Genomic DNA, 109,858 nt, shown 5'->3' on the forward strand with positions numbered 1-109,858 from the left:
GGCGATGCCGGTCGTGCCGCCGGTATATTGCAGCACCGCGACATCGTCCGGTCCCAGCTCCGGCCGCACGAAGAGCATCGCCTTGCCGGCCGCGATCGCCTGGCCGAACGCGACATGGCCGGGAAGCGCGTAGGTGGGAACCAGCTTGCGCAGCGTGCGCACGGCGAAGTTCACGAGGAGGCCCTTGGGGAAGCCCAGCAGGTCGCCCATGCGGCCCACCACCACGTGCTTCACCGCCGTGTCGCCGGCGGCGAGCGCGGCCTGCAGCGTCGCCGCGAAGTTGTCCAGCACGATCACCGCCTCGGCGCCGGAATCCCCGAGCTGATGCTGGAGCTCGCGCGCCGTATAGAGCGGATTGACGTTCACGGTGATGAAGCCCGCGCGCAGGACCGCCGTCACCGCGACCGGATACTGCAGCACGTTCGGCATCATGATCGCCACCCGCGCGCCCTTGCGCAGGCCGCGGCTCTGCAGCCACGCCGCCAGCGCCTTCGAGAGCGCGTCGACCTCGCCGAACGTGAGCGCCGTGCCCAGGCAGACATAGGCCCTGGCGTCGCGATGCTTGGCGAAGCTTTCCTCGATCAGCGCCACGAGGCTGGGATAGACCGACGGATCGATCTCCGCCGGCACGCCCGGCGGATATTCCTTGAGCCAGAACCGATCCATCCCTCTTCCCGCCTCTGCTCGCCTCGTCCAATCTTATTCTTATATAGTACGTTTCAGGCCGAGCGCCTTTACCGAGGTGCGGCGCTAGCGCTCTCATTGGACCGCGCGCTTCCAGCGCGCTCATGCTTGGCTGATGGAAGAGCGCGCTGGAAGCGCGCGGTCCGCTTGACGTCCCCGCCACTCGAAGGATTCCTGCGTACGGTCGACCTATGATAGCAGTCGTTCCAGCACGCTCTTACCATGGCTGACTCCAAAGGCTGGCATTCCCGAGGTTACCTGCCTCACTTCGACTCACCTGAGGCAGTGCAATTCGTGACCTTCCGGCTCGCCGACAGTCTTCCGCGGTCGGTTGTCGAGTCGCTGCGCACTCAGCCCGATGCCGTTCGGCAGATCGACCGCCGGCTCGACGCCGGGCTGGGGGCATGTTGGCTGGGTCGAGAGGATGTCGCATCGATCGTCCAAGATGCCATCCTGCATTTCGATGGCGACCGCTATCGCCTCCTCGCCTGGTGCATCATGCCCAATCACGCCCACGTCGTCATGGAACCAGCCAGCGGCCATCGCCTGGGGTCTATCGTGCATAGCTGGAAGTCGTTCACCGCCAACGAGGCCAATAAACTCATCGGCCGAACCGGTGCGTTCTGGCACGACGACTATTTCGACCGGTATATGCGCGACGAAGATCATTTGATCCGCACAATCGGATATGTCGAACAGAACCCCGTAAAGGCGGGATTGGTCGACATAGACTCCGACTGGCGCTGGAGTTCGGCGCGCTTCCGACGCGGATTATGAGCGCGCTGGAAGCGCGCGGTCCAATGAAAGACTACCGCCGCTCCAGGCTGCGGCGGATCTCGTCGTAGGATTCCTGCATGCGCTCGTGGATGATGTTGAGCGCGTCGGTGCCGGACTTCTGCACCAGCTCGGCGAGATCGCGCGTGTTCCTGATCGCCGCCTCGAAGGCCTTCTTGGCGAACTCGGCCTGCTTGTTGAAGACCTCCTGCGGCGATCCGGACGGCTCGTAGCTGGCCGCCATCTCCGCCATGTCCTTCATTGCGGCCTCGAAGATCTCGCGCTGCTTGTCAGCGATCGCCGTGGCGCCGCTCGCCACCGCCTGCCACGAGCGGCCCATAGCGTCGATGTTCTTCTGGTGATGCTCCATGATCTTGCCCATGTCGAAGGACGGCACCTGGAGCTGCCGCCAAGCTGTTTGAACATGTCCATGAAATTGCGGGATGCATCGGTCATCGCGACCTCCCTGTCGATCACGGATGAAGCTTCAACCCCTGCTCCAGCGCGTGCAAGGCCAAACCGGCGAGGCCGCCGATCAGGGCGCCGTTGAAGCGGATGTACTGCAGGTCGCGGCCGACCGTGAGCTCGATGCGGCCGATCAGGACGTCTATGTCCCAGTCCTTCACCTGGTCGGCGATGAAGCGGCCGACGCCGCTCTTCTGGCTCTGCACGAACTCGCCCAGCACCTGCACGATGCCGCGGTTGATCTCGGCGCGGATGGCGGGGTCGCGGCCGAGCTGGGCGCCGGCCTCGGTCAGCATGGCCTCGAGCTGGCGGCCGACCTGCGAGTCCGCCGCCGCGGCATCGCGTTCGAGGAAGGCGCGCAGGCTGTCCCAGGCGCCCTCGGCCAGCGTCGCCACCTCGGGCCGGGCCAGCAGGTCGCGCTTGAAGGTCTCGGCGCGGGTCGCGAAGTCCGCCGAGCCGCGCAGCCGCTCGACGAAGCCGCGCACGAACTTGTCGAACTCGACGCGCAGCGGATGGCCCGGATCGGCGCGCGCCTCCGCCACGAAGGCGCCGGTCGAGGCCACGATCTTGCGCAGGAGATAGGCGTCGGCGCGATAGAGGTTGAACAGCGCCGGCAGCTCCTGCCGGATCTTCTCGCGCAGCGCGTCGAGCGTTTCCTGGCTGGTCAGCAGCGTGTCGAGCGCGCCCAGCAGCTCGTTCAGGAGCCGCTGGTGCCGGCCCTTCTCGATCACGGCGCCCAGGAAGCCGGCGGCGAGAGGCGCGACTTCGATCCGCTCCAGCTCGGCGCGCACGCGCTCGCCGAAGAAACGGCGCAATCCCGACTGGTCGATCGCCGTCAGCGCCTGCGGCAGCAGCCGAAGGACGAAGGCCGCGAGCGCCGCGCTGCGCGCCGGATCGCCGAGCCAGGTGGCGATCTGGGCGGCGAAATCGACCTCGCCCAGCTTCCTCTCGACCGCCTCGCGCGCCAGGAAATTGTTCTCGACGAAGCTGCCGAGATTGTCGGCGATGCGCTGGTGGTTGCGCGGGACGATGGCGGTGTGCGGGATCGGCAGCCCCAGCGGCCGGCGGAACAGCGCCACGACGGCGTACCAGTCGGCGAGCCCGCCCACCGTCGCCGCCGAGGCGAACGCGGCCACATAGCCCCAGGCCCAGTGCCCGGCCTCGAAGTGACGCGCCACCAGGAAGAGTGTCGCCGTCGCCGCCAGCACCAGCGTCGCGGCGAGCTTGACGCGCCGCAGAGCGCGGGCCCGTTCGCTATCGCTTGGCGGCTGGGAGGGGGCGCGGTTCATTGCGTCTCGTATATAGTGTGTCCGACGGCAGTCGCGCGGGAGGATAACGTGAAAGTCGGGTTCATCGGCGTCGGCAATATGGGCGGTCCCATGTGCCGCAACATCGTGAAGCGCAGCAACCACGAGGTCACGGTGTTCGACCTCAACGCGGCGGCGGTCAAGAGCTGCACCGACCTCGGCGCGACGGCGGCCAAGTCGGTGGCCGACGTAACGAAGAGCGCCGATGTCGTGATGACGTCGCTCCCCATGCCCCGCGACGTCGAGGCGGTGGCGCTGGGCGACGGCGGCATCCTCGCCCACATCAAGCCCGGCCAGACCTATATCGACCTCAGCACCAACGCGCCTTCGATGGTGAAGAAGATCGGCGCCGCGATGGCGGCCAAGGGCATCGCCATGCTCGACGCGCCGGTGAGCGGCGGGACGGTGGGCGCGGAGGCCGCCACCATCGCCATCATGGTGGGCGGCGACAAGAAAGTGTTCGACGACGCCCTGCCGGTGCTGAAGTCCTTCAGCGCCAACGTGATCCACATGGGGGCGCTCGGCACCGGCACGGTGGCCAAGCTGGTGAACAACATGATGGCCTTCTGCAACGCCGCGGCAGCGGCCGAGGGGCTGATGCTGGGCACAGCCGCCGGCCTCGATCCGGCCAAGCTCGTGCAGGTGATCGCCAACTCGAGCGGCAACTCGAACGTCTTCAAGGCCTTCTCCGAGCGGGCACTCAGCGGCAAGTTCAGCCCGCCCTCCTTCGCGCTCAACCTCGCGCACAAGGACCTGCATCTCGCCATGGAGCTCGCCGATGAGCTGGACGTGCCGCTGCCGCAGGGCTCGGCGACGCACAACCTGCAGCGCATGGCCCGCCACATGGGCTTCGGCGGCGACGACAGCTCCTCGATCCTGCGCGTCTACGAGAAGGTGCTGGGGCGCGCGATCAAGCCGTAGCCGCCTCTCCCGAGAGACGCCGCAGGAACGGCGGCAGCGGGCGGCCCTGCGAGCGGAGGTGGCGACGACCCGAACGCGTTAAACTATAGTTGACGGCCGGAGAAACTATAGTTTACCTTCGAACATGATCGAAGTCCTCCAGACCGAAACGTTTCGCCGCTGGATGGACCACCTCGACGACGCCGTCGCCGAGACGCGTATTCTCGCTCGCATCAAGCGGGCGCAATTCGGCAACCTGGGCGACTGGAAGTCGGTCGGCGGTGGCGTGAGCGAAATGCGGATCGATCACGGTGCCGGCTATCGGGTTTATTTCACGCGGCGCGGCGACAAGCTGATCGTGCTGTTGGCCGGCGGGACGAAGCGGACGCAGACCGCCGACATCGCCAGGGCGCAGCAGATTGCGAAGCAGGTCTGACGGAGGAGGGAGAAAGCGATGGTCAAGCTGACGAAGTTCGACGCAGCGGAATACCTCAGGAGCCCCCGACACATGGCGCTCTATCTCGACGCCTGTCTCCGGGAAGGCGGCGACGATCCGGCATTCATCGCCTCCGCTCTCGGCGACATCGCCCGAGCCCGCGGTATCAACTATATAGCTGCGGAGGCTGGCATGACCAAGGCCGGCCTCTACAAGGCGTTGAGCAAGAGGGGAAACCCGTCCTTCGGCGCCATCCTCAAGGTCGTCCGTGCGATGGGGCTCGAGCTTCATGTAACCGTCCAGAAGCGCGCCGCCTAACACAGCACCACATCGGTCTGCCCGGCATTTGTTATCGGTATTTCCGTGCGATCCCGCGAACGTGTCGCAGGCCCGCGAGGACGACGTGTCGAGGATACCGATGCTTCGTGCCGCCTAGGCCGACATGACCTTCGCCAGGAATTCCGGCAGCGGGCGGCCCTGCGAGCGGAGATAGCGGGCCATCGCACCCGCCACCTTCGCGACCGCCGGGCGCGCGCTCATGCGATCGCGCCAGCGCTGCAGCCTTGGATGTGCCTCGGCCATGGGCGCGGTCATCCGCGCGCCGAAGAGCTGCGCCATGTAGAAGGCGATGTCGGCATAGGAGTAGCTGCCGGCGAGCCAGTCCCGCTCGCCGATCAGCCGCTCCATCTCGTCGTAGCAGGCCGTCGCCGCGGCACGCGCCTCGACGGCCAGCGGATCGTCGGGCGTGGCCTGAAGGCCCATCAGGCGGATGATGTGCGGGAAATAGACTTCGTCCGACTTGTGCTCCAGAAGGCGCGCCCGTGCCTTCGCCTTGGCGTCGGGCGGCCACAGCGCCGGCTCGGGCTTCAGGGTCTCGAGGTACTCGAAGATCTGCGTCGAATCGAAGATCTCGAGGTCGCCGTCCACCAGCACCGGCACCTGGCGCTTGGGATTGATGCGCACGACCTCGGGGTGCTTGGGCTGATAGAGCGTCTTCATTTCGAACGGCACCATCACCAGCTCGAAGTCGATGCCCTTCTCGTGCGCTGCGATCTCCGCCTTGGCGCCGAACATGCTGAGCGGACCGGAATAGAGTCTCATGGCGAAGAAGGTCCCGTCGTCCCGACCGAAGCCGACGGGGTACTTAGCACAAACATGTTGGGACGGCCCGGGCTGCCGGCGGAATATTCGTGGCAGGAATGGTCATGTTCTACATCGTCACGAACATCGCGAGCGCGGCGGCGGCCATCATGGCGGTGGTGATCCAGCCGAAAATCCGCTGCAGGCGCGTCGCCGTGAACTTGCCCATCCGCTTCGCGCTCGACGCCACGATCATCATCGCGACCAGGATCGGCACGGTGATCACGCCGTTCACGACGGCGCTCCACACCAGCGCCTCGATCGGATCGAGCGGCGAGGCCTCGACCGCGATGCCGACCAGAATCGAGATGGCGATCACGGTGTAGAAGGCACGCGCCTCGCCGAGCTTGCGCTCCAGCCCGATCGGCCAGCCGCGCACCTCGCCCATGGCATAGGCGGTCGAGCCCGCCAGCACCGGCACCGCCAGCAGCCCGGTGCCGATGATGCCGAGGCTGAACAGCAGGAAGGCGGCGTCGCCTGCGATCGGGCGCAGCGCGGCGGCCGCCTGCTCCGAGCTCTGGATGTCGGTCTGGCCGTTCGCGTGGAGCGTCATGGCCGTCGTCAGGATGATGAAGAACGCGACGATGTTGGAGACCGCCATCCCGGCCATGGTCTCCCAGCCGATGCGGCTCAGCTCGCCGTCCGCCTTGTCGGGACGGTCGATCAGCGGCTCGGCCTTCGCCGCCTGCTCGTCCTCGACCTCCTGCGAGCTTTGCCAGAAGAAGAGATAGGGGCTGATGGTGGTGCCGAACACGGCGACGATCAGCATGTAGGATTCGCCGCTGAGATCGAAGCGTGGCAGCAGCGCTCCCACCGCCACCGCGTGCCAGTCGATCTTCACCGTGAAGACGACGCCGACATAGGCGAACAGCGAGAAGGTGAGCCAGCGCAGGACCGCGACGTATTGATGGTAGGGAATGAACACGACGGCAGCCAGCATGCCCAGGGCGAAGGCCAGCGTGTAGAGATGCCGGCTGCCGCCCGCCATCAGGTTGACGGCCGCGCCCATGGCGGAGAGATCGGCGCCGATATTGATAGTGTTGGCGAGGAACAGGAGGGCCACGAGGCCGGTCACGACCGGGCGCGGGAAGACAGCCAGCATGTTGGCGGCGAGCCCGTGGCCGGTGACCCGGCCGATGCGCGCGCTCACCGACTGCACGGCGACCATCATCGGCCAGGTGAGCACCACCGTCCAAAGCAGCCCGACGCCCTGCTGCGCCCCGGCCTGCGAATAGGTGGCGATGCCGCTCGGATCGTCGTCGGCGGCGCCGGTGATGACGCCCGGGCCGAGGCGCCGGGAGAGGTTCTGCAGGGGCACGGCGAACGGGAACGAGGGCCTCACGGTCGAGGTTCCGTCAGAGGGCGCGAAACGGCTTCGGGCCGTCGAACGCGCCGACATAGCTCATATGGGTGACGAGACCGCCGCCGGTCCAGAGATGCAGCGCGATCGCCGGCGGCTCCATCATCATGGAAAGCGGGGCGCCGGCCTGCAGATCGAGCGTCGCCTGGTGCGCCGTGCTGGGCGCGATCGAGGCCAGGCTGCCGGCCCAGCGCCGCTGGATCGGCCGGTGGACGTGCCCGCAGGTCACGCGCTCGATATTGCCGTGGCGGCGCACGAGGTCGGCGAGGGCGGCGTCGCCCTCGTTCAGGCGGAAACGATCGAACGCCTCGATGCCGCAGTCGAACGGCGGATGGTGCAGGAAGAGGAGCGTCGGCACCTCGGGCCGCTCGTCGAGGCGCGCCGCGAGCCAGCCCAGCCGCTCCCCGCACAGCGCGCCATAAGGCTTGCCCGGCACCAGCGTGTCGAGGCCGATCAGGCGCAGCGGCAGTCCCTCCACCGCGTACTGCAGGAAGCCTTCCTTCGGCAGGTAGCCCCGATCGGCGAAGGCCGCGCGCAAGGGCTCGCGTGCATCGTGGTTGCCGGGAATGACGTAGACCGGCATCGGCAACGGCGCCAGCAGGCGGCGCAGGCGTTGATATTCCTCGGGCGTGCCGCCGTCGACGAGATCGCCCGTGGCGATCACGACGTCGGGCCGCGGCTCGAGGCCGAGGACGTGCGCCACCGCGCGCTCGAGGTATCCCGCCGTGTCGATGCGCTTGTAGAGCAGCGTGCCCTCGGCGGTCACATGCATGTCGGAAATCTGCGCGATCAGCATCGCCCTACCCTCTGAACCCGTTGACGATCGGATAGCGCCGCTCGCGGCTGATGATCCGCGAGGTGATCTTGACCCCGGGCGGCGCCTGCCGGCGCTTGTACTCGGCATTCTCCAGGAGCCGCCAGACCCGATCGACCGTCGCCCTGTCGTAGCCCTCGGCCGCCAGCTCCTCCGCCGACAGGTCGCGCTCGATCAGGCCGCGCAAAATGGCGTCCAGCACGGGATAGGGCGGCAGGGAATCGGAGTCCTTCTGGTCGGGCTTCAATTCGGCCGAGGGCGGCTTGGTGAGGATGCGCTCGGGGACCACGCGGCCCGGGCGGCCGAGCGCGCCGTCCGGCAGGTGCTTGTTGCGCCAGGCGCAGAGCTCGAACACCGTGGTCTTGTAGACGTCCTTCAGGACGTTGTAGCCGCCGCACATGTCGCCGTAGAGCGTGGCGTAGCCCACCGCCATCTCCGACTTGTTGCCGGTGGTCACCACCATGCCGCCGAGCTTGTTGGAGACCGCCATCAGCGTGACGCCGCGGGCGCGACTCTGGATGTTCTCCTCGGTCACGTCGGACGGACGGTTGCCGAACAGCGGCCGCAGCATGGCGCTGAAGGCCTCCATCGCCGGCTCAATGCCGACGATCTCGTATTTGACGCCGATCGCCTCGGCGCACGCCCTGGCGTCCTCCAGCGAGTCGCGGCTGGTGTAGGGCGAGGGCATCATCAGCGTCCGCACGCGCTCCGGGCCCAGCGCGTCCGCCGCCACCGCCGCCGTCAGCGCCGAATCGACGCCGCCCGAGAGGCCGATCACGACCGAGGGGAAGCCGGTCTTGTTCACGTAGTCACGCAGGCCCAGCATCATCGCCTGGTAGATCGACTCCAGCTCGCCGAGCTCGGGCGCGATCCGCCCCGGCAGGCAGTCCCAGCCGTTCGCGCCGCGCCGGAATTCGACCGTCGCCACCTCCTCCTTGAAAGAGGCCAGCTTGGCCTTGAGCAGGCGGTCGGCGCCGATCACGAACGAGCCGCCATCGTAGACCACCTCGTCCTGGCCCCCCACCTGGTTGACATAGGCGAAGGGCAGGCCGCTTTCGATCACGCGCTCGACGCCGTGCTGCACGCGCAGGTCGGTCTTGCCGACCTCGTAGGGCGAGCCGTTGGGCACCAGCAGGATCTCGCCGCCGGTCTCGGAAATGCACTCGACGACGTCGGGGGTCCAGACATCCTCGCAGATCGGCACGCCGATGCGCACGCCGTCGAACACCAGCGGCCCCGGCATGGGGCCCGGCGAGAAAACGCGCTTGTCGTCGAACACGCCGTAGTTCGGCAGGTCGACCTTGAAGCGCTTGCCGACGATCTCGCCTTTGTCGAGCGCGACGATGGCGTTGTAGAGCTTGTCCTCCTCGCGCCATGGCGTGCCGAGGAACAGCGCCGGGCCGCCGTCCCGCGTGTCGGCGCACAGCGCCTCGACCGCCTCGTGGCACTGGCGCTGGAAGGCCGGCTTCAGCACCAGGTCCTCGGGGAAATAGCCCGCGATCGCCAGCTCCGAGGTGACGACCAGCGCCGCCCCCTGCTCCCTCGCCTTGGCGCGTGCGGCCCGCACCCTGGCGAGATTGCCCGCGACGTCGCCCACCTTGGGATCGAGCTGCGCCAGGGCGACCTTGAGGCTATTGGTCATCGTCAGGCCTTGGCGGCCACCACCTCGACCTCGACCAGCATGGCGGGATCGGCGAGGCCGGCCACGACCAGCAGCGTCGAGGCCGGATAGGGCGGCCTGGTGATGAACTGGTCGCGCACCTCGCGATAGGGCGCGATGAAGCGGCTGTCGGTGAGGAAGATCGTGACCTTGACGATGTCCTCGTAGGCCATGCCGGCGCTCTTCAGCACCTCGCCGATGTTGCGCCACGCCTGCGCGGCCTGCTTCTCGAAGGTGGGCTGCAGCTTGCCCTCGGAATCGACCCCGACCTGCCCCGACACATGGAACAGGCGCGTGCCGGCCGGCACCTCGGCACCGAGGCTGTACTTGCCGGAGAAGGACACGCTCGACGGATTGTGGAACTTGATGGCCATGACAGGCTCTCCCATCTATATCCAAGGCTGATACAAAGAATGTGTCATCCCGAACGAAGTGAGGGATCTTTGGGCGACATCACCAAAGATCCTTCGCTGCGCTCAGGATGACACGGTTTCGGGTGTCGGCCCCGCATTCGCACAGGAACCCATCGGAGCGGCATGACGTCAAGCATCAAGGCGGTACACATCGTGGGCGGCGGGCTGGCGGGCAGCGAGGCGGCGTGGCAGCTCGCGTCGGCGGGCGTGCCTGTGGTGCTGCACGAGATGCGGCCGGTGCGCGGGACCGAGGCGCACCAGACCGACGGGCTCGCCGAGCTGGTCTGCTCCAACTCCTTCCGTTCCGACGATGCCGCGAACAATGCGGTCGGCCTCCTGCACGAGGAGATGCGCCGCGCCGGGTCGCTCGTCATGCGGGCGGCCGACGCGCACAAGCTGCCGGCCGGCGGCGCGCTGGCGGTCGATCGCCACGGCTTCTCGGCGACGGTGCAGGAGACCCTGCTCGCCCATCCGCTGGTCGAGCTGAGACGCGAGGAGATCGCGGGCCTGCCGCGCGAGGACTGGGACAGCGTGATCGTCGCCACCGGCCCCCTCACCTCGCCCGCGCTGGCCGAGGCGATCGGCAGGCTCACCGGCGAAAATGCGCTCGCCTTCTTCGACGCCATCGCGCCGATCGTGCATGCCGACTCGATCGACCGGTCGATCGCCTGGAAGCAGTCGCGCTACGACAAGGGTGGCCCGGCCGGCGACGGCGCCGACTATCTCAACTGCCCGCTCGACAAGTCGGAATACGAAGCCTTCGTCGCCGGCCTGCTGGCGGGCGAGAAAACCGAATTCAAGGCGTGGGAGACCGACACGCCCTACTTCGACGGCTGCCTGCCGATCGAGGTGATGGCGGCGCGCGGACCGGACACGCTGCGCTGGGGGCCGATGAAGCCGGTCGGGCTGCGCGATCCGCGGACCGGCCGCCGACCGTGGGCGGTGGTGCAGCTCCGCCAGGACAACGCGCTCGGCACGCTGTGGAACATGGTGGGCTTCCAGACCAAGCTCAGGCACGGCGAGCAGACGCGGCTCTTCCGCACCATCCCCGGCCTGCAGCACGCCGAGTTCGCGCGGCTGGGCGGGCTGCATCGCAACACCTTCCTGAACAGCCCGCGCCTGCTCGATGCGACCCTGCGGCTCAGGGCGATGCCGCGCCTGCGCTTCGCCGGCCAGATCACCGGCTGCGAGGGCTATGTCGAGAGCGCGGCCGTCGGCCTGATGACCGGCCGCTTCGCCGCCGCGGAGCGGCTGGGCCAGGCGCCGGTCGCGCCGCCCGCGACGACGGCGATGGGCGCGCTGCTCGGCCACATCACCGGCGGCGCCGACGCCAGCACCTTCCAGCCGATGAACGTCAATTTCGGCCTGTTTCCGCCTATCGAGGGCAATGCGCGCGGCAAGGAGCGCAAGCAGCTTCTCGCCAGGCGCGCGCTGCGCGACCTCGACCACTGGCTCGCACCCACGCCGCTGGCGGCGGAGTAGCACGCGGCCCCCTCACCTAGCCTCTCCCCCTATGGGGGAGAGGAACATGACGCTCGCTTCTCTTCCTCCTCTCCCCCACCGGGGGAGAGGTTGGGTGAGGGGGTGACGCACGCCCCTTGTCCCCGCACACCACCCTGTGCATCGTGTCGCCCAACCAAATTAATGGAGACGACCGATGCCTGACGCCACCCCCACCACCGGTCTGGAGCTGCGCTCGCTGATCAGGAAGAACGGCGAGCTGGAGCTCTCGCTCGTGAAAGTGCCCGTGCCCGAGCCGGCCGACGACCAGGTCGTGGTGAAGGTCGAGGCGACGCCGATCAATCCGTCCGACCTCGGCCTGCTGGTGGGACCGGCCGACATCAAAAGCGCGACCGCCTCGGGCAGCGGCGACGGCGTCGTGGTCAAGGCGAAGGTAGCCGCGGCCGCCCTGCCCTTCCTCGCCGCACGGCTCGACAAGGCGATGCCGGTCGGCAACGAGGGCGCGGGCACCGTGATCAAGGCCGGCAAGTCGGAGGCGGCGCAGGCGCTCATGGGCAAGACGGTGTCGATGATCGGCGGCGGGATGTACACGCAATACCGTCTCATCCGGGCGAGCGACTGCCAGGCGCTGCCGTCCGGCACGACGGCGGCCGAGGGCGCCTCGTGGTTCGTGAATCCGCTCACCGCACTCGGCATGACCGAGACCATGAAGCGCGAGGGCCACAAGGCGCTGGTGCATACCGCCGCCGCCTCGAACCTCGGCCAGATGCTGAACCGGATCTGCCTCGAGGACGGCATCGGGCTGGTCAACATCGTGCGCAGCCAGGCACAGGCCAAGCTCCTGCGCGACGCCGGCGCCAAGCACGTGTGCGACTCGTCCGCGCCCTCCTTCACCGACGATCTCACGCAGGCGCTGGTCGAGACCGGCGCCACCATCGCCTTCGATGCGATCGGCGGCGGAAGGCTCGCGAGCCAGATCCTCACCTGCATGGAGATCGCGCTCAACAAGTCGGCCAAGGAATACAACCGCTACGGCTCGAGCACGCACAAGCAGGTCTATATCTACGGCAGCCTCGACACCGGCCCGGTCGAGCTGGTGCGCAACTACGGCATGGCCTGGGGCGTCGGCGGCTGGCTGCTCACGCCCTTCCTGCAGAAGATCGGCCGCCCCGACCAGCAGCGCCTGCGCGAACGCGTCGTGCGCTCGCTGAAGACCACCTTCGCCAGCCACTACACCAAGGCGATCTCGCTTCAGGAGGCGCTGCGGCTGGAGAACATCGCCATCTACAACAAGCGCGCGACGGGGGAGAAGTTCTTGATCAATCCGAACAAGGTATAATGCCCGTTTTTGTCGTCCTGAGCGAAGCGAAGGACCTCATCATCACGTCAACGGACAGGAGATCCTTCGCTTCGTTCAGGATGACAGGGCCCCTCACGGATAGTTCTGGTTCCAGTTCGGATCGAAGCTCGGGTTGAGCGGCGGGTCGGCGGCGAGCAGGCCCTTGCCGGGGATGAAGTTGACCTCGAGGCGGATGCCGTCGGGATCCTCGAAGACGAGGAAGTAGTAGCCGGGCGCCCAGGCGCCTTCCATCGGGCCGCGGTCGATATGGGCGCCCATGGCGCGCAGCTTGTCGGCGATCCGGTCGACATCCTCGCGCGAGCGCGCGCGCAGGCAGAGGTGGTGCAGGCCGACGCGGTTCTGCGCGAAGCGCGCGCCCGCGTGCTCCTCGGCGCAGCGCTGGATGCCGACGGCGGTGCGGCCGCCCACGTGATAGAGGAAGTTGTTGCCGTCATAGACCTTCTTCAGGCCGAGGAACGGCAGCAGCTCGGCGTAGAAGGCGCGCGCCTTCTCCCAGTCGCTGACGGTGAGGATGACGTGCGCCATGCCGTTCACTTCGATCATCGGGTGTCCCCTGTCCACATCGCTGAAAGATCCCTCGCTGCGCTCGGGATGACACCGAAGCCCAGTGGCAATGGTGGTGTCAAACAACCGCCGCGTCGTGCGCGTAGAGCCAGCCGATGTTGGCGATGGAGCGGTCGCCGGAGGCGGCCATCGCCTCGTCGCGCTTCTGCTGCTCGGGGCCGTCGGGCAGGTGGAAGCGCTTGCGGTTGGCGGCGCTCGCCTGCTGCAGCTTGGTGGCGCGCGGCTTGCGGACCGCCTCGTAGCGCGCCAGGGCGCTCGGGATGTCGCCGGGCATCGCTTTCAGGAGTGACGCCAGCGCGGCGCCGTCCTCGATCGACTGCGCGGCGCCCTGCGCCATCATGGGCAGCATGGGATGGCAGGCGTCGCCCAGCAGCGTCACGCGGCGGTCGCTCCAGCGCGGCAGCTCGGCGCGGTCGTGCAGCGCCCAGACGAAGGTCTCGGGAAAGGCGCCGATCAGCGCGCGCACGGTCGGATGCCAGCCCTCGTAGCGCGCCAGCACGTCGGCCACTTCGCCCCGGTCGGTCCAGGATTCCTTGGTCCAGTCGCCGTGCTCGACGACGCAGACCACGTTCATCATCCGCCCGCCCGCGACCCAGTAATGCACGACGTGCCCGTCCGGCCCCATCCAGTTGTGCGAGGCGACCTCGATGCCGAGGTGCTTTATGCGCTCGGCCGGCACCAGCCCGCGCCAGGCGACGCAGCCGGTGAAGCGCGGCTTCTCCGGGCCGAAGAGGAGATGGCGCACGCGCGAATGGATGCCGTCGGCGCCGACCAGCAGATCGGCCTCGGCCGTCGCGCCATTCTCGAAGCACGCCGTCACGCGCTCGCCCTTCCGCGCCAGGTCGAGGAGCTTGTGGCCGAGGTGCAGACGCTCCGGCGGCAGCGCGTCCGCCAGCAGGGTCGCGAGATCGGCGCGATGGAAGTGGTAGTAGGGCGCGCCGAAGATCGCCTCGACCTCGCGGCCAACCGGCGCGCGCTGAAGCGTGCGGCCATTGTCCCAGCGGCGTTGATGCACTGCGAGCGGGCGCACGCCCACCGCGTCCATCGCCGGACCGAGCCCCAGCCGATGCAGCAGCCGCGAGGCGTTGGGGCTGATCTGGATGCCGGCGCCGATCTCGGTGATGCGCGGCGCCTGCTCGTAGACGTGGGCGTCGAGCCCGGCCTTCAGGAGCTGCAGCGCGGCGGAGAGGCCGCCGATCCCGCCGCCGACGACGGCGACTCTCATGCGGGCACGCCATCAGGACCGCGTGCATCCTGCGCGCTCGTGAGCGGGCTGGAAGCCCGCGGTCCACATGAGAGGTTCATGGCGGGTTATAGTAGCAAATGACCAATGGCACCCAAGCCCAACCGCGCAGGATCGTCGTCGTCGGCGCGACCCTCGGCCATCGCCGAGCATTGCTGCCGGCTGTGGGTTGCCGAGGCGCCGACGGAACTGGTCCTGGTGGCGCGCGATATCGCCAGGGCCGAAGCGATCGCGGCCGATCTGCGCCAGCGCGGACCGGGCTCGAGCGTGACCGTGAAGAAGGGCGAATTCCACGATCCCGCGGCGATCGAGGCGCTCGTGCGCTCGATCGCGGAATCGGGATCGATCGACATGGCGCTGATCGCGCAGGGCTGGCTCGCCGACCAGCAGGCCTGCCAGGCCGACCTCGCCTTCCTGCGCGACTCGATCGCGATCAACGCGCTCTCGCCGGCGCTGTTCGCCGAGGCCTTCGCGCGGCACTTCGCCGGCATCGGCCGCGGCACGCTGGGCATCCTGGGCTCGGTGGCCGGCGATAGGGCGCGCAAGGCCAACTACAGCTACGGCGCCGCCAAGGCGTTCCTGGCGCGCTATGCCCAGGGCATGGACCATCGCTTTGCCGGCAGCGGCGTCAGGATCGTTCTGATCAAGCCCGGCCCGACTGACTCGCCCATGACCGCCGCGAGGAAGGCCGCCGGACGCTACGTGGCGCCGGCGGAGGATGTCGCGCGCACCATCGTGAAGGGCATGAAACGCGGCCGTCCCGTCGTCTACGCCCCGCCCGCCTGGCGCGCCATCATGCTCGTGGCGCAGCACCTGCCGCGCTTCGTCTTCAACAGGCTGTCGGTCTGAGCCTCGTGGACCGCGCGCTTCCAGCGCGCTCGTGAGCGCGCTGGAAGCGCGCGGTCCAGACGACTAAGCCCGCCGTGCCTCCTTCTCGGCCATCTTGGCCTTGAGCTGCTCGGGCGTGAGGCGGACGATGTGCTCGTTCTGGTGGCTGTAGATGTCGTACTTCCCGACATCGAGGTCCTCGAGCACGATTTCGCGGTCGAGCACCTTCTGCTTCCATGCCGCATGCTCGGCTTCGGCGGCATGGAACTCGGGCATCACTTCCTTGGCGAAAAGCTCGAGCGAGTCGCAGATGTCCCGGTGGCTCGTCTTGCCGGCCTGGTTCAGCAGGATCACCTGGTCGACGCGGCTCTGCTGGAACTGGCGCAGCTTTCTCGCGATCGTCTCGGGCGAGCCGATCAGGCCCGACTCCAGCGCCTTCCTCTCCTCCGGTCCGCCCTTCCAGCTCTGGTATTCCTTCCAGAGATCGGACGTGCCCGGCGCATCGACGCCTTTGCGGCCGTAGTAGCTCAGCGCGAAGATGAAGAACGTCCAGCCGGCCGCCTTCGGCTCGGCCTCCGCGTCGGTCGGCGCGCACATGAAGCCCGAGACCATCGCCACGTTGGGATTGCTCGGATAGTCGGTGAGCTTGCGCGGGTTGTGCAGGAGATTGTTGTAGTACTTGTGCACCCACGCGCGCGCCGCCTCGGGCGTCACGAAGGTGAAGCCCAGCGCGCCCATGCCCCACTCGCCCGCCTTGCCGATGGTCTGGATGTTGGAGCACGCGACCCAGAGCGGCGGATGCGGCTTCTGGAACGGCTTGGGAATCACGTTGCGCGCTTCGAAGTCGTAATACTGGCCGTGGAACTCCCAGCTCTCCCTGGTGAACATCGGGACGATGGCCTTGACCGCCTCCTCCCAGCGGTCGCGCTTGTCGCGCACCTTGATGTTGAACGGATGGAGCTCGGCCGGCCCCGCCGCCTCGCCCATGCCGAGATCGACGCGCCCGCCCGACAGCAGGTCGAGCGTGGCCACCTTCTCGGCGACGCGGTGCGGCTGGTTGGTGGTGAGCTGGATCACGCCATGGCCGAGGCGAATGCGCTTCGTCCTCTGGCTCGCCGCGCCCAGGAACACCTCGGGTGCGGACGAATGGGAATATTCCTCGAGGAAGTGGTGCTCGACCTCCCACGCATAGTCGTAGCCCAGCCGGTCGGCGAGCTCGATCTGGGCGAGCGAATCCTGCAGGAGCTGGTACTCGCTCCGCGGGCCCCACGGGCGAGGGAGCTGATGCTCGTAGAAGATGCCGAACTTCATGGGCCTTTCCTCCGAAGCGGAAGGTCCCTCGCTGCGCTCGGGATGACAACGAGGATGTTGCGATGCCTCGGCTATTCGGCCGCCTTGCAAAATCCGGCGATGCGATCGACCAGCGTCGGAATCAGTGCGCTCGGGAAATCGTGGCCCCAGCCGGGCCAGGTCTCGATCTTCGCACCCGGCACGAGGCGCGCCACGTCGCGGCCGCATTCGACCGGCAGCAGCGGATCTTCCTCGCCGTGCAGCACCAGCGTCGGCGCCTTGACCCTCTTCAGCATCTCCACGCGGTCGCCCGAGGCCATGACGGCAAGGTATTGCCGGCCCACGCCCTCCGGATAGTAGCGGCGGTCGACGTTGCGCTCGACCAGCGCGCGCAGCTCGGCGTCGGGCATCGGATAGGCCGGGCTGCCGATGGTGCGGCGCAGCTTGATGCCGTGCTCGACGCGCGCCTCGCGGCTCGTGCCCTCGGGCTGCGAGCCCAGCATCGCCAGCGCCTCGGGCTTGCCCTGCGGCAGCCCGGGGCGGCCGCTGGTGGAATAGATCGACACCATCGAGCGCGTGCGCTCGGCATGCTGGGCCGCCACGATCTGCACGATCATGCCGCCCATCGAGGCGCCCACCATGTGCGCGCGCTCGATACCCAGCGCGTCGAGCAGGCCCACCGCGTCGGCCGCCATGTCCTTCAGGAGATAGGGTGCCTCGACCTTGCCGCCCTGCATCACCTTGCGCAGCGCCGCTGGCACGTCGGCCACGCCCCAGGCGCCGAAGTCGGTCGAAAGGCCGGTATCGCGGTTGTCGTAGCGGATGACGTGGAAGCCTCGCCCGGCAAGCCCCTCGAACAGGGCGTCGGGCCAGATGGTGAGCTGCGCGCCCAGGCCCATGACCAGCAGCAGCGCGGGATCGCTGCTGTTGCCGGCCGTCTCGTATTCGATCTCGATTCCGTTCGCCTTGACGCGTGCCACGTTGCCTCCTCGGTCGATCGTCGCGACGTTCTTACCATCGGCCGCGCCGTGCCGCCCACCAAAGAGCCAGCGGCCGGCGCCACGGCGGCAGCGGCCGGTCGAGCAGCCGCGCCTGGATCAGGATCGGCAGCGCCGCCGGATCGGTCCGGCCTTCGGCGCGCACGCCGGCGAGCAGGGCCTCGCGCTCCCTGCCCTCGCCCATCAGGCCGGCGGCGGCCACGGCGTGCGCGGCCTTGCGGGTCGTCTCGTCGCCGACGCCCAGCACCGCGAGCTCGAGGTCGGCGAGCGCGGCGCCCGCGCGCACGACGTCGAGCGGCCCTTCGATTTCCTCCGCTCGCGCATCGATCAGGGCGATGAAACCGTCGGCCGTGAGCCGGTAGCGGCGCGCGGTCTCGGCCAGCGCTTCGACGACCGGTTGCGCCCTGGGCTTGTCCATCCCCGCCGCTTCCGCCACCGCCTCGCGCCACCATTGCAGGCGGATCTCGGCCAGCAGCGGCTCGCGGGTGACGGCGCGCGCGCGGGCGAGCTCGTGGTCGAAAGCCAGCAGCGCCATCAGCCCGCGGCGCGCCGGCTCGGGTGCGAACAAGGCGGCCAGGAACCGGTCGCGGTCCGCCGTCCGCACCGTGTCGAGGACATAGCGGTGGGAAGCCTCGGATGCGCGGAAGGAAGGGCTCATGATCGACTGGGCATCCGGGGATAACCGGGCACCTGCGACCGTTGAACGCAGGCAAGGTCTCGATTAGAATGGCTCTGGAGAGGAAACGCCAATCCCTTCAACGAGATAGGGGAGAAAACGGATATGGGCGCCATCTTCAACTCGCTGGGGCGCACTGTCGCAGCCGGCGTCGTCGTCCTGATCGTCATCGTCCTGATCGCCAACGCGACCTCGGGCGACATGATCCACTTCAACCACGCCTGGAGCACGTTCTTCATGCGCTGGCTGCACATCCTGAGCGGCGTGATGTGGATCGGCCTGCTCTGGTATTTCAACTTCGTGCAGACGCCCACCATGCCCAAGATCCAGCCGGTGGAGAGTCGCAGCGCGGTGTCCAAGTTCATCGCTCCCAGCGCGCTCTGGTGGTTCCGCTACGGCGCGCTGGCGACGGTGATCACCGGCCTGCTGCTGGCCTGGATGAACGGCTACATCGTCGACGCGCTTCTGCTGCGCAAGCCCTTCTACCCGATCGGCATCGGCATGTGGATGGCGTTGATCATGGCCTTCAACGTCTGGTTCATCATCTGGCCGATGCAGCAGAAGATCCTGGGCCTGGTCGACGCCACGGCCGAGGAGAAGGCGAAGGCCGGCCCGATCGCGCTCTACGCCAGCCGCTTCAACACCATGTTCTCGATCGGCATGCTCTACTGCATGGCCTCCCAGAGCCACGGCGGCTTCGTGTCGTGATCGCCGCATCGGCACAAGGATCCCTCGCCTTCGGCTCGGGATGACACGGCCTTCTTGGCGTCATCCCGAGCGCAGCGAGGGATCTTTCCTCGGCCTTCAGATCGGGATCAGCGCCGCCGCGACGCGGCGGCCTTCGGCCAGCAGCACGTTGTAGGTGCGGCAGGCGGAGCCGGTGTCGACCACTTCGACCGACAGGCCGGCGGCCCTCAGGTCGGCGCGAAGCGCCGGCGGCAGGAACACGGTGCGGCTGCCGCAGCCCAGCACCAGGATCTCGACCGGCTCCGGTCCTTCCCGGAGCACCGCGACGCTCGCCAGTGTCAGCTCCTCCATGCGGCTGACCTCCCAGGCCGAGGTCGCACCCGGCGTCACCAGCACGGGCTCGCGCCACTCGCGCTCGCCGATCGTGAAATGGCCCGGACCGTAGCCGCGGATCACCTGCACCTGCGCCGGATCGGGCGCCGGCAGGGTCTTGTCGTCGGGATCGCGCGCCGGGCTCACGCCTTGGCCTTGGCGCCCTCGTCCTCGTGCCGGAACTGCTCGGGCCGGAGCTTCAGGTAGACGAGCCCCGCGCAGGCGATCCAGATCGAGGAGTAGGTGCCGACGATGACGCCCCACAGCATGGCGATCGAGAAGCTGTAGAGCACCGGTCCGCCGAAGATCACCAGCGCCAGCACGGCGACGAACACGGTGATCGAGGTCATCACGGTGCGCGACAGCGTCTCGTTGATGCTGAGGTTGAGGACGTCGACCAAGCCGAGCTTCTTGTAGCGCCGCATGTTCTCGCGCACGCGGTCGAACACCACCACCGTGTCGTTGATCGAGTAGCCGGCTATGGTGAGCACCGCGGCGAGCGCCGTCAGGCTGAAGTCGATCCGGAACAGCACGAAGATGCCGATGGTGGAGATCACGTCGTGCAGCATGGAGATCAGCGCGCCGACGCCGAACTGCCATTCGAAGCGGAACCACATGTATATGGCGATCGCCGCCAGCGTGGCCAGCACCGCGATGATGCCGGTATGCATCAGCTCCGACCCGACCTTGGGGCCGACCGATTCGGTGCCGCGGATGTCGTACTTGTCGCTGATCGCGTCGTCGACCACCTTGATCGCCACCTGCTGGCACCATTCGGCGCGCTGCTCGGGCGTCATGTCGATCTTGGCGGTGTTGGTGTTGGCGCGCGGCAGCTCGCGCTCGAGCACCGTGAGGCCGACGCGGCTCACCGCGTCGCGCCAGCCGGCCGCGTCGAGCTGGCCGGGCGCGGTGAAGACGACGTCGCCGGTGCCCTCGGCGCCCGGCTTGACGCTCCAGCCGTTGCCGACGCGGCGCTTCATCACGGCATCGGCGTGCGCCACGCATGCGGCGTTGCCCTCCTGGCGCTGCACGCGGATCAGCGCGCTGCTCTTGTCGCCGAACTCCTGCAGCGAGACCTCGCCGATGCCGAGCGCGCCCGTCGTGTGGCGCAGCTCGTCGAGCTGGATCGTGCCCTGCTTGGCGCGCACCTGGATGGCGATGCCGCCCTCGAAGTCGATGCCGAAGTTCAGCCCGAACACGAACACGCCCACCAGCGACAGCACGTTGATCAGCGTCGACAGGCCGAGCGCCCACAGGCGATGGCCCATGAAATCGATCTTCGTGTGGGCGGGAACGATATGGTGCGGCTTCCACAGCATGGCGCGGCCTCAGAGGGTGAGTTCCTTCGGCCGCCGCCAGCGCATCCAGGTCGCGAGCAGCATGCGGGTGAAGATGGTGGCGGTGAAGAGATGGGTGAGGAGCCCCAGCGACAGCGAGGTCGCGAAGCCGCGGATCGGGCCGGAGCCGAAGCCGAACAGCAGGACGCCGGCGATCAGCGCCGTGAGGTTCGAATCGATCACCGCCGCCAGCGCGCGCTCGTAGCCCGCCGTGAGCGCGCCCAGCGCCGAACGGCCGTTGGCCTTCTCCTCGCGCACGCGCTCGTAGATCAGCACGTTCGAATCGACCGACATGCCGACGGTGAGCACCAGGCCCGCGATGCCGGGCAGGGTGAGCGAGGCGCCGAGCACCGACATCCCGGCCAGCACCAGCAGCAGGTTCACCCCCATGGCGAGGTTGGCGAAGCCGCCGAACAGCGGGCCGTAGGTGCCGAACATGAAGAACATCACCAGTCCCGTGCCGACCACGGCGGCGACCGTGCCGGCGTGGATCGCGTCGGCGCCGAGATCGGCCCCCACCGTGCGCTCCTCGATGATGGTGAGGGTCGCGGGCAGCGCGCCCGAGCGCAGCAGCAGCGCCTGCTCCTGGGTCTGCTGCGGCGTGAAGGCGCCGGTGATGATGCCGCTGCCGCCGCAGATCGCGCTCTGCACGACCGGGGCGCTGATGATCTCGTTGTCGAGCTGGATGGCGAGCCGCTTGCCAATGTTGTGGCGGGTGGCGGCGCAGAACGAGCGGCCGCCGGCGGCGTTGAAGGTGAAGCTGATGATCGGCCGGCCGCCCTGCTGCTGGCTCTCGAACGTCGCCTTGGCGTCGTCGAGATCCTCGCCGCCCACGATCACGCGCTTGAAGATCGGCAGGCAGAGCGGATGGTAGCGGCGGCAGATCTGCTCGGGCGACAGACGCGGATTGGCGCTCTGGATCTCGTCGAAGGCCTTGGGGTTGGCGGCCTTGAGCGCCTGCATGCCCTCGCGCGTGGGCACCAGCGCCGTGGTCGGCGGCAGCACCGAGGGCAGGCCGCCGCCGCTGCTGGCGGCGAGATCCTCGTTGACCAGGTGGAAAGTGAGCTTGGCGGTCTGGTTGATCTTGCGCTTGAGGTCGGTCGTGTCCTTGATGCCCGGCACCTGCAGCAGGATGCGGTCGTCGCCCTCGCGCACGATGGTGGGCTCGATCGTCCCGGTCTCATCGACGCGCCGGCGCAGGATCTCGATCGACTGGTCGATCACCTCCTTGCGCTTGCGCGTGAGCTCCTGGGGCGAGAAGCTGATGTCGATCTTGGGCCCGGCCCCTTCCGTCACCAGGCTGGGATCGACGGCGCGGATCGCCTCGATCGCGGTGGCGCGCTGGCCCTCGTCGCGCAGCTCGACCGTGACATGGCCGTTGGGCTCGACCGTCAGCTCCTTGAAGCCCACCTGCTTCTTGCGCAGCTCGCCGCGCACCGAATCGGCGACGTTGGTCATCCGCTCGTTCAGCACGCCGCGCAGGTCGGCCTCCAGCAGGAAGTGCGCGCCGCCGCGCAGGTCGAGGCCGAGATTGATGCGGTTCTGCGCGTACCACTTGGGCAGCAGGTCGTCGATCGACTCGGGCAGGATGTTGGGCAGCGCGAACAGGCCGGCGAGCGCCGTGAAGACGATGATGGCGATGGTCTGCCAACGCGGGAGGTGGAGCATACCCGATTACCCTGCGATGCCGCCGCGACCGGCGGCCGTCCTACTTCTTCCCGAACAGCCCGGCCAGCAGGCCCTTCCGCTCCGGCGCCGCCGCACGCTGCGGCAGCAGCGGCTTCTCGTCCTCGTCGGCCTCCTTGGCGCCGCGCACCGACTCGCCGCGCGTCAGGATGTCGGTGATGGTCTGCTTGATGATGCGCACGCGCACGCCCTCGGCCAACTCGACCTGCAGCTCGTTCTCGCCGATCACCTTGGTGACGAGACCGATGATGCCGCCGCCGGTGACCACGCGGTCGCCGCGCTTGACGCCCGCCAGCATCTCCTTCTGCGCCTTCACCTTGGCCTGCTGCGGGCGGATCAGCAGGAAGTAGAAGACGACGAAGATGAGGATGAGCGGGAAGAGCTGCACCAGGAAATCCGAGCCGCCGCCCGCGCCGCCACCCTGCGCCCAAGCCTCTGAAATGAACATCTGCCGCTCCGATTCTTCCGGCCGTCGAAAAGCGGGCGGACTATAGCGGTCCGCAGCCGCTTTGCAACGCAAGCGCCGGGCGATATGGTCACCCCCTTTCGCCGGCCCCCGACCTTCCTGTCAACGATGGATCAAGACCTTAAAGCAACGCTTTCACGCATCGCCGAAGCCCTCGACCGCCTCGCACCGTCGCCGCCGGCGAGAGCCGATCTCGCCGGCTTCGAGGCCTATGTATGGCATGCCGCGGGCAACCGGCTCGAGGCGGTCCCGCGGGTCAACCGCGTCGATCTCGACCTCCTGCAGGGCATCGACCGCCAGAAAGCCACATTGCTCGAGAATACGCGCCGCTTCGCCAGAGGCCTGCCGGCCAACAACGCGCTCCTGTGGGGCGCGCGCGGCGCCGGCAAGAGCTCGATCGTGAAGGCGACCCATGCCCACGTGAATCGCGAGATGGGCGGCCCGCCCGGGCCGCTGGCGCTGATCGAGATCCACCGCGAGGATATTCCGTCGCTGCCGGCGCTGCTGGCGCGCGTGCGCGAGAGCAAGCGGCGCTTCGTGGTGTTCTGCGACGACCTGTCCTTCGACGGGCAGGACGCCGCCTACAAGTCGCTGAAGGCGGTGCTCGACGGCGGCATCGAGGGCCGCCCGGAGAACGTGCTGTTCTACGCCACCTCCAACCGCCGCCACCTGATGCCGCGCGACATGATCGAGAACGAGCGCTCGACGGCGATCAACCCGTCGGAGGCGGTCGAGGAGAAGGTCTCGCTGTCGGACCGATTCGGCCTGTGGCTGGGCTTCCACAACGCCGACCAGGACACTTTTTTCGCGATGATCGAGGGCTACGCGCGGCACTATCGTCTCGACGTGCCGGTCGAGGAGCTGCGCCGGCAGGCGGTCGAATGGTCGGTGACGCGCGGCGCGCGCTCGGGCCGCGTCGCCTGGCAGTTCATCCAGGAAGTGGCGGGCCAGCTCGGCAAGAAACTGGGGTGATGCGATGGGCGATCCGCAGGACGTGCTGTTCTCGCCGGCGGTCAAGGCGGAGCAGGCGCGTCTCGGATCGCGCGCCCAGTTCGAGGGCCGGAGCTGGCAGACCGGGATCACGCCCGATCTCCGCCGGTTCCTCGACGCCATCGACACCTTCTTCTTCGCGACCGCGAGCGCCGACGGCCGTCCCTACGTGCAGCACAAGGGCGGACCGGCCGGCTTCCTGAAGCCGATCGGCACCCACACCCTCGCCTTCGCCGACTTCGCCGGCAACCGGCAGTACATCACGCTCGGCCACCTGCGCGAGAACGACCGCGCCCTCATCTTCATCCCCCACTTCGCCACCCGGCAGCGGCTGAAGCTGTGGGGCCGCGCGCGCATCGTCGAGGGCGACCTCGAGCTGATGGAGCGGCTGGTCGATCCCGCCTACAAGGCGCGGCCCGAACGTGCGATCGTGTTCACGCTCGAGGCCTGGGACGTCAATTGCCACCAGAACATCGTCGCGCGCTACAGCGAGGCCGAGATCGCGCCGGCGGTGGACAAGCTCGTCGCCCGGATAAAGGAGCTGGAAGAGGAAGTGGCGCGGCTGAAAGGCGGCGGAGAGTAGAAAGATCCCTCGCCTTCGGCTCGGGATGACACAGCAAAATGGCGTGTCATCCCGAGCGCAGAGCGAGGGATCTTTGGCCTCTTAAGCTTTGGCCTTCTGCCGCACGATCTTGACCGTCGAGGTCGAGTGGACGATCAGGCGGCCCTTCTCGTCCCTGAGATCGCCGTCGAGGAAGCCGACGGAACCGCCCCAGCGCTGGACGCGCCCCTCGGCGAAGACGATGCCGGGGCCCATCGCCTCGAAGAAGCTCACCTTGATCTCGAGCGTGGGCACCGCGACCGAGAGCTTGCCCCGGGCGATGGCGGCCGTCGCCATCGCCGTATCGACCATGCCGGTCAGGAACCCGCCCTGGCAGATCCTGCCCTGCGAATGGCAGAAGGCCGGCACGACCTCGAACCGGAAGCGGGCGATGCCGCGCGCCGAATCGACCTCCAGCAATTCGCCGTTCAGCGTCCTCGATGCCTCGGCGGGCGAGGCCCGCAGGAGATCGAGCAGATCGGAGTCGGTGACGGACTCGGCGTCGATATGGGCAAAGTCGGGATGGGCGGAACTCATGGCGCGCGGACTATAGCGAACCGGCCGCGCCGCGCACCTTCTCCAGAAGCTCGATCAGGGTGCGCGTTTCGGCGGCCGAAAGGCCCGCCGTGATGCGCTTCTCGTGCGCCTTCACGAGCCGCGCGAACTTCGCCAGCGCCTTCTCGCCGGCGGGCGTCAGCGCGAGGGCGTGGGTGCGGCCGTCGGTCGGCGAGGCGTGCCGCATCAGAAAGCCGCGCGCCTGCAGGCGGTTCAGGATCGGCACCAGGGTCGAGCGGTCGATGGCGAGCGCACGCGCCAGCGCCATCTGGCTCAGCCCCTTGTTGCGCTCGACCAGCACCAGCAGCCCGAACTCGCCCGGCGTCAGCGCCTCGCCCGCCCGCGCGAAGGTGCCAGCGAAATCGGCGAACACGGCCGACTGGGCGCGCCGCAGCCCGTAGCCCAGGAGCTGGGGCAGCATGCCGCGATCGAGGCTTTCGGCCCGCGGCTTGCCGTTGGGCGGGGAACTGGCCATGGCCCAAGTGGTAGACGGAGATTGTTGGGGGAGCAACCAATGCGGGCTCTGTCCCGAGACCCCATATCTGCCGTGCCTTTGCAAGCACGCGAGGGCTTAACTCTTTTGTACTTGTGATGTAGATAGTTGGGGGATCAAACAAATTTGCCTCCCCTCACCCTCTCCAGGCGTTGTTCCGGCATGAGCTTCAAGGTCCATATCGTTCCGGCCGGTCGCACCATCGAGGTGACGACCGGCGCCACGATCCTCGAGACGGCGCTCGAGGCCGGCATCGCCTATCCGCACGGCTGCCAGTCGGGCAATTGCGGCACCTGCAAGTCGCACCTGGTGAAGGGCGAGGTGAGCATGGAGGGCTATTCGGAGTTCGCGCTGGCCGGTGAAGAGAAGGAGCGCGGCCTGATCCTCGCCTGCCGCGCCGTGCCCTGGGAGGACTGCGAGGTGGCATGGCTCGAGGAGGACGACCTGATCGTCCATCCCCGCCGCGTGCTTTCCTGCACGGTCGCTGGCCTCGACGACGCGACGCACGACATCAAGCGCGTGCGGCTCGAGATCCTGTCCGGCGGCCCGTTCGACTTCTCGGCCGGCCAGTATGCCTCCGTCACCTTCGACGGCTGCCAGCCGCGCGACTATTCGATGGCGAACGTGCCCGGCGATCCGGTGCTGGAGTTCCATGTGCGGCGCACCGAGGGCGGCGCGACCAGCGCCTATGTCGGCGAGCGGCTGAAGGTGGGCGATGCCGTGCGCGTCGAGGGCCCGTTCGGCAGCTCCTACTTGCGCGAGGCCCATCGCGGGCCGATCATCGCCGTGGCCGGCGGCTCGGGCATGGCGCCCCTGAAGTCGATCGTCGAGCGCGCGCTGGCCCGGGCGCTGCCGCAGCACATCTACTTCTATTTCGGCGTCCGCAGCGAGCGCGATCTCTACCTGCACGACCATTTCGCCGCTCTGGCGCGCAAGCACGAGAACCTCCACTTCACACCCGTGCTCAGCGAGACGACGGGCGGGCCGTGGCGGACCGGTCTGGTGCACGAGGCGGTCGCGCGGGACTTCGACGAGTTCGACGGCTGCAAGGCCTATCTCGCCGGCCCGCCGGTCATGGTCGAGGCGGCGACGAAGCTTTTCGAGAGGCGCGGCATGCGACGCATCGACGTGCATGCCGACGCCTTCTACACGGCGGCCGAGATGGCCAGTGCCGGCAGGAAAACGGGAGCGGAGCTATGACGGGACTGCTGGAAGGACGGTCGGCCATCGTGACGGGTGCCGGCCGCGGCATCGGCGGCGCGATCGCCGAGGCGCTGGCGGCCGAGGGCGCGAGCGTGGTCGTGGCCGATGTCGGCGCCTCCATCTCGGGCGACGGCGCCGATCCCGGTCCCGCGCGGGAGGTCGCGGCGGCGATCGGCAAGAAGGCGGTCGCCTTCACCGAAAGCGTGGCCTCGCCAGGCGTCGCCAGGCTGCTGGTGGAGACGGCGGTGAAGCAGTTCGGCGGCATCGACATCGTGGTCAACAACGCCGCGATCCTGCGCGACGCGTTCGTCTTCCGCGCCGATCCACGCGACTGGGACGCGGTGATCCGCAACAACCTCTCCGCGCCGTTCTACCTGATCAATGCGGCCTCGGCCGTCATGCGCGAGCAAGGCAAGGCAGGGCGCGGCGGCAAGGGCGGCTACGACTGGGGCCGCATCGTCAACATGGTCTCCTCGGCCGGCCTCTACGGCAATCTCGGCCAGGCCGCCTATGCCAGCGCCAAGGCGGGCCTGTTCGGCCTCACGCGCGTTGCGGCCATGGACCTGCAGCGCGCGGCGATCACGGTGAACGCCGTGGCGCCGTTCGCGCGCACACGCGTCACCGACATCATCCAGCCCGCCAACGAGGCGCAGAAGACCTACAAGGAGCGCGCGCTCAAGATCGGTGCGCACCATGTCGCGAATCTCGTGACGGCGCTCTGCGCGCCCGCCGCCAAGGGCATCACCGGCCAGCTCCTGGGCGTGCGCGGACGCGAGGTCTTCCTGTTCGGCCAGCCGCGCCCGATCGCCCGGCTCGAGGTCGGGAAGCCGGAGACGCTCGCCGACGATCTGGTGGCCAGGCTCGCCGGCCAGTTCACCGACCTCACCACCGATCTCGAAGCCTTCAACACCGAACCTCTCGTCTGATGGAGCCCGCCATGACCGACCTCGTCGTCAAGACCGTCGAAGAGCTGAAGAATGCGCCCGAGGAGTATCGCGAGGCGGTCGCCAAGCTGGTGATCAGCCACGCCGTGAACGAGCTCTACGGCGCGCAGGTGTTCGACGAGCCGGCCATCGCCTATGCGCCGACGCCCTATGCCAAGTGGCTGACCTGCCGCGTCGCCATGGAGGAATACGGCCATCACGTGCGCTTCAAGCAGCTCGGCGTGCAGATCGGCATCCCCGAGGCGCGCATGGTGCCGGGCTCGGGCAAGAAGCCGCTCTCGATCTTCGAGTTCCCGCTCAAGACCTGGGAGGAGTTCGTCGCCATCAAGCTGCTGGCCGATCTGGCCGAGATCCTGCAGGTCGAGGACCTGCTGCACTGCACGTTCCATCCGCTGCGCAATCTCGCCCGCGCCACCATGCCGGAGGAGCGCTTCCACGCGCAGTTCGGCGAGGATTTCTCCGCCGAGCTCGTGAAGACGCCCGAGGGCAAGGCGAAGCTGCAGGCGGCGGTGAACGAATACTGGCCTTACTTGCCGAGGTTCTTCGGCGGCTCGAAGTCGAAGAACAACGAGATCTTCCGCAAGTGGAAGATCAAGCAGCGCACCAACGACGAGATGCGCGAGGACTATGTCAAGCGCGCCACCGAGGTCGCCGCGAAATACGGCCTCACCCTGCCCGCGCTCCGTCAGGCGGCGTGACGCCGTTGGAGCGCAACAAGGAGCAAGCTACGCGCTCCAGCCTCTTCCGTGTCATCCCGAGCGCAGCGAGGGATCCTTGATCGGCACCGCGAAAGATCCCTCGCTACGCTCGGGATGACACCGGAATGGATGAAGCGGTATCTCTCCGACCACGGGATTGCTCCCAGCCATGAGCGTCGCTCCTCTTCCGCGCGCCGTGCTCGACTCCTTCCGCACGGAAGTGAAAGCGGCGTCGTGGTTCGCGGCGCTGGGCGAGCCGCTGACCGACGGCGATCGGGCGGACGCGGTTGCCTATGCCGAAGCGCTCGGGCTGGGGCGGCTTGCCGTCGACCGGGTGCACGACTGGCCCTCTGCCGAATGGCTGCTGAAGACGCCCGGCCCCTCCGACTGGTGGGATCGCGAGGACGCCTTGCGCAAGGCGCTGCTCGCCGAGGCCGAAGCACGCTTCCCCGAACGCGCGCTGTGGACGGCGCTGACCGAGCTCACGACCGAAGCCGGCGACCTCGTGCATGGCAAGGCCGCCGCGGCCGCCGCGCGTATGGGCAGCGCCGCACCGGCTTCGATCCATGTCGCAGCCGGCGCTGCGGCGCAGGCCGTCCACCAGCTCGCGCTCGCGCGGCTCGCCGGAAACGAGAGCCCGCCGTTCGAAAGCAAGTTCCACCTGTTCGCCGCGGGCCGCTGGCCGTTGGGCGTCGTGGGCTCTAGCCCGGATTTCTCAAACCATCATCTCTGACGTCATGATCGGCGGGCAGTCGAAGATGGTGGCCCGCGTGGATGCGGCGAAGAGGGAGCGGGCGTGAACGCGGGCGAGCGGCAACACGCCGCGGGCTGCGACGCTATCTGGGCGAATGTGGCCTATGCGCTGTCTGGGTCGTCAGCGGGCGGCGGCAGCGAGTGAGATCCAGGCCTGCTTGAAGGAGCGCTGGTTGGGCCAGGCCGAGGCCATGGCGAGCCTGATGCGTCGCACGCTGATGGTGATCAGCGCCCCGATCTTGAGCAGCGCCAGGCGGATCGAGCCGCAGCTCGCCTGGGCGAAGCGGGTGTGCCTGAGCCCGATGCGGCGCAAGGCGCAGAGCAGCACATAAGCCATCGAGGCAAACCACAGGCGCAGCTGGTTGGCGCACATGGTGGCGGCCGAGGTACGGTCGGCGAACAGCTCGCCCTGGCACTCCTTGAGGCGGTTCTCCATGTCGCCGCGCGCGCAGTACAGCTTCTCGTAGATCGCCCGGGCCTTGCCGCCCTTCAGCGAGGTCACCACGAAGCGCGGGTTGGCCTCGCCGTGCGTCCATTCCGCCTTGGCGATGACCCGTCGCCTGCTGCTCCAGCTGTCGCGCGTCGACCACAGGAAGTCCTTGAAGCGGCGGGCCGGCCGACCGGTCCGCCGGCTTTCGGCCTGGGCGGCCGCCAACTCGGCCTCGATCTCGCCCGCCAGCCGAACGTTGCGCGCCAGGCCGAAGAGGTAGTCCACCCCGTTGGCCTCGCACCAGGCCATCAGCGACTCGCGAGCGAAGCCCGAATCGGCCCGCAGCAGGATTTGCACCCGTGGCCAGTGTCGGCGGAGCTGCGCCACGATCCGCGCCACCTCCTCCGCCGCCCCCGCCGAGGCATCGATGTTGGAGCGTCGCAGCTTGGCCGCCAGCAGATGACGGCCGCAGAAGATGTAGAGCGGCAGGTAGCAATAGCCGTCGTAGTAGCCGTGGAAAAACCGCCCCTCCTGCTCACCGTGCAGCGGATCGTCGGTGGCGTCCAGGTCGAGCACGATCTGCGACGGCGCCCGCTTGTGCGCCTCCACAAACACCGCCACGAACAGCCGCTCGATCGCCGCCGGGTCGTGGTCGATCTTGTGGTACAGCGAGCGCCCAGGCCCGCTCAGTTCCAGCCGGTTCAGCGTGCTCTTGCCGGCCACCGGCGCGCAGTCCCGGCGGCGCGCCGTGAGCTTGCCCGCCAGCACCGCAAACAGCCGATCGTGGCGCAGATGGTCGTGGTCGTTGAGGTCCTCGTAGCCCAGCGCCAGCCCGTACACCCGCTGCCCCACCAGCGTCCGCACCGCGTGCTCGACCAGCGACGGGTCTCGAAAGTCCCTAAAGCAGCCGGCTAACCGATCGATCAGTCCGAGCGCCCGATCCGTCGCTCCCAGCAACAGCCCGCCGGCGTCCGGTGTGATCGACCCGCCGTCGAACGACGCAACCACCGCCCGCCTTTCAACAGGTGCAAATCCAAACAAATCCGCAATACACTCTGTCGGCATCGGAGCGGCTTCCTTTCTCGGATAAAGTCGTTGTCGCAAAACAACTTTCTCAGAGTCAGCCCTCCGATGCACCTCTCTCCTTTGAGATATCCGGGCTAGGCTGGTCCTCTTCTGAAGAGGACGCACATGGCTTCCTATCGCGCGCCCGAGCGCACCACCGGCCGGCTGAAGCGGCCGTTCGGCACGCTTTATTATGAAGTCACCGGCAGCGGGCCGGCGCTCCTCTTCGCCCACGGTCTCGGCGGCAACCATCTGAGCTGGTGGCAGCAGGTCGCGCACTTCGCCCCCCGCTACACCTGCGTGACCTTCGCCCATCGCGGCTTCGCGCCGTCCGACTCTATCGCTGGCGGGCCGGACCCGGCCGACTATGCCGGCGACCTTGCGGCGCTGATCGAGCATCTGAAGCTCGACGACGTGCGGCTGGTCGGCCAGTCGATGGGCGGCTGGACGATGCTGGAATACGCGATCGCCCACCCCGCGCGCGTGACGGCGCTGGTGCTGAGCTCGACCTCGGGCACGCTCGACCGGCGCGGCTGCGATCCGTCGGGCGGCGCGGAATACGACGCCTGGTCCCGGAAGGCCGAAGCGGCGATCGCCGACGGTCGCAGCAGAGATATCCATCCCGCCATGGGCGCAAGAGCGGCGGAGCGCTTCCCGGCGCTGCATCTTCTCTACCGAAGCATCGACGAGATGGCCGGGGTGCTCGACAAGGAGGCGCTGCGCGCCGGGCTGCGGCGCACCGCGACCCGCACGCTCGCCGACCTCGCGGACTTCAAGGTCCCGACGCTGCTGATCGGCGGCGCCGACGACGTCGTGTTCCCCGCCTTCCTCGCCAGGGCGATCGCGGCACGCCTGCCGTGCGCCGAGGCCCACATCCTGCCCGACTGCGGCCACTCGCCCTATTTCGAGCAGGCGGCAACGTTCAACGATCTGGTCGAGTCGTTCTTGCGCACGGGGTCATCCCGAGCGCGAGCGAGGGATCTTTAGTCGGCGTCGTGAAGGATCCCTCGCTCCGCTCGGGATGACACGGCTACACTGGTCGGGTTCCCAGGGGAGGCGAGGCATGCAGCGTCGTTCGTTTCTCGCAGCGCCGGCCGCGTTGCTGGCAAGCAAGGCCTTCGCGCAGACGCCGGCCAGGACGCTGCGCGTGGTGATGCATTCGGATCTCAAGATCATCGATCCGATCTGGACCACGGCCTACATCGTCCGCAACCACGGCTACATGATCTACGACACGCTGTTCGCGCTCGACGGCAAGCTCGAGCCCCGGCCGCAGATGGTCGAGAGCTGGACGACGAGCGACGACGGCCTGGTCTGGACGTTCAGGCTGCGCGACCGCCTCAAGTGGAACGACGGCCCGCCGGTGACCTCGGCCGACGTCCTGCCCTCCCTCAAGCGCTGGATGGACAAGGATGCGGTGGGCGGCCTGCTGGCCAAGGCCATGAAGGAGATGACCGCGCCCGACGAGCGAACCTTCAGGATCGCGCTCAAGGAGCCGTTCAGCCTGATCCTGAAGGCGCTCGCCAAGCCCGCCTCGGTGCCGCTGTTCGTCATGCCCGGGCGCGTGGCCGAGACGCCGGTCAATCAGCAGATCTCCGACACGACGGGCTGCGGCCCCTTCGTCTTCAAGCGCGACGAATGGAAGCCCGGCGAGAAGGTCGTCTATGTACGCAATCCCGACTACGTGCCGCGCGCCGAGCCGCCGTCGGGGCTGGCGGGCGGCAAGGTCGCGAAGCTCGAGCGCGTCGAATGGCTCTCCATCGCCGACATGCAGACGGCGATCAACGCGCTGATCTCGGGCGAGATCGACATGATCGAGGCGCCGAGCCACGACCTGCTGCCGGTGCTGGAGAAGGATCGCGACATCGAGATCGTCATCCCAGACACGCTCGGCAACACCTACCTCCTGCGCTTCAACTGGAAGCAGCCGCCGACCAGCGACCTGCGCATCCGCCGCGCCGCCGAGCTCGCGCTGCGGCAGGACGACTTCCTGAAGGCGGTGATCGGCGACCCGCGCTACTATAAAGTCTGCAGGGCGATGTTCGGCTGCGGCACGCCGTTCGAGAATGCGGCCGGCATGGACGGCATCCTGCAGGGCGACTTCGAGGGCTCGAGGAAGCTCCTGAAGGAAGCGGGCTACGACGGCACGCCGATCGTGCTGCTACAATCGACCGACCTGGCCGTGCTGACCAACCTCGCGCCGGTCGCCAAGGGCCTGCTGGAGCGCGGCGGCTTCAAGGTCGACATGCAGTCGATGGACTGGCAGACGCTGGTGGCGCGGCGCGCCAAGAAGACCGCGCCGAGCGAAGGCGGCTGGAACATCGCCATGACGGCGGCCTCGGCGGTGCTGCTCGCCGACCCGATCGTCAACCACTACACCGAAACGACCGGCGACCGCGCCCAGTTCGGCTGGCCGACCGACGCCGAGATCGAGAAGCTGCGGCAGGAGTTCCTGCACCAGACCGATCCGGCGAAGCAGCGCCAGATCGCCGAGGCGGTGCAGAAGCGGGTGATGGATCTCGGCGTCACCGTGCCGCTCGGCCAGTACGTCCAGCCCATGGCGAGACGCAAGGGCGTCAAGGGCAACATCCCCTCCCCCGTCACCGTGTTCTGGAACGTGGAGAAGGCTTGAGCGCTGTCCTTCGCGAAAGGGCCGGTTGCAGAAGACGGTGTCATCCCGAGCCGGAGGCGAGGGATCTTCAATCGGAGCTGCGAAGGATCCGTCGCTCGCTGCGCTCGGGATGACACATCAATTCGACGATGCCAGGAAAGGTCAGCGCTCCGGCAGGGGGATGAATTCGGGGTCGCCGGGGACCCTGGCGAAGCGGCCGTCCTTCCAGTCGGCCTTGGCGCGCTCGATGCGCTCCTTCGACGAGGAGACGAAGTTCCACCAGATGTGGCGCGGCCCGTCGAGCGCCGTCCCGCCCAGCAGCATCAGCCTGGCGCCATCCATGCCGGCGATCGCATCGGTCGCCCTGCCGGCTGCCAGGATCGCGAGATCGCCGACGCCGAGCTGGCGGTCGCCGATCATGGCCGTGCCCGCCGCGACGTAGACCGCACGCTCGGCATGCTCCGGAGTCACTGCAAGGGCGGCGGCGGCCGGCACTTCGGCCGCGACGTAGAAGATCGGCGAGAAATGGGCGGTGGGCGCGGTGCGGCCGGCATAGCTGCCGACGATCAGGCGCAGCGCGGCCTTCCCGTCCTGCCAGGCCGGCAACCGCGACACCGGCACGTGCTCGAAGCTGGGCGCCGTCTCCTCGTGCGCTTTCGGCAGCGCTACCCAGGTCTGGATGCCATGCATGCGAAAGCCGCTCTGCCGCATCCCGGGCTCGGTGCGCTCGCTGTGGGCGATGCCGCTGCCGGCGGTCATCCAGTTGACGTCGCCTGGCCGGATCGCCTGGGCATGTCCCAGGCTGTCGCGATGGAAGATGCCGCCCTCGAACAGGTAGGTGACGGTGGCGAGGCCGATATGCGGATGCGGCCGCACCTCCATGCCGTCGCCGCCCGGCGGCACATCGAGCGGGCCGAAATGGTCGAGGAAGATGAAGGGCCCGACCGTGCGACGCTTCGTGCTCGGCAGCACGCGGCGCACCGGAAAGCCCGGCGTGAGCTCGTGCGCGCGGCCCTGGATCAGAAGCTCGATCGGATCGGCCATCTTGTCCTCCCTTCCCGCCTGTGCTGCAACGGCGCGTCATGTCCGCACCGATCCGCGATCTCTCGCCCTTCTTCGCCCCACGCAGCATCGCCGTCGTCGGGGCGGGCGAGCGGCCGACCTCCTCGGGCGGCGCCGTGATGCAGATGCTGCGCCGTGCCGGTTATGGCGGACGCGTGGTGCCGGTCAATCCCAGGGGCGGCGCGATCTTCGGCTACGAGTCGGTGACCTCGATCGCCGCCATCGATCCGCCCGTCGATCTCGCCGTGATCGTGATCCGGCCCGACGCCATCGTCGAGGCCGCGGGCGAAGCGGCCGACCGCGGCATCCGCAACCTCCTGATCCTGCCGGGCGGCTTCGCCGAGGCGGGGCCCGCGGGCGTCGCGCGCAACGAGGCGCTCCTCGAACTCGCGGCGGCGCGCGGCCTCGCCATCGCCGGCCCCAACTGCGCCGGCATCATCCATTTCGATCCCGCCTGGCGCTTCGCCGCGACCTTCCTGCGCGACCTGCCGCCCGGCGCGGCGGCCGGAGCAGGCAACGGGCTTGCCTTCATCTCGCAGTCGGGCGCGCTCGCCGAGGAATTCATCGACAAGGCCAACGCGCGCGGCCTGCCGCTCGCCAGCGTCGTGTCGGTCGGCAACGCGGTGCATCTCGGCGTCGAGGACTATCTCGCCTGGCTGGGCGAGCGGCCCGAGATCGGCGCCGCCCTGCTCTATGTCGAATCGATCGAGGATCACGAGCGTTTCCGCGCCGTCGCGCGCAAGGTCGCGGCGACGAAGCCGGTGATCGCGCTGTTCGGCGGACGGACCGAGATCGGCGGTCGCGCCGCGGCGGCCCATACCGGCGCGGTGGCCAACGAGGAGGCCGCGATCGAGGCCTTCTGTGCGTCCTGCGGCATCGTGCGGGTCGACAGCCTGCGCCGGCTGCTGATCGCCGCCAAGGCGTTCGGCCGCTTTCCGCGAGGCCTGGGAAAACGCGCGCTCATCCTGTCCAATTCCGGCGGCCCCGGCGTGATCTGCACCGACCGCGCGGCGCTCGAAGGCCTCGAGCTCGCGCCGCTGCCCAAACCGATGGCCGAGGTGCTGCGCCAGCGGCTGCCGGGCGAGGCCTCCGTCGCCAATCCGATCGATCTTCTGGCCGATGCCCGCGAGGACCGGTTCGGCCTCGCCTTCGAGGCGACGATGAGCCATGCCGCCAGCCACTACGACATGGTGCTGATGATCCATGTCGTGCCCTTCATGGTGGAGGCCGGACCGGTGATCGACCGACTGGCCGAGCTCGCGCCGAAGGCCCCTCTGCCACTGATGCACAGCATGATGGGCACGCTGCCCGATCAGGCCGAATGGTTCGCCAAAATGGAGCGTGCCGGGGTGCCGATGTTCAACGATGTCGAGGAGATGGCCGAGGCCGCCGGGTTGCTGGCGCGCTACCCGTCTCTTCGTCGCATGGCCCGCGGCGACATTCTGCCCACTATATTTTTTCGCGATCGGAAACGAGCCTAGATCAGAAATATCCTTTCTATTCAGTCTCTTAGCGCGGATCCGCACGGGTGTTGCATTTTTGCAACTTTTTGTTGGACTTGAGATTTTTTCGTGGCCAGTATCGCGCGCGAGGCGGCAAGCGGGGGCACCGGCAGGGGAGCCGGTTAGTGCGCCGTTGGCCTCAGGGCGTAAAGTTGGATCAATGAACGGGAGAGGCCGATGGCGATCACGACGACGCGCGCGAAGCGCGCCGACCGGTGGAGGACGATGCGTGCCCTGGCAGCCGCAGCCCTGACAATCTCCCTCCTCCAGGTCACGGCACCCGCGGTCTCGATGGCCCAGGTCGCCACCGCCGCCAAGAAACCGGTCCATCACCGCATCACCAAGCCAACCGCCAGATCAGCCAAGCCCGCCGCCAAGTCCACGGCCGACACCAAGGCCTCTCCCACCGACAATCAGGCCGACGAGCTCAACAAGAAGTGGCTCTCGGAGTACAAGGCGAACGCCGCCGCCACGGACACCGCCAAGGTCACCACCACGCCCAGCGTCGCCGGCACCGAGACCGAGCGTACGCTGAGCGCGCCCACCGCCGTGCCGAGCGCCGCCGCCCGCGCCGTCGTGCCGGGCACCATCACCTACGTCAAGGCCGACAGCGCGGCCGCCGCCTTCAACTCCATGCCGGGCGGCGCCAACCAGCCGCTGTTCAAGGACCTGACCAAGGCCTTTGCCGGCTTCTCGCCGAGCAAGGCCAAGGTCGAGATGCTGCAAGCGCAGACCGCCGACGGCTCCTCGCGCGTGATCTACGCCAGCATCGGCGAGGGCAAGGGCAAGCATTCCTTCTGGTGGTTCGCCCCGCCGGACGAGCCCGAAGGCTGGTTCGACGAGCACGGCCGGCGTCTCGGCGGCGCCGCGCTCACCGAGCCGAAGCCCGGCGCCCGCATCTCCTCGCCCTTCGGGACGCGCCGTTACTACGGCCGCATCACCAGCCACGCCTTCCACAACGGAATCGATTTCGAGGGTCATGTCGGCGATCCGATCTATGCGGCGGCCGACGGCGTCGTGAACCACGCCGACTGGTATTACAACTACGGCCGGACGGTGAAGATCAGCCATTCCGAGCATTTCGAGACGCTCTATGCCCACATGTCGCGCATCGCGCCGGGCATCGCCCCCGGGACCGTGGTGCACAAGGGCGAGGTGATCGGCTATGTCGGCGCGACCGGACGCGCGACCGGGCCGCACCTGCACTTCTCGGCGATCGTGGATGGCCGGTTCGTCGACCCCGAGCGCTACCTCTCGACCAAGGACGACCTGCTCACCGCCAACGACCTCGTGGCCTATCGCAAGTGGCAGCAGGACGTGCGCGACGCCGCGATTGCCCAGAAGCCCAGGACGGAGCACGCCTCGTTCTGGAGCCGCAACCCGTTCACACCGCCGCCCAGCCCCGGCCGCCTCTAGGCCGGAAGGCGCGCAGCCGCCGGCTGCGGCATCGCCACCGGCCGTTGCGCCCCAGCAGGTGATCGCCTACCAATGGCGTCTTCGTTCTTGAACGGACCTTCCAGGGGAACGGGCCGAGCCAAGGACAACCATAGGGAAAGAAGACATGCTCAAGAAGATGATCGCCGTCGGCGCCGCCGCGGCGTTTCTCGGCGCTGCCGGCACGGCCTGGGCCGGCAAGGACCTCGATGCCGCCAAGGCGCGCGGCCAGCTCATCTGCGGCGTCAGCACAGGCGTGGCGGGCTTCTCGGCCCCCGACAGCCAGGGCAAGTGGACCGGCATCGACGTCGACGTCTGCCGCGCCATAGCGGCGACGCTGTTCGGCGATTCCGAGAAGGTGAAGTACGTGCCGCTCTCGGCCGAGCAGCGCTTCACGGCCGTCCAGTCCGGCGAGGTCGACCTCCTGTCGCGCAACACGACCTGGACGCTGACGCGCGATACCGCGCTCGGCCTCGATTTCGGCGCCGTCACCTACTACGACGGCCAGGGCTTCATGGTGAACAAGAAGCTCGGTGTGAAGAGCGCCAAGGAGCTGGACGGCGCCACGGTCTGCGTCCAGCCCGGCACCACCACCGAGCTCAACCTCGCCGACTACTTCCGCGCCAACAAGATGAACTTCAAGCCGGTGGTGATCGACAAGCTCGACCAGATCCGCTCGGCCTTCTTCTCCGGCCGCTGTGACGTCTTCACGACCGACGCCTCGGGGCTCTACTCGACCCGCGCCTCCAACGTGCCGGCGCCGCTGACGCCGGACGACTTCGTGGTCCTGCCCGAGATCATCTCCAAGGAGCCGCTGGCCCCGGCCTTCCGCCACGGCGACAACCAGTTCGGCGACATCGTGCGCTGGAGCCAGTACGCCATGATCGAGGCCGAGGAGGACGGCATCACCTCCAAGAACGTCGACGAGATGCTGAAGAGCAACAATCCCGGCATCAAGCGCCTGCTGGGCGTGACGCCGGGCATGGGCAAGGCGCTGGGCGTCGACGAGAAGTGGGCCTACAACATCATCAAGCAGGTCGGGAACTACGGCGAGAGCTTCGAGCGCAATGTCGGCATGGGCTCGCCGCTCAAGATCAAGCGCGGGCTGAACGCGCTCTGGAAGGACGGCGGCCTGCAGTACGCCATGCCCATCCGGTAGGATGTGAAGTCATTTGGACCGCGCGCATCTTGCGCGCTCGCGAGCGGACTGGAAGCCCGCGGTCCGCCGAACAGCCGCCGCCCTCGAAAAAGGGGCGGCGGCTTTGCTTTGGCCTGTTGCCTGCTCGGCCCTTCGGAGAGACACTTGCCGGTCAATGAAAACGGGAGAGGCAGCTATCATGAGCAAGCTTGCAAATGCGATCGCCATCGGGATCGCCCTGCTGTCGATGGCCGGCACGGCCTGGGCCGGCAAGGACCTCGACACCGTCAAGGCGCGCGGCCAGCTCGTCTGCGGCGTGATGGAGGGCACCGCCGGTTTCGCGCTGGCCAACAGCCAGGGCAAATGGGAGGGGCTCGATGTCGATGTGTGCCGGGCGGTCGCGGCGGCGCTGTTCGGCGATTCGGAGAAGGTGAAGTACGTGCCGCTTTCCTCGCAGCAGCGCTTCACCGCGCTGCAATCGGGCGAGGTCGACATGCTGTCGAACAACACGACCTGGACGCTGACGCGCGACACCGCGCTCGGCCTCGATTTCGGCGCCGTCACCTACTACGACGGCCAGGGTTTCCTGGTGAACAAGAAGCTCGGTGTGAAGAGCGCCAAGGAGCTGAACGGCGCGACGGTCTGCGTGGCGCCCGGCACCACCACCGAGCTCAACCTCGCCGACTACTTCCGCGCCAACAAGATGACCTTCAAGCCGGTGGTGATCGAGAAGGTGAACGAGGTCCGCGCCGCCTTCTTCGCCGGCCGCTGCGACGTCTACACCAACGACACCTCGAGCCTCTATGCGACTCGCGCAGCCAACCCGCCGCCGCCGCTGACGCCGGACGACTTCGTGGTCCTGCCCGAGATCATCTCCAAGGAGCCGCTGGCCCCGGCCTTCCGTCACGGCGACAACCAGTTCGGCGACATCATCCGCTGGAGCCAGTACGCCATGGTCGAGGCCGAGGAGGACGGCATCACCTCCAAGAACGTCGACGAGATGCTGAAGAGCAACAACCCGACCATCAAGCGCCTGCTGGGTGTCACCCCCGGCATGGGCAAGGCGCTGGGCGTCGACGAGAAGTGGGCCTACAACATCATCAAGCAGGTCGGAAACTACGGCGAGAGCTTCGAGCGCAACATCGGCTCGGGCTCGCCGCTCAAGATCAAGCGCGGGCTGAACGCCCTCTGGAAGGACGGCGGCCTGCAGTACGCCATGCCGATCCGCTGAGCTTGCGGCGCCGGCAGTGCTTTTGGCGGGTTGCAACGGTGCAATTCCCTCCTACACTGCCGGCAACAACCGACATGCGGCCGAACCGCATCAGGCAGGGAGAGTAGCGGCATGGCGGTCGAGACGCTCGGCTCGTCGACACGTCCCAAAGTGGCCCCCTGGAACGATCCGGTCGTGCGCGGCTGGATTTTCCAGATCGTTGTGGTGGGCCTCGTCGGGCTGCTGGCCTGGTTCCTCGTCAGCAACACCCTGGACAACCTCGCGCGGCAGAAGATCGCCAGCGGCTACGACTATCTCCACCACGAGGCGGGCTTCCAGATCGGCGATACGATGATCCCCTACTCGCCCGCCGATACCTACGCGCGGGCGATCCTGGTCGGCATGCTGAACACGCTGAAGGTCTCCGTCCTCGGCATCGTCCTGTGCACCATCCTCGGAACGCTGATCGGCATCGGGCGCCTGTCGCCGAACTGGCTGCTGGCCAAGATCTGCGAATGGTACGTCGAGTGCTTCCGCAACGTGCCGCTGCTGCTCTGGCTGTTCCTGTTCTACAAGATCATCAGCGAATCCTTTCCCGGACCGCGCCAGGCGATCAGCGTGCTCGGCACGCTGTTCCTCAGCAACCGCGGTCTCTATTTTCCGGTTCCGGTCCCGAACCCGATCCATGCCTGGATGGGGCTGGCGCTGCTGGTCGGCGTCGCCGCCGCCGTCGCGGTGAAGCGCTGGGCGAGGAAGCGCCAGGACGCGACCGGCCTGCCCTTCCCCGCGATCCGCACCGGCATCGCGCTCGTGATCGGTCTGCCGCTCGTGGTCTGGCTGCTGGGCGGCGCGCCGCACGAAATGAGCTGGCCCGTGGTCAAGGGCTTCAACTTCCAGGGCGGCTCGGTGATCCAGCCCGAGTTCACCGCGCTCCTGTTCGGGCTCGTGGTCTATACCTCGGCTTTCGTCGCCGAGATCGTGCGCTCGGGCATCCTCGCCATCAACAGAGGGCAGGGCGAGGCCGCGGCGGCCCTCGGCCTGTCGCGCGGCCAGTCGATGCGGCTGGTGCTGCTGCCGCAGGCGCTGCGGGTCATCATCCCGCCGATGACGAGCCAGTATCTCAGCATCACCAAGAACAGCTCGCTCGCCATCGCCATCGGCTACCCCGACCTGGTCGCGGCGGTGAACGTCACCATCAACCAGACCGGCCAGGCGATCGAGAACGTGCTGATCATCATGGCGGCCTACCTGACCGTGAGCCTCGGCATCTCCGCCTTCATGAACTGGTACAACAAGCGCATCGCGCTGCGGGAGCGCTGAGCATGACCGACGCCCTGCCCGCCGGCGAGCGCCGGCAGCTCCCGCCTCCCGCTGCCGAGGGCGGCGCGATGGGATGGCTGCGCAAGAACCTGTTCTCGAGCTGGGGCAACGCCGTCACGACCGTCGTGCTGCTGTTGCTGATCTTCTGGCTGCTGTCGTCGTTCCTCGACTGGGCGGTGGTGAACGCGGTCTGGACCGCGCCGACCGGCCAGGCCTGCCGCGGCCACGGCGCCTGCTGGGCGCTGATCCACGAGAAGTACCGCTTCATCTTCTTCGGCACCTTTCCCTACCAGCAGCAATGGCGGCCGCTGCTGGCGGTGATGGTCATGCTGGCGATGCTGGTGTCGAGCGCCGACCGGCGGATGTGGAACACGCGGCTGCTCTGGATCTGGGGCATCGGCAGCTTCCTGACCTTCCTGCTGATGTTCGGCCAGATCCATATTCCGCTCGGCCTGATCCTGTTCGCGGCGCTGGCGGTCGGCGGGTTGGGCATGCTGCTGCGCGGCACCGTCGCCCAGCCGCCGGAGATCGCCGGCTGGCGGACGCTCGCCGCCATCGGCGCGGTCGGCATCGTGCTGCGCCTCGTGGGCATCCTGCCGCCCTGGAGCCTCGCCATCGCGCCCTTCGACTATGTCGAGACCAGCCTGTGGGGCGGCCTGCCGGTGACGCTGATCCTCGCCACCTACGGTCTCCTGTTCGCCTTCCCCTACGGCGTCCTGCTGGCGCTCGGCCGGCGCTCCGACCTGCCGCTGATCAAGGGCCTGTGCGTGGGCTTCATCGAGCTGATCCGCGGCGTGCCGCTGATCAGCCTGCTGATCATGGCGTCGGTGATGCTGCCGCTGTTCCTGCCCTCGGGCATGAACATCGACAAGTTCCTGCGCGCGCTGATCGCGGTGATCCTGTTCGCGGGCGCCTATATCGCCGAGGTCATCCGCGGCGGCCTGCAGGCGCTGCCCAAGGGGCAGTTCGAGGCGGCCGACGCGATGGGGCTCAACTATTTCCAGAAGACCACGCTCATCATCCTGCCGCAGGCGCTGCGGGTGGTGATCCCGCCGCTCATCAACACCTTCATCGGCTTCTTCAAGGACACCTCGCTGGTGCTGATCATCGGCATCTTCGACTTCCTGAACGCGGCCAACCAGGCGCTGGTCGATCCCAACTGGGCGGGCTTCCCGAGCGAGGTCTACCTGTTCGCCGCCTTCGTCTATTTCTGCTTCTGCTTCTCGATGTCGCGCTACTCCAAGTATCTCGAGGTCGAGCTCAACAAGGGGACGCGACGCTAGATGGCCGCCACCGCCAAGCACGATCTCTCCCACGCACCGTCGGTCATCCAGCTCAAGGGCGTGAACAAGTGGTTCGGGCAGTTCCACGTGCTCTCCAACATCAACCTCGATGTGAAGCAGGGCGAGCGGATCGTGATCTGCGGCCCGTCGGGCTCCGGCAAGTCGACGCTGATCCGCTGCATCAACCGCCTGGAGGAGCATCAGCGTGGCGATATCATCGTGCACGGCGTCACCCTCTCCAACGACGTCAAGAACATCGAGGCGATCCGGCGCGACGTCGGCATGGTGTTCCAGTCGTTCAACCTCTTCCCGCACCTCACCATCCTCGACAACCTCACCCTGGCGCCGATCTGGGTGAAGAAGATGCCCAAGAAGGAGGCCGAGGAGATCGCCATGAGCCTGCTCAACCGGGTGCGCATTCCCGAGCAGGCGAACAAGTATCCCGGCCAGCTCTCGGGCGGCCAGCAGCAGCGCGTGGCGATCGCGCGCGCGCTCTGCATGCGGCCCAAGATCATGCTGTTCGACGAGCCGACCTCGGCGCTCGACCCGGAGATGGTGAAGGAGGTGCTCGACGTCATGATCGAGCTGGCGAAGGAAGGCATGACCATGCTCTGCGTCACCCACGAGATGGGCTTCGCGCGCGCCGTCGCCGACCGCGTGATCTTCATGGACCGGGGCGAGATCGTCGAGCAGAACGAACCCGAGGAGTTCTTCGCCCACCCCCGCAACGAGCGCACCAAGACCTTCCTGGGCCAGATCCTGCATCATTGATCAGGGAGCGCGCCACTAACAAGAAACGGGCCTCACCCTGAGGAGCATCGCGCAGCGATGCGTCTCGAAGAGTGGCAACGAGCACCAATCTGTCGCCCATCCTTCGAGACGGCCGCTGCGCGGCCTCCTCAGGATGAGGAGGTGCCGGATCGGGCCTATCCCGGTTCATCCCTGAGGGTCGGCCTCGCCGGTGGCGAGCTCCAGTGGCGCTCTTTGGGCCGCGGGCTTCCAGCCCGCTCATGAGTGCGCAAGATGCGCGCGGTCCATCTGGAGTGGCGCGCTCCTTTGACATAAGACTGGCACATGAAGCTCCTCATCACCGGCGGGGCCGGGTTCATCGGCTCGGCGGTCGTGCGGCACGTGATCCGCACCACCGACTGGTCGGTCGCCAACGTCGACAAGCTCACCTATGCCGGCAATCTCGAGTCGCTCGCCGAGGCGGGCGCCAGCAGCCGCCATCGCCACTACCGGGTCGATATCCGCGACGGCGACGCGCTGAAGGAGATTTTCCGCGGCGTTCGGCCGGACGCCGTGCTGCACCTCGCGGCCGAAAGCCATGTCGACCGCTCGATCGACGGTCCCTCGCCGTTCATCGAGACCAATGTCGCCGGCACCTGCGTGCTGCTGGAGGCCGCGCTCGACTACTGGCGCGGGCTCGACGGCGCGGCGCGCGAGCGCTTCCGCTTCCAGCACATCTCGACCGACGAGGTGTTCGGCTCGCTGGGCCCGACCGGAAAGTTCACCGAGGAGACGCCCTATCGGCCCAACTCGCCCTACGCCGCCAGCAAGGCCGCCTCCGACCACCTCGTGCGCGCCTGGCACCACACGTACGGGCTGCCGACGCTGACCACGAACTGCTCGAACAACTACGGCCCCTATCATTTCCCGGAGAAGCTGATCCCGCTCTGCATCATCCGGGCGCTGCGCGGTGACCGCCTGCCGGTCTACGGCAAGGGCGAGAACGTGCGCGACTGGCTGCATGTCGAGGATCACGCCGAGGCGCTGACGCTCGTGCTGCAGAACGGCCGGCCGGGCGAGACCTACAATGTCGGCGGCGACAGCGAGCGGCGGAACCTCGACGTGGTGCGGGCGATCTGCGCGGCGCTCGACGAGCTCATGCCCAACAGCCGCAACCGGCCGCACGAGAGGCTGATCGAGTTCGTCACCGACCGGCCCGGCCACGACGCGCGCTATGCGATCGACGCCACCAAGATCAGGAACGAGCTGGGCTGGCGGCCGCGTCGCGATTTCGAGCAGGGCCTGCGCGACACCGTGCGCTGGTATCTCGACAACCGCGGCTGGTGGGAGCGCGTGCTGAGCGGCGCCTATCGCGGCGAGCGGCTGGGACTCAGGGCATGAATCGCCTTCGACCGCGTCAGCGCGGCATGGTCCCGACGTTGGCGTTGGCGCGGCGCTTCAGCAGCGACTCGTACAGCGCCTTGGTGGGCTCGCACTCGCCCTTCTCGTCGTAGGTGACGAGGTAAAGGCAGATCGCCGCCCGCGTGGCCGGCCCGAACGTGCCGTTGGTCGTGCCGTGGTAGAAGTCGAGATCGCGCAACAGGATCTGGATCGCCTTGGTCTGTTCGGTTCGGCTTTCCGGCCAGGGCGGCGGCGCGACCGCCTTGGCGGTCTGGGGCTGCTCGTTGGGCTGTTCGGTCTCGGGGGGCGTCGCGGGCCTATCGGGCACCACGGCGGCGGCCGGCGGCGGCGGCTCGGGCAGGGCATTCTCGAGCCGGGGCGCCGGCGGGCTTTCACTCGGCGTGGCCGAGGACGATGACGACGAGGAAGAGGCCGGCGCGGGAGCAGGCGCAGGCCCGGGCTTGGCCTCGTCCGGCGGCTTGGCCGGAGGCGCCGCCTCGGGCCCGGCCGCCGCCGGCGGCTTGGCCGGAGGGGCCGTCTCGGGCTTTGCCGCCGCCGGCGGCGGCGACGGCGCCTCCACCGGCGGCATGGAGAGCATACCGGTCGTCGCGGAAGGCGCCGCCGCGGGCGGCGCAGGAAGAACAGGAGCGCCTTGCGGGGCGTTCACCGCTGGAACCGCACTCGAAGCCGCTGCCGCCCTTCCCCCGTCCTCCGTCTCCCACGGGAACAGCACCAGGCCCACGACCGTGAAAACGCAGGACAGGGTCGCGGCGATCGTGCCGGCGACGCTCAGCACTGCGAGGCTGCGCAGGAGGGCGAAGGCGGAAAAGGCGACGGCCAGCGGCAGGAACAGCGACGGCGCGGAAAGGACACCGAGCAACGCGCAGACGATGCCGAGAAGGCCGGTCACGGCGCCGGCGCCGGAAGCTCTGCGCGCGGGCTTCTTGTCGCGATCCCTCTCGACGGCAGGCGACGGGCCGTCCGGACGAGGCACGCCGGATGTTGGGGACTCTCCGGTCGTGAAGGAGGAGTCGCCCTTCCTTTCGATGGCAGCACCCGAGTGAGTCACGTCCCCCTCACCTCCGCCAGGCCGATCGTCCGCAAAGTGCCCATGGGCAAGGCTAACAACCCAAGATGACCGAGCGTGTGATCTCGCCGTCAGTCACCGTTTTTTCACGGCACAGGCGCAGGTTCAAGCCGGACATCGGCGTCGACCGCGACGCGGCGAACGGCCGGGCCACGATTTTGGCCCCGGTTTGGCATCGATTGGGCACCGCTCTTTCTCCTCGGATCGGATTATTCCGACGCACAGGACCATCAGCCAGAGACGATACATGCCCCTCGAGGATTGGGAAGCGTTTCAGGAAGCCCATCACCGCCCGCATCTCGTGATTGTCGACCTGCCGAGAAAATCCGACGCCAGGGCGCGCCGGCTGGGCCTTGCCTTCCTCGAACGGCTCGCCGAGAGGCTCCGCCTGCCCGGCCCCTATGCCATGAACATCGACGGCACCGACATCAAGGTCGCCTTCGAGAGCGACCTCGATGCAAGGCGGTTCGGCGAACCTCTGATGGCACGCCCGCGCGGCAAGGAAGCGGCATGGGCTTCGACTGCGCGCTGCAGCCTCGATCGTCAGGCGAAGCGCCGGATCACGAACGCGCTGCGTGCGGCCCATCTCAAGCTCGCGAAGCGACCGCCCGACGACTGAGCGGTCGACGCCGGAACCGCCGCCGGCGCCGAACGTTTACCGGACAAATCCGCAACGCGGATCGTCGCAGCATCGTCCGTTTCCCATCACGCTGCATGCAAGGCCATGGAACGGACACGATCATGCGTGTCTAATTGCGTGCATTCATCGTACAGGACGAGGATCGATCTGATGGTGGCTTTCGGTAGTGCTCTTGTCGAAGCGAAGCAGGCATTGCGCGCGCTTTGCCCGCAGCCGCTGCTTAACTGGCGCGAGGCCAGGTACTACGGCCGCTACGGCGAGGTCGAGCTCCATCTTCTCGACTGCCTGTGCCGGCCCAATGCCGACGCGATCGATGTCGGCGCCAATGACGGCAGCTACATCCACTATCTGCGGCGTCATGTCCCGCGCGTCATCGCCTTCGAGCCGATGCCGAAGTTCGTCCAGGCCTTGCGCGACAAGTTTCCGCGCGGCGTCGCGGTCGAGGCCGTGGCGCTCTCCGACCGCACCGGCCGCATCGAGCTCAGGATGCCCGTGGTGGACGGCGTCGCGGTCGAGGGCTGCTGCACCGTGTCGGACCATGCCTCCGCCACCTATCCCGGCCATGTCGGCTTCGAGGTGCCGATGGACCGGCTCGACAATGTCTATCGGGGCGACGTCGGCTTCATCAAGATCGACGTCGAGGGCCACGAGCAGGCCGTGCTCGACGGCGCCATCGAGACGGTGCGGCGCTGCCGGCCGCGTATGCTGGTCGAGGTGCTGGACAGGCTGTCGCCGGGCGGGATCGAACGGGCGCGCGCCTATTTCGACGCGCTCGATTACGTCGGCTACTTCGTCCATGACGGCTTCCTGAAGCCGATCGGGCAATTCTCGATCGAGCGCATGCAGAACCCGGCAGACTATCCCGATCTCGTGGCGCCCTTGACCGCCCGCCGTCGCTTCGACCGCTTCATCTACAACTTCATCTTCCTGCCGCGCGAGGACGCCGAGCCCGTCGTGGCGGCGCTGGCCGACCGTCTGGCGACGCTGCGCGAGGAGGACGCCTCGGACTAGGGAATCGTCGCCGGCAAAAGGCCGGCACTGTGGCCTGATACGCCGCATCGGAGGCTCGGCAATGGAAAAGTTCCTGGCCTCTCCGTACTGCAAGATCCTCGTGCTGTGCTTCGTCCTGCTGGTCATCCTGGGCTTCGGCTACCATGTCGCCCACAATCTGCGGCTGGCGCGTCAGCAGCAGCCGCCGGCGGAGGCCCCGGCGCCACAAAGCGACACCGTCGTGCCGCAGTCGCGCTGAGACGCGGGGCCACAGGCCCCCGCAACCGCCTGGCCATGGCCACGTTGCCAACCATGTTCCCATCGAGGAGACGCGACCATGAAGGCGTTTGTCTGCCTGGCTGTCGTGTCAGTGGCGCTTGCGGCGTGTGGCTTCCACAGCGAGACCGTGGTCGAGAAGCGGACTCCGTCGACCGCCGTTGTCGTTCCCAACAACCCGCCCCCTCCGCCGCCGACGACGGTTTACGTTCCATCACGCTACTGAGGCGGCCGACGGACATACGGACGGCCACCGCTTTGCTACAGGCGAAGCCGGGGCGGTCGCGGCAGAGTCCTTCGACGGCGGCGAGGTTGCAACGGCAGTGAGGTTGGCGATGACCAGGATCCTGGCACTCGCGCTGGGCGTCGCGCTCGGCATGATCACGGTGGCTCAGGCGCAGCAACAGAGGGATATGACGACACGCTCGCGCCCGTCGTCGCTGGGGTCGGGCCTGCCGGGTTTGGGCAATCCCGGAACAGATTCCGGCACCGGCAATTCGGCGCCCGGCGGCTCGTCGCTCTCGACATCGATGCCCGGCAGCACGATTCCGATGGGGGCGGCCACGCAAGGCGGCGGGGCGCGGCCGTCGCTCGGCCCCGATCTCGGTCCTGATCTCAAGGACAGCCTGACGATGCCAATGAACTGAGGCGGCTCGACAAGGCGGCCGGCTCGGCGCAGGCAGGCTGCAGCAAGATTGGCGGCAAAGGCCGCGGCGGACGGCAGACTTTCCCGAACGACCGGTGCTAGGGGTGGGGTCGGAGGACCCCATGATCGAAAGACGCCTGCTTCTCACCGCGGCCGCGGCCGCCCTCGGCACTGCAAACCTGCCGGTGTGCGGCCGGGCGGAGCCGGCTTGGCCCAGCAAGCCGTTGCGCGTCATCGTCGGCTTCTCGGCCGGCTCGACGCCGGACCTGATCGCCCGCACCATCGGCGATCCGCTCTCGCAGCTCATCGGCCAGCCGGTCGTCGTGGAGGACAAGCCGGGCGCCAGCGGCAACATCGCCGCTGCCATGGTCGCCGAGGCGCACGACGAGCACACGGTGGGCGCGATGATCAACCTCAACCTCACCATCGCGCACATCCTCAACCCCGACCTGGTCTACGATCCGCGCCGCGATCTCGCGCCGATCTGCCTGGTCGGCACCACGCCCTTCGTGCTGGCGATCAGCCCTAAATGGGCCAAGCAGAAGGCCGGCCTCGACCAGCTCCGCGCCGCCGGCAGCAAGCTGAACTACGGCTCGGTCGGCATCGGCTCGATGGCCCATCTCGGCATGGAGCTGCTGGCGGACAAGCTCGGCATCAAGCCGACGCATGTCCCCTATCCCGGCAACCCCAAGGTGCTGGCAGCCCTCGCGGCCAACGAGATCGATCTCGCCTTCATACCGGCGGGCATCACCATGCAACAGGTGCGGGCCGGCACTGTCGGCGCGCTCGCCATCGCCTCGGCCAAGCGCAGCGAGCTCGCACCCGGCGTGCCGACGCTGGCCGAGCTCGGCGTGCCGGACGTCGAGATCGAGGGCTGGGTCGCCATCGCCGCGTCCGCCCATATGGCCGAGGCGCACCGGAAGAAGCTCGAGACCCTGACGCTCCAGGTGCTGAACACGCCGGACGTGCGCAAACAGCTCACCCGGCAGGGATGGGACATCGCCGCCATGCCTTCCGCCGCCTTCGCCCACCGCCTCGAGACCGAGACCGCAATGCTGTCCAGGATCATCAAGGCGCAGAACATCCACGTGAACTAGCGCTCTGGAAAGGATCCCTCGGCTTCGCCTCGGGATGACACTAACAAATATTCGTGTCATCCCGAGCGCAGCGAGAGATCTTTGACCCATCCTTTGGATATCCATGACGGTCGATAACTATGACGTCGCCGTGGCGGGCGGCGGCAGCGCGGGCGTGGCGGCGGCGGTCGCGGCGGCGCGGACCGGCGCACGGACCGTGCTGGTCGAGAGGGCGGGCTGCCTCGGCGGCGCCTCGACCCTGCGCAACGTCCTCACCTATTGCGGGCTCTATACGCTGGGCGAGACGCCGCGCCAGGCGGTGGCCGGCATCGCCGAGGAGGTGCTGCAAGGCCTGCGCCGGCTGGGCGCGGTGACCGGGCCGCAGCGCCATCGCGGCGTGTTCGTCGTGTTCGATCCCGAAGGCGTGAAGCGTGTGCTCGACGTCCTCTGCCAGGACGCGGGCGTGGACGTGCTGCTGCATGCCTTCGTCACCGGCGCCACGCGCGCCGGCGACCGCATCGCCGATCTTTCCTACCACGGCCATGCGGGACCGAAGACCATTCGGGCCAAGGCTTTCGTCGATGCGAGCGGCGAGGGCGACCTCGCCTGGCTGGCGGGCGCCTCGACGCGCTACGGCAACGACGGCGCGGTCAATCTCGGCACGCTGGCCACGCGCTTCGGCGGCATCCCGCCCGAGGTCGTCATCACCGCCGACCAGCTCGGCGCCGCCGTGCAGGCCGCACGCAGCCGTGGCAAAGGCCCGTTCAGCAAGGACAAGAGCGTCATCACGCGGCTCCCGCTCTCGGGCGATATCGTCTGCAACCTCGCCTCGGAAGACTACGATCCGCGCGACACGCGCGGCATGAGCGCCGCCGAACGCCGTGGCCGCGAGCAGGCCTGGGCCTATCTCGAAGTGATCCGCGGGCTTCCCGGCTGCGAGAAGGCCTATCTCGCCTCGACCGGTCCCGACTTCGGCACGCGCGAGTCGCGCCATATCGATGGGCGCTACCAGCTCACCTGGCAGGACGTGGTGGCCGGCAAGGAGATGAGCGACGGCATCGCGCTCGGCGCCTGGGGCGTCGAATGGCACGACCGCCGGACATTCGAAAGCAGCTTCGTCTATCCGCCCGACATGGGCGTCTACGAGATTCCGCTCGGCTGCCTGATGAGCATCGACACGCCCAACCTGTTCGCCGCCGGCCGCATCGCCGACGGCGACCGGAAGGCAGGCGCCAGCCTGCGTGTCATGGGCACCGCCTTCGCCACCGGCCAGGCGGCCGGCGTGGCGGCGGCGCAGTTCGCCCGGCACGGGCGCATCGACGCCGACGAGGTGCGGGCCATCCTGCGCGCCGGCGGCGCCCTGATCGAGCGGACGCAGCTGCCCGCACACTGACGCCGACCGTCCGCTCGCAGATATGCAAGAACGCAGCGACATCCGCCTTTCGGCCTGTGTTACATGACGGCTCAAGAACAGCCGACTACGAGTTGTTCTCGATGAATTTTCCATCACCTGTTTTTTTCATGGGACAGACATTGTTCATCTCGGATCGAGATTCGTAGTTCAGGACAGCGCCTGCCCGCCAACGCCGGCACGACCGGCCATTGAGGGCAACCGCTCCTTCGTTGCACCGAGACACCGGCCGCCTGGATCGACCGGTCAGGATTCAAAAGACGTTCGTAAATGTCGGCCGACCGAGCGGAGGGCGCATCACGCCCACCGTGCGCGCCGCCGCCATGCCGAACGACCCCGCGCCACTCATTTCCCGTCAGCACCGCCATGAGCACCGATCTCACCACCATCGCCAGCACCGACGTTACCGGCACCGACACGCCGCACCTCCTGCAGGAGTCTACCGGTCCCGGGCCGGCCGCCACGACCACGCCCAGCGCCAGCCCGGCGGCAGCCACGACCGATCTCGGCGCGATGCTGAGCGCCGCCATCGCCGGCGGCTACGTCGCCCATGCCTCCGGCGGCACTTTCATCGTGACCACGCCGATCGTCATCCACATCGACAGCACCATCCAGGGTCCGCTGGGCATCGACCTCGGCGGCGCAACGATCATCTCGCAGGTCACGGGCGGCGCGCCGGTCATCGAGATCGATGTCGGTCCGGGCGTCGATCAGCGCTACCTGACGCTGTCCAATTTCACCCTCCAGGGCAACGGGCAGGAGGGTGACGGCATCAAGATCGTGGCCGACGGCAATGACCGCTGGATCTACAACTGGCATATCGACAACGTCACCGTGAACCATGTCGGCGGCTACGGCCTCGACGTGCAGGGCAGCGTCTCCGAGGGCCTGGTCTCCAACTCCTCCATGAACGGCAATGGGGCCGGCGGCGCCTACTTCTCGCACAGCCCGAACGGCGGCATCACCAGCGCCCTGCACTGGTTCGGCGGCGGCTTCGAGGGCAATGGCGGCGACGGCCTCGTCCTCGACAACGGCGCCCGCGACATGAGCGTCGACGGCGTCGATTTCGCCGACAACCACGGCGTCGGCATCAGCGCCGCCTCGGGCATCACCTCGGTCACCGACAGCACGTTCCACGACAACCAGGGCGAGGGCATCTGGTTCCAGGGCTTCGGCAATTTCAACGACAACACCTTCACGAGCTCGGGCTCGCAGACGCTGGGCATCAAGGGCTACCTCGACGGCAATGCGACCCTCGTCGGCAACACCAGCAGCTATACCGGCGCCGGCCCCGATCCCACCGCGCTGGCCGATCTGCAGGGCCACGGGCAGGTGTTCGCCACCGGCGACAGCGCCGCGCTGGTCACCGGGGCCAATGTCGGCGTGACCACGCCGGAGGACGGCAGCCCCGCCCATGTCGTCACGAGCGATCAGGGTGTCGCCCTGCCCGCCCTGGCGCCGATCACCGCGGCCACGACCGCCCCCGTGCCCGACAGCAACGGAACGGGACCGCTCGAGGGCGCGCTCGAGGCCGCGATGGCGGGCGGCTACGTGGCGCATCTCGACGCCCCCGCCTACACCGTCGATTCGCCCATCGTCATCAACGTCACCAGCGCCGACCAGGGGACGTTCGGCATCGATCTCGGCGGCGCCCGGATCCTGTCGCAGGTCGCCGGCGGCGAGCCGGTGATCGAGATCGTGGTCGCCCCGGGCGTCCATCTGAGCTCGCTCACGCTGTCGAACTTCTCGATCCAGGGCAATTTCGTCGAGGGCGACGGCATCAAGATCGTGGCCGACGGCGCCGACCGTGGCATCGGCACCCTCATCGTCGACAACGTGAATGTCGAGCACGTGGGCGGGATCGGGCTCGACGTCATCGGCAACGTGTCGCACGGGCAGATCGCCAACTCCTGGATGAACGGCAATCTGCAGGGCGGCGCGCGCTTTGCCGGCAGCCCGGCCGGTGGCGTGGCCGGCGACCTTGCCTGGGAGGGCGGCGGCTTTCGCCTGAACGGCGTCGCCGGCATGATCCTCGACAACGGCACGCACGACATGGTCGTGAAGGGCGCCTACTTCGTGGACAATCGCGGTCCCGGCATCGCCGCCACGTCCGGAATCACGCTGGTGCAGGAAAGCGGCTTCGAGAACAATGTCGACGCCGGCGCGATCGTCAACGGCCCGGCCAACTTCACCGATGTCAGCTTCTCCACCTGGGGCCCGCAGAGGATGTCCGTCGGCGGCTACCTGTCGGACGACAAGGTTACCCTGACCGGGGTCGGCAACGAGTATTACGGCTCGGGCGCGGACCCGACGGTGGTCGCGAACTTCCAGGGCAGCGGCACGGTCGCGGTCTCCGGCACGGGCACCGTCGTCACCGGTCCGGACGTCGCGGTGACCGGCGGCAGCCCGGTGCTGGATGGCTCGTTGCCGACCGACCCTGTCACCGTTCCCGAAGTCACGGCGGGGCTGGCGAACGACACGGGAACCTTCGCGACCGACCATGTCACCGCCGACGCCACACTCGTGGGCGCGGCCGAGGCCGGCGCCGTCGTGCATTTCACGGTCGACGGCAACCCGATTGCCGAAACCGCGACCGCCGACGCCCACGGCGCCTGGTCGTACATGCCGGTCGGCCTCGCGGACGGCGTGCACACGATCGTGGCCAGCGAGACCAATGCCGCCGGCACCGGCTCGGCCTCCCTCACCTTCACCCTCGATACCACGGCGCCGGCCCTGACCGGCACGTTCGCCGGCGACGGCTCCGCTCCGGAGCTGACGGGGACGGGCGATGCCGACGCCACGGTGCACTTCACCGTCGACGGCGGCGCCATCGCCGCGACCGCGATCGCCGATTCGAGTGGCGCCTGGTCCTTCACGCCGACGGGCCTCGCCGACGGCGCCCATATCGTGGTCGCGAGCGAGACCGATGCCGCCGGCAACACCGGCAGCGTCTCGCTCGCCTTCACGCTGCAGCCCCATCCCGAGGCCCCGGTGATCACCGGCATGGCTCCCGGCGACGGCATCGTGACGCTGAGCGGCAGCGGCGTGGCGGCGGGCGATGTCGTCGAATTCTACGACGGCAACAGCTGGATCGGCTGGACGAGGACCGACGCCGGCGGGCACTGGAGCTACGCTGCGTCGGCCGCCCCCGACGCACAGCATACGTTCGGCATCAACGAGTACGCCGCCAACGGCGTGCTCCACGGCGCCAACAAGGCGATCCTGGGCAGCACCGGGACCGACACGCTCGCCGGCACGACCGGCAACGACTTCATCCATGCCAACGCCGGCAACGACACGATCGTGGGCGGCGGCGGCGCCGATACGCTGACGGCAGGGCCGGGCAAGGTGACGTTCGCCTACCACGCCACGTCGGACTCGACACCCGGCGCGGCCGACACGATCACCGACTTCCGGTCCGGCGCCGACAAGATCGACTTCACCGCCATCGCCGGGATCGAGGCGGCCGGCGGCGTTCCGCAGTTCCAGGGCGACATCACCGGCAGCGGGAACCTGACCTTGAACGCGCACAGCGTCGCCTACCTCGAGGCCGGCGGGAACACGCACGTCCTCGTCAATACGACCAACGCCGCGCAGACCGTGACGGCGTCGGACATGCATGCGGCGGACATGGAGATCACGCTGGTAGGGGTGCATCTCGGCCTCACCGCGACCGACTTCCATCACAGTTGACGGCCGTGCCCAGGCCTCCTTCCGAGCTCACGTCCCTGCTGCGCTCCGGCGGACGCTACTTCGCCACCGCCGGCGCCTTCAGCCTCGCGATCAACCTCCTCTACCTCGCGGGGCCGATCTACATGCTTCAGGCCTACGACCGCGTGGTGTCGAGCGGCAGCAAGGTGACGCTCCTGATGCTCACCCTCGCCCTGCTGCTCGCCTACGCCGCTCTGGCAGGGCTCGACATTGTGCGCGCCCGGGTGCTGGCGCGCGCAAGCCTTCGGCTCGACCGCGAGATCGCGCCGCGCCTCGTGACCGCGATCATCGATCGGCCCGATCTCGCGGGCAACGCGCGCAGCCAGCTCCTGCGCGAATTCGACGGCCTGCGCCAGTTCATGACCGGCGTCGGCATCCACGCCGTGCTCGATCTGCCCTGGGCGCCGATCTACATCGCCGTGGCTTTCCTGCTGCATTGGACGCTCGGCGTGTTCGCGCTGGGCGGCGCCGTCCTGCTGCTCCTCATGGCGCTCCTGAACGAGCTCCTGGTGCGCGCGCCGCTGGCCGAGGCCAACGCCGCCGCGGCCCGCAGCTACGGCTTCGCGGAGGCGAGTCTCGGCAATGCCGAGGTCGTGCGCGCCATGGGCATGACGGCCGGCCTGATCGGGTGCTGGGCGCGCGAACGCCAGCACATGCTGGGTTCTCAGATCGCGGCCAGCGACCGCGCGGCGGGCCTGCAGAGCGCCATCCGCTTCCTGCGGCTTTCCATGCAGTCGCTGATCCTGGGGCTGGGGGCATGGCTCGTGATCGAGCGCGACGCCACTGCGGGCGCGATGTTCGCGGCCAGCCTGCTGCTCGGCCGCGCGCTGCAGCCGATCGAGCAGATCGTGGGCGCGTGGCGCGGCTTCGTCTCGGCGCGGGGAACGCTGAGGCGGCTCGGCGCCCTCTTCGCGGCCGCGCCGGCGCGCACGCCCGACCTCGTGCTGCCCCGTCCATCGGGCCGGTTGGCGGTGGAGGGTCTGACAGCGGCGGTCGCCGGCCATCCGACACCGATCCTGCGCGCCGTATCGTTCGGCCTCGAGCCCGGCGAGGTGCTGGGGGTGATCGGCCCTTCGGGCGCCGGCAAGTCGACGCTGGCGCGCCATCTCGTGGGCGTGACGGCGCCCGTGGCGGGCGCGGTGCGGCTCGACGGCGCCGATGTCGCATCGTGGTCGCGCGGCACGCTCGGCCGGCATGTCGGCTACCTGCCGCAGGACATCGCGCTTTTCCCCGGCACCGTCGCCGCCAACATCAACCGCTTCCAGCCGGGCGACGATGCCGCGACCCTGAGCGCCGCGGAGATGGCGGGCGTGCACGATCTCGTGCTGCGCTTGCCGGCGGGCTACGACACGCCGATCGGCGATGGCGGCGCCGTGCTGTCGGGCGGCTTCCGCCAGCGGCTGGCGCTCGCGCGCGCCGTCTACGGCGATCCGAGCCTGGTCGTGCTCGACGAGCCGAACTCCAATCTCGACGCCGAGGGCGATGCGGCGCTGGCCGCGTGCATTCGCGCGCTCAAGCGCCGCGGCACGACGGTCGTGCTGATCTCGCATCGACCGACCACGCTCGGCGTCGTCGACAAGCTCCTGGTGCTGAAGGACGGCATGGCGGCGATGTTCGGCCCCCGGGCCGAGGTGCTGGCGCAGCTCGCACGGCCCCAGGCGGTCCCGCCCGTGAGGGCCGCATGACCGCCGTCTCTTCCACGCTCGACGATTCGATCCGGCGGCCAGCGCTCATCGGCTGGTCGATCATCGCCCTCTTCTTCGGCGGCTTCGGCCTCTGGTCGGTCCAGGCGCCGCTCAACGGCGCGGTGGTCGCCGACGGTGTTGTGAAGGTCGAAGGCAACCGCAAGAGCGTGCAGCATCTCGACGGCGGGATCGTGAAGGCGCTGCGCGTCAAGGACGGCGATCATGTCGAGACGGACGACGTCCTGCTGGTGCTCGACGACACGCAGGCCAGGGCGGAATACCAGGTCCTGTCCGAGCAGTACCTCGTCCTGCGCGCGACCGAGGCGCGGCTGCTCGCGGAGCTCGCCGACGGCGACGCGCCGGCGATGCCGCAAGCGCTCGCCGAACGGCGCGACGATCCCTACGTCGCCGGCATCTGGTCGGGCCAGCTCAGGCAGTTCGAGAGCCGCCGCGCCGCGCTCGACGGCGAGCGCAAGGTGATCGGCGAGAAGATCCGCCAGCTCCGGTCTCAGATCGACGGCGGAAAGGCGCAGGTCAAGGCCTTCACCGAACAGCTCGACTCGGTCAGGGCCGAGGCCGCGAACGTGGCGCCGCTCGTCGACAAGATGCTGCTGCCGCGACCGCGCCTGCTGCAGCTCGAACGCACCGCCTACGGGCTGGAGGGCCAGATCGCCGATGCGCGCGCCAACATCGCCAAGTTCCGCCAGGCCATCGCCGAGCAGGAACTGCAGATCGCGCAGCTCGGCAACGACCGCATGGCCGACGTGACCAAGGAGCTTCACGAGGTGCAGGCCCGCCTGCTCGAGGTCATCCCCAAGCGCACCAACGCCGAGGCGGTGCTCGGCCGCATGGAGATCCGCTCGCCCTATGCCGGCCGCGTGGTGGGGCTCAATGTCTTCTCGGTCGGCGGCGTGATCCAGCGCGGCGAGAAGATCCTCGACATCGTGCCGGACGACGATGCGCTCACCATCGAGGCGCAGGTCGCCGTCGAGGATATCAGCGAGGTCCATCCCGACATGCGCGCGGAGCTGCGGCTCACCGCCTACCAGCAGCGCCTGCTGCCCCTGATCCACGGCGAGGTGGTGCGCGTCTCGGCCGACCGCCTGACCGACCCGCGGACCAACAATCCCTACTACGTCGTCGCCGTGCGGCCGGACAAGGCGGAGCTCACGCAGCTTCCCGGCATCCATCTCTATCCCGGCATGCCGGCCACCGTGACCATCCCCACCGAAAGCCGCACCGCCTTCGACTACCTCGTCGGCCCGCTCACCGCCTCTTTCAACAGGGCGTTCCGGCAGAAGTGACACAAAACTTCAAACCCCGAACTGCCGCTTGAGCTCGAACCAGCGGTCGAGGATCGGCAGGATCTTGTCCTCCTTCTCGGCCGGCAAGGAGAAGACCACGCGGTCGATGCCCAAGTCCCGGTACTGGCGCAGGCGCTCGATCCGGTCGGGCACGCGGAACAGGCTGATCGGCAGGCTCGCGGGATCGCGTCCCGCCTCCTTCGCCATGTCGCGGAACCGGTCGAGGATGCCGACCCCGTCGCGCTCCAGCCAATCGTCGCGCGGGATCCAGCCGTCGCCGTAGCGGACCGCCCGGCGCGCCGCGTGCGGGAAGGCGCCGCCGACGATGATCGGCGGATGCGGCTTCTGCCTGGGCTTGGGCCACTGCTTCATCCGGTCGAAGTTCACGAACTCGCCGTGATATTCCGGCTCCTCCTCGGCCCAGATGGTCTTCATCGCCTCGATGCGCTCGCGCGCGAGCTTGTGGCGGCTCTTGAAGACCGTGCCGTGGTTCTCGATCTCGTCCTGGTTCCAGCCGTTGCCCACGCCGAACAGGAAGCGGCCGCCCGAGAGCTGGTCGATCGAGGAGACCATCTTGGCGAGCACGATCGGATCGCGCTGGATCACGAGGCAGATGCCGGTGCCGATCTTGAGTCTCGTGGTCGCCGTGGCGGCCGCGTTCAGGACCAGGAACGGATCCATGATCTCGTAGTAGGGCCTGATCAGGCCGCCGCCGGCGGGATAGGCGGTCTTGCGCGACGACGGGATATGGGTGTGCTCGGGCACCCAGAGCGACTCGAAGTCCCGCTCCTCGAGCGCCCGGCCGAGCGCAGCCGGATGCATGGACTCCGCCGTGAAGAACATCACCGCCCCGATCTTCATCTTTCAGCCCTCTTCCTGACAGGAACCGCGCGCCGGGAAGCGGGTTGACTCGGCAGCGAAGGAGATCGTCATGAGATATGCCCCTTATCTGGTGCTGGCGGCGTTGGCCGGAACCGTGGCCGCCTGCCAGCCCTACTATTACCGGGACGGCTATCGCTACGGCCCCAACTATGCCTATGCCCCCGGCTACAGCTACCCGCCGAGCTACGGCTACAGCTACTATCCGAGCAACAACCACTACTACACGTCGAAGTGGGACTACTATCGCCACTACAACGGCATCTCGTCACCGCCGGAGCGCTACCCCTAGGTCAATTGAGCCGCGCCGCCCGGGCCATCACCTCGATGGCCTCGGGCTGGCGTGAGCGCACGCTGAGCGAATCGGCGCCCGAATCCTCCCAGGCGCGGTAACGTTCCCGGATGCGGGCGGGCGGGCCGACCAGCGACTTCAGGTCGACCCATTCGTCGGGCACGGCGGCGATCGCCTCCTCCTTGCGGTGCGCGAGGTAGAGCTCCTGGATGCGCATGGCCGCATCGCCGAAGCCGCGCCGCACCATGATGTCGTTGTGAAAGTTCTTGGTCCTGTGGCCCATGCCGCCGACATAGAGGGCCACTTCCGGCTTCAGCCGCTGCAGCGCCCCTTTCACGTCGTTATCGACCTCGACATGGACCGAGGCCTGGATGGTGAAGTCCTTGAAGCCCTTGCCGTTGCCGGCGCGCCTGAACCCCTCCTCCAGCCACGGCCGGTATTCCGTCATGGCGCCCGGCACGAAGCCCATCGGCAGCCAGCCGTCGGCGATCTCGGCGGTGAGCTTCACTGTCGTCTCGTTGCCCGTGGCGAGGTAGATCGGAATGTGCGGGTTCATGTGCAGGATGGACTTGAGCGGCTTGCCGAGCCCGGTCGCGCCCTCGCCCTTGTAGGGCAGCGAGATCTCCCGGCCCTCGTGCGTGACCGGCGCCTCGCGGGCGAAGATCTTGCGCATGATCGCCACGTAGTCGCGCATGCGCCAATAGGGCTTGCCCCAGGGCTGGCCGTACCAGCCCTCGACGATCTGCGGTCCCGACACGCCGATGCCGGCGATGAAGCGGCCGCCGCCCGCCATGGCGTCGACCGTCGCCGCCGACATCGCGGCATTGGCGGGCGTGCGCGCGGCGAGCTGCATGATGCCGGTGCCGAGCTTGATGCGGCTCGTCTTGGCCGCGAGGTAGGCCAGCGGCGTCACCGCATCCGATCCGTAGGCCTCGGCAGTCCAGACCGAGTCGTAGCCCAGCTCCTCGGCGCGCTGCACGAGCTCCACCGGGATGTCGAGCTGCGCCTTCGAATAGCCGATCGAGAGCCCGAGCTTCATCGCGTTTCCTCCCTGTACCGAAGAAACTATAGCGCCGGCATAGATGCAGGCTACGAAAACACAGTGTCATCCCGAGCGCAGCGAGGGATCTTTGATCGACGTCGCGAAGGATCCCTCGCCTTCGGCTCGGGATGACACGGCTAATTCGCTGTCAGCGTGCGACGCACGACGGCGGCGACCTCGTCGACGGCGCTGTCGGTCATGTGCGGGCCCATGGGCAGGCTGAGCACCGTGTCGGCCAGCGTCTCGGCCAGCGGATAGGAGCCCTTGCCCTGCCGCAGATCGGCATAGGCCTCCTGCAGATGGGGCGGGATCGGATAGTGGATCAGCGAGCCGATGCCGGCCTTCTCGAGCGCCGCCATCAATTCCTTCCGGCGGACGGTGCGCACGACGTAGAGATGCCAGACCGGCTCCGCCCATTGCGGTGCGCGCGGCAGGCCGAGCCCGGGGATGCCAGCCAGCCTGTCGTCGTAGCGCGCGGCGACGCGCCGGCGACGCTCGTTCCAGGCGTCGAGCACCCCGAGCTTCACGCGCAGCAAGGCCGCCTGCATCTCGTCGAGGCGCGAGTTGTAGCCGCGCTCGATGTTCACGTACTTCACCTTGCTGCCGTAGTTGCGCAGCACGCGCAGCCGGTCGGCCAGCGCCGCGTCGTCTGTCGTGACCGCGCCGCCGTCGCCATAGGCGCCAATGTTCTTGGTCGGGAAGAAGCTGTGCGCGCCGGCATGGCCCAGCGATCCTGTCCGCCGATTGCGCACCTTCGCGCCCTGCGCCTGCGCCACGTCCTCGATCACCTCGAGGCCGTGCCGGTTGGCCAGCGCCATGATCGCGTCCATGTCGGCCGGCTCGCCGTAGAGATGCACCGGCATGATCGCCCGCGTGCGCGGCGTGATCGCGGCCGCGATGCGGTCCGGATCGATGTTCGGCCCTTCCGGCGTCGGCTCGACCGGCACGACCGTGGCGCCCACCGCCGTCACCGCGAGCCAGGTCGCGATATAGGTGTTGGAGGGCACGATCACCTCGTCGCCCGGCCCCAGGTCCCAGGCGCGCAGCACAAGCTCCAGCGCCTCGAGCCCGTTGCCGAGGCCGACGCAATGCTTCGTGCCGCAGAAGGCCGCGTACTCGGCCTCGAACGCCTCGACCTCCTTGCCGAGCACGAACCAGCCCGACTCCATCACCCGTGCATAGGCGGCGTCGAGCTGGGGCTTCAGCTCGGCATAGGCCGACTTCATGTCGAGGAAGGGGATCACGCCCGGCGTCCTTTCACTTCACGTTTGAACACGTCGTAGTCGCGCAGATACTCGGCCTCCTCGTAGAGCGACGAGGCGATCACCATCACGGCCGTGCCGGCGGCGAAGTCGGTGAGCTCGTGCCACACCCACGGGGCCATGTAGAGCGCCCGTGCCGGATCGTCGAGCGGCACGATTTCCCGCACGCTACCGTCATCGAGATGGAGCCGGCAGTGACCATTCAGGGCCACCAGGACGAGCTGCGAGTCGCGGTGGCCGTGGCGGCCGCGCCACTGGCCGGGCGCGACGTGATGCAGCCAGAAGATGCGTTTGGGCTGAAAATCCAGCGCCTGACCGAGCTCGAGGAAGTTGACGCTGCCGCGCGCATCCGATGCGCCGGGCACGTCGATCCAGCGGCAGCCGCGTACCTTCAGGGATTTGCTCATGTCGGGACCGGACTCGTGATCTGCAATTTGCGCCATTGCATGTACACCACCCCGCCGAGCGCCACCAAGCCGCCCGCGATCTGGTAGCCGTTGGGCATGAAGCCGTAGGCCATCGCCCACAGGACGGCGAAGAACGGCACCAGGTTCACCCAGAGCGAGGCGATCGCGACGCCGAGCCGGCTCGCGCCGACATTCCAGAAATAGCCGCCCATGCCGCTCGCCAGCACGGCCACGACCAGGAACTGCGTCCATACCCAGGCGTCCGACACCCCGAATGGCGAGCGCGACCGGCCGGCGATCACCAGCGCGACGGCCACGAGCGCCAGCCAGCCCGTCGCCGACAGGGAGGCGACGTAGGTGCGGTGGAGCTGGCTCGCGCGGTCGAACCATTCCTGCGCCCGCAGGCTGTAGAGCGTCCAGAGAACATTGCTCAGCAGCACGATGATCTCGCCGCCACCGAAGGTGACGCGGCTGCCGAACAGGCTGCTGGCCGACAGGATCAGCCCGCCCAGCACGGTGAGCAGCATCGCCACGCCGAATCCGGGATCGAAGCGCGCCCCGGTGACCGCGCGCACCGTCGCCGCCGAGACCAGCGGGCCCGCCACCTGGACCGCTGCCGCGGTGATGGGGTTGCTGTAGTAGATGCCGAGCGCGTAGCAGGCATAGAAGGTCCCCATCATCAGCCCGAGCGACAGGAAGCGGCGCAGGCCGAGGTCGATCCGGAGTGCCGTCCGGCCTTCCACGACGGCGAGCAGCAGCGCGAGCGAGAGCGCCGCGACCGCCGTCCTGAGCGCCGCCATGGGGAGCAGGTCGTAGTAGCGCAGCATCACCTTGGTGACGGGCAGGTTGGCGCCCCAGCTCGCGCCCACGAACAGCATGGCGGCGAAGGCGCCCAGCAGGTGATGGCGGCCGGCGCCGGTCATTGTTGGCTGCGCCGCATCTGGCGAAGCTGGAGCTGCGCGATTCCCGCCATGACGACCGCGCCGCCCGCGAGCTGCAGCCAGGTCGGCTCGATCCCCATCAGCGCCGCCACGCCGATGGCGAAGACCGGCGCCGAGTTGGAGAAGAGCGACGCCACGGCCACGCCCACCATCGACACGCCGACGTTCCACAGCACGATCGCGACGGCGACGCCCAGAACGCCCACCCAGGCCATCATGCCGATGTCGACCGCGCTCGGAATCTCGGTCGGCCAGTCGATGCCCACCGTCGCCCACACCACGAGGCAGACCAGCCCCAGCAGGACGCTGGCCGCGGTCGAGGTGAGCGCCGAGAGCGCGATCTGGCCGCGATCGGCCAGCCACTGCTGGGCGCGGATCGAGTACCAGCTCCAGCAGAGCTGGGCGACCACCAGCAGGATCTCTCCGCCGCGAAGGCCGAAGCCGCCGGAGGCCCGGCCGGGCGCGCCCAGCACGACCAGGATCCCGCCGGCGACCACGAGGGCGAGGGTCAGCGCGAAGCCCGGCGGCGTGCGCGCGCCCAGCATCAGGCGCGCCAGCAGCGTCGCCCAGATCGGCCCGCACATCAGCACGATGGCGGCAGTCGCGGGATGGGCGTGCGCCACGCCGAATGTGTAAAACACCGAGAAGGCCGTCATCGCCGCGCCGAGCTGCAGGAGCTGACCGGCGTGCAGCGGCCGCGGCCGGGCGACCGGTCGTTTCGTCGCCAGCATCGCCAGCCACAGCACTGGCATGCCGAGCAGGTAGCGCAGCCACGCCAGCAGCCACTTGTCGTAGTGCTGCGCCAGGTCGCCCAGCACCGGGATCATGGCGCCCCAGATCAGTGCCGACAGCAGAAGCACCAAGGTCGCGCGCCGCACCGCGCTGGCTGCAGGACCGGACACGACCTCGCTCAGCGGCCGGCGCGGCGGCGCCTGGCCTCGTAGCCGACCCGGCAATCCCCGTAGACGTCGGGCTTCTCGGTCGAGACGCGCGCCTCGATCACGCCGGGCTGGGCGAGGCAGAGATCGAGGATCGCCTCGACCAGCGTCTCCTGCAGGTTGAAGTGACGGGAGCCCGCGAGCGCCACGATCCCGTCATGCACGATATCGTAGTTCAGCACGTTGGCGATGCGATCGCCGTGCGCCTTGTCCGCCGGCGCGAGGTGCAGGTCCACGTTGACGATGACGGTCTGCGGCCCCTCCTTCTCGAAGTCGTGGATGCCGATCGAGACCTTCAGGCGAAAGTCGCGGATGAAGATGCGGCGATCCATCTCGGGGGCCATCTCGCGGGCCATGTCAGCTCTTCTTCTTTCTCTTGTCGAAGGCGATGTCGCGCGGCCGGCCGGTCAGGTGCTCGCCGCTATCGACGACGATCGTATCGCCGGTGAAGCTCGGCGTCGCCAGGACGAAGCGCAGCGCCCGCACCAGATCCTCGGTCGTGACCCCGACCCGCAGCGGATTGGCGGCGTGCTGCTCGGCGAAGCGCGCGTCGGTCTGGCTGCCGCTGCGCAGCGTCAGGCCCGGCGCGATGCCGGCGACGCGCAGCCGCGGCGCGAAGGCCTGGGCGAGCAGCGTCGTCAGGCCCTGCAGGCCGATCTTGGAGAGCGTGTAGGTCAGGAAATCGGGGTTGAGGTTGAACAGCTTCTGGTCGAGCAGGTTCACGATCACGCCGGTCTCGCCCTCGGGAAGCTGCCGCGCCAGCGCCTGCGACAAAAGCAGCGGCGCGCGCAGGTTGACCGCCATGTGCCGGTCGAAGCCGGCGGCCGTCGCGGTCGGCACGCGATCGAGCTGGAACAGCGAGGCGTTGTTCACCAGACAGACGAGCCGCACGCCGGGCGCGCGGCAGCGTGCCACCAGCGCCTCGGCCTGCCTTGCGGAGGCGAGGTCGGCCCGCACCGCCTTCGCCCGCCCGCCGGCCTCGACGATCGCCGCCACCGTCTGGCGCGCGCCCTCGGCAGCGCGATTGTGATGCACGAACACGAAATACCCTTCCGCCGCCAGCGCGCGCGCCAGCGCGCGGCCGATCCTGATACCCGCCCCCGTGACCAGCGCGCCTTTCATTTCAGGATGGACCGCGCGCTTCCAGCGCGCTCATGAGCGAGCCGGAGGCTCGCGGTCCGGAAGAACATGAGCGTCCACCCCTGAGAGTGCGACAAGCCCGGGATGACACAAAAGGAGCTGGAAGGCGGCGGGAATATTCGTCTCACTGGTCTACTCACCGCGGTCTCTCTAGCATGCGCGCCATGAGTTCGTCCTCGTTCGAAAGCGCCGATTGCGTCGTGGTCGGCGCCGGTGTCGTGGGGCTCGCGGTGGCGCGCGCCCTTGCCCTCGCCGGCCGTGAGGTCATCGTCGTCGAGGCGGCCGACTCGATCGGCACCGAGACCTCGTCGCGCAATTCCGAAGTCATCCATGCCGGCATCTACTATCCCAGAGGCAGCCTGATGGCGCGCACCTGCGTGGCCGGCCGGCGCCTTCTCTATGCCTACTGCAAGGAGCACGGCGTGCCGCACCTCAATTGCGGCAAGCTGATCGTCGCCACCAGCGAGGCCGAGAGCGAGAAGCTGGCTGAGATCAAGGGCCGTGCCGAGGCCAACGGCGTGGAAGGCATGCGGCTGCTGGGCGCGGCCGACGCGATGGCCCTCGAGCCCAACCTGAAATGCACCGCCGCCCTGCTCTCGCCCGCGACCGGCATCGTCGACAGTCACGGCTACATGCTGGCGCTGCAGGGCGACGCCGAGGAGAACGGCGCGATGTTCGCCTTCCTGAGCCCGGTCGAGCGCGGCCGCGTGAGCGAGGACGGCATCGAGCTCGAGGTCGGCGGAACCGAGCCGATGAAGCTTCGTTGCCGTCTGGTGGTGAACGCGGCCGGCCTCCACGCGCCCCTGCTTGCCCGCAAGCTCGAGGGCATGCCCAAGGAACGCATCCCCGAACCTTACTACGCCAAGGGCAACTATTTCACGCTGACCGGAAAGTCGCCATTCTCGCGCCTGATCTATCCCGTTCCGGTGCCGGGCGGGCTCGGTGTGCACATCACGGTCGATCTCGGCGGCCAGGCGAAGTTCGGGCCCGACGTCGAATGGATCGACGGCATCGACTACACGGTCGATCCGCATCGCGCCGACAAGTTCTATGCGGCCGTGCGCCGCTACTGGCCCGGGCTGAAGGACGGCGCGCTGCAGCCGGGCTATGCCGGCATCCGGCCCAAGATCGTGCCGCAGGGCGCACCGGCGCAGGATTTCGTGCTCCAGGGGCCGGCCGAGCACGGCGTGCCCGGGCTGATCAACCTGTTCGGCATCGAATCGCCCGGCCTCACCGCCTCGCTGGCGCTCGCCGATCTCGTGCGCGCGCTGGCCGGCAACGCCTGACTGCGCCCGGGACGACAAGGAGAATTCGTTCTGCGGAAGGCATGACCGGCATACGGTCGGTGGACTGGCAGGCCCGCCCCCGGTTCGCTAAATGCTCGGCGCGAGCGAATCCAGCGGGAGACCGGCAGAGATGATCAAGACGCGTTTCACCGAGATGTTCGGCGTGCAGCATCCGATCGTGCAGGGCGGCATGCAGTGGGTCGGGCGCGCCGAGCTCACCTCGGCGGTCGCCAATGCCGGGGCGCTCGGCTTCCTCACCGGCCTCACCCAGCCGACGCCCGAGGATTTGCGCAAGGAGATCGAGCGCTGCCGCGAGATGACCGACAAGCCGTTCGGCGTGAACCTCACCATCCTGCCGACCCTGGTGCCGCGGCCCTATGACGAGTACATCGACGCGATCGTCGACTCCGGCATCAAGATCGTCGAGACCGCCGGCAACAATCCCAAGCCCTTCCTGCCCAAGCTGAAGGCGGCAGGCATCAAGGTGATCCACAAATGCACCTCGGTGCGCCACGGCATCTCGGCCGAGAAGGTCGGCGTCGACGCGATCTCGATGGACGGCTTCGAGTGCGCCGGCCACCCCGGCGAGGACGACGTCCCCAACCTCGTGCTGCTGCCCGCGGCGGCCAATGTCATCAAGATCCCGATGATCGCTTCGGGCGGCTTCGCCGACGCACGCGGCCTCGTCGCCGCGCTGGCGCTGGGCTGCGAGGGCATCAACATGGGCACGCGCTTCATGGCGACGAAAGAGGCGCCGATCCATCAGAAGGTGAAGGAGAAGATCGTCGCCTCCGACGAGCGCAGCACGGCGCTGATCCTGCGCACCATGCGCAACACCAGCCGCGTCTACGGCAACTCCGTCGCCAGGAAGGCGATCGAGATGGAAGGCGAAGGCAAGTCGATCGCCGAGATCGGCCCTCACATCGCCGGCGCCAAGGGCAGGATCGTCTACGAGACCGGCGATCTCGAGCACGGCATCTGGTCCGCCGGCACCTGCATGGGCCTGATCCACGACATCCCGACCTGCAAGGAGCTGGTCGAGCGCATCGTCGGCGAGGCCGAGGCGATGATCCGCGGCCGGCTCGCGCGGGCGATCGCGGCTTGATCCAGCATCGAGGAAAGATCCCTCGCTTTCGCTCGGGATGATACATCCTTCTTTCCTGTGTCATCCCGAGGCGAAGCCGAGGGATCTTTGCTTTGCGCGTCCTACACCAAATTGATCCGGCAGCCGCAGACCTCGACCTGGCCGACGCCGTGCTGCTTGTGGCGCTTCCTCGCCGCGGCGACGACGCGGTCGCGGTCGACCACGCGCACGTCGTAGGCCGAGACGCCGGGCCCGCGCTCGTCGGCGATGGGCACGAAGCGGACCTCGCCGTCGTCGTCGAGACGGATGATGTCGTCCTTCGCCGGGCGGTTCAGGATCCTCGACCATAGCGCCGCCGCCTTGTCGGGATCGACGCACTGGATCTCGACGCCGGCGAGGCCGTTGGTGACGTCCGAGCGCGCATGCTTCAGCCAGTCCCTGGCCGCGGGCGGCCACCAGAGCTTCGGATCGGTGCCGGCCGGCGCGACCGTCTGGTCGAGCGACAGCAGAACGCCCGCGGTGTCGGCCGGATGGAAGTGCGTGTACTTGTATTCCGGCTGGTCCTTCTGCTCGACCGCGCGCACGCCGAGCGCCGTCACGCGCTCGCGCTCGGCGACGGCGTCGGCCACCTGCAGGATCACCATGTAGCCGCCGTCGCCCTTGCGCCGCTCGATATAGCGGCCGGCCGAGGTGCCGTCGCGCGTCGGCGACACGATCTCGAGGAAATCGTGCCCCGTCGGGCAAACGACATTTGCCAGCCCCCACTTGGCCACGCCGGGATCGCGATAGGCGACCTCGAGGCCGAGCGTGTCGCAGAGCTCCTCGCGCGAGCTTTCGAGATCCCTGGCGACGAACACGCATTGCCGGAGCTTCATGGCCTGCCTCCCAATTCCTGGCGTCGCGGTCTATGCTAGCGCCATGCGGACCGTGGCGACCATGGCTTTCGTGGCAGCGGCCGCGCTCTCGTTCTGCTTCCCGAATTTCGTCGTCTTTCGCTTCGCCGAAGCCACGATCTGGGCGATCGCGCTTCTCGGCCTCGTGGTGCTGAGCGGCGTGAGCGGCCAGTTCACTTTCGCGCAGGCCGCGCTCTTCGGCATGGGCGGCTATGCGGCGGCGCTGCTCGTCAACCATACCGTGCTGCCGGTCTATCTCGCCCTCGTCGTGGCCCCGCTGGTGGGCTTCGCCGCGGGCTACGGGCTCGGCCGCGTGGCGGGCGGCCACAGCCTGTGGACGCAGGCGCTGATCGGCTATGCGCTGGCCATCGCCTTCCCGCAGCTCCTGCGCTGGCGTGTGATCGAGCGCTGGACCGGCGGCGTTCAAGGTCTGTCGGTCGACGCCTTCGCCTCGCCATTCGCGTTCCTGAGCAATGACCGCTGGTCCTTCCTGATCGCCCTGTCGCTGCTCGCAGGCGGCGTCTGGGTGGCGGCCAACCTCGTCGCCAGCCGCTCCGGCCGCGCCCTGATGGCCGCCCGCGACCACGATCTCGCCGCCGCGGCGCAGGGCGTCAACGTCGTCCATCTGCGCGCAGCGGCATCGGGCATGGCGGGTGCCTATCTCGCGCTCGCCGGCTGCCTGTCGGCCTGCCAGTTCGGCTTCGTCGGGCCGACCGCCTACAACTTCGCGCTCTCGGTCCAGATGCTGTTCGGCGTCATCGTGGGCGGCATGTATTCCCTTTGGGGCGCCGTCATCGGCGGGGTGGTGCTGGAATTCCTGCCGGGCGTCGTCGCGAGCTGGGGCAAGGGCCTGTCGGCACTGCTCTACGCCGCCCTGATGATCGCCGCCATCGTGGCGATGCCGAGAGGCATCGCGGGGGCGATCACGAAATTCAAAGTCTACGTGGCCAAAAGAGCGACCGTGTCATCCCGAACGCGGTGAGGGATCTTTGGCAATGCGATGAAAGATCCCTCGCGGCGCTCGGGATGACACGAGGTCAGTTCCCCTTGAACACCGGGGCGCGCTTCTCGACGAAGGCGCGGGCGGCTTCCTTGTGGTCGTTGGTCTCGCCGGTGCGGATCATGCGCGCGGCCTCGCTGTCGAGCGCCTCGGCGAGCGTCCCTTCCTCCGCGACCTTCATGTTCTTCTTCACGTGCCACCAGGCGACGCGCGGTCCCGCAGCGAGCTTCTTCGCGAAGGTCATGGTCTCGCTCTCGAGGTTCACATCCTCGATGACACGGTTGGCGAGCCCGAGCTTCTCCATCTGCTCGGCGTTCAGGATCTCGGCGGTGAAGTAGAGCTCGCGCGCCTTGGCCGTGCCGACCAGCTTGTGCAGGAAGTAGTGCGAGCCGAAATCGCCCGAGAAGCCGACTTTGGCGAAGGCGGTCGTCATGCGCGCGCTCTTCGCCGCGAAACGCATGTCGGCGGCCAGCGCGATCGAGAGGCCGGCGCCGGCGGCCACGCCGTTCACCATGGCGATGGTGGGCTTGCCCATCTCGTGCAGCAGCTCCGAGACGCGCATGCGCTCGCGCAGGTCGTGGACCTTGTCCTCGTAGGTCTTGTCCTGGTCGCGCCCGGCCGCCATCGACTTCACGTCGCCACCGGCGCAGAAGGCCTTGTCGCCCGCCCCCCGCACCACCACGCAGCCGATCTCGCGCGAGCCCGCCGCCTCCTCGAGCGAGGAGCTCAGCGCCGTCATCATGTCGCGGCTGAGTGCGTTCATGGCGTCGGGCCGGTTGAACGTGAGCTTCATCACGCCATCCTCGACGGACTTGAGAAGATCGGGCATGGGCTTCCTCCAGGATTGCGAATCGGGGTCGGGGCGGCGATGGTTTCGTAAACCACGCGGTCACGCAACGACATTCGGTCTTGCGTGGCGGAAATGCGAGAAGGAGCTCAGCGCATGACCCACGAGACGACCTACGAGGCCCTGCAGACCGATCTGGCGGACGGCGTCATGACCGTGACGCTCGACCGCCCGGACAAGCTCAATGCCTTCGACACGACGATGAGCCGAGAGCTGATCGACTTCTTCCAGCGCATGAACGCGATGGACGAGGTACGGGCGATCGTGGTGACGGGCGCCGGCCGCGCCTTCTGCGCCGGCGCCGACATCTCGGGCGGCTGCGGCGCCTTCAAGGTCTGGAACGACGGCAGCAAGCCGCAGAAGCGCGAGGCGAAGGACTCGATCACGCTCGCGATCTTCAACTGCCTGAAGCCGATCGTGGCGGCGATCAACGGCGCGGCGGTCGGCGTCGGCATCACCATGTGCCTGCCGATGGACATCCGCATGATGTCGACGAGCGCCAAGATCGGCTTCGTGTTCAAAAGGCGCGGCATGGCGATGGAGGCGGGCTCGTGCTGGTTCCTGCCGCGGCTGGTCGGCATGCAGCAGGCGCAGGAATGGGTGATGTCGGCCGAGCTGTTCGGCGCCGAGGAGGCGCTGAAGGGCGGTCTCGTGCGCTCCGTCCATGCGCCCGACGAGTTGCTGCCGGCCGCCCGCGCGCTGGCGCGCAAGTTTGCTGCCGGCAGCTCCTCCGCCGTCGCCGCCGCCGTCAATCGCCGGCTGATGTGGAGCATGTGGGGTGCACAGGATCCGCTCGACGCCGTCACGCTCGACCTGCAGTGCGTCGGCTACCTGGCCGCGAGCGCCGATGCGCAGGAAGGCATCCGCTCCTTCTTCGAGAAGCGTGCCCCCAACTTCCCGCTCAGACCCAGCAAGGACATGCCGCCGTTCGGACCGTGGGCGTGACGCTGAGGGACCGCACATCGGTGTCATGCCGAGCGCAGCGAGGGATCTTTGGTGGACGCCGCGAAAGATCCCTCACTTCGTTCGGGATGACACCATCATTGCAACGGTCAGATCTGCACGATCGAGCGGAGGTCGAAGTCGGAGCCGGGGCCCGGCGGATTCTCGCCGATGCGCAGGACCGTGTCCTTGACAAAACGATAGGGCGGCACGGGTAGGTTGTAGGGCGCCGGCACGCCCTTGAAGACGCGGGCCGCCAGATCGTAGCGCGAGCCGTGGCAGGGGCAGAAGAAGCCGCCCGGCCAGCTCGGGCCGAGATCGCCGCCGGGCGCCGCCCTGAGCTGCGGGATGCAGCCGAGATGCGTGCAGATGCCGACGACGACCAGGTATTCCGGTTTGATCGAGCGGTGCCAGTTCCTGGCGTATTCGGGCTGCTGGAGGACGGTGGAGTCCGGGTCGGCGAGCAGGTCGGTGTCGCGCGCCTGTCGCAGCATGTCGAGCGCGGCGGGCGTGCGATGCATGATGAAGATCGGCCGGCTGCGCCAGAGCACCGTGATCTGCTGGCCGCCCTGCACCTTCGAGATGTCGACATCGACGGGCGCGCCCGCCGCGATCACGTCGGCGGCGGGATTGAGAGAGTTTATGAAGGGCCAGGCGGTGGCGATGGCGCCGACCGCGGTCATGGCGCCCGCCGCCGCGAGCAGGAAGTCGCGGCGTGTCGCCTCGACGGGAGGGAACTTTTCGACCTGGTCTGTCATCTCAGCCATCGCTCGCATCAGACATCGGTCGCCGCCGGGCGACGGCAAGATGGTGTGATGTTCGGACGCGCGACTGCCTGCGACGCCGCCGCTCGACGGCGCCGGCAACCTTTTGCCGTTCCCCGCGTTCGCCGTGCCACGATACGAATTTCAGTCGCTATGACGGCTTGGAAGCCTGCCGCGTCGGGCGTCTAATGACGGCCTCGACGGAGGCCGCCCATGTCGCCGGACACCTCATCCCTCGCCGCTCCGCGTTCGGATCCTCTCTATGCCGCGCTCGAGGCGCGCATCCTGGACCGCGACCAGAAGGGCGCGAGCGAGGTCTACTACAAGCTGGCGAAGGACGGCCGGCCCCTGACCGAGATGCTGCGCGAGGGGGTGCGCATCCACGCGCCCTACACGCACGTGCCCTATCACGAGCGCCTCGACGACGGCTACGTGAACTTCGTCAACAACGACCATTGCCTGCTCAGCGCCCGCGCGACGCTGCATCTCTCCAGGATGCTGCCGGGCGCGGCGTCGGGCCTGCCGATGGCGCAGACCGTCTGGTACATCCCGACCGGCCTCGACATCTGGAACCAGAAGATCGGCAAGGCGCCGGGCCACTATTCGCGGGGATTGCAGGTGCCGGACGGCCCGCCGCCCGCACCGTTGGTCCACTGGCCCGACCAGGAGCCGCTCGCGCTCGACGGGCCGCTGAAGGAGCGGCTCGGCCGCTGGATGACGCTGGTGCATCGCGGCCAGGTGAGCGAGGCCTATCGCGTCTTCCTGGGTCTCATGGCCAACCCTGCCGAGCGGCGCGCCGCTCTGGCCGAGCTCGTCTTCGCCGGCCTGATCGACGTGCAGGACCGCGCATTCCAGAACCGCTCCTACACCACCGGCCACAAATCTTTCCGCGCCCGTGCCACCGTCGAGCTGGGCGAGGCGATTGGCTGGGCGGCCGCCCACGACGTGCTCTATGCCGGCGCGCTCGACATCGCCGTCGGCCCGCGCTGGTACTCGCTCTACGAGAGCGCCTGCAACGCGGTCACCGTCTATCTCGAAGGCCAGGTGCTGCATGCCGTGCCCTATGCCGGCACGACCGGGCAGGAGCGCGCCCTGCTTGCCAGCAGGACGGCGCTCGACAAGGCCGAGTCGGAGGCGCTGGTCGAGGTCACGCTGCGCGCGCCCGAGCCCGGCTATCTCCTCGAGGTCACGAAGCTCCTGAAGGCCGGCAGGGATCCGCGCTCGATCCTCGACGCGTTGCAGATCGGCGCCGCGCAGGTCGTGCTGGAGACGCACAGCGAGCTCAACTTCTCCCTGCCGCAGCACTGCTACGAGTACGTGAACACGCTCGGCTGGTTCTGGGACACCTTCGACCATCCGCAACGCATCAAGCTGCTCTATCTCGCCGCCGCCTACCTCAACCAGAACGCCTTCCACCAGAAGCTGACCGGCGACCTGCTGCCGCCGCGCATCGAGAGGCCGTCGAACGTCGAAGGCTTCGACGCCGACCGGCTGGCGGCCGCCGTCGAGGCGGCGACATTGGCGCTCGATGCGCCCAAGGCGGTGGGCTGGACGCAGGCCTATCTCGACAGTGGACACGACCGCGCGCCGCTGGTGCGCGCTCTGGCGCTGGCGGCCAGCCGGCTGGGCAACGATCCCCACAACCAGGAGATCGTGCTCTGCCTGCTCGAGGATTATGCCAAGAACCGCAGTCCCGACCGCGACCGCCTGCTCCTCGCCGCCGCGCAGCACACCGCCCGTCACCGCAAGTACGGCGACCCGCTCGACTGCAGCCACCGGTTCGGGAAGGCGATGGGGATAGCCTCGCTCTTGTGAAAGATCCCTCGCTGTCGCTCGGGATGACACGATCTTCGGACCAGCGATGATGTGTCATCCCGAGGCGAAGCCGAGGGATCTCGTGGCCCGGCGTGACACGGCAGATGCCTGATGTAGGCTGGCCCCATGAAAGCGATGATGTGCGAGAGATGGGGTGGGCCGGAGGATCTCCGGCTGCGCGACGTCGCGCGGCCAGCCCTGAAGCCGGGGCAGGTGCGGATCCAGGTGCGCGCGGCGGGCGTGAGCTTTGCCACGACGCTGGTGATCGCCGGCAAGTACCAGCGCAAGCCGCCGCTGCCCTTCGCGCCGGGCACCGAGGTCTCGGGCGTGGTGATCGACGCCGATCCCGCCTGCAGGCGCGTGAAGGTCGGCGACGAGGTCGTGGCCGTGCTCGACTGGGGCGGGCTCGCCGAGGAAGCCGTGGCGCACGAGGTGAACGTATTCCCCAAGCCGGCCAATGTGGGCTTCGTCGAGGCGATCCAGCTCGCCATCTCCTACCCGACCTCGGCCGCCGCCCTCACCTGGCCCTCCGTTCTCGACCTCAGGGAGGGCCAGACGCTGCTGGTGCATGCGGCGGCGGGCGGCGTCGGCGTGGCCGCGGTCGAGATCGGCAAGATCCTGGGCGCGACCGTGATCGCGACCGCCGGCGGCACGCGCAAGGCGGCGTTCGCCCGGACACACGGCGCCGATCACGTGATCGACTACGGCACGCGCGACTTCCGCACGGAGGTCCTGAAGCTCACCGCCGGCCGCGGCGTCGATCGCGTCTACGATCCGGTGGGCGGCGATGTGTTCACGCAGTCGCTGCGCTGCCTGGCGGTCGAGGGCCGCATCTGCCCGATCGGCTTCGCCGGCGGCGCGATCCCGCAGGTGCCGGCCAACATCCTGCTGGTGAAGTCGATCGCGGTGATGGGCTTCAACTACGGCTACTATGTCGGCTGGAGCCCGCACGACGCGCGCTTCGAGCAGGCCGGACGAACCTTCGCGCTGATGGAGCGTATCCGCGCCTGGTGCGAAGCGGGCCGATGCCGGCCGCATGTCGACCGGACCTTCCGGCTGGACGAGGCGGCCGCCGCCCTGCAGGCGCTGCTGGAACGCAGCGTCACCGGACGTGTGGCCGTCGTCATGGACGCCTGAGGAACGGAGACCGGCGGCATCGGCAATCATTCCGCCTGGAGGCCAGCGATGACACTGCTGCTCAATATCGATGTGCCCGATGTCGAGACGGGCGTCCGCTTCTACACGACGGCGTTCGATCTGAAGGTCGGCCGCCGGTTCGGCATGGATTTCGTCGAGCTGCTGGGCTGGCCCGCCACGGTCTATCTCCTGACCAAGAAGGCGGGCACCGTGGGCGCGGGCGGCGATCTGCGGCGCTATGACAGGCACTGGACGCCGGTCCATGCCGACATCGTCGTCGACGATGTGGAGGCCGCCGTCGCGCGCGCCGTCGCCGCGGGCGCGACGCTCGAGGCGCCGGCCAGGGACGCCGCCTACGGAAGAATCGCCATGCTCGCGGATCCGTTCGGCCACGGCTTCTGCCTGCTCCAGTTCAACCGGCAAGGCTACGACGCCCTTCTCGCCCCCTGAGGCGGCCGCGAGGCATGACGCTCGAGATCCTGGAGCAGGCAATACGCGAGAGGCGCTGCGTCACCGGCCGCCACAAGGACGGCGAACGGCATTTCGCCCCGCACGCGATCGGCTTCAAGGCGGACGGCACGCCGGCGGCCTTCGTGTTCCAGTACGGCGGCGAGACGTCGAGCCGGTTGCCGCCGCGCGGCGAGTGGCGATGCCTGGACCTGCCGGATCTGTCGGACCTGCGCCTCAACGACGACCGCTGGCGCACCTTCTCCAACTACAGCCTCGCGCGGCAGACCTGCCTGGCCGAGATCGCGCTGTCGGTACCCGAACGGCCTACTTCTTCGTGAGCGTGCCGCCGAACTTGCAGTAGCCGTCGAGGACCACGGTGCTGTCGCCTTCCTTCAGCGAGCCGATGACGTCCATCGTGCCGCCGCCGCCGACCTCGGCTTTGGTTCTGAACGCGCGGTCGGCGCCGAGCGCCGCCTCGAAATGCCGCTCGGGGCGTCCCTGCTGCTGGAAGCGGCCGGTCACCTTGCTGCCCTCCAGCGTGACATCGATGGTCATCTTGTAGGTCGGGCATTTCGAGCTGCCCTGCACGTTGGTGCCCATGCCGGTCCAGCTATAGGCCACCGGCTGCGCCTGCGCCGCGCCAGCCAGCGCCAGCACTGCCCCCGCCATCACGACAATCCCTCGCATGGCTCCTCCCCTCTCTTCTGATCGACGAAGAAGAGTACGCCACTTTGGCCGTGACGACAGCGATCTTGGAATCGCGTCATCCCCGGAATGACACAGAATGTGAAAGCTAGAAGAACGCCTGGATGGCCTTCAGCACGGCATCGGGCCTTTCCTGGCCGACGGCGTGGCCGGCCTTGGCGACCTTGACCAGCTTCGACCCGGGGATCGCCTTCCTGAAAGCCTCGCCATAGACGGGCGGAATCAGCGCATCCTCCTGGCCCCAGACGATCAAAGTCTTGGCGATGACGCGATGGAGCCGCTGGGCCAGCCCGCGGTCGGGGATGGGGAAGAGGATCTTGCCCGCCATGCCCAGCCGCCGCGCGTTGGTGACCAGGAACTGCTTGAGGAACTCCGGATCGTTCATGTCGCCGCCGCCAGCGGTCATGAGCTTCTTGCCGGCCTCGGCGTCGTGGAACAGGAGCGCCGGCAATTCGTAGGGCAGCTTGGAGAAGATATCGACGACGGGATGGTCGTCGAGCCACAGCCCGGCGGGCGCGAGCAGGCAAAGCTTCGCGACCTCGGTGCGGGCGATCGCCGCCATCTCCGCCGCGATCATGCCGCCCATCGAATGGCCGACCACGATCGGCGCCTCGAGCTCGAGCTTCGCCATCGCGTCGAGCGTGTGCAGCGTGAAGTCGAGCATGTCGCGCAGTCCATCCTCGCCGTCCGACCGGCCGTAGCCCGGCAGCAGCGGCGCCGCGACCCGGTACTTCGTGGCCAGCGCGGCGAGCAACGGGTCGTTCAGCATGTGCCCGCCGGCGCCATGCAGGAACAGGAGATCGCGCCCCTTCCCTGCCTCCGCCACCTCGATGCGCATGCCCGAGGGTTTGAGGGTGATGAGTCTCGACTTCATGCGGACCGCGGGCATCTTGCCCGCCTCATGAGCGGGCCGGAGGCCCGCGGTCCAGAAGAAAAAAGCCGGCTCATTCGGCAGCGACCTTCAGCTCGACGCGCTCGTTCATGGGATGGATCCAGAAGCGATCGTCGTGGTTGTTCCATTCGGGCCACAGGTTGCGCAGGTGCGGCATCACCTTCTCGGCGAAGAGCTTGGTCGAATGGCGCACCTTGTCGTCCGGCATGTCGCCGACATGCAAGAGGCAGAAGATGTTGCCCACGCGCAGGCTCCGGATCAGCTCCTCCATCTGCTGGCGCACGGTCTCGGGCGAGCCCGCCACGACATAGCGGTTCTCCGTCAGGTCCTTCCAGGTCATGTTGGGATAGTCGCGGCCGGACTGGGTGAACTGCGACAGCGCGCCGGTCTGGATGGTCTTGATGGTGCGATAGCCCGGCGCATCGGCGAAGCCTGGATAGACGTGCAGGCAGCGATTGTAGAAGTAGCTCACATGCGGGCCGTAGAGCCGCTCCGCCTCGGAGTCGGTGTCGGCGACGCAGATCACCTGCGCGAAGCCCGCACGGTAAGGCGATTCGTCCGCCTTCCGCTCCGCCACCCGCTTCCAGTAGCCCTCCATCAGGAGCTTGGCGCGCAGATAGCCCGAGTAGCTCAGGTAGGAATAGGAATAGGTGTTGTCGAGGCAGAAGTCGTAGGTCTCGACCGAGCCGCCGCCGGGAATGAAGATCGGCGGCGCCGGCCGCTGGATCGGCTTGGGCCAGCAGTTCACGTAGCGCAGCTTGGTGTAGCGGCCGTTGAAGGCGAACGGCTCGTCGGCAGCCCACGCCTTGCGGATCAGCTCGTGCGCCTCGGCATACTTCTCGCGGGTGAGCGCGGGGATCGTGCCGTAGGCGTAGTTGGTGTCCATCGAGGTGCCGACGGGGAAGCCCGCGACCAGCCGGCCGCCCGACAGCACGTCGAGCATGGCGAACTCCTCGGCCACGCGCAGCGGCGGATTGTAGAGCGCGATCGAGTTGCCCAGTACCACCAGCGCCGCCTTCGAGGTGCGGCGCGTCAGCGTCGCCGCCATGATGTTGGGCGACGGCATCAGCCCGTAGGCGTTGGCGTGGTGCTCGTTCACGCCGATGCCGTCGAAGCCCACGCTCTCGGCGAATTCGAGCTGGTCGAGATACCGGTGATAGACGCTATGCCCGCGCTCGGGCTCGTACATGCGGTTGGGGAGGTCGACCCAGACCGAGCGGTGCTTCTGCCGGAAGTCGTCCGGCATGTACGGCCAGGGCATCAGATGGAACCAGGTGAATTTCATGGTCGTCGCCTTCCGTTCCTCCGCGCTATGGTGGCGCAGGAGCACCGGACACGCCATGCAAAACCGCTTCATCGATCTCTACAGCGATACCAAGACCAAGCCCTCGCCCGGCATGCGAAAGGCGATGGCCGAGGCGGAGGTGGGCGACGAGCAGAAGTTCGAGGACCCCACCGTCGAGCGCCTGCGCGAGCGCGTCTGCGAGCTCCTGGGCAAGGAGGACTCGGTGTTCCTGCCGAGCGGGACGATGGCCAACCAGATCGCGATCCGCGTGCACTGCCGGCTGGGCGACGAGGTGATCGCCGACCGCACCGCGCACATCTTCAATTCGGAGTCGGGCGGACCGGCGGCGAACGCCGGCGTGATGATCCGCACCGTCGAGGGCGCGCACGGCGTCTTCACCGGCGACCAGCTCAAGGCGGCGCTGCGCGATCCCGCCATCCGCAACGCGCCGCGCTCGCGTCTGGTCTCGGTCGAGAACACCTCGAACGGCGGCTTCGGCACGGTCTGGCCGCTCGACACCCTGAAAGGCGTGACCAAGGTGGGCCGAGCCGCCGGCGTGGCCATGCACATGGACGGCGCGCGGCTCGCCAATGCCTGCGTGAAATCGGGCACGCGCCCGAGCGACTACGCCGCCTGCGTCGACTCGCTCTGGCTCGACTACACCAAGGGGCTGGGCGCGCCGGTCGGCGCGACCCTCGCCGGCTCGAAGGAGTTCATCAGGGAGGCGTGGCGGCAGAAGCAGATGCTGGGCGGCTCGATGCGCCAGTCGGGCATCATCGCCGCCGCTGCCCTGTGGGCGCTCGACCACAACTGGAATCGCCTCGCCGAGGACCACGCGAATGCGCAGCGCCTCGCCGAAGGCATCGCCAACATCAAGGGGCTCGAGATCGACGTGCCGCGCATGGAGACCAACCTCGTCTTCTTCGAGGTGAGGAAGCAGGGCTGGACGGCGGCCAAGCTGGTCGATGCCTGCCGCAAGCGCGGCGTCGGCCTCGGCGCCAGCACCGCGACCCGCATCCGCGCCGTCACCCACCTCGACGTCACCCGCACCGACATCGACACGGCGCTCGCGGTGATCAACGAGGTGATGGCGGCGTGATGATGGTTTCGATTTCATTCTCCTCTCCCCCGCTAGGGGGAGAGGGACACGAGAAACCCGCCCGGATCGGCCAGCCGATCACCCGGCGCGAGGATCGGCGGTTCCTCACGGGGCGCGGGCGCTATGCGGCCAACACGGCGTCGGCCGAGGCGCTGGCCGTGCTGTTCGTGCGCTCGCCGCACGCGCATGCGCGCATCGCCGGCATCGACAAGAAGGCAGCGCTCGCCGCGCCGGGCGTCGCGGCGATCTACAGTGCCGAAGACACGGCCGCCGACAGGCTCGGCCATCTGCCGGCCATCAGCGAGATCAAGGATGCCGAGGGCCGGCGCCATCGCGAGCCGCCGCATCTGCCGATGCCGGTGGGCAAGGTGCGCCATGTCGGCGATATCGTGGCGATGGTCGTGGCCGGAACGCTCGACCAGGCGCGCGACGCCGCCGAGCTGCTGGCGATCGACTACGAGGAACTGCCGGCCGTCGTGACGGTGGCACAGGCGCTCGCGCCCGGGGCGCCGCTGCTGCACGAGGAGGCGCCGGGCAACCTCATGTGCCGCTGGAGCCGGGGCGATGCGGCCGCGACCGATGCCGCCTTCGCCGGGGCCGCGCACGTCACCAAGCTCGCGATCCGCTCGCCGCGCCAGATCGTGCACTATCTGGAGCCGCGTTCGGCCTGGTCGGCCTACGACGACGCCGACGACGTCGTCACCCTCACACTTTCCTCCCAGGGCGTGCAGATCCCGCACCGGCTGCTGTGCGAGCACGTGCTGGGCGTGCCCAGGGACAAGCTCAGGCTGATCACCGAGGATGTGGGCGGCGGCTTCGGCCCGAAATATCCGCTCTATACCGAGGCGGCGCTGATCGCCTGGGCGACGCGCAAGCTCGGCCGCGGCCTGCGCTGGAGCTGCGAGCGCTCCGAGCTCGCGATCGCCGACACCCATGCCCGCGATCTCGTCGCCTCGGCCGAGCTGGCGCTCGACGCGGACGGCCGGTTCCTCGGCGTGCGCGTGAAGGCCGAGGCCAATTTCGGCGCCTATGTGTCGATGTTCGCGCCCTCGATCCCGACCACCGGCCTCGCCAAGGTGATCTCCGGCCTCTATCGCATCCCGGCGATCCGCGTCGACTTCGACTGCGCCTTCACCAACACCGTGCCGGTCGATGCCATCCGCGGCGCCGGAAAGCCGGAAGCGCTGTTCCTGCTCGAGCGGCTGGTCGATCTCGCCGCCCACGAGACCGGGCGCACCCCGGCCGAGCTGCGCCGGCTCAACCTGCTGAAGCCCGAGGACATGCCCTACAAGGCGGCGACCGGCTACACCTACGACGCGGCCGATTGCGTGCGGCTGTTGGAGGCCGCGCTCGGGGCCGCCGACGAGCCCGGCTTCGCCGCGCGGCGCGCCGAAAGCGAGGCGCGGGGGCTGAGGCGCGGCCTCGGCCTCTCCTGCCACCTGCACGGAACCGGCGGCATCGCCGACGAGCACACGATCGTGCATGTCGAGGCCGAGCGGCTGGTCGCCAAGGTCGGCACGCAGAGCCAGGGCCAGGGGCACGAGACGGTGTTCGCGCAGATCCTGTCGGCCGCGCTCGGCGTGCCGGTCGAGAGGATCGAAATCCGTCAGGGCGACACGGGCACGATTCCCCATGGCGGCGGCACCGGCGGTTCCTCCTCCACCATCATCAGCGGCACCACGCTCAGGCGCGCCGCCGACGTCGTGATCCAGCGCGGCCGCGATCTCGCCGCCGAGCGGCTGGAGACGGCGCCGCAGGACATCGCCTTCCGTGACGGCGTCTTCGAGGTTGTCGGCACCGACCGGCGCATCGGGCTGTTCGAGCTGGCGGCGTGGCGGCCGTTCGACGGCGACGCCGTGTTCGCCGACAAGATCGAGTCCTATCCGACCGGCGTCATGGTCTGCGAGGTCGAGGTCGATCCCGAGACCGGCGAAACCCGGATCGACCGCTTCACGGCGGTGGCCGACTGCGGCGTGGTGGTCAATCCGCGGCTGCTCGCGGGACAGATGCATGGCGGCATGACACAGGGCACCGGCAATGCGCTGATGGAGGAAGCGGTCTACGACGAGGCGACCGGCCAGCTCCTGACCGGCACCCTGATGGACTATGCCCTGCCGCGCGCCGACGAGGTGCCGAATTTCCATGTCGAGACCATCGGCACGCCCTCGCCCAACAACTTCATGGGCTTCAAGGGCGTGGGCGAGCTGCCGGCCAACGGCGCCCCGGCCGCCGTCGCCAACGCCGTGCTCGATGCCCTGCATCCGCTCGGCGTGCGCCACCTCGACATGCCGCTCACGCCGCACAAGGTGTGGCGGGCATTGCGGCAAAGGCCCTGATCCAGATCAAGGCGGCCAATGTCGCGTGCGGCGACATGGGACCATGTCACGAGCAGCCCGCCACGTCCTGATTCTGAACGGCCACCCCGATGCCAGGAGCAAAGGTCTCTGTCACGCTCTCGCCGAAGCCTATGCCGAGGGCGCACGCCAGGCCGGCAGGTCCGTGCAACGGATCGATGTTGCCGGACTCGACTTCGGTTTCGTCGCCTCGCAGGCCGAATTCGAGAAAGGCACGCCGCCAAGCGCTGTCGTCTGCGCACAGGAGCAGATCCGGCGGGCCGACCATATCGTCGTGATCTTTCCGCTCTGGCTCGGCGACATGCCGGCAAAACTCAAGGCCTTTCTCGAGCAGGCGTTGCGGCCGGGCTTCGCCTTCACCTACCGGCCGAGCGGATTTCCGATCAAGCATCTCAAGGGAAAATCCGCCCGGATCATCGTCACCATGGGCATGCCGGCGTTCGTCTATCGCTGGTTCTTCCGGGCGCACGGACTCAAGAACCTCGAGCGCAACATCCTGCGCTTCGTCGGATTCTCGCCGGTCCGCGCCACCCTGCTCGGCAGCGTCGGCAGCAGCGGCAAAGCGGCCATCGAGCGGCGCCTGGCAGAGGTCAGGGAACTCGGCCGACGCGGTCTTTAGCGCTCGGCGAGCCGTCGCAGGGCCGCGGCGATGGCATCGCGCGTCGCGGACGGCTGCTCGGCGATGGCCCTGGCGAGCAGGCCGAGCTCGGCGCGCAGCGTGTGGACCTGGTCGACGAGCCCCATCACCGTCTCGGCGGTATCGTCATCGAGGCCGATATCGTCCACCAGCTCGGCCAGCAGCTGCGCGCGCGCCACGTCGATCGGCTCGAAGCGCCAGGCCTCGGCCGCCCCTGCCGGACGCAACAGCCCGCGCGCCACCCAGCGCTCGACATGGATCACGGTGAGGCGCCGGTTCAGCCGCAGGAGCTCGTCGAGGCTCGTCATGTGAAGGACTCCATCGCCTTGCGCGGGTCGTAGGCGCGGCCGGCCTCCCACGACTGCAGGAACTCTTTCAGCTTGTCGTCGGGCTGGTCGGGCAGGACGACCTTGAGCTTCACGTACTGGTCGCCCCGCTGCCCCGACTTGCGGTCGAGCAGCCCGCGGCCCTTGAGCCGCAGCGATGCGCCGGTGTTCGAGCCCGCCGGCACGTTCAGCATCACCGGCCCGCCGACCGTCGGCACCCGCACCTTGCCGCCCAGCACCGCCTCGCTGAGCGTCACCGGCAGGTCGACGTGGATGTCGTTGTCGCGCGCCTCGAAGAAGGCATGCGGCTGCACGCGGATCTCGACATAGGCATCGCCCGCCGGCCGGCCCTTGGAGCCCGGCATGCCCTGCCCCTTCAGCCTGAGCGTCTGGCCGTCGGTCGCGCCCTCGGGAATGTCGATGTCGAGCGTGCGCCCGTTCGGCAGGTTCACCCGCTGCTTGCCGCCGCGCGCCGCCACCAGGAACGGCACCGAAAGCGTGTAGGTGACGGGCAGGCCGCTCATGTCGAAGCCTTCGAAGCTCTCGCCTCCCCCACCGCCGGCGCCGAAGTCGAAGCCGCGGCGCTGGCCGAACATCTCGGAGAAGATGCCGCCCATGTCGACGAATTCCTCCTGGCCGCCCGAGCGGCGGTACTTGGCGCCGCCCATGCCGCCGGCCTGATCGCGGTAGAAGCCGCGCGGCGGCATCTCCTGGCCGCTGGCGTCGATCTCGCCCGCGTCGAAGCGCCGGCGCTTTTCGGCATCGGACAGCAGGTCGTTGGCCTGGGCGATCTCCTTGAATTTCGCTTCGGCGACCTTGTCGCCCGGGTTGAGGTCGGGATGGTGCTTCTTGGCGAGCTTGCGGAAGGCCTTGCGGATCTCGTCCTCCGAGGCCGTCCGAGGCACGCCCAGCACCTCGTAGGGGTCTTTCATGCCGCAGGATGTCGTGATGTTTCAGGCAGTTGCAAGGCCTCTGTGCTGCAGCGCGTCGGCGAACAGCCGGTATTTCACCGCGTCCACCGACAGCTCGCGACCCCAGTTCACGAGGTCGCGCCACGGATCGTTGAGCTTGCCGAGGCCGGAGACGACGGCCACCACCGTGCCGAGCTGGAGGCGGTCGTCGAGCACGAACAGGCCGCCCACGCCCAGGGCCACGGCGACCGCGAGATGGTGCATGAAGTTCATGGCGAGGTTCATGCTGAACTTGATCCTGTAGATACCCATGTTCAGCGCAAAGACACGCTCGATGCGGTCCTCCTCCGGCGCGCCGCTCTCGACGATGTCGCCGCCGACGTGGCGGATGGTGCGGATGCGGGCGCCGGCGCGGCGATTGATGGCGCGCTGCATCGGCGGGACGAACAGCATCTGCGGACCCAGCAGACCGAGGCTCAGCACCAGCGTCCACGGCTCGATATAGGCCATGTAGCCCACCACGCTGACCAGGGTGCCGAGCTGCATCAGCGGCTCGGAGATCGCCATACCGACGAAGCCGCCGATCGGCTCGGCCTCGGCCACCACCATCGCCGCATGCGTGCCGGTCTCGCCGTCGTCCCTGGCCGGTGCAGGATTGGCTGCCGCGGGTTCGCCCTCGTCCAGCGTGCACAGCGTCTTGCGCAGGGTGCGGACCGCATCCTCGCTCACCCAGCTACGATAGACATTCAGCGCGAGCTTCAGCCCCTGCTCGAGAAGCGCCACGGCGACATAGGCCAGCGCGAGCCAGAGGATGGTCCTTCCCGAGCCGCTCTTGATGGCGTCGTTGACGATCCGCCGCTGCAGCTCGAGCGGCACCGAGCTCAGCCCGAAGACGCCCGCCGCCAGCACGGCCAGGCCGACCTGATGCCGACCGGAGCAGCGCACCACGTAGCCCATCAAGGTCTGCGGCAGGGCCGGACATTCCATCGCAATGGAACGCCGGACGCCGGCACCTGTTCCCCTGGCGACGGTGCCCGCTGGCGGGATTTCCTCGCGAAACGCTTGCTTTCAGCTCATGGCGTCACTGGAGTTCGCGTCATCCCGAGCCGACGACGAGAGATCTTTCGCCACGCCGAGCAAAGGTCCCTCGCTTACGCTCGGGATGACACCGAAGTGTTGCACTGAGGCCTACAGGCCCAGCACCGCCTTGGCGATGATGTTGCGCTGGATCTCGTTGGAGCCGGCATAGATGGTCGCCGCCCGGTTGTTGAGATAGAGCGGCATGGCGGTGATGCCCCAGTCGGGCGCGACGGTCGGCTCGTTGTGGCCCAACAGGCGTGCCTCGGGCTCGAACGGCGCGGCGTACCAGGCCAGCGCCTCAACGCCCAGATGATCGATCGCCTGCAGGGTCTCGCTGCCGCGGATCTTCATCTGCGAGGAGACGGCGCCGGGATTGCGGCCCTTGCTGAGGTCGGACAGGACCTGCAGCTCGATCATCTCCAGCGCCTGGACCGCGAGGTCCGCCTCCGCCAGGCGGCGGGCGAAGCCCGGTTCGTCGGCGAGTCGCCCCGAGCCGTCGGCCGCCTCCTCGCGCGCGATGCGGCGCACATCCTCCAGGCGGGCGTGGAGATTCGGGGTGTAGGCGTCGCCACCGCGCTCGAACTCCAGCAGGTACTTGGCCACCGTCCATCCGGCATTCTCGGGCCCGATGCGGTTGGCGACCGGAGTGCGCACCTTGTCGAAGAACACCTGGTTGACCTCATGGTCGCCGGCCAGGGTCACGATCGGCTTCACGGTGAGGCCGGGCCGGTCCATCGAATCGATCAGCACGAAGGAGATGCCATCCTGCGGCTTGCCCTCGGTCGAGGTTCGCACGAGACAGAACATGCGGTTGGCGACATGCGCGCCGGTCGTCCAGATCTTGGTGCCGTCGATCACGTAGTCGTCGCCGTCGCGCACCGCGCGCGTCCTGAGGCTCGCGAGATCGGAGCCGGAGCCGGGCTCGGAGTAGCCCTGGCAGAAGGTGATGTCGCCCGACACGATGCCCGGCAGGTACTTCGCCTTCTGCTCGGGCGTGCCGAACTTCATGATGACGGGGCCGACCATGCGGATGCCCATGCTGAAGACGCGCGGCGCGTCGGCGGCGGTGCATTCGCGCGCGAAGATGTAGCGCTGGGTGGCGGTCCAGCCCGTGCCGCCGTATTCGGCCGGCCAGGTCGGCGCCGACCAGCCGCGCCGCGCCAGCACCTTGTGCCATCGCAGCCCGGCTGAAAATTCGGCGAACACGCCGCCCGTCTTGCGGCCGGCCTCGCGCAGGTCGTCGCTGAGATTCTCATCGAGGAACCGGCGCACCTCGGTCCGGAAGGCCTCGTCCTCGGGGCCAAGCGACAGATCCATTGCCATCCTCCCGCGTTCGTGACCGCAGGCTAGCGGCGGGCGGCGGCGGACGTCCAGCCAGCCGGTGGCCCGGGAAGCCGTCTGGCGGTATGGTTCCCTGTCGTCGACAGTCGATGCGGAGACGCCATGCGCTATCTCGCTTGTCTGTTCGTCCTGCTCCTCACCGCCCTTCCTGCCGTCGCGCAGGAGAAGAAGGAGGTCGACGTCGCGCTGGCGCTCGCCATCGACATCTCCGGCAGCATCGACCCCGAGGAGGCCAGGCTGCAGCGCGAGGGCTACGTGAAGGCGTTCCGCGATCCGGCAGTCGTGCGCGGCATCCTGGACGGGCCGAACGGGCGCATCGCCATCGCCTATTTCGAATGGTCGGACTCCTGGATGCAGAAGCTCCTGATCGACTGGACGCTGCTCGACAGCGAAGCCACGATCAAGGCGTTCGCCGACCGGCTCGACAACGAGCCGATCTCGATCGCGCGGCGCACCTCGATCAGCGGCGCGATCCACTACGCCGTGAGCCTGTTCGCCCGCAGCCGCTACGACGCCGACAGCAAGGTGCTCGACATCTCGGGCGACGGCTCGAACAACGACGGCGTCCTGGTCACCGACGCGCGCACGGAAGCGCTGAAGCGGCGCATCGCGATCAACGGCCTGCCGATCATCAACGACCGGCCCAACCCGTTCGGCTTCCCCGCCGAGCCCGACCTCGACCAGTACTACCTGCACTGCGTGACGGGCGGCCCGCACTCGTTCGTCGAGGTGGCGAAGAGCTTCGACGACTTCCCCCGCGCCGTGCGCAAGAAGCTCCTGCAGGAGGTGGCGCGCCGGCCGCTGCCCGACGGCACCCGCTTTGCGCAGGCCGGCCGGCCACAGGTCGGCGGCGAGGAAGAGGATTACACGCGCTTCGTGCGCCCGGGCTACCCGCCCGGCTGCGACGTCGGCGAACGCCGCTCGCGCGAGTTCTGGCAACGCCGCTTCGGCACCACGCCGGACTGATCCGCGGTAAGGCTGTGTCATCCCGAGCGCAGCGAGGGATCTTTCGCGCGCTCCTCCGAGTTCTCATCGGAGCGCGCAACTCCAGTTGCGCTCATCCGGCCCATGTGACGCGGTCCTATGCGGGGGTTTTTTCCGGCCGGATCACGGCCAGGGCGAGGAGCCGCGTGGCGGCGAAATCGAGGAAGGCATCGACCTTGGGCGCGCGATGGGCGCGGTCCTTGGTCACGAGCTGCACCGGCAGCGGCGGCGGTTCGTGGCGGCGGAAGAGGCGCACGAGGCTGCCGGCCGCGAGATCGTCCGCCGCCTGGTACGACAGAAGCTGCGTGATGCCGCGGCCGGCGCGCGCCGCCCGCAGCCGGGTCTCGACATCGTCGACCCGCAGCCTGCCCCGCAGCCGGCGCGGCGCGGCGGTCCTTGCACCGGCGAAGCGCCAGTCCGGCGCGGTGACGCCGAGGATGACGTCGTGCGCGGCGAGATCGGCCGGCGTGCGCGGCGTGCCGCGCTTGCCGAGATAGCCGGGGCTTGCGACCCACAGCCGCCGCACCTCGCCCACCGGCCGCGCGATCAGCGACGAATCGGGCAGGTGCCCGATGCGCACGGCGACGTCGATCGCCTCGTCGATCAGGTCGAGATTGCGATCGCCCAGCAGCAGCTCGACCTCGACATCGGCGAAGCGGTCGAGGAAGCGCGTCACGATCGGCACGACGTGACGCCGGCCGAACTGCACGGGCGCGGTGAGACGCAGCACGCCGCGCACCGGCGTGGAGGCGACGCCCGCCATCGAGGCCTCGTACGCGCCCAGCACCGTACGGGCGCGCTCGACGAGCAGGCGGCCCGCCTCGGTGGGCGCGAGCCGCCGCGTCGTGCGGTCGATCAGCCGGACGCCGACGCGATCCTCCAGCGCGGCCAGCGCGCGCGTCACGGCCGGCGGCGAGCGGCGCAGCCGCCGTGCGGCGCGCGCGAGGCTTCCCTCCTCGACGATCCTCACGAACAGGGCGAGTTCATCCAGACGGTCCATGCCACTCTTCCTGATTATGGAATGATGATTTCAGTCCTAGACCAATTATTTCCCGGCAGGAAAGGCGCATATCAGGGTCATGGAGAACTCCCCCTTCCACGTCGACGAGCTGGCCGCCCAGTCGCTCGCCCGCCAGAGCAGCCCGGGTACCGGCATCCGTGCCTTCATGCCCGACCAGCATCGCAGCTTCTTCGGACTCCTGCCCTATCTCTTCGTCGCCACCGCCGATGCCGGCGGCTGGCCGGTGGCGTCCGTGCTGCACGGCGCGGCGGGCTTCGTCCATTCGCCCGATCCCGTGACGCTGCGCATCGATGCGCTCCCCGCCGCCGACGATCCGTCGGCAGCCGGCCTGCAGGCGGGCCGCGAGGTCGGGCTGCTGGGCATCGACTTCACGACCCGCCGGCGCAATCGCGCCAACGGCCGGGTGGCGGTGCTAGACGGGCGCGGCATCACCGTCGCGGTGGCGCAGAGCTTCGGGAACTGCGCGAAGTACATCCAGACGCGCCGGCCGACGGCCCGCCCGCGCGCCGCGGCGCCGATCGAACGGTTGAGCGGCCTCGACGGGGAAGCGCGCCGGCTGATCACGGCCGCCGACACCTTTCTCGTCGCCAGCCGCTCGCGCGACGCCATCGAACGGGCGGGCGGGCTCGATGTCTCCCATCGCGGCGGACGGCCGGGCTTCGTCGAGGTGCGCGGCGATACGCTCGTCGTTCCCGACTTCCGCGGCAATCGCTACTTCAACACGCTCGGCAACCTGCTGGGCGAACCGCGCGCCGGCCTGCTGTTCGTCGATTTCGCGACCGGCGAGCTGCTGCAGCTCCAGGGCAGGGTGGCAATCGACTGGAGCGATCACGCTGCGGCGCGGATCGGGGGCGCCGAGCGAAGCTGGCAGGTCGAGGTCAAGCGCGCCTGGCGCCGGCCGCAGGCCCTGCCCTTCGACTGGACCTTCGACGAATACGCCCCGACGACGCTCGCGACCGGTGTGTGGGACTCACTCCCAGGTTCCCCTTTCTCCGTAACTCGTGTTATTCCGAGCGAGGCGAGGAATCCTCGATCGGCGCCGGCCAAAGATCCCTCGCTGCGCTCGGGATGACACTGCTCGAAAAAGCTCAGCCCGAGCCTGAGGTCAGGCGGGAGACCATGGCGTCGAGGGCGAGGATGTAGGAATTGACGCCGAAGCCGGTGATGATGCCGACCACCGCCTCGGCCGTGATGGAGGCGTAGCCGCGCTTCTCGATATTGGTCATGTGGATCTCGATCGCGGGCGCGCTGATCGAGCGCAGGCAGTCGCGCAGCGCATGGCCGGCATAGAGGAAGCCCGCCGGATTGAACAGCACGCCGTCGATGCCCTCGCGGTCGGCGCGGTAGATGGCGGTGACCGCCTCGCCCTCGGTGTTGGTGTAGAGGATCTCCAGATCCACGCCGAGCTCACGCGCGCGGCGGCGAACGATGGAGTTCAGCTCCTTGGCCGTCGTCGTGCCATAGAGCTCGGGCTGACGCGTGCCCAGATACTCCATGTTGGCGCCCTGGATCAGCAGGAGTTTCATTCCATCCCCGGGTTGCGATACGGCGGCTCGCGGGCCGCACCTATCGCAATACTCCAGAACAAGCCACGGTTGAAGGGCGCCGCGCCTCGGCACGCACGCCCGAGGCCGCGCGAGTGTCGCAGGTCAGCGCGGCAGCGCGGACTGCCCCATCAGCTCGATATCGATGGCGCGCGCGCACTGCCGGCCCTCGCGGATCGCCCAGACGACCAGCGATTGGCCGCGCCGCATGTCGCCGGCGGCAAACACGCGCGGCACCGAGGTCTTGTAGTCCTGCACGGTGGCGGCAACATTGCCGCGGGCATCGAGCGCGACACCGGTCTGCTCGAGCAGACCAGGCCTCACCGGCCCGAGGAAGCCCATCGCCAGCAGGACGAGACCGGCCTCGAGCCGGAACGTGCTGCCGGGCACCTCGGCCATCGCCATGCGGCCGTCGGCGCCCTTCACCCACTCGACGCGCACGCATTCCAGCGCCTCGACCTTGCCGTTCGAGCCGACCGCGCGCCGCGTGAGCACGGCGAAGTCGCGCTCGACCCCTTCCTCGTGCGAGGAGGAGGTGCGCAGCTTCAGCGGCCAGTCGGGCCAGGTCAGCGCCTTGTTCTCCTTCTCCGGCGGCTGCGGCATGACCTCGAGCTGCGTCACCGAGAGCGCGCCCTGGCGGTTGGACGTGCCGACGCAGTCCGATCCCGTGTCGCCGCCACCGATCACGATGACATGCTTGCCTTTGGCGCTGATCGTGCCGCGGGGTGCGGCGCGCGCCTCGTCGTCGCCGGCCACGCGCTTGTTCTGCGGCACCAGGAAATCCATCGCGAAATGGATGCCGTCGAGCTCGCGGCCCGGCACCTCGAGATCGCGCGGCCATTCGGCGCCGCCGGTCAGCGCCACGGCGTCGTAGCCTTCGAGCAGCGACTTCACCGACAGCGTGGCCCCCACCTCGACGCCGGTGCGGAACTCCACGCCCTCCGCCGTCATCTGGCGCATGCGGCGGTCGATCAGATGCTTCTCCATCTTGAAGTCGGGGATGCCGTAGCGCAGCAGGCCGCCGATGCGGTCGGCCTTCTCGAACAACGTCACCGCATGGCCCGCGCGGGCGAGCTGCTGGCTGCAGGCGAGGCCCGCCGGGCCCGAGCCCACGACGGCGACGCGCTTGCCCGTCTTCTTCGCCGGCACCAGCGGCTGGACCCAGCCTTCCTGCCAGCCGCGGTCGACGATCGCGCATTCGATCGACTTGATGGTGACGGGATTGTCGTCGATGTTGAGCGTGCAGGCGGCCTCGCAGGGCGCCGGGCAGATGCGGCCGGTGAACTCGGGGAAGTTGTTGGTCGAGTGCAGGACCTCGAGCGCATCGCGCCAGCGGTCGCGCCGCACCAGCTCGTTCCAGTCGGGGATCTGGTTGTTGACCGGGCAGCCGTTGTGACAGAACGGCACGCCGCAATCCATGCAGCGCGCCGCCTGCCGGCGCATCTCGGCCGACGGCAGCGGCAGGATGAATTCCTTCCAGGTCTTGAGCCGCGCCTCGACCTTCTCGTACGGCCGATCCTTGCGCTCGATCTCCAGGAAGCCGGTGGGAAGCCCCATCGCTCTCGCTACTCCTTCTCCAACGTCTTCCCGTGAAGGGAAGGATCCATCGGCTTCGCCTCGGGATGACACGGTTCATGTGTCATCCCGAGCGCAGCGAGGGATCTCTCCTTCCGGTTGCAGATCCCCCGCCAATGCTCGGAATGACGGCCACGGGCCATCACTCCGCCGCGACCGCCTTCGCCGCCGCCTGCCCGCGCGCCTGCAGCAGCGCGCGCTTGTAGTCGCGCGGCATCACCTTGACGAAGCAGCGCACAGCACGGTCCCAGTCCTCCAGCAGCTCGCGGGCGCGGGCGCTGCCGGTATGGAGGTGGTGCCGCTCGATCAGGATGCGCAGCCGCTCGGCGTCGAAGCGCAGCACGTCGCCCATGCCGTTGTCCTCGACATCGATCGCGCGCTGGCGCGGCCGGCCGGGATCGTCGTGCGGCGCCTCGGAAGGGCCGGTAACCTGCTCGAGCTCGACCATCGCCGGATTGCAAAGGTCGCGAAAGCGCGCCTTCGGGTCGTACACGTAGGCCACGCCGCCCGACATGCCGGCCGCGAAGTTGCGCCCGGTCTCGCCCAGCACGACCACCACGCCACCCGTCATGTACTCGCAGCCATGGTCGCCCGTGCCCTCGACGACGGCGATGGCGCCCGAGTTGCGCACGGCGAAGCGCTCGCCCGCCACGCCCTCGAAATAGGCCTCGCCGCCGATCGCGCCGTAGAGCACCGTGTTGCCGACGATAATGTTCTGCAGCGGGTCCCGGCCCGTGCCGGCGGGCTGGCGAACCGTCACGCGGCCGCCGCTCAGGCCCTTGCCGACATAGTCGTTGGCGTCGCCCGTGAGCTCGAGCGAGACGCCGTGCGCCAGGAAGGCGCCGAAGCTCTGGCCCGCGGTGCCGGTGAGCTTCACCGAGATCGTGTCGTCGGGCAGCCCCGGATGGCCGTAGCGCCGGGCGACTTCGCCCGACAGCATGGCGCCCACGGTGCGGTTGACGTTGCCGATGGGCAGCTCGATCTGCACCGGCTCGCCCCTCTCCAGCGCCGGCCGCGCCGCCTCGATCAGCCTGTGGTCGAGCGCCTTGTCGAGGCCGTGCTCCTGCCGCTCGCAGTTCCAGATCGCCACGCCCGGCCGCGCCGGCGCGGCATAGAGCAGCTTCGAGAGGTCGACGCCGCCCGCCTTCCAGTGATCGACGGCGCGGCGCATGTCGAGGCGGTCGACGCGGCCGATCATCTCGTCGAGGGTGCGGAAGCCCAGCCGCGCCATGATCTCGCGCAGCTCCTCGGCGACGAAGAAGAAGTAGTTGATCACGTGCTCGGGCTGGCCGGTGAAGCGCTTGCGCAGCACCGGATCCTGCGTCGCCACGCCCACCGGACAGGTGTTGAGGTGGCACTTGCGCATCATGATGCAGCCCACGGCGATCAGCGGCGCGGTCGCGAAGCCGAACTCGTCGGCGCCGAGCAGCGCGCCGATCGCGACGTCGCGGCCGGTGCGCAGGCCGCCGTCGACCTGCACCGCGATGCGGCCGCGCAGGCCGTTCAGCACCAGCGTCTGCTGTGTCTCGGCGAGCCCGATCTCCCACGGCGAGCCGGCATGGGTGAGCGAGGTGAGCGGCGAGGCGCCGGTGCCGCCCTCGAAGCCCGAGATCGTCACGTGATCCGCGCGCGCCTTGCTGACGCCGGCCGCGACCGTGCCGACGCCGACCTCGGAGACGAGCTTCACCGAGACGCGCGCCCCGGGATTGACGTTCTTCAGGTCGTGGATGAGCTGCGCCAGATCCTCGATCGAGTAGATGTCGTGGTGCGGCGGCGGCGAGATCAGGCCGACGCCCGGCGTCGAGCGCCGCACGCGGGCGATGTTGCGGTCGACCTTGTGGCCGGGGAGCTGGCCGCCCTCGCCCGGCTTGGCGCCCTGCGCCATCTTGATCTGCAGGTCGTCGGCGTTGACGAGATATTCGGCGGTGACGCCGAACCGGCCCGAGGCGACCTGCTTGATGGCCGAGCGCATGGAATCGCCGTTGGGCAGCGGCTTGAAGCGGTCCACCTCCTCGCCGCCCTCGCCGGTGTTCGACTTGCCGCCGATCCGGTTCATGGCGATGGCGAGCGTGGTGTGCGCCTCGCGGCTGATCGAGCCGAAGCTCATGGCGCCGGTGGCGAAGCGGCGGACGATGCTGGCGGCGGGCTCGACCTCCCCGATCGGCACGGGCTCGTCGGCCCATCTGAACTCCATCAGGCCGCGCAGGGTGAGCAGCCGCTCGTTCTGCAGGTTGATGCTCTCGGCGAACGCCTTGTACTCGGCCGAGCTGTTGCCGCGCACGGCGTGCTGCAGCCTCGCCACGCTCTCCGGCGTCCAGGCATGGTCCTCGCCGCGCAGCCGGAAGGCGTAGTCGCCGCCGACATCGAGCATGTTGCGGTAGATCGGGTTGTCGCCGTAGGCGTCGCGATGGCGGCGCACCGTCTCCTCGGCGATCTCCTTCCAGCCCGCGCCCTCGACCGTCGTGGCGGTGCCGGTGAAGTATTTCTCGACGAAGCCCGAGTGCAGGCCGACCGCGTCGAAGATCTGCGCGCCGCAATAGGACTGGTAGGTCGAGATGCCCATCTTGGACATCACCTTCAGCAAGCCCTTGCCGACCGCCTTGATGTAGTTCTTCTGCACCTCGTAGGGCTCGAGCGACAGTCCGTTCTGGACCCGCAGCGCCTCCAGCGTCTCGAAGGCGAGATAGGGATTCACCGCCTCGGCGCCGAACCCCGCGAGGCAGCAGAAGTGATGGACCTCGCGCGCCTCGCCGGTCTCGATCACGAGCCCGGTCTGGGTGCGCAGCCCGCGCCGGATCAGGTGATGATGGACGGCAGCCGTCGCCAGCAGCGCCGGGATCGGGATGCGCTCCGCCGACACGGCGCGGTCCGACAGGATCAGGATGTTGCGGTCGGCCAGCACGGCGTCGGTCGCCTCGACGCAGACGCGGTCGAGCGCCTTCTCCAGCCCCGCCGCGCCCTCGGCCGCGGGCCACGTCGTGTCGATGGTGGCGGTGCGGAAGGCGCCGTCCAGCAGCTCCTCGATCGAGCGGATCTTCTCCAGCTCCGCGTTGGTCAGCACCGGCTGGGCGACCTCGAGCCGCTTGTGCGTGCCGGCATGGCGGCCGAGCAGGTTCGGGCGCGGCCCGATCATCGACACCAGCGACATCACCAGCTCCTCGCGGATCGGGTCGATCGGCGGGTTGGTGACTTGCGCGAAGTTCTGCTTGAAGTAGTTGTAGAGGAGCTTCGGCTTGTTCGAGAGCACGGCGATCGGCGTGTCGGTGCCCATCGAGCCCACCGGATCGTCGGCCACGCTGCTCATCGGCTCGAGGAAGAACTGGATGTCCTCCTGCGTGTAGCCGAACGCCTGCTGGCGATCGAGCAGCGTCGTCGGATCGTTGGACGGCGCCGGCGGCGGGGCGTCGGGCAGCTCCGACAGCTCCTCGAGCTTGTACTGCGTCTGCTTCAGCCACTCCTCGTAGGGCTCGGCCTCGGCCAGCGTGCGCTTCAGCTCCTCGTCCTCGACGATGCGGCCCTGCTCGAGATCGATCAGCAGCATCTTGCCGGGCTGCAGCCGCCACTTGCGCACGATGTTCTTTTCCGGGATCGGCAGCACGCCCGATTCGGACGCCATCACGACGCGGTCGTCGTCGGTCACCAGGAAGCGCGCGGGCCTGAGGCCGTTGCGATCGAGCGTGGCGCCGATCTGGCGGCCGTCGGTGAAGGCGATCGCCGCCGGCCCGTCCCACGGCTCCATCAGGGCGGCGTGATACTCGTAGAAGGCCTTGCGCCTCGCATCCATCAGCGGATTGCCGGCCCACGCCTCCGGGATCAGCATCATCATCGCATGGCTCAGCGAATAGCCGCCGGCCACCAGCAGCTCGAGCGCATTGTCGACGCAGGCGGTGTCGGACTGGCCGTGCGGGATCAGCGGCCACATCTTGTCGAGGTCGGCGCCGATCAGCTCCGACTCCATCATGCGCCGGCGCGCGTACATCCAGTTGACGTTGCCGCGCACGGTGTTGATCTCGCCGTTGTGGGCGATGAAGCGGTAGGGATGCGCGAGCTTCCACGACGGAAAGGTGTTGGTCGAGAAGCGCTGGTGCACCAGGCAAAGCGCCGACTCGGTCAGCGGATCGCGCAGGTCGGCATAGAAGCTTTCGACCTGGTGGGCGAGCAGCAGGCCCTTGTAGACCACCGTGCGCGAGGAGAAGGACGGCATGTAGAGCTGCGAAAGGCCCGGCAGCTTGTGCTTCTTCTCGAGCTCGGCCAGCGGATTCTGGGTCTGCTTGCGGATGGCGAGAATCTTGCGCTCGAAGGCGTCCTGGTCGGCGACCTTGGGCCCGCGACCGACGATCGCCATGCGGATCACCGGCATCTTCTCGATGACGGCGGCGCCCAGGCCCGCGGGATCGGTCGGCACGTCGCGCCAGCCGACCAGCTTCTGGCCCTCGACCCTGATGAAATGCTGGAACCGCTTGACGGCGAAGTTCCGCGCCGCCTCGTTCTGCGGCAGGAAGCACATCGCGACCGCATAGTGACCCGGCGGCGGCAGGTCGACTGCCGTCCGGCGCGCCCAGTCGCGCAGCAAGGCATCCGGGATCTGGATCATGCAGCCCGCGCCGTCTCCCACCAGCGGATCGGCGCCGACCGCGCCGCGATGGTCGAGATTGACCAGGATGCGCAGGCCCTGATGGATGATGTCGTGGGATTTCCGGCCCTTGATGTCGGCCACGAAGCCGACACCGCACGAATCGTGCTCGTTGCGCGGGTCGTACAGTCCCTGTCTGGATGGCAGTTCGCTCAAATGTCCAGGCCGCCCGCTCGGACGGCTCCCCCCGAAAGAAGCGCTTACCCTCGTCCTTATTAGCCCGCTTGGGGTCCGGGTCAAAAGCGATTGTTGCGGCGCAACGTCCCTCCTAAAGTGGCCGCTGGCGATCGGGATGCCCGGGGGAGCGATGTCGAAGCGGATGGCGAAAATCATTGCCGGGCTCGTGGTTTTGTCGGCCTTGGCGGCCTGCGAGCACCGCGAAGCTGCCTATACCGGGCCCGGCTGGTATCTGGAGAAGCCGCGCCCGGTCGTGACCCTCGGCCCGCAGATCTTCAAGGGTCCATTCACCTACGAACAGTGCGAGATCGAGCGCCAGAAGCTGCCGCCCTCGGTCGACAACCTGATCTGCAACCGCGAACTCGCCCCGCCCGGCCCGCTCGGCGGCAGTTAGTCTATCCTTCCGGCCGCAGGATGGTGCACGCCTGGTCGACCGTGGCGAGCGGTTGGGCGAGCGGCCGGGCGTCGAGCGCCCGGAGGACGGTGGGAAACGCAGGGTCCTGGGCCAGCAGCGCCTCGCCCATCGCGTCGAGGGCGTCGAGCTCGTTGTCAGACAAGGTCCAGCTCGTCTGGATGCGATGAAATGCGGCGCGACATCTTTGGTCGGAGATCGCGTCGAAGTCGACGGCGATCAGGCGGGTATTGTCGGCGACGGTCCTGAAGTTGGCGGCCTGCCTGAGCAGCACGTCACGCATGGGCCGGCCGGGCTTGTCGGCCTCGCGCTGGATGCCGTCGGCCATGTCGCGGAACCGCTCGGTCAGCAGCGTGCGGATCCTCTCTGAATTGCTGAAGGTCGCCCGATCGATCGACGAGCCGATCGACGCCGTCAGCATCGCGACGGCGCCGGGTGTCGCCGGGCTGCCGTCCAGCGCGGAGGGCGTGACCGAACGGGCATTGATCATGATGAACACGATCTTCCTGATCCTGCCGTCGCTGATGGACTGCTTGAATTTCGGCGAGACGTCGTCGGTCGTCAGCAGGCGATAGGGTTCGCTGACGCCGAGATTGTCGGCGATGCCGCCATCGAGGAGATGGATGAACTTCTTCTGCCCGTCGGCATAGGCCGAGGCGGTGCGCTCCCAGGTCACGCGCGGCGGATCGAGATACCAGCTCGTTGCGTGCGCCGCCTCGAGCCAGAGCGGCTTTCCAATGACCTTGCACGGCCGATAGTTCTTCAGGGTGACGGGCGACAGCGCGACCGGGAAGGCCGCCGACGCCGCCACCGCCGTCGATATCTTCATTGTCCCGAGATCGCTGCACAGCAAGTCCATCGTGTACTGCGTGAAGGGAAAGGTCGTTCCCTCGACCATGTCGGCGGCATTGAGGATCAGGTAGGGCCGTCGCCGTTGCCTGACGAGCTCGTCGAACGTGACGTTGTGGAAGAGCTGCCGGTCGAGATAGTCGACCAGCAGGTCGATGCGCTCCTTGGACGGCGTCGCCAGCATGGCGAGGCCGACCGGATTGAGCCCCTGGGCGATCAGGGCCTGCATGCCGTCCCGGCGGACGAAGTCCTTCTCGAGGGCCGGCAGGCCGGCCGCGCCGTGGAGGGCGAAGTAGGCAGCCGTGACGCTGCCGCCGGACACCGACGACAGGATGTCGATCTTGCTCGCCACGCTCCGGCCGGAAGCCAGCTTTATCTTGTCCATGGCCCGCAGCACCGACATGGTCAACGCTGCCGCGCGCGTGCCCCCGCCCGACGCGGTAACGATCACGAGCGCGTCCTGCGGCTCGCCTGGAGAAAGCTGGCTCCATTGGTATGCAGGTCGGTCGGCGTCGACGATCGGCCTGTTGCGGACGGGATAGGCGCAGCCAGTCAAGCCCGACGTCAGGAACAGTACCCCGAACCATGCCAGCAAGCGGACCATGGTGGGCATGGCGCAGGCCTTCAGAGGTCTTTCGGCTTGGGTGGATCGACCGGGGAAAGGTCGATGGTCCTGCTTTCCCAGTCCGGCACGTTGTCCACGACCCCCTCGAAATCGACGAGACGTCGGCCCGACCCCGACGTCAGCGTCTGAAAGATATGCGAGCCGGGGTTGAGGGTGATCAGGGTGGGCGTCGGACCGAGCGGGTCGTCATAGACGCCGTTGACGTAGATCTCCCTGCCTCTGGGCTCGATGATCGTCACGAAAATCATCCACCCCTCCCCCGACTATCCATTCTGCCGCAGAAGTCGGACCGGCGCCATCGGGCCGGCGTTGCGGTAGACGACGTTCGCAGCGACTACCCGATCGCCATTAGGCTGGCGTTGCCGCCGGCGGCGGCGGTGTTGATGCTGAGGGCGATCTCGTCGAACAGGAAATCGAGCGGATAAGGGGCGCAATGGACGGGCACGATGGGACCGTCGCGCCCGGCGAGGCGCTGGACGAGAGCGCGCAGCTCCGCCTCCTCGCCGGCGAACAGCGCCGCGGCGATATGAGGATCGTCGATTTCCATCGTGGCGCGGTTGCCGGTGGCGCGCACCGCCTCGAGCTGGATCTGGAGGTCGGCCGGATCGTGGGCGACGCAGAGGATGGTGCCCCTGGGCCGCAGGCGATAGCTGTTGCGCTCCCCGACCGGCCCGGCGAGTTCGCGCTCGGCGGTATCGACGGCGGCCGGGGCCGGCCGCTCGGCGAGCAGCCTGTATATATAAAGTGGGCCGCCTGCCTTGGGGCCGGTCCCGGAAAGACCGTGGCCGCCGAAAGGTTGCACGCCCACCACCGCGCCGATCAGGTTGCGGTTGACGTACTGGTTGCCGGCGGCGCTCGCCTCGGTCGCCCGCGCCACCGTCTCGTCGATCCGGCTGTGCACGCCGAAGGTGAGGCCGAAGCCGGTGCGGTTGACCTCGCGGATCATGGCCTCCAGCCGCCCGCGCGGATAGCGCAGCAGGTGCAGCACCGGCCCGAACACCTCGCCCGGCAGGCCGGCCACGGCGTCGATCTCGATCAGGGTCGGCGGCACGAACAGCCCGGCCTCGGTCGCGGCGGGCAGCGGCGGCTGGTACACTGCGTGGCCGCGGGCCCGCATGCGTTCGATGTGATCGAGCAGGCGCTTCTGCGCCTCCTTCGAGATCACCGGCCCCACATCGGTCGAGAGCCGGTCGGGATTGCCGATCGAAAGCTGGTCCATCACGCCCCGCAGCATCGCGAGCACGCGGTCGGCGATGTCCTCCTGCAGGCAGAGGAGGCGCAGCGCCGAGCAGCGCTGGCCGGCCGAGTCGAAGGCCGAGACGATGGCGTCGCCCACGAGCTGCTCGGCGAGCGCCGAAGAATCCGCGACCAGCGCATTCTGCCCGCCGGTCTCGGCGATCAGCGGGATCGGCTTGCCGTCGCGGCCGAGCCGCTTGGCGAGCGTGCGGTTGATCGACTGCGCCGCCTCGGTCGAGCCGGTGAACACCACGCCGGCGACGGCCGGATTGGCGACCAGCCGCGCGCCGATCGCGCCGTCCCCCGGCACGAGCTGCAGAACGCCCGGCGGCAGGCCGCCGCCCAGGAAGAGCTTCACCATCTGCGCGGCGATCAGCGGCGTTTCTTCCGCCGGCTTGGCGATCACCGCGTTGCCGGCCGCCAGCGCGCCCGCGATCTGGCCGGTGAAGATCGAGAGCGGGAAGTTCCACGGGCTGATGCAGGCGACGAGCCCGAGCGGCCTGTGCGTCGCGTTCGAGAAGCCGCGCGCTTGGCCAGCGTAGTAGCGCAGGAAGTCGACCGCCTCGCGCACCTCGCCGATGGCGTTGACGAAGGTCTTGCCGGCCTCGCGCACGATCAGGCCGACCAGCGCCGGCATGCGCGCTTCCAGCCGGTCCGCGACGCGCTCGAGGCAGGCGGCGCGCGCCTCCGGCGATGCCTGCCAGACGACGGCCCGCGCGCAGGCGGCATCGACCAGCTCCGGCGTCGCCTCGATCACCATGCCGACCAAGTCGTCGAGATCGGCTGGATTGCGCACCTCGCGAGGCGGCCCCTCGCGCAGGCCGTCGCCGAGGTGCGGCGCGGCCTGCCAGCGCTCGCCCGTGCTCGCGGCCAGCGCCTTCGCCAGCTCGGCCAGCCGCTGCTCGTTGGCGAGATCTAAGCCCATCGAGTTGAGGCGCGTGGGCTCGAAGAGATCGCGCGGCAGGGCGATGCGCTCGTGCGGCGCGCCGACCGGCACCAGCGTGCGCGCCCGCTCGACGGGATCGGCCAGCAGCCGCTCGATCGCGATGTCGGGATCGGCGATCTGGTGCACGAAGGAGGTGTTGGCGCCGTTCTCCAGCAGCCGGCGCACGAGATAGGCGAGCAGCGTCTCGTGCGTGCCGACGGGTGCGTAGATGCGGCACGGCCGGTCGAGCTTGTCCTTGCCGACGACCTCCTCGTACAGGCTCTCGCCCATGCCGTGCAGGCACTGGAACTCGTACTGGCCCGGCCGATAGCCCTCGCCGGCCATGGTGTAGATGGTCGCGAGCGTCAGGGCGTTGTGGGTGGCGAACTGGGGATAGAGGGCGTCCGGCGCCGCCAATAGTCTCTTCGCGCAGGCGATGTAGGAGACGTCGGTGTGCATCTTGCGCGTGAACACGGGGAAGCCCTCGAGACCGTCGACCTGCGCGCGCTTGATCTCGCCGTCCCAGTAGGCGCCCTTCACCAGCCGCACCATCAGCCGGTGCCGGCTGCGGCGCGCGAGATCGACCAGCCAGTCGATCACGAACGGGCAGCGCTTCTGGTAGGCCTGCACCACGAAGCCCAGGCCGCTCCAGCCCTCGAGCTCGCGCTCGAAGCAGAGCCGTTCGAGGAGATCGAGCGAGATCTCCAGCCGATCGGCCTCCTCGGCATCGATGTTGAGGCCGACATCGAGGGAGCGCGCCTGCATCGCGAGCGCCTTCAGCCGCGGATAGAGCTCGGCCTCGACGCGCCCGATCTGCGCGCGGCTGTAGCGGGCGTGGAGCGCGGAAAGCTTCACCGAGATGCCAGGCCCGTCGTAGGGATCGCGGCCCTCGCCCGCGACGCCGATCGCATCGATGGCGCGGCGATAGTCCTCGAAATAGCGCCGCGCCTCGGCCTCCGTGACGGCCGCCTCGCCCAGCATGTCGTAGGAATAGCGGAAACCCCTCGCCTCCCGGCTCCGGCTGCGCTCCAGCGCCTCGTCGATCGTCTGCCCCGCCACGAACTGCTCGCCCATCAGACGCATGGCGAGGTTGACGGCGCTGCGGACCAGCGGCTCGCCGCCGCGCGCGATCAGCCGGCCGAGCGCCGACGAGAGCCCGCGCTCGCTGTGGGTGGCGGCGAGCCTTCCGGTCAGCATCAGCCCCCAGGTGGCGGCGTTCACGAACAGCGACGGGCTGTGGCCGAGATGCGCCTCCCAGTCGCCCGCCGCGATCTTGTCGCGGATCAGGGCGTCGCGCGTGGCATCGTCGGGAATGCGCAGCAGCGCCTCGGCGAGGCACATCAGCGCCACCCCCTCCTGGCTCGACAGCGCATATTCGTGGATCAGCCCCTCGATGCCGCCGCGTCGTGCCTTGCCGCGCAGCTCGACGACCAGCGTGCGCGCCAGCGAGGTGGCGGCAGCCATCGTCCCCGCCGGCAGGCTCGCCGCCGCGATCAGGGGCGGCAGGCATTCCGGCTCCGGCCGCCGGTACGCCGCCGTGATCGCGGCCCGAAGCGGCGTCTGCGGCCGGATCGACTGGACGAAGGCGTGGAACGGCGGTGAGGACATCGCGACTCGTCGGACCGCGCGCATCCTGCGCGCCCTATGAGCGGGCTGGAAGCCCGCGGTCCACAAGAGATAACATACGCGGCAAAATGAAGCCCGCGTAAGGAAGATCGCATGGACGCCCTGCCCGACTCGCGCGCCGCCGGCCTGTGGCCCGAGGACTCGGTCGCCCGCGTGCCCTACTGGGTCTACCAGGACGAGGCGAACTACAAGCGCGAGCTCGAGCGCCTGTTCGAGGGCGCGACCTGGAACTTCGTCTGCCTCGAGGCCGAGATCCCCGACAAGGGCGACTGGCGCACCAACCATGTCGGCGCCCTGCCGGTGATCGTGGTGCGCGACGCCGACGGCGCGATCAACTGCTTCGAGAATCGCTGCGCCCATCGCGGTGCGCTGATCGCCCTCGACGAGGCGGGCACGGTCGAAAGCAACTTCAAATGCATCTATCACGCCTGGAGCTACGACCTCTGCGGCAACCTGCGCGGCATCGCCTTCGAGCGCGGCATCAACGGCGTCGGCGGCATGCCCAGGGACTTCAGCCGCGAGGCCTTCGCGCCGCGCAAGCTGCGCACCACGACGCTCTGCGGCCTGGTCTTCGCGACGCTCTCGCCCGATACGCCGCCGATCGAGGAGTTCATCGGCGCCGATGTGCTGGGCCGCATCAGGCGCGTGCTCGACCGTCCGATCAGGGTGATGGGGCGCTTCACCCAGGCGCTGCCCAACAACTGGAAGCTCTATGTCGAGAACGTGAAGGACACCTATCACGCGAGCCTGCTGCATCTCTTCTTCGGCACCTTCCGCATCACGCGGCTGACCCAGGGCGGCGGCGTGCTGGTGAGCCCCGACGGCGGCAGCCATTCGAGCTACACGATCGACAAGGCCGACGACGCCCGAAGCACGGCCTATCGCGACCAGGGCATCCGGACCGAGAAGCAGGACTACAAGCTCGCCGATCCGCGCCTGCTCGACACGGTCGACGAGTTCAAGGACGGCATCCGGCTCCAGATCCTGTCGGTGTTCCCGGCCTTCATCCTGCAGCAGATCCACAATTGCCTCGCCGTGCGCCAGGTGGTGCCGCGCGGTATCGATGCCATGGACCTGAAGTGGACCTATTTCGGCTTCGCCGACGATCCGCCCGAGATGACGGCGCGGCGGCTCAGGCAGCAGAACCTCGTCGGCCCGGCGGGCTTCGTCTCCATGGAGGACGGCTGCGTCGGCGGCTTCGTGCAGCGCGGCATTGCAGCCGCCGGCGACCAGGTGTCGGCGATCGAGATGGGCGGCCGCACGACCGAGAGCCAGGCGACGCGCGCTACGGAGGCTTCGGTGCGCGGCTTCTGGAAAGCCTATCGCCGGCACATGGGCTACTGAACCGATGGATCTCTCGCGCCTCGTCGCGCTGAACGCGGCCTACGCCCGGGCGATCGACAACGAGCGGTACGAGGAGTGGCCGGACTTCTTCCTGGAGTCCTGCCTCTACAAGGTGACGACGGCGGAGAACGTGGCCAAGGGCCTCGAGGCCGGGCTGATCTACGCCGATTCGCGCGCCATGCTGCAGGATCGCATCTCGGCCTTGCGCCAGGCCAACATCTACGAACGCCAGCGCTACCGCCACATCGTCGGCCTGCCCACGATCCTCGATGCCCGCGACGGCGCCGCCGATGTCGAGACGCCGTTCCTGATCGTGCGCATCATGCGCGACGGCCGGATGGAGGTGTTCGCCACCGGCTGCTATCGCGACAAGGTCAGGACCAACGGCGACGGCACCCTGCGCTTTTCCGAGCGCATCGTCGTCTGCGACGGCAGCCGCTTCGACACGCTCGTGGCGATCCCGTTCTGATCATGGTCATGCGGGACCGCGGGCCTCCGGCCCGCTCATCAACCCATGAGGCGGGCTGGAAGCCCGCCGTCCCATGATGCGCGTCGCGATCGCATTGGGCGATCCCAACGGCATCGGGCCCGAGATCGCGGTCGAGGCGGCGACGCACTTCGCGCGCGACGACAGGATCGACCCGCTGCTGGTCGGCGACGGCTTCGTGATCGAGGAGACGGCGCGTCGTCTCGGTCTCGCGACACCCGCTTTTGTCGAGGCGCCGGCGCTCGAATTCGCGGCCTATGCGCCCGGCACGCTCGACCCGCGTGCCGGCTGGGCGACCGTCGCCTATGCGGCAGCGGCGGTGCGGCTCGCGCTCGCGGGCGAGGTCGACGCCGTGATCGGCTGTCCGCATTCCGAGACGGCGGTCAATCGCGCCGGCATCGCTTTCAGCGGCTATCCGGGGCTCGTTGCCGACCTGACGGGCACGCCGCGCGAACGCGCCTTCCTGATGCTGGCGGCCCAGGGCCTGCGCATCGCCCATGCCACGCTGCACGAACCGGTCGGCGCCGCCCTCGCCCGCCTCACGCCCGACCTCGTGATCGCGCTGGCCCAGGCCGCTGTCGCGACCGCGCGCAGGCTCGGCATCGCCGCGCCGAGGCTCGGCCTGTTCGGCATCAACCCGCATGCCGGCGAGGACGGCCTGTTCGGCGACGAGGACGAGCGCGTCACCAAGCCGGCGGCAGCCGCGCTGCGCGCCGGGGGCATCGCCATCGACGGTCCCCTTGGCGCCGACCTGCTGCTGGGCCGGCGCGGGCACGACATCTATCTCGCCATGTTCCACGACCAGGGTCACATCCCGATCAAGCTCCTCTCGCCCTTGCGCGCATCGGCCCTCGCCATCGGCACCCCCGTCCTCTTCGCCTCGGTCGCCCATGGCTGCGCGTTCGACATCGCGGGCCAGGGCGTCGCCGATCCGACGGGCGTGATCGAGACGGTCACGATGCTGGCAGGGATCCGGTCAAGCTGACTTCTGCCGTTGACCTTCTCAATGAAGGGTCTCGAGGTAGGCGATGATCTCCTTGCGCTCGGCCTCCTTCTTTGCGCCGGCATACGCCATCTTGTTGCCCGGCACGACCTTCTTGGGATTGGCGATGTACTTGTCGATCGTCTCGTCGTCCCAGGTGATGTCTGCCGTTTTCATCGCCTTGGAGTAGGTGAAGCCGGGCACGCTGCCGGATCGCCGGCCGACCACGCCGAAAAGCGACGGTCCGATCTTGTTCTTGCCGGCTTCGCTGGCATGACAAGCGGCGCAGACACGCTTGAAGACCTTCGCGCCTTTTTGAGCCTCGCCAGCGTCCTGCGCCCTTCCGGCGCCGGCAACTGCAAGGAACGCAAGCATCGTCGCCATGCCGGCGACAAGCCGCATCTTCTCCATGCCCTTCGTCCTCCTTGCGGTGAAAATAGGTATTTACGATGCCTCTATAACAGCCTAAATCGGTATTGAAAATGCTCCTTAAGAGGAGACGACCCGTGATCGAGAATCCCGGCGGCGAAAGGAAGGCTCCCATGACAGACGAAGACCCTTATTCGGGCAGCAGCCTCCTGCCGATGCTCATCAGCGGGCTCGTCCTGATCGTGTTGGGCATGGTTGCCGTTGCGGCATTCACCTGAAGAGTCGCTTCCAGCTCGTGAGCGGGAGCCGATGGCGGCCGAGGGGCATGATCGGGACGGTCGCGATCTTGCTGAGTGTCACATCGAGCTGATCGTTCCGGTGGATATGTCCTTCCGCCAAGTACGCCGTCAGACAGACCGGTCTTGCCGAAAGATCCTCCCTTCGACTTCGCTCGGGGCAAGCACTGCGTTCGGGACGACACCGAATGTCGTGTCATCCCGAGCGCATGCGACGGGTCCTTTGCCGCGCTACAGCTTCGTCACCCGCGCGTGCAGGATGGCCGAGCGGCCGGCGCGCAGCGCGGCCAGGCAGCGGGCGATGGCGGGCTCGACGGCGTCGGGATCGGACAGCGATTCGCCGTGCGCGCCGGCCGCTTCGGCGATCTTCGCGAAGTCCATCGCCGGCCCGAAGGCGGCGCCGAACTCGCCGCTCGCCTTTGCCTCGCCCGCGGGATAGACGCGCAACGTCGCCTCCTTCACCGCGCCCCAGCCCGAATTGTCGAGCACCACCGCGAAGATCGGCAGGCCGTATTTCTGCGACACCGCGAGCACCGACTGCGGGTTGGAGAAATAGAACGTGCCGTCGCCCATGATCGGCATGACGATCCGGTCGGGCAGCGCCAGCTTCAGCCCCAGGGCGACGCTGGCGGAGAAGCCCAGCCCCGCCCCGGCGAGGCCGACCCGGCTGCCGGGCCTGCTGCGCGGCATCTGCTGCAGCACCACCGGAATGTTGCGGATCGCCTCGTTGATCACGATGTCGGACGGGCCGAGCACCTTCGCGAGCGCCGCGCACAGGAAGTGCGGGTTGATTTCGCCCGTGGTGCCGCGCTCGGCGGCCAGCCGGGCCGCCTGCTCGCGGCGGCTTCTCGCCTCCTCGGCCAGCTCCTGCACGCGCGCCTCGGCGCGTATCCTGAAGCCTGCGTCGGCCTTCTCCTTCAGGACCGCCAGGAGATCGGCGAGGAAGCGCCGGCTGTCGCCCTGCCGCCGCAGGTTCGCGGGGAAGGTCCACATCGGGAAGCCGCGCTTCTCGGGATCGAGGTCGACATGCGCCCACCAGGTCGAGGGATTGTCGGGCATGTCCTTCGGGATCCACGGCACGTCGACATCGACCAGAAGGCCGACATCGGCCTCGGCCAGCGCCCTGGCTGGCGTGAAGCCGCCGTGGCACGGCGAATCGTACGGCAGGTTGACGTGGATCGGATTGAACTCGATGACGCGAATGCCGGCGAAGCGCGCCAGCTCGTCGAGCAGGCCCACCGCGGCGGGATTGCGGCCGGCATAGGCGGTGATCAGCAGCGGCCGTTCCGCCGCCAGCAGCCGCGCCGCGATGACATCGACCGACGGCGGATCGACGGCGCCCAACTCGGCCGGACCGAACCGCTCCTGCGGATAGGAGCGGATCTGTCCCTCCGACCAGAGCTCGGTCAGCGTCTCGCGCGGGAAGGTCATGTAGACCGGGCCGCGGGGCTCGCTCATCATCACCATGTGGGCGCGGCCGAGCGCCTCCTTGGCGACCACGCCCGAGGGCAGGTTGTATTCCCACTTGGTGTAGGGCCGCACGATGCCCGCCTGGTCGAACGGCTCCTGCACGAAATGCACGTAGGTGTCGCGCGTGCCCAGGAGCTCGCCGCGGGTGGTGAAGGGCGCGCGCCCCGCCATCAGCAGCACGGGGACGCGGCCACGGCAGAGATTGTGCAGGGCCATCGCCGAATTGGCGGTGCCGGCATCGACATGGACCATCACGCCCTGGCCGCGGCCGGTGGCGAGGTAGTAGCCCGCCGCCATGTGCACGGCGGTGATCTCGTGCGGGCAGATGATGGTCTGCGGCGCCTTGCGGCCGTCGCGCCCGAACGCCGCCATCGCCTCGATCAGCGGCGCATGGTCGGTGCCGAAGTTGCAGAAGAGATAGTCGCAGCCGATCTCGGTCAGGCCTTCGAGGAAATAATGCGCCGTCGAACGGCGGGCCTCGTTGATGTCCATGGCGTCCTCAGTCGAGCTTGATGTTGGCCTTGCCGGCAACTTCCTTCCAGCGCGCGATGTCGCGGGCGATCAGGTCGCGGTATTCCTCCGCCGTCGAGCTGTGCGCGTCGACCGCGATCCCTTCCAGCGCCGCGCGGACGTCGGGCAGCTCGAGCGACTGCGCGATCGCCTTCTGCAGGAGATCGACGACATCGTCCGGCGTGCCGGCGGGCGCGACGATGCCGGTCCAGAGCGAGATCTCCATGTCGGCGATGCCGACCTCGGTGAGGGTGGGCACCTCGGGGAAGAACCTGCTGCGCCGCGGCGTCGTGACGGCCAGCGCGCGCAGCTTGCCGCCCTTGACCGGCCCCGCGAGCGGTCCCGTATCGGCGATCGCCATCAGGACCTGCCCGCTCATCACCGCGCGCGCCATCTCGCCGCTGCCCTTGTAGGGGATGTACTGGAACCGCGAGCCGGTGCGCTGGTTGAAGAGCTCCGACGCGAGCTGGAACGCAGTGGCCGCCGAGGCATAGTTGGCGAGCTCGGGATGGGCGCGGCCGTAGGCCACCAGCTCGGGCACGCTCGTCACCGGCTGATCGGGCCCGACCACCAGCAGCAGCGGGAAGTCGGCCAGCAGCGAAATCGGCGCGAAGTCCTCCTCCGGATCGTAGGGCAACCTGGAATAGACGGCGGGATTGACGGTGAGCGGCCCGCTCGGCGCCACGAACAGCGTGTAGCCGTCGGGCGGCGCCTTGGCGACCAGCTCGGCGGCCACGATCGACTGGGCGCCCGGCTTGTTCTCGACCACGACCGGCTGGCCGAGCTTCTCCTCGAGCTTGGCGGCGACGATGCGCGCGATCAGGTCGTTGCCGCCACCCGGCGCATAGCCGATGACGAGGTGGATCGGCCTGGAGGGATAGCTGCCCGCCTGCGCCGCGCCGAGCGGCAGCATCAGGGCCGCGAGGACGAGGAGGAAACGTCCGATCATCGCCGTGCCTCCTCCGCCGCCGCATAGATCGTCTCCTCGCGGTTCAGCCACAGCGGAGATCGGGGCAGATCGATGAACTTCGCCTCGTCCTCCAGCAGCAGCCGGCCGGCCTCGCGCGCGGCAGGATCGCGGCCGGCGGCGCGGAAAGTGTCCTCGTCCGCCCACCACAGCTCGGCGACGCCGTCGAACGGCTCGGGCGCGCCGCGCACGCGCCGCATGCCCGCCGCGAGATCGCCCTCGAGGCGATGGAGCTGCACGTAGCGCGTCATGCGCAAGGCCGGCTGCAAACGACGCACCAGCGGCCCGTGCCGGTTCAGCCAGTAGTCCTGGAACTCGGCGAGCGACAGGCTCGGCAATCGCCGCAGGCAGAAGGTGAGCTTCAGCACGTCGTCCTCCCGACTTCAGACGGACCGCGCGCATCCTGCGCGCATGAGCGGGCTGGAAGCCCGCGGTCTGATGATGCCATAAGCCCGCCATGCCCTCACCCTCCCTTCCGGTCGACGAGGCGCTGCCGCGATTGAAGGCGGTGCTCGCGGCGCGCAGTGCCGCGGTGCTGGTGGCGCCGCCGGGCGCCGGCAAGACGACGCGCGTGCCGCTCGCGCTGCTCGACGCGCCGTGGCTCGGGAGCCGAAAGATCGTGATGCAGGAGCCGCGCCGGCTTGCCGCACGCGCCGCGGCGCGGCGTATGGCGGCGACGCTCGGCGAAGCGGTGGGTGAGACGGTGGGTTATCGCGTGCGCCTCGACAGCAAGGTCGGCCCGCGCACCCGGATCGAGGTCGTGACCGACGGCCTCTTCCTGCGAATGCTGCAGGACGATCCCGCGCTCGAAGGCATCGGCTGCGTCATCTTCGACGAGCTGCACGAGCGCGGGCTGGAGACCGATCTCGCCTTTGCGCTGGTGCGCGAATCGCAAACCGCGTTGCGCGAGGACCTGCGCGTGCTCGCGATGTCGGCAACGCTCGATCCCGGCCCCGTTGTCGAGCGGCTGGGCGGCGCGCCGCTTGTGGAATCAGCCGGCCGAATGTTTCCCGTCGCGACGCGCTATCTCGATCGCGAGGCCCGGGACCGCATCGAGGACACGGCGGCAAGCGCCATCCGCGCGGCGCTGCGCGAGGAGAGCGGCAGCGCGCTCGTGTTCCTGCCGGGCACGGGCGAGATCCGCCGCGTTCAGGAGCGGCTCGCCGACCTCGGCGCCGATATCGACGTGGCGCCGCTCTACGGCGACCTGCCAGCCAACCAGCAGGACCTCGCCATCGCACCCGTGCCGGCCGGCCGCCGCAAGGTGGTGCTGGCGACCGCCATCGCCGAGACCAGCCTCACCATCGAGGGCGTGCGGATCGTGATCGATGCCGGGCTGATGCGCGTGCCGCGCTTCTCGCCGCGCTCGGGGATGACGCGGCTGGAGACCGTGCGCGTGAGCCAGGCCTCGGCCGACCAACGGCGCGGCCGCGCCGGCCGCCTCGAACCCGGCGTCTGCTATCGGCTGTGGACCGAGGAGGCGCAGCGCGGGCTTCTGCCCTTTACGCCGCCCGAGATCCTCGACGCCGACCTCGCCCCGCTCGCCCTCGAGCTCGCGGCCTGGGGCGCAAGCGACGCCGCGACGCTGCCGTGGCTCACGTCGCCGCCCGCCGCCTCGCTCGCTGCGGCCCGCAAGCTGCTCGTGGATCTGGGCGCGCTCGACCCGCTCGGCGCGATCACGTCGCACGGCCGCGCCATGGCGCGGCTCGGCCAGCATCCCAGACTCGCGCATCTCGTGCTGAAGGGCCGCGAGCTGGGACAGGGCCGCATCGCGGCGCTGCTGGCCGCGATCCTGGGCGAGCGCGACTTCCTGCGCCTGCCGCCGGGCCAGCGCGATGTCGATCTGCGCCATCGTGTCGAGATTGCGCTCGACGGCAAAGGCGACGGTGCGCTGCGGCTGATCCGGGAGTCCGCGCGCCGCCTGATGCCGCGCGACGCGAAGAACGAGACGCCCGACGTCGCCATGACCGGCGCCCTGCTGGCGCTCGCCTATCCCGACCGCATCGGCCGCCGCCGACCCGGCACCGCGGGACGCTATCTTCTGTCCGGCGGCCGCGGCGCGGCGCTGGCCGAAGGCGACCCGATGGCCAACGAGGAGTTCCTGGTGGTGGCCGATCTCGACGGTTCGGCGCAGGACGCCCGCATCTTCCTCGCCGCGCCCGTCACCTCGGCCGAGATCGAGGAACTCTTTGCCGAGCGCATCGTCGACGAGGAGATCGTGCAGTGGCAGGCGCGCGAGGGCGCGGTGCTGGCGCGGCGCCGCCGCCGGCTGGGCGCGCTCTTCCTCGAGGACAAGCCGCTCGCCGGGCCCGACCCGGAGAAGGTGAAGGCCGCGATGCTCGACGGCGTGCGCCAGCTCGGCATCGCCGCCCTGCCCTGGAGCGACGATCTCGCAAAGTGGCGCCGGCGCGTCGCCTTCCTGCGCACGCTCGACTCCGCGTGGCCGGATCTCTCCGACGCCGCCCTACTCGCGTCATTGAACGAATGGCTGTCGCCCTTCCTCGACGGCGTGTCGCGGCGCGACCACCTCGCGCGCGTCGATCTCGCGGCGGCGCTCAAGGCACTCGTGCCATGGGACCGCCAGCGCGCGCTCGACCGGCTGGCGCCGACGCATGTCGAGGTGCCGAGCGGCTCGCGCGTGCCGATCGACTATGCCGATCCCGCCGAGCCCACGCTCTCGGTGCGGCTGCAGGAGATGTTCGGCCTCACCGACACGCCGCGCGTGGCCGACGGCAAGGTCGCGCTCACGATCCATCTGCTGTCGCCGGCGCGCCGTCCGGTCCAGGTGACGCGCGATCTCGCGAGCTTCTGGGCCGGCGGCTACAAGGCGGTGAAGGCCGAGCTCAGGGGCCGCTACCCGCGCCACTACTGGCCCGACGACCCGCTGGTTGCCGAGCCCACTGCCCGC

General features: G+C 68.6%; 105 protein-coding genes (2 of these 105 running past the window's edge). 54 read left to right on the forward strand and 51 right to left on the reverse strand.

Annotated features, from left to right (window positions below):
• Window positions 1-666, reverse strand: the start of a protein-coding gene (locus OJF58_RS26365; protein ID WP_300780867.1) for a long-chain-fatty-acid--CoA ligase. Its footprint begins 1,047 nt before the window's first position; the window shows 666 of its 1,713 coding nt (coding positions 1-666); its start codon is at window positions 664-666; the stop codon falls past the left edge of the window.
• A gap of 312 nt (window positions 667-978) precedes the next feature.
• On the opposite strand from OJF58_RS26365, the gene OJF58_RS26370 reads away from it, so the two are divergent.
• The gene (locus OJF58_RS26370; RefSeq protein WP_300780868.1) at window positions 979-1,461 is read left to right on the forward strand and encodes a transposase; all 483 of its coding nucleotides are present in this window, start codon (window positions 979-981) and stop codon (window positions 1,459-1,461) included.
• A 31-nt stretch (window positions 1,462-1,492) separates the two neighbouring features.
• Here the strand turns inward: OJF58_RS26370 and phaP are convergent, their stop codons facing one another.
• Together phaP and OJF58_RS26380 are read right to left on the reverse strand one after the other, a co-directional pair.
• A complete protein-coding gene (gene phaP / locus OJF58_RS26375) occupies window positions 1,493-1,855 on the reverse strand; it encodes a TIGR01841 family phasin (RefSeq protein ID WP_300780869.1) in 363 nt (120 codons plus the stop codon).
• Window positions 1,856-1,931: 76 nt separating this feature from the next.
• Window positions 1,932-3,212: a DUF445 family protein gene (locus tag OJF58_RS26380; RefSeq protein WP_300780870.1), complete on the reverse strand. Its 1,281-nt coding sequence runs from the start codon at window positions 3,210-3,212 to the stop codon at window positions 1,932-1,934.
• A 48-nt stretch (window positions 3,213-3,260) separates the two neighbouring features.
• Here OJF58_RS26380 and OJF58_RS26385 point away from each other — a divergent pair, with 48 nt between their 5' ends.
• The 3 genes from OJF58_RS26385 to OJF58_RS26395 all read left to right on the forward strand — a co-directional run bounded on the left by OJF58_RS26385 (window position 3,261) and on the right by OJF58_RS26395 (window position 4,884).
• Window positions 3,261-4,151 (forward strand): NAD(P)-dependent oxidoreductase, encoded by an 891-nt coding sequence (locus tag OJF58_RS26385; protein WP_300780871.1) that lies wholly within the window; start codon window positions 3,261-3,263, stop codon window positions 4,149-4,151.
• 124 nt (window positions 4,152-4,275) lie between these two features.
• Complete coding sequence (locus tag OJF58_RS26390) at window positions 4,276-4,566, forward strand: type II toxin-antitoxin system RelE/ParE family toxin (protein WP_300780872.1); 291 nt, start codon at window positions 4,276-4,278, stop codon at window positions 4,564-4,566.
• Between the two features lie 18 nt (window positions 4,567-4,584).
• Window positions 4,585-4,884: an addiction module antidote protein gene (locus OJF58_RS26395; RefSeq protein WP_300780873.1), complete on the forward strand. Its 300-nt coding sequence runs from the start codon at window positions 4,585-4,587 to the stop codon at window positions 4,882-4,884.
• 114 nt (window positions 4,885-4,998) lie between these two features.
• On the opposite strand, the gene OJF58_RS26400 is transcribed toward OJF58_RS26395, so the two are convergent.
• From OJF58_RS26400 to OJF58_RS26420, 5 genes are all read right to left on the reverse strand, one after another.
• Window positions 4,999-5,667: a glutathione S-transferase family protein gene (locus tag OJF58_RS26400; RefSeq protein ID WP_300780874.1), complete on the reverse strand. Its 669-nt coding sequence runs from the start codon at window positions 5,665-5,667 to the stop codon at window positions 4,999-5,001.
• A 109-nt stretch (window positions 5,668-5,776) separates the two neighbouring features.
• Complete coding sequence (locus OJF58_RS26405; RefSeq protein ID WP_300780875.1) at window positions 5,777-7,048, reverse strand: divalent metal cation transporter; 1,272 nt, start codon at window positions 7,046-7,048, stop codon at window positions 5,777-5,779.
• Between the two features lie 13 nt (window positions 7,049-7,061).
• On the reverse strand, window positions 7,062-7,862 hold the full coding sequence (locus tag OJF58_RS26410) for a phosphodiesterase (protein ID WP_300780876.1): 801 nt from the start codon (window positions 7,860-7,862) through the stop codon (window positions 7,062-7,064).
• A 4-nt stretch (window positions 7,863-7,866) separates the two neighbouring features.
• On the reverse strand, window positions 7,867-9,522 hold the full coding sequence (locus OJF58_RS26415) for an NAD+ synthase (protein WP_300780877.1): 1,656 nt from the start codon (window positions 9,520-9,522) through the stop codon (window positions 7,867-7,869).
• Between the two features lie 2 nt (window positions 9,523-9,524).
• The gene (locus OJF58_RS26420) at window positions 9,525-9,914 is read right to left on the reverse strand and encodes a RidA family protein (RefSeq protein WP_300780878.1); all 390 of its coding nucleotides are present in this window, start codon (window positions 9,912-9,914) and stop codon (window positions 9,525-9,527) included.
• Window positions 9,915-10,076: 162 nt separating this feature from the next.
• Here OJF58_RS26420 and trmFO point away from each other — a divergent pair, with 162 nt between their 5' ends.
• Together trmFO and OJF58_RS26430 are read left to right on the forward strand one after the other, a co-directional pair.
• Window positions 10,077-11,435, forward strand: coding sequence for a methylenetetrahydrofolate--tRNA-(uracil(54)-C(5))-methyltransferase (FADH(2)-oxidizing) TrmFO (trmFO, locus tag OJF58_RS26425; RefSeq protein WP_300780879.1), 1,359 nt, complete (start codon window positions 10,077-10,079; stop codon window positions 11,433-11,435).
• A 175-nt stretch (window positions 11,436-11,610) separates the two neighbouring features.
• A complete protein-coding gene (locus OJF58_RS26430; protein ID WP_300780880.1) occupies window positions 11,611-12,753 on the forward strand; it encodes a zinc-binding dehydrogenase in 1,143 nt (380 codons plus the stop codon).
• 93 nt (window positions 12,754-12,846) lie between these two features.
• Here OJF58_RS26430 and OJF58_RS26435 read toward each other — a convergent pair whose 3' ends face one another.
• Both OJF58_RS26435 and OJF58_RS26440 read right to left on the reverse strand, forming a co-directional pair.
• Window positions 12,847-13,317, reverse strand: coding sequence for a VOC family protein (locus tag OJF58_RS26435; RefSeq protein WP_300780881.1), 471 nt, complete (start codon window positions 13,315-13,317; stop codon window positions 12,847-12,849).
• A gap of 79 nt (window positions 13,318-13,396) precedes the next feature.
• Window positions 13,397-14,563 (reverse strand): FAD-dependent monooxygenase, encoded by a 1,167-nt coding sequence (locus OJF58_RS26440; protein ID WP_300780882.1) that lies wholly within the window; start codon window positions 14,561-14,563, stop codon window positions 13,397-13,399.
• Between the two features lie 105 nt (window positions 14,564-14,668).
• On the opposite strand from OJF58_RS26440, the gene OJF58_RS26445 reads away from it, so the two are divergent.
• The gene (locus OJF58_RS26445; RefSeq protein WP_300780883.1) at window positions 14,669-15,430 is read left to right on the forward strand and encodes an SDR family NAD(P)-dependent oxidoreductase; all 762 of its coding nucleotides are present in this window, start codon (window positions 14,669-14,671) and stop codon (window positions 15,428-15,430) included.
• A 63-nt stretch (window positions 15,431-15,493) separates the two neighbouring features.
• Here OJF58_RS26445 and OJF58_RS26450 read toward each other — a convergent pair whose 3' ends face one another.
• From OJF58_RS26450 to OJF58_RS26460, 3 genes are all read right to left on the reverse strand, one after another.
• The gene (locus OJF58_RS26450) at window positions 15,494-16,720 is read right to left on the reverse strand and encodes an LLM class flavin-dependent oxidoreductase (protein WP_300780884.1); all 1,227 of its coding nucleotides are present in this window, start codon (window positions 16,718-16,720) and stop codon (window positions 15,494-15,496) included.
• A gap of 71 nt (window positions 16,721-16,791) precedes the next feature.
• Window positions 16,792-17,679: an alpha/beta fold hydrolase gene (locus tag OJF58_RS26455; protein WP_300780885.1), complete on the reverse strand. Its 888-nt coding sequence runs from the start codon at window positions 17,677-17,679 to the stop codon at window positions 16,792-16,794.
• A gap of 31 nt (window positions 17,680-17,710) precedes the next feature.
• A complete protein-coding gene (locus OJF58_RS26460; protein WP_300780886.1) occupies window positions 17,711-18,355 on the reverse strand; it encodes a squalene/phytoene synthase family protein in 645 nt (214 codons plus the stop codon).
• Between the two features lie 123 nt (window positions 18,356-18,478).
• On the opposite strand from OJF58_RS26460, the gene OJF58_RS26465 reads away from it, so the two are divergent.
• On the forward strand, window positions 18,479-19,081 hold the full coding sequence (locus OJF58_RS26465) for a urate hydroxylase PuuD (protein ID WP_300780887.1): 603 nt from the start codon (window positions 18,479-18,481) through the stop codon (window positions 19,079-19,081).
• Between the two features lie 96 nt (window positions 19,082-19,177).
• Here OJF58_RS26465 and OJF58_RS26470 read toward each other — a convergent pair whose 3' ends face one another.
• The 4 genes from OJF58_RS26470 to yajC are packed head-to-tail and all read right to left on the reverse strand — an operon-like array spanning window position 19,178 to window position 22,903.
• A complete protein-coding gene (locus tag OJF58_RS26470; protein WP_300780888.1) occupies window positions 19,178-19,579 on the reverse strand; it encodes an Mth938-like domain-containing protein in 402 nt (133 codons plus the stop codon).
• A complete protein-coding gene (secF, locus tag OJF58_RS26475; protein WP_300780889.1) occupies window positions 19,576-20,751 on the reverse strand; it encodes a protein translocase subunit SecF in 1,176 nt (391 codons plus the stop codon). The genes OJF58_RS26470 and secF overlap by 4 nt, the downstream gene beginning before the upstream one ends.
• A gap of 9 nt (window positions 20,752-20,760) precedes the next feature.
• Entirely contained in the window at window positions 20,761-22,437 is a 1,677-nt protein-coding gene (gene secD, locus OJF58_RS26480; protein WP_300780890.1) for a protein translocase subunit SecD, read from the reverse strand.
• A 40-nt stretch (window positions 22,438-22,477) separates the two neighbouring features.
• Window positions 22,478-22,903, reverse strand: a complete 426-nt coding sequence (gene yajC / locus OJF58_RS26485; protein WP_300780891.1) for a preprotein translocase subunit YajC — start codon at window positions 22,901-22,903, stop codon at window positions 22,478-22,480.
• A gap of 126 nt (window positions 22,904-23,029) precedes the next feature.
• Between yajC and OJF58_RS26490 the strand changes: the two genes are divergently transcribed.
• Window positions 23,030-23,893, forward strand: a complete 864-nt coding sequence (locus OJF58_RS26490) for an ATP-binding protein (RefSeq protein ID WP_300780892.1) — start codon at window positions 23,030-23,032, stop codon at window positions 23,891-23,893.
• A 4-nt stretch (window positions 23,894-23,897) separates the two neighbouring features.
• The gene (locus tag OJF58_RS26495; RefSeq protein ID WP_300780893.1) at window positions 23,898-24,494 is read left to right on the forward strand and encodes a pyridoxamine 5'-phosphate oxidase family protein; all 597 of its coding nucleotides are present in this window, start codon (window positions 23,898-23,900) and stop codon (window positions 24,492-24,494) included.
• Between the two features lie 81 nt (window positions 24,495-24,575).
• Here the strand turns inward: OJF58_RS26495 and OJF58_RS26500 are convergent, their stop codons facing one another.
• Both OJF58_RS26500 and OJF58_RS26505 read right to left on the reverse strand, forming a co-directional pair.
• Entirely contained in the window at window positions 24,576-25,049 is a 474-nt protein-coding gene (locus tag OJF58_RS26500) for a PaaI family thioesterase (protein WP_300780894.1), read from the reverse strand.
• Between the two features lie 10 nt (window positions 25,050-25,059).
• Entirely contained in the window at window positions 25,060-25,542 is a 483-nt protein-coding gene (locus OJF58_RS26505; RefSeq protein WP_300780895.1) for a MarR family transcriptional regulator, read from the reverse strand.
• Window positions 25,543-25,722: 180 nt separating this feature from the next.
• Here OJF58_RS26505 and OJF58_RS26510 point away from each other — a divergent pair, with 180 nt between their 5' ends.
• The 4 genes from OJF58_RS26510 (at window position 25,723) to OJF58_RS26525 (ending at window position 29,138) form a co-directional block, all read left to right on the forward strand.
• Window positions 25,723-26,760 carry a 2Fe-2S iron-sulfur cluster-binding protein gene (locus tag OJF58_RS26510; protein ID WP_300780896.1) on the forward strand — a complete coding sequence of 346 codons (1,038 nt, stop codon included), beginning with the start codon at window positions 25,723-25,725 and terminating at the stop codon, window positions 26,758-26,760.
• Window positions 26,757-27,689 (forward strand): SDR family NAD(P)-dependent oxidoreductase, encoded by a 933-nt coding sequence (locus tag OJF58_RS26515; protein WP_300780897.1) that lies wholly within the window; start codon window positions 26,757-26,759, stop codon window positions 27,687-27,689. Before OJF58_RS26510 ends, OJF58_RS26515 begins: the two co-directional genes overlap by 4 nt.
• Window positions 27,690-27,700: 11 nt before the next feature.
• The gene (locus tag OJF58_RS26520; protein ID WP_300780898.1) at window positions 27,701-28,405 is read left to right on the forward strand and encodes a Phenylacetic acid catabolic protein; all 705 of its coding nucleotides are present in this window, start codon (window positions 27,701-27,703) and stop codon (window positions 28,403-28,405) included.
• A 169-nt stretch (window positions 28,406-28,574) separates the two neighbouring features.
• A complete protein-coding gene (locus OJF58_RS26525; protein WP_300780899.1) occupies window positions 28,575-29,138 on the forward strand; it encodes a hypothetical protein in 564 nt (187 codons plus the stop codon).
• Between the two features lie 141 nt (window positions 29,139-29,279).
• Here the strand turns inward: OJF58_RS26525 and OJF58_RS26530 are convergent, their stop codons facing one another.
• Entirely contained in the window at window positions 29,280-30,653 is a 1,374-nt protein-coding gene (locus OJF58_RS26530) for an IS1380 family transposase (RefSeq protein WP_300778536.1), read from the reverse strand.
• Window positions 30,654-30,779: 126 nt separating this feature from the next.
• On the opposite strand from OJF58_RS26530, the gene OJF58_RS26535 reads away from it, so the two are divergent.
• Both OJF58_RS26535 and OJF58_RS26540 read left to right on the forward strand, forming a co-directional pair.
• On the forward strand, window positions 30,780-31,640 hold the full coding sequence (locus OJF58_RS26535) for an alpha/beta hydrolase (protein WP_300780900.1): 861 nt from the start codon (window positions 30,780-30,782) through the stop codon (window positions 31,638-31,640).
• A 76-nt stretch (window positions 31,641-31,716) separates the two neighbouring features.
• Window positions 31,717-33,285: an ABC transporter substrate-binding protein gene (locus tag OJF58_RS26540; RefSeq protein ID WP_300780901.1), complete on the forward strand. Its 1,569-nt coding sequence runs from the start codon at window positions 31,717-31,719 to the stop codon at window positions 33,283-33,285.
• Window positions 33,286-33,426: 141 nt separating this feature from the next.
• Here OJF58_RS26540 and OJF58_RS26545 read toward each other — a convergent pair whose 3' ends face one another.
• Entirely contained in the window at window positions 33,427-34,308 is an 882-nt protein-coding gene (locus OJF58_RS26545; RefSeq protein WP_300780902.1) for a pirin family protein, read from the reverse strand.
• Window positions 34,309-34,346: 38 nt separating this feature from the next.
• On the opposite strand from OJF58_RS26545, the gene OJF58_RS26550 reads away from it, so the two are divergent.
• The 8 genes from OJF58_RS26550 (at window position 34,347) to rfbB (ending at window position 44,343) form a co-directional block, all read left to right on the forward strand.
• Window positions 34,347-35,807, forward strand: coding sequence for a CoA-binding protein (locus OJF58_RS26550; protein ID WP_300780903.1), 1,461 nt, complete (start codon window positions 34,347-34,349; stop codon window positions 35,805-35,807).
• A 198-nt stretch (window positions 35,808-36,005) separates the two neighbouring features.
• Window positions 36,006-37,244, forward strand: coding sequence for a M23 family metallopeptidase (locus tag OJF58_RS26555; protein WP_300780904.1), 1,239 nt, complete (start codon window positions 36,006-36,008; stop codon window positions 37,242-37,244).
• Between the two features lie 145 nt (window positions 37,245-37,389).
• Complete coding sequence (locus tag OJF58_RS26560; RefSeq protein ID WP_300780905.1) at window positions 37,390-38,421, forward strand: amino acid ABC transporter substrate-binding protein; 1,032 nt, start codon at window positions 37,390-37,392, stop codon at window positions 38,419-38,421.
• Window positions 38,422-38,647: 226 nt separating this feature from the next.
• The gene (locus OJF58_RS26565) at window positions 38,648-39,631 is read left to right on the forward strand and encodes an amino acid ABC transporter substrate-binding protein (protein WP_300785409.1); all 984 of its coding nucleotides are present in this window, start codon (window positions 38,648-38,650) and stop codon (window positions 39,629-39,631) included.
• Window positions 39,632-39,742: 111 nt separating this feature from the next.
• Window positions 39,743-40,930: an amino acid ABC transporter permease gene (locus OJF58_RS26570; protein WP_300780906.1), complete on the forward strand. Its 1,188-nt coding sequence runs from the start codon at window positions 39,743-39,745 to the stop codon at window positions 40,928-40,930.
• Between the two features lie 2 nt (window positions 40,931-40,932).
• Complete coding sequence (locus OJF58_RS26575; protein ID WP_300780907.1) at window positions 40,933-42,213, forward strand: amino acid ABC transporter permease; 1,281 nt, start codon at window positions 40,933-40,935, stop codon at window positions 42,211-42,213.
• Window positions 42,214-42,984 carry an amino acid ABC transporter ATP-binding protein gene (locus OJF58_RS26580; RefSeq protein ID WP_300780908.1) on the forward strand — a complete coding sequence of 257 codons (771 nt, stop codon included), beginning with the start codon at window positions 42,214-42,216 and terminating at the stop codon, window positions 42,982-42,984.
• 303 nt (window positions 42,985-43,287) lie between these two features.
• Entirely contained in the window at window positions 43,288-44,343 is a 1,056-nt protein-coding gene (gene rfbB / locus OJF58_RS26585; RefSeq protein ID WP_300780909.1) for a dTDP-glucose 4,6-dehydratase, read from the forward strand.
• Between the two features lie 16 nt (window positions 44,344-44,359).
• Here the strand turns inward: rfbB and OJF58_RS26590 are convergent, their stop codons facing one another.
• Entirely contained in the window at window positions 44,360-45,337 is a 978-nt protein-coding gene (locus tag OJF58_RS26590) for a peptidoglycan-binding domain-containing protein (RefSeq protein WP_300780910.1), read from the reverse strand.
• 340 nt (window positions 45,338-45,677) lie between these two features.
• Here OJF58_RS26590 and OJF58_RS26595 point away from each other — a divergent pair, with 340 nt between their 5' ends.
• From OJF58_RS26595 to OJF58_RS26640, 10 genes are all read left to right on the forward strand, one after another.
• Window positions 45,678-46,049, forward strand: coding sequence for a hypothetical protein (locus OJF58_RS26595; protein ID WP_300780911.1), 372 nt, complete (start codon window positions 45,678-45,680; stop codon window positions 46,047-46,049).
• A gap of 171 nt (window positions 46,050-46,220) precedes the next feature.
• Window positions 46,221-47,081 carry an FkbM family methyltransferase gene (locus tag OJF58_RS26600; protein ID WP_300780912.1) on the forward strand — a complete coding sequence of 287 codons (861 nt, stop codon included), beginning with the start codon at window positions 46,221-46,223 and terminating at the stop codon, window positions 47,079-47,081.
• 61 nt (window positions 47,082-47,142) lie between these two features.
• Complete coding sequence (locus tag OJF58_RS26605; protein WP_300780913.1) at window positions 47,143-47,319, forward strand: hypothetical protein; 177 nt, start codon at window positions 47,143-47,145, stop codon at window positions 47,317-47,319.
• A 78-nt stretch (window positions 47,320-47,397) separates the two neighbouring features.
• The gene (locus OJF58_RS26610; RefSeq protein WP_300780914.1) at window positions 47,398-47,562 is read left to right on the forward strand and encodes a hypothetical protein; all 165 of its coding nucleotides are present in this window, start codon (window positions 47,398-47,400) and stop codon (window positions 47,560-47,562) included.
• Window positions 47,563-47,671: 109 nt separating this feature from the next.
• Window positions 47,672-47,983, forward strand: coding sequence for a hypothetical protein (locus tag OJF58_RS26615; protein ID WP_300780915.1), 312 nt, complete (start codon window positions 47,672-47,674; stop codon window positions 47,981-47,983).
• Window positions 47,984-48,104: 121 nt separating this feature from the next.
• Entirely contained in the window at window positions 48,105-49,079 is a 975-nt protein-coding gene (locus OJF58_RS26620; RefSeq protein ID WP_300780916.1) for a tripartite tricarboxylate transporter substrate binding protein, read from the forward strand.
• A 103-nt stretch (window positions 49,080-49,182) separates the two neighbouring features.
• Entirely contained in the window at window positions 49,183-50,451 is a 1,269-nt protein-coding gene (locus OJF58_RS26625) for an FAD-dependent oxidoreductase (protein WP_300780917.1), read from the forward strand.
• 384 nt (window positions 50,452-50,835) lie between these two features.
• Window positions 50,836-54,162 (forward strand): Ig-like domain-containing protein, encoded by a 3,327-nt coding sequence (locus tag OJF58_RS26630; RefSeq protein ID WP_300780918.1) that lies wholly within the window; start codon window positions 50,836-50,838, stop codon window positions 54,160-54,162.
• Between the two features lie 5 nt (window positions 54,163-54,167).
• The gene (locus tag OJF58_RS26635) at window positions 54,168-55,865 is read left to right on the forward strand and encodes a type I secretion system permease/ATPase (RefSeq protein WP_366526801.1); all 1,698 of its coding nucleotides are present in this window, start codon (window positions 54,168-54,170) and stop codon (window positions 55,863-55,865) included.
• The gene (locus OJF58_RS26640; protein WP_300780920.1) at window positions 55,862-57,169 is read left to right on the forward strand and encodes an HlyD family type I secretion periplasmic adaptor subunit; all 1,308 of its coding nucleotides are present in this window, start codon (window positions 55,862-55,864) and stop codon (window positions 57,167-57,169) included. The genes OJF58_RS26635 and OJF58_RS26640 overlap by 4 nt, the downstream gene beginning before the upstream one ends.
• A gap of 9 nt (window positions 57,170-57,178) precedes the next feature.
• Here the strand turns inward: OJF58_RS26640 and OJF58_RS26645 are convergent, their stop codons facing one another.
• The gene (locus tag OJF58_RS26645) at window positions 57,179-58,030 is read right to left on the reverse strand and encodes an LLM class F420-dependent oxidoreductase (protein ID WP_300780921.1); all 852 of its coding nucleotides are present in this window, start codon (window positions 58,028-58,030) and stop codon (window positions 57,179-57,181) included.
• A 70-nt stretch (window positions 58,031-58,100) separates the two neighbouring features.
• Between OJF58_RS26645 and OJF58_RS26650 the strand changes: the two genes are divergently transcribed.
• Window positions 58,101-58,340 carry a hypothetical protein gene (locus OJF58_RS26650; protein WP_300780922.1) on the forward strand — a complete coding sequence of 80 codons (240 nt, stop codon included), beginning with the start codon at window positions 58,101-58,103 and terminating at the stop codon, window positions 58,338-58,340.
• Window position 58,341: 1 nt separating this feature from the next.
• On the opposite strand, the gene OJF58_RS26655 is transcribed toward OJF58_RS26650, so the two are convergent.
• The 7 genes from OJF58_RS26655 to OJF58_RS26685 form a co-directional block, all read right to left on the reverse strand.
• Window positions 58,342-59,379 (reverse strand): LLM class F420-dependent oxidoreductase, encoded by a 1,038-nt coding sequence (locus tag OJF58_RS26655; protein ID WP_300780923.1) that lies wholly within the window; start codon window positions 59,377-59,379, stop codon window positions 58,342-58,344.
• Between the two features lie 140 nt (window positions 59,380-59,519).
• Entirely contained in the window at window positions 59,520-60,626 is a 1,107-nt protein-coding gene (locus OJF58_RS26660; RefSeq protein WP_300780924.1) for a DegT/DnrJ/EryC1/StrS family aminotransferase, read from the reverse strand.
• Complete coding sequence (locus OJF58_RS26665) at window positions 60,623-61,051, reverse strand: FdtA/QdtA family cupin domain-containing protein (protein ID WP_300780925.1); 429 nt, start codon at window positions 61,049-61,051, stop codon at window positions 60,623-60,625. Before OJF58_RS26665 ends, OJF58_RS26660 begins: the two co-directional genes overlap by 4 nt.
• Window positions 61,048-61,974 carry a DMT family transporter gene (locus OJF58_RS26670; protein WP_300780926.1) on the reverse strand — a complete coding sequence of 309 codons (927 nt, stop codon included), beginning with the start codon at window positions 61,972-61,974 and terminating at the stop codon, window positions 61,048-61,050. The genes OJF58_RS26665 and OJF58_RS26670 overlap by 4 nt, the downstream gene beginning before the upstream one ends.
• Window positions 61,971-62,894, reverse strand: coding sequence for a DMT family transporter (locus tag OJF58_RS26675; RefSeq protein ID WP_300780927.1), 924 nt, complete (start codon window positions 62,892-62,894; stop codon window positions 61,971-61,973). The genes OJF58_RS26670 and OJF58_RS26675 overlap by 4 nt, the downstream gene beginning before the upstream one ends.
• An 8-nt stretch (window positions 62,895-62,902) precedes the next feature.
• Window positions 62,903-63,286 (reverse strand): dihydroneopterin aldolase, encoded by a 384-nt coding sequence (locus OJF58_RS26680; protein ID WP_300780928.1) that lies wholly within the window; start codon window positions 63,284-63,286, stop codon window positions 62,903-62,905.
• Window position 63,287: 1 nt separating this feature from the next.
• On the reverse strand, window positions 63,288-64,052 hold the full coding sequence (locus OJF58_RS26685; protein WP_300780929.1) for an SDR family oxidoreductase: 765 nt from the start codon (window positions 64,050-64,052) through the stop codon (window positions 63,288-63,290).
• Window positions 64,053-64,084: 32 nt separating this feature from the next.
• On the opposite strand from OJF58_RS26685, the gene OJF58_RS26690 reads away from it, so the two are divergent.
• The gene (locus tag OJF58_RS26690) at window positions 64,085-65,356 is read left to right on the forward strand and encodes an NAD(P)/FAD-dependent oxidoreductase (protein WP_300780930.1); all 1,272 of its coding nucleotides are present in this window, start codon (window positions 64,085-64,087) and stop codon (window positions 65,354-65,356) included.
• 130 nt (window positions 65,357-65,486) lie between these two features.
• Entirely contained in the window at window positions 65,487-66,461 is a 975-nt protein-coding gene (locus tag OJF58_RS26695; protein ID WP_300780931.1) for a nitronate monooxygenase, read from the forward strand.
• Between the two features lie 101 nt (window positions 66,462-66,562).
• Here the strand turns inward: OJF58_RS26695 and OJF58_RS26700 are convergent, their stop codons facing one another.
• Window positions 66,563-67,315, reverse strand: a complete 753-nt coding sequence (locus OJF58_RS26700; RefSeq protein WP_300780932.1) for a VOC family protein — start codon at window positions 67,313-67,315, stop codon at window positions 66,563-66,565.
• Here OJF58_RS26700 and OJF58_RS26705 point away from each other — a divergent pair.
• Window positions 67,314-68,315, forward strand: coding sequence for a branched-chain amino acid ABC transporter permease (locus OJF58_RS26705; protein WP_300780933.1), 1,002 nt, complete (start codon window positions 67,314-67,316; stop codon window positions 68,313-68,315). The two genes, OJF58_RS26700 and OJF58_RS26705, sit on opposite strands and share 2 nt — an antisense overlap.
• A 55-nt stretch (window positions 68,316-68,370) precedes the next feature.
• On the opposite strand, the gene OJF58_RS26710 is transcribed toward OJF58_RS26705, so the two are convergent.
• Window positions 68,371-69,162: an enoyl-CoA hydratase gene (locus tag OJF58_RS26710; protein ID WP_300780934.1), complete on the reverse strand. Its 792-nt coding sequence runs from the start codon at window positions 69,160-69,162 to the stop codon at window positions 68,371-68,373.
• A gap of 114 nt (window positions 69,163-69,276) precedes the next feature.
• Between OJF58_RS26710 and OJF58_RS26715 the strand changes: the two genes are divergently transcribed.
• Window positions 69,277-70,125: an enoyl-CoA hydratase-related protein gene (locus tag OJF58_RS26715; protein WP_300780935.1), complete on the forward strand. Its 849-nt coding sequence runs from the start codon at window positions 69,277-69,279 to the stop codon at window positions 70,123-70,125.
• A gap of 107 nt (window positions 70,126-70,232) precedes the next feature.
• Here the strand turns inward: OJF58_RS26715 and petA are convergent, their stop codons facing one another.
• Window positions 70,233-70,889 carry a ubiquinol-cytochrome c reductase iron-sulfur subunit gene (gene petA, locus OJF58_RS26720; RefSeq protein ID WP_300780936.1) on the reverse strand — a complete coding sequence of 219 codons (657 nt, stop codon included), beginning with the start codon at window positions 70,887-70,889 and terminating at the stop codon, window positions 70,233-70,235.
• Between the two features lie 210 nt (window positions 70,890-71,099).
• Between petA and OJF58_RS26725 the strand changes: the two genes are divergently transcribed.
• The 4 genes from OJF58_RS26725 to OJF58_RS26740 all read left to right on the forward strand — a co-directional run bounded on the left by OJF58_RS26725 (window position 71,100) and on the right by OJF58_RS26740 (window position 74,626).
• Complete coding sequence (locus OJF58_RS26725) at window positions 71,100-72,701, forward strand: hypothetical protein (protein WP_300780937.1); 1,602 nt, start codon at window positions 71,100-71,102, stop codon at window positions 72,699-72,701.
• 126 nt (window positions 72,702-72,827) lie between these two features.
• On the forward strand, window positions 72,828-73,838 hold the full coding sequence (locus OJF58_RS26730; protein WP_300780938.1) for an NADPH:quinone oxidoreductase family protein: 1,011 nt from the start codon (window positions 72,828-72,830) through the stop codon (window positions 73,836-73,838).
• A gap of 48 nt (window positions 73,839-73,886) precedes the next feature.
• The gene (locus OJF58_RS26735; protein WP_300780939.1) at window positions 73,887-74,288 is read left to right on the forward strand and encodes a VOC family protein; all 402 of its coding nucleotides are present in this window, start codon (window positions 73,887-73,889) and stop codon (window positions 74,286-74,288) included.
• A 14-nt stretch (window positions 74,289-74,302) separates the two neighbouring features.
• Complete coding sequence (locus OJF58_RS26740) at window positions 74,303-74,626, forward strand: hypothetical protein (RefSeq protein WP_300780940.1); 324 nt, start codon at window positions 74,303-74,305, stop codon at window positions 74,624-74,626.
• On the opposite strand, the gene OJF58_RS26745 is transcribed toward OJF58_RS26740, so the two are convergent.
• The 3 genes from OJF58_RS26745 to OJF58_RS26755 form a co-directional block, all read right to left on the reverse strand.
• Window positions 74,613-74,975, reverse strand: a complete 363-nt coding sequence (locus OJF58_RS26745) for a hypothetical protein (protein ID WP_300780941.1) — start codon at window positions 74,973-74,975, stop codon at window positions 74,613-74,615. The genes OJF58_RS26740 and OJF58_RS26745 overlap by 14 nt on opposite strands.
• Window positions 74,976-75,081: 106 nt before the next feature.
• A complete protein-coding gene (locus tag OJF58_RS26750; protein ID WP_300780942.1) occupies window positions 75,082-75,882 on the reverse strand; it encodes an alpha/beta hydrolase in 801 nt (266 codons plus the stop codon).
• 55 nt (window positions 75,883-75,937) lie between these two features.
• A complete protein-coding gene (locus tag OJF58_RS26755; RefSeq protein WP_300780943.1) occupies window positions 75,938-77,170 on the reverse strand; it encodes an LLM class flavin-dependent oxidoreductase in 1,233 nt (410 codons plus the stop codon).
• Window positions 77,171-77,225: 55 nt separating this feature from the next.
• Here OJF58_RS26755 and OJF58_RS26760 point away from each other — a divergent pair, with 55 nt between their 5' ends.
• Genes OJF58_RS26760 through OJF58_RS26770 form a run of 3 tightly spaced genes read left to right on the forward strand, consistent with a single transcriptional unit; the run spans window position 77,226 to window position 81,242 of the window.
• Window positions 77,226-78,269 carry a threonine aldolase family protein gene (locus OJF58_RS26760; RefSeq protein WP_300780944.1) on the forward strand — a complete coding sequence of 348 codons (1,044 nt, stop codon included), beginning with the start codon at window positions 77,226-77,228 and terminating at the stop codon, window positions 78,267-78,269.
• Window positions 78,269-80,605: a xanthine dehydrogenase family protein molybdopterin-binding subunit gene (locus OJF58_RS26765; RefSeq protein WP_300780945.1), complete on the forward strand. Its 2,337-nt coding sequence runs from the start codon at window positions 78,269-78,271 to the stop codon at window positions 80,603-80,605. Before OJF58_RS26760 ends, OJF58_RS26765 begins: the two co-directional genes overlap by 1 nt.
• Before the next feature lie 43 nt (window positions 80,606-80,648).
• Window positions 80,649-81,242 carry an NAD(P)H-dependent oxidoreductase gene (locus tag OJF58_RS26770; protein ID WP_300780946.1) on the forward strand — a complete coding sequence of 198 codons (594 nt, stop codon included), beginning with the start codon at window positions 80,649-80,651 and terminating at the stop codon, window positions 81,240-81,242.
• Here the strand turns inward: OJF58_RS26770 and OJF58_RS26775 are convergent.
• The 4 genes from OJF58_RS26775 to OJF58_RS26790 all read right to left on the reverse strand — a co-directional run bounded on the left by OJF58_RS26775 (window position 81,239) and on the right by OJF58_RS26790 (window position 84,894).
• Window positions 81,239-81,568: a chaperone modulator CbpM gene (locus OJF58_RS26775; protein ID WP_300780947.1), complete on the reverse strand. Its 330-nt coding sequence runs from the start codon at window positions 81,566-81,568 to the stop codon at window positions 81,239-81,241. The two genes, OJF58_RS26770 and OJF58_RS26775, sit on opposite strands and share 4 nt — an antisense overlap.
• Window positions 81,565-82,518, reverse strand: coding sequence for a J domain-containing protein (locus tag OJF58_RS26780; RefSeq protein ID WP_300780948.1), 954 nt, complete (start codon window positions 82,516-82,518; stop codon window positions 81,565-81,567). Before OJF58_RS26780 ends, OJF58_RS26775 begins: the two co-directional genes overlap by 4 nt.
• Window positions 82,519-82,539: 21 nt before the next feature.
• On the reverse strand, window positions 82,540-83,484 hold the full coding sequence (locus OJF58_RS26785; protein ID WP_300780949.1) for an ABC transporter ATP-binding protein: 945 nt from the start codon (window positions 83,482-83,484) through the stop codon (window positions 82,540-82,542).
• Between the two features lie 201 nt (window positions 83,485-83,685).
• Window positions 83,686-84,894, reverse strand: coding sequence for an acyl-CoA dehydrogenase family protein (locus OJF58_RS26790; RefSeq protein ID WP_300780950.1), 1,209 nt, complete (start codon window positions 84,892-84,894; stop codon window positions 83,686-83,688).
• 126 nt (window positions 84,895-85,020) lie between these two features.
• On the opposite strand from OJF58_RS26790, the gene OJF58_RS26795 reads away from it, so the two are divergent.
• Window positions 85,021-85,884: a DUF1194 domain-containing protein gene (locus tag OJF58_RS26795; RefSeq protein ID WP_300780951.1), complete on the forward strand. Its 864-nt coding sequence runs from the start codon at window positions 85,021-85,023 to the stop codon at window positions 85,882-85,884.
• A gap of 115 nt (window positions 85,885-85,999) precedes the next feature.
• Here OJF58_RS26795 and OJF58_RS26800 read toward each other — a convergent pair whose 3' ends face one another.
• Window positions 86,000-86,902 carry a LysR family transcriptional regulator gene (locus OJF58_RS26800; protein WP_300780952.1) on the reverse strand — a complete coding sequence of 301 codons (903 nt, stop codon included), beginning with the start codon at window positions 86,900-86,902 and terminating at the stop codon, window positions 86,000-86,002.
• Window positions 86,903-86,981: 79 nt separating this feature from the next.
• On the opposite strand from OJF58_RS26800, the gene OJF58_RS26805 reads away from it, so the two are divergent.
• A complete protein-coding gene (locus OJF58_RS26805; protein ID WP_300780953.1) occupies window positions 86,982-87,995 on the forward strand; it encodes a pyridoxamine 5'-phosphate oxidase family protein in 1,014 nt (337 codons plus the stop codon).
• A 16-nt stretch (window positions 87,996-88,011) separates the two neighbouring features.
• Here the strand turns inward: OJF58_RS26805 and OJF58_RS26810 are convergent, their stop codons facing one another.
• The 3 genes from OJF58_RS26810 to gltB form a co-directional block, all read right to left on the reverse strand.
• Window positions 88,012-88,449: a type II 3-dehydroquinate dehydratase gene (locus OJF58_RS26810; protein WP_300780954.1), complete on the reverse strand. Its 438-nt coding sequence runs from the start codon at window positions 88,447-88,449 to the stop codon at window positions 88,012-88,014.
• A gap of 123 nt (window positions 88,450-88,572) precedes the next feature.
• Window positions 88,573-90,024: a glutamate synthase subunit beta gene (locus OJF58_RS26815; protein WP_300780955.1), complete on the reverse strand. Its 1,452-nt coding sequence runs from the start codon at window positions 90,022-90,024 to the stop codon at window positions 88,573-88,575.
• Window positions 90,025-90,184: 160 nt separating this feature from the next.
• Window positions 90,185-94,831: a glutamate synthase large subunit gene (gene gltB, locus OJF58_RS26820; RefSeq protein WP_300780956.1), complete on the reverse strand. Its 4,647-nt coding sequence runs from the start codon at window positions 94,829-94,831 to the stop codon at window positions 90,185-90,187.
• A 151-nt stretch (window positions 94,832-94,982) separates the two neighbouring features.
• On the opposite strand from gltB, the gene OJF58_RS26825 reads away from it, so the two are divergent.
• Entirely contained in the window at window positions 94,983-95,246 is a 264-nt protein-coding gene (locus OJF58_RS26825; RefSeq protein ID WP_300780957.1) for a hypothetical protein, read from the forward strand.
• A 1-nt stretch (window position 95,247) separates the two neighbouring features.
• Here the strand turns inward: OJF58_RS26825 and OJF58_RS26830 are convergent, their stop codons facing one another.
• From OJF58_RS26830 to putA, 3 genes are all read right to left on the reverse strand, one after another.
• Window positions 95,248-96,726, reverse strand: a complete 1,479-nt coding sequence (locus tag OJF58_RS26830) for a patatin-like phospholipase family protein (RefSeq protein WP_300780958.1) — start codon at window positions 96,724-96,726, stop codon at window positions 95,248-95,250.
• 11 nt (window positions 96,727-96,737) lie between these two features.
• Entirely contained in the window at window positions 96,738-96,986 is a 249-nt protein-coding gene (locus OJF58_RS26835) for a hypothetical protein (protein WP_300780959.1), read from the reverse strand.
• Between the two features lie 86 nt (window positions 96,987-97,072).
• Complete coding sequence (gene putA / locus OJF58_RS26840) at window positions 97,073-100,507, reverse strand: bifunctional proline dehydrogenase/L-glutamate gamma-semialdehyde dehydrogenase PutA (protein ID WP_300780960.1); 3,435 nt, start codon at window positions 100,505-100,507, stop codon at window positions 97,073-97,075.
• Window positions 100,508-100,618: 111 nt separating this feature from the next.
• On the opposite strand from putA, the gene OJF58_RS26845 reads away from it, so the two are divergent.
• The 3 genes from OJF58_RS26845 to OJF58_RS26855 all read left to right on the forward strand — a co-directional run bounded on the left by OJF58_RS26845 (window position 100,619) and on the right by OJF58_RS26855 (window position 103,341).
• The gene (locus OJF58_RS26845; protein ID WP_300780961.1) at window positions 100,619-101,869 is read left to right on the forward strand and encodes an aromatic ring-hydroxylating dioxygenase subunit alpha; all 1,251 of its coding nucleotides are present in this window, start codon (window positions 100,619-100,621) and stop codon (window positions 101,867-101,869) included.
• A 4-nt stretch (window positions 101,870-101,873) separates the two neighbouring features.
• Window positions 101,874-102,338 carry an aromatic-ring-hydroxylating dioxygenase subunit beta gene (locus OJF58_RS26850; RefSeq protein ID WP_300780962.1) on the forward strand — a complete coding sequence of 155 codons (465 nt, stop codon included), beginning with the start codon at window positions 101,874-101,876 and terminating at the stop codon, window positions 102,336-102,338.
• Between the two features lie 73 nt (window positions 102,339-102,411).
• The gene (locus OJF58_RS26855) at window positions 102,412-103,341 is read left to right on the forward strand and encodes a 4-hydroxythreonine-4-phosphate dehydrogenase PdxA (protein WP_300780963.1); all 930 of its coding nucleotides are present in this window, start codon (window positions 102,412-102,414) and stop codon (window positions 103,339-103,341) included.
• A gap of 18 nt (window positions 103,342-103,359) precedes the next feature.
• On the opposite strand, the gene OJF58_RS26860 is transcribed toward OJF58_RS26855, so the two are convergent.
• Window positions 103,360-103,749: a cytochrome c family protein gene (locus OJF58_RS26860; protein WP_300780964.1), complete on the reverse strand. Its 390-nt coding sequence runs from the start codon at window positions 103,747-103,749 to the stop codon at window positions 103,360-103,362.
• A 95-nt stretch (window positions 103,750-103,844) separates the two neighbouring features.
• Here OJF58_RS26860 and OJF58_RS26865 point away from each other — a divergent pair, with 95 nt between their 5' ends.
• A complete protein-coding gene (locus OJF58_RS26865) occupies window positions 103,845-103,985 on the forward strand; it encodes a hypothetical protein (RefSeq protein WP_300780965.1) in 141 nt (46 codons plus the stop codon).
• Window positions 103,986-104,234: 249 nt separating this feature from the next.
• On the opposite strand, the gene OJF58_RS26870 is transcribed toward OJF58_RS26865, so the two are convergent.
• Genes OJF58_RS26870 through OJF58_RS26880 form a run of 3 tightly spaced genes read right to left on the reverse strand, consistent with a single transcriptional unit; the run spans window position 104,235 to window position 107,318 of the window.
• Complete coding sequence (locus tag OJF58_RS26870) at window positions 104,235-105,965, reverse strand: thiamine pyrophosphate-requiring protein (protein WP_300780966.1); 1,731 nt, start codon at window positions 105,963-105,965, stop codon at window positions 104,235-104,237.
• 7 nt (window positions 105,966-105,972) lie between these two features.
• A complete protein-coding gene (locus OJF58_RS26875) occupies window positions 105,973-106,932 on the reverse strand; it encodes a tripartite tricarboxylate transporter substrate binding protein (RefSeq protein ID WP_300780967.1) in 960 nt (319 codons plus the stop codon).
• Window positions 106,929-107,318 (reverse strand): EthD domain-containing protein, encoded by a 390-nt coding sequence (locus OJF58_RS26880; protein ID WP_300780968.1) that lies wholly within the window; start codon window positions 107,316-107,318, stop codon window positions 106,929-106,931. The genes OJF58_RS26875 and OJF58_RS26880 overlap by 4 nt, the downstream gene beginning before the upstream one ends.
• Before the next feature lie 89 nt (window positions 107,319-107,407).
• Between OJF58_RS26880 and hrpB the strand changes: the two genes are divergently transcribed.
• Window positions 107,408-109,858 carry the 5' portion of an ATP-dependent helicase HrpB gene (hrpB, locus tag OJF58_RS26885; RefSeq protein WP_300780969.1) on the forward strand. It continues 21 nt past the right edge of the window, so the window shows 2,451 of its 2,472 coding nt (coding positions 1-2,451); the start codon lies at window positions 107,408-107,410; the stop codon falls past the right edge of the window.

The sequence above is a fragment of the Enhydrobacter sp. genome, from assembly GCF_030246845.1.
Classification (GTDB): Bacteria; Pseudomonadota; Alphaproteobacteria; order Reyranellales; family Reyranellaceae; genus Reyranella.

Coding starts and splice junctions, on each gene's coding strand:
- OJF58_RS26595 (WP_300780911.1), top strand. CDS start 45,678: ATGCCCCTCGAGGATTGGGAAGCGTTTCAGGAAGCCCATCACCGCCCG.
- OJF58_RS26745 (WP_300780941.1), bottom strand. CDS start 74,975: ATGCGAGGGATTGTCGTGATGGCGGGGGCAGTGCTGGCGCTGGCTGGC.
- OJF58_RS26440 (WP_300780882.1), bottom strand. CDS start 14,563: ATGAGAGTCGCCGTCGTCGGCGGCGGGATCGGCGGCCTCTCCGCCGCG.
- OJF58_RS26680 (WP_300780928.1), bottom strand. CDS start 63,286: ATGGCCCGCGAGATGGCCCCCGAGATGGATCGCCGCATCTTCATCCGC.
- OJF58_RS26725 (WP_300780937.1), top strand. CDS start 71,100: ATGTCGCCGGACACCTCATCCCTCGCCGCTCCGCGTTCGGATCCTCTC.
- secF (WP_300780889.1), bottom strand. CDS start 20,751: ATGCTGTGGAAGCCGCACCATATCGTTCCCGCCCACACGAAGATCGAT.
- OJF58_RS26735 (WP_300780939.1), top strand. CDS start 73,887: ATGACACTGCTGCTCAATATCGATGTGCCCGATGTCGAGACGGGCGTC.
- OJF58_RS26645 (WP_300780921.1), bottom strand. CDS start 58,030: ATGAAGATCGGGGCGGTGATGTTCTTCACGGCGGAGTCCATGCATCCG.
- OJF58_RS26550 (WP_300780903.1), top strand. CDS start 34,347: ATGTCCGCACCGATCCGCGATCTCTCGCCCTTCTTCGCCCCACGCAGC.
- OJF58_RS26705 (WP_300780933.1), top strand. CDS start 67,314: ATGGCCTGCCTCCCAATTCCTGGCGTCGCGGTCTATGCTAGCGCCATG.
- OJF58_RS26600 (WP_300780912.1), top strand. CDS start 46,221: ATGGTGGCTTTCGGTAGTGCTCTTGTCGAAGCGAAGCAGGCATTGCGC.
- OJF58_RS26640 (WP_300780920.1), top strand. CDS start 55,862: ATGACCGCCGTCTCTTCCACGCTCGACGATTCGATCCGGCGGCCAGCG.
- OJF58_RS26875 (WP_300780967.1), bottom strand. CDS start 106,932: ATGATCGGACGTTTCCTCCTCGTCCTCGCGGCCCTGATGCTGCCGCTC.
- OJF58_RS26520 (WP_300780898.1), top strand. CDS start 27,701: ATGACCGACCTCGTCGTCAAGACCGTCGAAGAGCTGAAGAATGCGCCC.
- OJF58_RS26515 (WP_300780897.1), top strand. CDS start 26,757: ATGACGGGACTGCTGGAAGGACGGTCGGCCATCGTGACGGGTGCCGGC.
- OJF58_RS26855 (WP_300780963.1), top strand. CDS start 102,412: ATGATGCGCGTCGCGATCGCATTGGGCGATCCCAACGGCATCGGGCCC.
- yajC (WP_300780891.1), bottom strand. CDS start 22,903: ATGTTCATTTCAGAGGCTTGGGCGCAGGGTGGCGGCGCGGGCGGCGGC.
- OJF58_RS26565 (WP_300785409.1), top strand. CDS start 38,648: ATGGCCGGCACGGCCTGGGCCGGCAAGGACCTCGACACCGTCAAGGCG.
- OJF58_RS26860 (WP_300780964.1), bottom strand. CDS start 103,749: ATGGAGAAGATGCGGCTTGTCGCCGGCATGGCGACGATGCTTGCGTTC.
- OJF58_RS26540 (WP_300780901.1), top strand. CDS start 31,717: ATGCAGCGTCGTTCGTTTCTCGCAGCGCCGGCCGCGTTGCTGGCAAGC.
- secD (WP_300780890.1), bottom strand. CDS start 22,437: ATGCTCCACCTCCCGCGTTGGCAGACCATCGCCATCATCGTCTTCACG.
- OJF58_RS26490 (WP_300780892.1), top strand. CDS start 23,030: ATGGATCAAGACCTTAAAGCAACGCTTTCACGCATCGCCGAAGCCCTC.
- OJF58_RS26570 (WP_300780906.1), top strand. CDS start 39,743: ATGGCGGTCGAGACGCTCGGCTCGTCGACACGTCCCAAAGTGGCCCCC.
- OJF58_RS26770 (WP_300780946.1), top strand. CDS start 80,649: ATGTCACGAGCAGCCCGCCACGTCCTGATTCTGAACGGCCACCCCGAT.
- OJF58_RS26630 (WP_300780918.1), top strand. CDS start 50,836: ATGAGCACCGATCTCACCACCATCGCCAGCACCGACGTTACCGGCACC.
- OJF58_RS26790 (WP_300780950.1), bottom strand. CDS start 84,894: ATGGATCTGTCGCTTGGCCCCGAGGACGAGGCCTTCCGGACCGAGGTG.
- OJF58_RS26825 (WP_300780957.1), top strand. CDS start 94,983: ATGTCGAAGCGGATGGCGAAAATCATTGCCGGGCTCGTGGTTTTGTCG.
- OJF58_RS26390 (WP_300780872.1), top strand. CDS start 4,276: ATGATCGAAGTCCTCCAGACCGAAACGTTTCGCCGCTGGATGGACCAC.
- OJF58_RS26850 (WP_300780962.1), top strand. CDS start 101,874: ATGGATCTCTCGCGCCTCGTCGCGCTGAACGCGGCCTACGCCCGGGCG.
- OJF58_RS26810 (WP_300780954.1), bottom strand. CDS start 88,449: ATGAAACTCCTGCTGATCCAGGGCGCCAACATGGAGTATCTGGGCACG.
- OJF58_RS26625 (WP_300780917.1), top strand. CDS start 49,183: ATGACGGTCGATAACTATGACGTCGCCGTGGCGGGCGGCGGCAGCGCG.
- OJF58_RS26380 (WP_300780870.1), bottom strand. CDS start 3,212: ATGAACCGCGCCCCCTCCCAGCCGCCAAGCGATAGCGAACGGGCCCGC.
- OJF58_RS26535 (WP_300780900.1), top strand. CDS start 30,780: ATGGCTTCCTATCGCGCGCCCGAGCGCACCACCGGCCGGCTGAAGCGG.
- OJF58_RS26460 (WP_300780886.1), bottom strand. CDS start 18,355: ATGAGCCCTTCCTTCCGCGCATCCGAGGCTTCCCACCGCTATGTCCTC.
- OJF58_RS26445 (WP_300780883.1), top strand. CDS start 14,669: ATGGCACCCAAGCCCAACCGCGCAGGATCGTCGTCGTCGGCGCGACCC.
- OJF58_RS26420 (WP_300780878.1), bottom strand. CDS start 9,914: ATGGCCATCAAGTTCCACAATCCGTCGAGCGTGTCCTTCTCCGGCAAG.
- OJF58_RS26415 (WP_300780877.1), bottom strand. CDS start 9,522: ATGACCAATAGCCTCAAGGTCGCCCTGGCGCAGCTCGATCCCAAGGTG.
- OJF58_RS26765 (WP_300780945.1), top strand. CDS start 78,269: ATGATGGTTTCGATTTCATTCTCCTCTCCCCCGCTAGGGGGAGAGGGA.
- OJF58_RS26465 (WP_300780887.1), top strand. CDS start 18,479: ATGGGCGCCATCTTCAACTCGCTGGGGCGCACTGTCGCAGCCGGCGTC.
- OJF58_RS26760 (WP_300780944.1), top strand. CDS start 77,226: ATGCAAAACCGCTTCATCGATCTCTACAGCGATACCAAGACCAAGCCC.
- rfbB (WP_300780909.1), top strand. CDS start 43,288: ATGAAGCTCCTCATCACCGGCGGGGCCGGGTTCATCGGCTCGGCGGTC.
- OJF58_RS26575 (WP_300780907.1), top strand. CDS start 40,933: ATGACCGACGCCCTGCCCGCCGGCGAGCGCCGGCAGCTCCCGCCTCCC.
- OJF58_RS26615 (WP_300780915.1), top strand. CDS start 47,672: ATGACCAGGATCCTGGCACTCGCGCTGGGCGTCGCGCTCGGCATGATC.
- OJF58_RS26700 (WP_300780932.1), bottom strand. CDS start 67,315: ATGAAGCTCCGGCAATGCGTGTTCGTCGCCAGGGATCTCGAAAGCTCG.
- OJF58_RS26430 (WP_300780880.1), top strand. CDS start 11,611: ATGCCTGACGCCACCCCCACCACCGGTCTGGAGCTGCGCTCGCTGATC.
- OJF58_RS26500 (WP_300780894.1), bottom strand. CDS start 25,049: ATGAGTTCCGCCCATCCCGACTTTGCCCATATCGACGCCGAGTCCGTC.
- trmFO (WP_300780879.1), top strand. CDS start 10,077: ATGACGTCAAGCATCAAGGCGGTACACATCGTGGGCGGCGGGCTGGCG.
- OJF58_RS26620 (WP_300780916.1), top strand. CDS start 48,105: ATGATCGAAAGACGCCTGCTTCTCACCGCGGCCGCGGCCGCCCTCGGC.
- OJF58_RS26715 (WP_300780935.1), top strand. CDS start 69,277: ATGACCCACGAGACGACCTACGAGGCCCTGCAGACCGATCTGGCGGAC.
- OJF58_RS26845 (WP_300780961.1), top strand. CDS start 100,619: ATGGACGCCCTGCCCGACTCGCGCGCCGCCGGCCTGTGGCCCGAGGAC.
- OJF58_RS26665 (WP_300780925.1), bottom strand. CDS start 61,051: ATGAGCAAATCCCTGAAGGTACGCGGCTGCCGCTGGATCGACGTGCCC.
- OJF58_RS26450 (WP_300780884.1), bottom strand. CDS start 16,720: ATGAAGTTCGGCATCTTCTACGAGCATCAGCTCCCTCGCCCGTGGGGC.
- OJF58_RS26730 (WP_300780938.1), top strand. CDS start 72,828: ATGAAAGCGATGATGTGCGAGAGATGGGGTGGGCCGGAGGATCTCCGG.
- putA (WP_300780960.1), bottom strand. CDS start 100,507: ATGTCCTCACCGCCGTTCCACGCCTTCGTCCAGTCGATCCGGCCGCAG.
- OJF58_RS26870 (WP_300780966.1), bottom strand. CDS start 105,965: ATGGACATCAACGAGGCCCGCCGTTCGACGGCGCATTATTTCCTCGAA.
- OJF58_RS26400 (WP_300780874.1), bottom strand. CDS start 5,667: ATGAGACTCTATTCCGGTCCGCTCAGCATGTTCGGCGCCAAGGCGGAG.
- OJF58_RS26815 (WP_300780955.1), bottom strand. CDS start 90,024: ATGGGGCTTCCCACCGGCTTCCTGGAGATCGAGCGCAAGGATCGGCCG.
- OJF58_RS26795 (WP_300780951.1), top strand. CDS start 85,021: ATGCGCTATCTCGCTTGTCTGTTCGTCCTGCTCCTCACCGCCCTTCCT.
- OJF58_RS26410 (WP_300780876.1), bottom strand. CDS start 7,862: ATGCTGATCGCGCAGATTTCCGACATGCATGTGACCGCCGAGGGCACG.
- OJF58_RS26750 (WP_300780942.1), bottom strand. CDS start 75,882: ATGCCCGCGGTCCGCATGAAGTCGAGACTCATCACCCTCAAACCCTCG.
- OJF58_RS26525 (WP_300780899.1), top strand. CDS start 28,575: ATGAGCGTCGCTCCTCTTCCGCGCGCCGTGCTCGACTCCTTCCGCACG.
- OJF58_RS26605 (WP_300780913.1), top strand. CDS start 47,143: ATGGAAAAGTTCCTGGCCTCTCCGTACTGCAAGATCCTCGTGCTGTGC.
- OJF58_RS26710 (WP_300780934.1), bottom strand. CDS start 69,162: ATGCCCGATCTTCTCAAGTCCGTCGAGGATGGCGTGATGAAGCTCACG.
- OJF58_RS26610 (WP_300780914.1), top strand. CDS start 47,398: ATGAAGGCGTTTGTCTGCCTGGCTGTCGTGTCAGTGGCGCTTGCGGCG.
- OJF58_RS26830 (WP_300780958.1), bottom strand. CDS start 96,726: ATGCCCACCATGGTCCGCTTGCTGGCATGGTTCGGGGTACTGTTCCTG.
- OJF58_RS26555 (WP_300780904.1), top strand. CDS start 36,006: ATGGCGATCACGACGACGCGCGCGAAGCGCGCCGACCGGTGGAGGACG.
- OJF58_RS26785 (WP_300780949.1), bottom strand. CDS start 83,484: ATGGAATGTCCGGCCCTGCCGCAGACCTTGATGGGCTACGTGGTGCGC.
- OJF58_RS26530 (WP_300778536.1), bottom strand. CDS start 30,653: ATGCCGACAGAGTGTATTGCGGATTTGTTTGGATTTGCACCTGTTGAA.
- OJF58_RS26775 (WP_300780947.1), bottom strand. CDS start 81,568: ATGACGAGCCTCGACGAGCTCCTGCGGCTGAACCGGCGCCTCACCGTG.
- OJF58_RS26780 (WP_300780948.1), bottom strand. CDS start 82,518: ATGAAAGACCCCTACGAGGTGCTGGGCGTGCCTCGGACGGCCTCGGAG.
- OJF58_RS26655 (WP_300780923.1), bottom strand. CDS start 59,379: ATGAAGCTCGGGCTCTCGATCGGCTATTCGAAGGCGCAGCTCGACATC.
- OJF58_RS26435 (WP_300780881.1), bottom strand. CDS start 13,317: ATGATCGAAGTGAACGGCATGGCGCACGTCATCCTCACCGTCAGCGAC.
- petA (WP_300780936.1), bottom strand. CDS start 70,889: ATGGCTGAGATGACAGACCAGGTCGAAAAGTTCCCTCCCGTCGAGGCG.
- OJF58_RS26805 (WP_300780953.1), top strand. CDS start 86,982: ATGGAGAACTCCCCCTTCCACGTCGACGAGCTGGCCGCCCAGTCGCTC.
- OJF58_RS26495 (WP_300780893.1), top strand. CDS start 23,898: ATGGGCGATCCGCAGGACGTGCTGTTCTCGCCGGCGGTCAAGGCGGAG.
- OJF58_RS26695 (WP_300780931.1), top strand. CDS start 65,487: ATGATCAAGACGCGTTTCACCGAGATGTTCGGCGTGCAGCATCCGATC.
- OJF58_RS26650 (WP_300780922.1), top strand. CDS start 58,101: ATGAGATATGCCCCTTATCTGGTGCTGGCGGCGTTGGCCGGAACCGTG.
- OJF58_RS26395 (WP_300780873.1), top strand. CDS start 4,585: ATGGTCAAGCTGACGAAGTTCGACGCAGCGGAATACCTCAGGAGCCCC.
- OJF58_RS26685 (WP_300780929.1), bottom strand. CDS start 64,052: ATGAAAGGCGCGCTGGTCACGGGGGCGGGTATCAGGATCGGCCGCGCG.
- OJF58_RS26755 (WP_300780943.1), bottom strand. CDS start 77,170: ATGAAATTCACCTGGTTCCATCTGATGCCCTGGCCGTACATGCCGGAC.
- OJF58_RS26505 (WP_300780895.1), bottom strand. CDS start 25,542: ATGGCCAGTTCCCCGCCCAACGGCAAGCCGCGGGCCGAAAGCCTCGAT.
- OJF58_RS26835 (WP_300780959.1), bottom strand. CDS start 96,986: ATGATTTTCGTGACGATCATCGAGCCCAGAGGCAGGGAGATCTACGTC.
- OJF58_RS26560 (WP_300780905.1), top strand. CDS start 37,390: ATGCTCAAGAAGATGATCGCCGTCGGCGCCGCCGCGGCGTTTCTCGGC.
- OJF58_RS26580 (WP_300780908.1), top strand. CDS start 42,214: ATGGCCGCCACCGCCAAGCACGATCTCTCCCACGCACCGTCGGTCATC.
- OJF58_RS26800 (WP_300780952.1), bottom strand. CDS start 86,902: ATGGACCGTCTGGATGAACTCGCCCTGTTCGTGAGGATCGTCGAGGAG.
- OJF58_RS26740 (WP_300780940.1), top strand. CDS start 74,303: ATGACGCTCGAGATCCTGGAGCAGGCAATACGCGAGAGGCGCTGCGTC.
- OJF58_RS26670 (WP_300780926.1), bottom strand. CDS start 61,974: ATGACCGGCGCCGGCCGCCATCACCTGCTGGGCGCCTTCGCCGCCATG.
- OJF58_RS26545 (WP_300780902.1), bottom strand. CDS start 34,308: ATGGCCGATCCGATCGAGCTTCTGATCCAGGGCCGCGCGCACGAGCTC.
- OJF58_RS26690 (WP_300780930.1), top strand. CDS start 64,085: ATGAGCGAGCCGGAGGCTCGCGGTCCGGAAGAACATGAGCGTCCACCC.
- OJF58_RS26510 (WP_300780896.1), top strand. CDS start 25,723: ATGAGCTTCAAGGTCCATATCGTTCCGGCCGGTCGCACCATCGAGGTG.